An 82,150-nucleotide genomic window follows, 5' to 3' on the forward strand; every position below is an offset into this window, starting at 1 on the left:
TGGCACGATAGATTGTATCGTCAAGGAAGTGAAGGAGGATACGAATGGCTGAAGAGAAAAAGCAAAGCTTTGAGGAAGCGATGCAGCAGCTGGAGGAGATTGTGAGCAAGCTTGAGCAAGGTGATGTACCGCTTGAACAGGCAATCGGTTATTACCAGGAAGGTATGAAGCTCTCCAAGATTTGTGGCGATAAACTCGAACAAGTCGAAAAGCAAATGGTGGAAATCGTGAATAATGCCGGCGAAACCGAGCCATTCACCGTACGGGAGGAAGAATGAGTGAGTGAATCGTTGCAGGATTATTTGAAGACAGGGCAGCACCGCTTGAACGAGTATATCATGGAATTGCTCGAAAAGGATAAGATGCTTCCCGATACATTAGCGGAATCCGTTATGTACAGCATGCGGGCAGGAGGAAAGCGTCTCCGCCCGATTCTGATGCTGGCAGCATTCGAATCTTTCGGCGGACAAGGTGATAAAGTCCTGCCAGTGGCGGCTGCACTTGAAATGGTACATACATACTCCTTGATTCACGATGATTTGCCGGCAATGGACGATGATGATTTCCGCCGCGGACAGCTGACGAATCACAAGAAGTTCGGAGAGGCTACAGCCATTCTGGCAGGTGATGCGCTCCTGACAAGAAGCTTCTCTGTCATCGGGCAAGCGAGCGCGATACGGCCGGATGAAAAGGTATATCTTATGTCCTATCTGTCGGAAGCAGCTGGTGCAACCGGCATGATCGCCGGTCAAGCTCTTGATATGGAAGCGGAAGACAAAGAAAGCACGTTGTATGAATTAGAGCAAATACATAATCTGAAAACGGGCAAGTTATTAACATATGCAATCGTTGCCGGTGCCTTTTTAGCAGGAGCCAAACTAGAAAAACTGGAACTGATGAAGCGGTTCGGAACATATATCGGCCTAATCTTCCAAATACAGGATGATATTTTGGACGTGACTGGTGACGAATCTGTACTTGGCAAACCGGTTGGCAGTGATGAGGTAAACAAGAAAAGTACGTATCCGAAACTGCTTGGTTTAAACGGAGCAAAAGCACAAATGGAGAAATACGTCAATCTTGCCCACCAATGCCTGGAACAAGCAAATATCAAGTCTTCCAGACTGCATGAACTGACTGTCTATCTGAGCACAAGGACAAGCTGACTGTTATTGATTGTAAGCTTGAGGCCAACTGTGATATATTGCTACTAGGAATATAGGACAGAACTGATACGTACGAACATAGAAAACGCCGTTATCACATATGTGCTAGCGGCTATTTTTAAATAGGCTCCTGCACGGCCGAAAGTGCAGAAATTGTCTGAAATTGATGTAGGTGAGATAAAACAGGGTATATGCCTACAGGAATGATTTCTTCGTCCGGCGCAGAAATGTACCTATTTATACTATGCTGTCAGGCTGATCAGGCCGGTGACAAAAGGGGAAGGTAATATGGATTTAACAGCAATTAAGAATCCGGCATTCTTGAAGGAAATGTCCAATGAGGAGCTTGGTGAGCTTGCAGCTTCCATCCGGACGTTCCTGATCGAAAAGCTGTCCGTCACAGGAGGACACCTTGGGGCGAATCTTGGTGTTGTGGAACTCACACTCGCTTTGCATAAAGCATACAACAGTCCGCAGGATAAATTCATTTGGGATGTAGGGCATCAGGCGTATATCCATAAGATATTGACTGGAAGAACAGCGGACTTCGATACACTGCGGCAATACAAAGGGATGTGCGGATTCCCGAAAAGAATCGAGAGCGAGCATGACGTATGGGAAACTGGACATAGTTCCACTTCGCTTTCGGCTGCAATGGGAATGTCAGCGGCAAGGGATATGATGGATGAGGATTACGAGGTAATACCGATTATTGGCGATGGTGCGCTGACAGGCGGAATGGCCTTGGAAGCACTGAACAACATCGGTGATGAAAAAAAGAACATCACCGTCATCCTCAACGATAATGAGATGTCGATAGCGAATAATGTCGGTGCCCTGCATCATGTACTTGGCAGAATGCGCAGTGCCGGTAAGTACAAGCGTGCAAAGGACGAAATGGAAACACTGCTCAAAAAAATCCCTGCTGTGGGTGGCAAACTGGCTACCGCTGCAGAGCGGATGAAGGATAGCATGAAGTATTTCATGGTTCCTGGTATGTTTTTTGAGGAGCTGGGATTCACATATTTCGGACCGGTCGATGGACATAATTTTCAGGACTTGGAAGAAGCGATAAGATACGCCAAAAAGACAAAAGGACCGAAAATCATTCATGTTGTCACCCGGAAAGGGAAAGGTTATCAACCTGCTGAAACAGATAAGACAGACAATTGGCATGGTGTCGGACCATATAAGATCGAATCCGGGGAAAAGATCAAAAGCTCTGCTACTGCACCTGCATGGAGCAAAGTGATCAGCGAAGCTGTATTGGAAAAAGCACGTACAGATAAACGGATTGCAGTGATCACACCGGCTATGATTCTTGGATCGAAGCTGGAAAATTTCAAAAAAGAAATGCCAGATCGACTTTTTGATGTCGGGATAGCGGAGCAGCATGCTGCAACAATGGCTGCTGGTATGGCGACTCAAGGTGTAAAACCCTTCCTCGCCATTTATTCCACTTTCCTGCAGCGTGCTTATGATCAACTGCTTCATGATATAGCAAGACAAAATCTTAACGTCTTTGTTGGAATTGACCGGGCTGGTTTCGTCGGTGCTGATGGGGAGACGCATCAGGGGGTATTTGATATTTCATTCCTGCGGGCGATGCCGAATTTCACCATCATGATGCCAAAAGATGAAAATGAAGCGCAGCATATGGTGCATACCGCCTTGGCACATGAAGAAGGGCCGATCGCTTTGCGGTATCCGCGCGGCAATGCACTTGGTGTACCGGTTGATGATGCAACGCATGCATTACCAATCGGCAGCTGGGAAGTGCTAAAAGAAGGAACGGATGCCGTCATCCTGACATTCGGGACAACGATCCAGCTCGCATTGGATGCAAGTGAGTCACTGGCTGCAGATGGGATTTCTGTACGTGTTGTGAACGCCCGATTCATCAAACCAATGGACGAAGCAATGCTGCATGATATTTTTGGTTCGGAGTTACCGATTTTGACTATTGAAGAAGCAGTCTTAAAAGGCGGCTTCGGCAGCGGTGTGATGGAATTCGCCGAAGAGAATGGCTATGATGCCTCTGCCGTCGGGCGCATGGGTGTGCCTGATTATTTCGTAGAGCATGGAAGTGTACCAGAACAGATGGAGGAAGTTGGATTGACGAAGGAAAATGCAATCGACAGACTCCGACACATAGTACGAATGAATGAACAGCAAAGGGCTTGAGTGAATGGCAAAAGTGAGATTGGATGTTCTCCTCGTCGAGAGGGGATTAATTGAAACAAGGGAAAAAGCAAAACGGACCATCATGGCTGGACTCGTATACTCCGGTCAGGATCGTCTTGACAAACCAGGCATGAAAGTCGATGATACAGCAGAACTTACCGTCAAAGGCAAAGTCATCCCTTATGTGGGACGAGGCGGTCTCAAGCTGGAGAAGGCATTGGACCATTTTGGCATTGATGTCAGGGAGAGGACAATGGTTGATATCGGTTCTTCGACAGGCGGCTTCACCGATTGTGCCTTGCAGCGTGGTGCTGCACGCAGCTATGCCATCGACGTCGGATACAACCAGCTTGACTGGAAACTTCGCAATGATCCGCGTGTAGTGGTCATGGAAAGGACCAATTTCCGTTATGTCACACCGGATATGCTGACGGAAGGACTGCCCGATTTTGCATCGATTGATGTATCGTTCATTTCATTGCGTTTGATTTTACCTGCACTGAAAGACATTCTCGCTTCCGAAAGTGATGTGGTGGCGCTCATTAAACCGCAATTCGAAGCAGGGCGTGAACAAGTTGGTAAAAAAGGGATCGTACGTGATCGGAAAGTCCACATGGAAGTATTGGAAGATACCTTGAAATTCAGTGAATCACTAGGTTTTCAGTATGAAGGGCTGACTTTTTCACCAATCACCGGAGGGGACGGCAATATCGAATTCCTGGCTCACTTGGCTTGGGGGAAAGATACTGCAAATGATTTTCCCGGCGCGGAGGCAATCAAATCAGTCGTCGACGATGCGCATTTGCAATTAGCTGCGAAAAAGAGCGCGTCTGAAGAAGTGATGGAGGAAGACAATGAGTAAAATTCAACGGCATATCAAAATTCGTGAATTGATTACAAATAACGATATCGAAACACAGGATGAATTGGTCGATCATTTGAAGGACTTGGGATTCAATGTGACCCAGGCAACCGTTTCCCGTGATATCAAGGAATTGCATCTTGTCAAAGTTCCGACATTGGAGGGAACTTATAAGTACAGTTTGCCTGCGGATAACCGATTCAATCCACTCGAAAAACTGAAGCGACTCATCATGGATGTATTTGTAAGCATCGATACGACGAGCCATTTCATTGTCCTTAAAACGCTTCCGGGTAATGGGAACGCGTTGGCCGTCCTATTGGATAACTTAGATTGGGATGAAATTCTCGGTACAATCAGCGGAGATGACACGATATTGATCATTTGCCGTACAGAGGCTGATACAGAATTAATCAAAGACAAACTGCTGTCCATGCTGTAAACGGAAGTGAAATGAGGGGATACAATGCTTACAGAGCTTTCGATAAAGGATTTTGCGATTATCGACCATATACGAATCCATTTTAAGGAAGGACTTACTGTGCTGACTGGAGAAACAGGCGCAGGTAAGTCCATTGTCATTGATGCTGTCCAGCTGCTCAGCGGCGGAAGGGGATCAATTGAATTTATCCGCCATGGGCAGAAGAAAGCCGAACTGGAAGGACTTTTCATCATTGATTCATCTGATCATCCGATTTATGCCGTAGGGGAACAATTCGGTATCGATATCGATGATGGGATGATTGTGCTGGAGAGGACAATGACAACTAGCGGAAAAAGCATTTGCCGCGTCAATGGCAAGCTGGTGACTTTGGCGATTCTGCGTGAATTCGGTAAAACATTGATCGATATCCATACCCAGCATGAAACCCAATCGTTGATGGATGCGGATAAGCATATCGAGTTGCTTGATTTGTACGATGCAGATGCAATCGGTAAAGCAAAAGATGCTTACACACTTCAATTCAAAGAACTTCAAAAATTGAAGAAACGCTATAAAGAATGGAATACGAATGAACAGGAGATGGCACAGCGTCTTGATTTGCTTCAATTTCAATACAATGAATTGAAAGAAGCGGCGCTTCAGCCGGGTGAGGATGAGCAGCTTACAGAAGAACGGACCAAGCTGATGAATTTCGAGCGGATATATCAATCGCTTCATGATGCTTATAATGCCCTTTACGGTGAGCAAAAAGGCTTGGACTGGGTTGGGCATGCTTTAGCCAGCCTCGAATCGGCGAGTTCCTATGATGATGATATTCAAAAGCATCACCAAATGATCAGCGAGCAATATTACTTGCTGGAGGATCTTACTTTCCAATTGAGCAGCCAGCTGGATTCGCTCTCGTATGATCCAGAACGCTTGAATGAAATTGAAATGAGATTGAACGAAATAAACCGATTGAAGAAGAAATATGGGCAATCGGTCGAAGAGATTTTGGAATATGCGGCAAGCATCGAGGATGAAATCGATCAGATTCAGAATCGTGATTCCCATATACATCAGCTGGAGCAGCAAATTGCGGATCTTAGTGAGGATACTTTGCTGGAAGCAAGGCAGCTGCACGATTTGCGTGTACAAGCAGCCATTCAGCTGACGGATGCGATACATGAAGAATTGAAGGATCTTTATTTGGAGAAAGCCCGTTTCCATGTTGACGTGCAGCATAAAGTAGGTAGTCCTGGTGATCCTGAACTGGATGGGAGACCTATTCAATTGACAGCGGAAGGGTTTGACACCATTGTCTTCCATATATCAACAAACCCTGGAGAACCTTTGAAAGAGCTGCACAAAGTTGCATCAGGAGGGGAATTATCCCGTATCATGTTGGCACTGAAGCGTATATTCTCACGTCATCAAGGTGTGACGAGTGTCATTTTCGATGAGGTGGATACAGGTGTCAGCGGTCGAGTCGCACAAGCGATAGGAGAGAAAATTTACGGTATCTCTGTAGGTTCTCAAGTATTGTGCATCACGCATCTGCCGCAGGTAGCATCGATGGCCGATACGCATCTGCTGATTGAAAAGCATGTGGAAAACAACAGTACGCATACTTCTGTGACCGAATTGGCTCAGGACGCGGCTGTCGAGGAAATCAGCAGGATGATGACCGGAACGGTGCTTACCGAAAAGACAAAAGAGCATGCGAAGGAACTCATCACGCTTGCCGGCCAATACAAACAATTATGATCCTGCCTGATGCGGCAGGATTTTTCGTTTATACATAGGAAAAGATAGGCGCTTTTTCTGATGTTTTCTGGGTTTAAAATGTTCCTGTGAAAGTCAAACTAGAAGTACATAAACAAGCATGAACTGCTGTGGGGTAGGACTTCTAGGAGATGAGAAAATGAAGAAAAGGATAGCAGCATTACGCATCGCCATTGGTCTTTGCCTGCTTGCGTTGTTAGTAGCGGCGCCATTGACCCAACCTGTACAGTCCTTTCTGAGCATACCCAAAACATTGACCTTGTTTTCAAATAACGATCCTTCCGATGCTCTTCCGGTTTTTGGTGATGGCAAAGCGGTCGAAGCACTGGATCAAGAAGCTTTCCGCGGCCAATCTGGTGGTAAGCAAGACCTGGTCTATACGGTAGGCAGCATACCTGTCAAAAAGGTCGCTGTAAACGTCCTTCCGGATATACGTATCATCCCAGGGGGCCATTCGGTTGGGGTGAAGCTCCATACACTCGGTGTTCTCGTTGTCGGCCATCATCAAGTGCGGACTGCACAGGAAACCGTATCACCTGGTGAAGATGCGGCCATTTATACCGGAGACATCCTTTTGGAAATCGATGAGCAGGAAATACACAATATGGAAGAAGTAGCTCCGCTGATCGAGAAAGCCGGAAAGGCAGGAAAACCTATCAGCATCAAAGTGAAACGCGGCAGTCAGACATTGACAACCGAATTGAACCCAGCTCTTGATGATAAGGATAAACAATATCGGATGGGTCTTTATATCCGGGATTCAGCCGCTGGTATCGGGACGATGACCTTCTATGATCCAGAGTCGAAAAACTATGGTGCTTTGGGACATGTCATTTCGGATATGGATACACAAAAGCCAATCGAGATACATGATGGAACAATCGTCAGATCCAATGTAACGAGCATCCAAAAAGGAAACAATGGCAAGCCAGGGGAAAAACTCGCTGAATTCAGCATGAATCGCAATCATATCGGAACCATAACGAAAAATAGCCCTTTTGGTATTTTTGGCAAATTGGAAAGTGATATGCGTCAAAACGATGAAGCAAAAGCACTGCCAATTGCATTAAGCGCGGAAGTGAGGAAAGGACCAGCAATCATCCGTACGGTTGTGGATGGAGAAAAGATTGAAGAATTCGATGTGGAAATCGTCAATAGTGTACCACAGGATCACCCAGCAACAAAGGGTATGATCATCAAGGTGACCGACAAGCGTCTGCTTGCTAAAACCGGCGGGATCGTCCAAGGGATGAGCGGAAGCCCGATCATCCAGGATGGTAAACTAATCGGTGCCGTGACACATGTATTCGTCAATGATCCGACATCCGGCTATGGTGTGCATATCGAATGGATGCTGCAGGAAGCAGGTATCGACATTTATAAAACCGATAAGAAAGCTGGCTGAAAAAGGCAATTCCTGTTCGTTTACGAATAGGATTGTCTTTTTCTTTTTCAAGTCATACGTTATACTGTAAAGACAAGAAACATCTGTTCGGAGCAAGCCACGTCGCATACTGTCGAATGATGGGCAGAGTTTCATCCATTTGAATTAAAAGCGAGGTTTTTTTCAATTTGGCAGGAATTGACCTTGATGTGTCGAAACTATAACGTGGAATCATAAGGGATATTAAGGGAGGAAGCTGGGAATGGAAAAGATAAAAGCAGTTTTGGTCGATGACAATCGAGAGCTAGTGCAGCTTATGGAGGAATATTTCGAAGACCAATCCGATATAGAAGTAATTGGAACGGCTTATAATGGAAAAGATTGTTTAGATATGCTGGAAGACCTCCAGCCGGACGTCGTCGTCCTCGACATCATCATGCCGCATGTCGATGGTTTGGCCGTCCTTCGCACATTAAGGGAAAGAACGTCCGCCCCGATGCCGCATGTGATCATGCTGACAGCCTTCGGTCAGGAAGAAGTGACCAAGAAGGCAGTTGACCTCGGCGCTGCTTACTTTATCCTTAAGCCTTTCGATTTGGAGAACCTGGCAGCACAAATCCGTCAAGTAAGCGGTCATGGCGGAAATTATGAAGCAAGTCCAATCCGCGTCACAAAAGAGAAAAAACGGGATAAGAAGCCGAATCTGGAAGCAAGCATCACAAATATCATCCACGAAATTGGTGTGCCTGCACATATCAAAGGCTATATGTATCTGCGTGAGGCAATCACGATGGTTTACAATGATATCGACCTGCTCGGTTCCATCACCAAAGTACTTTATCCGGACATCGCCAAAACATATAACACAACTGCTTCCCGCGTGGAAAGGGCAATCCGCCATGCAATCGAAGTAGCATGGAACCGCGGTAACATGGATTCCATCTCCTCTCTGTTCGGATACACTGTCAGCATCTCGAAAGCAAAGCCGACGAATTCGGAGTTCATTGCGATGGTGGCGGATCGATTGCGGCTTGAGCACCGTGCCAGTTGATGCTGATATAGATTGAAATTTTAATCAATGGCTGGGATACAGCTGCCATTTGACGCTTCTGTTTATCGAGCGCGATAAGAGAGGCGTTTTTGTTTTGGGCATTTTTTAAGGATTGAGCTAGATCGATCATGATGGAGTGTACATGATAATAGGTAAAAAGATATGCGTAAGGGTCACATTCATTTTAATAGTCTAATGAAGCAATAGTCACCGGTTTCTTCTGTCTTACATAGGCTATGGCACATGATGAGATGAAGGAGGAACCCGCTTGACCGACTTGACGCTGGCCCACTGGATGTATCTGGCAGGTACACTTTTGATTATTTTAACAATGCTTGTTCGGCAGAATGTGTTGGTTCCAGCATTATTGATGACCTTCTTAGTAGGTTGGACGTACACGGGGACGCTTGTAGAGGGACTGCAGGCAACTTTCAGCGCAAGTCTCACAGCTGCCTCGGAACTATTTAATATCTTTTTGATTATTACCGTTATGACTGCTCTGCTGCAGTCTTTAAAAGCATTGCGGGCTGATGAGCGGATGATCCGCCCTTTTGGTTATATCATGACGAACGGCCATACTTCCTTTTGGGTATTGGCATTTATTACGTACTGTATTTCCTTATTCTTTTGGCCGACACCTGCAGTTCCGCTTGTCGGTGCAATTCTGCTGCCTGTTGCTATCAAAGCTGGTCTGCCGCCAGTCGCAACTGGTGTGGCAATGGCGATTTCCGGCCAGGGTATGGCGCTTTCTGCTGACTATATCATTAAGATTGCCCCGATGCTGAGTGCTTCTGCAGCTGGTGTAGAGACTGCTGCGGTGGCAGACAAAGCGCTTATATTATCACTTATTACCGGTATCACAGCCTTGCTGCTTGCATACTTCCGTATTCGAAAAAAAATCTCTTCTCCTTCCATTGTGCATTTGGAAAGATGGAATGGGAACGAGGTTTCCAGTAAAGCTCCTTCCGTTAAAAATAAGCAGTTCGGTATATTGTTTGCAATTCTGGTACCCGTAGCCTTTCTTGTTGTCGTTATCTACATGGCCTATGCAGCTTTCAGCAATACTGCCTCTCTTGAAGGCGGGGCAGGTGCTGCTTTAATCGGAGGTGCTGCTATCCTGCTCATGATCGCAGCAGCGATCGCTTACAATTGGAAACAGTCATTGCATAATGTGAGTGAACACTTGGTAGATGGCTTCACCTTTGCTTTTCGGGCAATGGGGCCGGTAATTCCGATTGCGGGTTTTTTCTTTTTAGGAAGCGGAGAGATATCTGCCAGGATATTCGGTCTGGAAGATGCTGCACAGGCTCCTTCCTTTCTCTTTGATTTAGTAGAGGCAGGTCAGCACTATATCCCAGAGAATCCAATTTTCGCCGGATTCGGTTTGCTGATAGTCGGCATGGTAACTGGACTGGACGGTTCAGGCTTTTCCGGACTTCCTCTCGTCGGAGCCCTTTCAGGCGCCCTAGCACCTGCTGTCGGCATGGATGCCTCTACGCTTGCTGCAATTGGGCAGATGGGAGCGGTTTGGGTTGGCGGCGGCACGCTGATTGCCTGGTCCTCTATTGTAGCGATCGCTGGATTTGCACGGGTGCCGGTGATGGAATTAGTGAGGCAATGTTTCATTCCCGTCGTTATCGGACTTTTATTTTCTACCATCGTTGGTATTTGGTTGCTGTAGTTACAAATGGGGGAAAACCAGTCATCATATATGATGATAAGGATAAAGTGGTAAAATACAGAGTTAAATTATCTTCACCTATGTGTTGACGCTCCTTTTTATCGATTGCTGATAAGGGGAGCGTTTCATTATGGTGCTGATTGGATTGACTTAGTTGATTACAGTTACATAAGAGGTATAAAATAAGTTCATCATCTAAAGGAGGAAATTATAACAAGGAATGATCACTATAATTCATTGTCACAGCTTATTTTGTCATAACGATGGAGTTATAGATGAAATTATCTTTAGGGAGTTATGTTTATGATTACTGCATTGATAGGTATTGTAATTGGTACAGGGTTGTCTATTCAAACAGCTGTGAATTCGCAACTGAGAAAGTTTGTTATCTCCCCATACTTGGCATCCATGATCTCATTCGTGATTGGTGCTCTTTTTTTGACTATTATATCCTTGCTGATTGGTTCGCCGCTGGGGATTTCATGGGAGCTTATCGAAAATGAGCCAGCTTGGATTTGGCTTGGGGGAGTGCTTGGTGTCATTTTCCTCACTGTCAATATTTTATTATTCCCTAAACTGGGAAGTGTGCAGACTGCCATCATGCCAATCCTGGGACAAATCATCATGGGGATGCTGATTGATAATTTTGGATGGTTTCATTCCATGCGACAAGCCTTCGATAGTTACCGTTTAATTGGTATATGTTTAGTTTTGTTGGGAGTATTTTTTGCTATTGGCATTCAGGAAGTAAGACACCGACATGAAAGAAGTAATGAAAATAACTTGCATTTATGGATTTGGCGTATTATAGGGATCGTGTCCGGGATGTTGATGTCAACGCAAGTAGCAGTCAATGGGCAGCTTGGTGTTGTGCTGGATTCATCCATACAAGCAGCGTTTGTCTCCTTCTTGGTCGGAGCACTGACATTGATCATTGTCGTTGGTGTAAAAGAACGCTCATTCGCCAAAGTCAGCAATCCAATCAAAGAAAAAGCATCTTGGTGGGTCTGGCTCGGCGGATTTTTGGGAGCAGCATATGTTTTGATTAACATATATTTAGTAGGACAAGTGGGGACAGGTCAAACCGTTGTATTGGTTTTATTCGGCCAAATTGCCGGAAGTTTGCTTATACAGCGTTTTGGATGGATGGGTTCCCAAAAAACGAAGATTGACTGGATACAGATAATCGGTCTGATTATGATTTTGGCAGGAGTAATTTTGATAAGAATGTTTTGATACATATATATTTCAATTAAAAACCTGTACCATCAGTAAATTGTTGGTACAGGTTTTTTGTGTGATTAAATAGTTTGCAATAAAATTATTATGTAAACAAATGAGTAAGTTATAAGTGAAAATAAAAAAACAAAATAAATAAAGACAAATAAACACAAAAACAAAATAAAATAGTGTATAATCCAATCATAAAGTGTTTTGTAAGCGCTTTATAAAAGAGGGTTTTAGTCTTTGAATGTCTGAAAAGTACAGGAGGGGAAGAACAATGGCAGCAAAACAAGGTAGTTTGAAGGCGACCATCACTGTGGCCATGTCCAATTATTTGGAGGCAGGTTCAATTGTCGCCGGTGCTGGCGGTTTGACATTATGGATGGAGTATTTGCATCTCAATGATGCGAAGCTGGGTCTGCTTGGTGCATTGAGTGCCAATGGTTTCGGCTCGGCGATTGGTGCATTTCTTGGCGGTATTCTGGTGGACAAGTTCGGCCGGAAATTCATTTATAAATATGATCTGCTTGTGTACATGCTGGGAATTCTGCTCATCACATTTGCGTTCAATTTCCCAATGCTCTTAATTGGTTATGTTGTAACGGGTATTGCAGTCGGTGCAGCAATACCTGCCGCTTGGACATACATAGCTGAAGAGGCTCCGAAGGGAGAGAGGGCTGCTCGTGTCGGCTGGGGGCAGTTTGCTTGGTCAATCGGACCGGCAATCACGCTGTTTCTGTCCGTATTGCTGGCTCCTTTAGGTTTGCTTGGCAGCCGCATCATTTTTGCTCAGCTCTTTGTTGTCGCACTGATTACGTGGATACTGCAGCAGCAGATCAATGAATCGGCTATTTGGACCGAGGAAAAAGAGAAAAGCCGTAAATTTTCAGGTTCACAAGATGTGTCCTGGAAGCAGCTGTTTACCGTGAAAGCGAATCTAAAGGCAATCGTGCTGCTAGTCGGGATTTATGTATTCTGGAATCTGGTCGCGGGTGTGATGGGCTATTTCATGCCTTATATTTACGAAACGGTCGGAGGTTTATCTGCATCGCAGGCAAACTTACTGCAAGGTTTCCTTTGGACTTTGACTGTGGCAGGTACCTATTTCGTCTTTATCAAACTCGGTGACCGAGTGAATCGCAAGCTGCTTTATGGAATAGGCGCAGCTATGGGTATTGCTGCCTGGCTAGTTCTTACGTTTGGCGGTATGGGGATGTTTGAATTGTTCACCTTTGTCATACTGTGGGGTATTGCTGCTGGCTTTGGCGCCCAGGCTTTTTACGGTTTATGGGCCGGAGAGTTATTCCATACACGTTATCGTGCCAAGGCACAAGGGTTTATTTTTGCCCTTGCGCGGATAGCTGTCGGACTGATTTCGCTCGTTGTACCGGTGATGATCAGTTCGCTGGGTTTTGAGACGGCAGGTTTGATCATGATTGGATTCCTTCTCATCGCTGCTGTAGTTGGCCTGGTTATGGCTCCTGAAACTCGAGGTAAGTCGCTGGAAGAGATACAGGAAGAGCGTTATGGAACCGTGCCGGAAAATGCTCGTGAAGCAAGAAATTAACAAAACAAAAATAAACAAATGAAAATAAAGATAAATACACAAAAAGGAGATCGTTTGATATATAATGAGTGCAGGTTTTGAAAGCGCTTCATAATACGTAAAAGGAGTGTTAGAATTGGTACAGAATAAATGGAATGAATCAGATGCAAAGCAGTTTGAAGGACTAGGGGAGCTGGTATATCGCTCCAATCTGATCGGAAGCGATCGTTCTGTGTGCAACTGGGGCGGCGGAAATACGTCGATGAAAACGACGGTTGAGGACTTTCGCGGGCGTCAAGTGGAAGTGATGTATGTCAAAGGCAGCGGTTCTGATTTGGCAACGATGGGAGCACATAACTTCACAGGTTTACGGATGGAAGATATACGTCCGCTGATCGAGAGGGAGTCTATGACTGATGAAGAGATGGTTGCCTACTTGGGTCAATGTATGATTGATGCCAACCACCCTCGCGCTTCAATTGAAACATTGCTGCATGCTTTCCTTCCATTCAAGCATGTCGATCATACACATCCCGACAGCATCATCAGTCTATGCTGTGCGGATAATGGACAGGAAATCGCGAAGGAGATTTTCGGAAATCGGTTTGTTTGGGTGCCTTATATCCGCCCTGGATTCACACTATCCAAGATGATCGCAGAGGCAGTAGCAGCGAATCCGCAGGCTGAGCTTGTATTGATGGAGAAGCATGGGCTGGTCGTCTGGGGGGATACAGCGAAAGAGAGCTATGATAAGACGATTGCCGTCATCAATGAAGCAGAGAACTATATCAGTCAAAAACAGTCCGAAACAAACGCCTTCGGCGGAGCAAAGGTTTCCACTTTGGATAAAGAAGAACGAAATATGCTGATCACGAAGGTGATGCCGGCTATCAGGGGTGCTGTCAGCGGAGAGAAGAAAATGATCCTAAGTTTCGATGACAGTGATGATGTGCTGGAATTCGTGAACAGCGAACAGGCTCAAAAGCTGAGCCAGGTAGGTGCAGCTTGTCCGGATCATCTTGTACATACAAAGCGGACCCCTTTGTATATTGAATTTGATCCTTCTGCTGACAATGTGGATGATCTGTTTCGGAAACTGGAAGAAGGTATCCAAAACTTCGCTAAAGATTACGAAGATTATTTTAATCGTCTTGCATCCGAGGGGGATGTGATGTTCGAACCTGTGCCTAGAGTGGTTCTGATTCCTGGTGTCGGAATGGTCACAACAGGCAAAGACAAAAAAGCTGCTGATATCAGTGCTGCATTGTATCATCGTGCCATTGCGGTCATGAAGGGAGCAACTGCACTAGGTGACTTCGTGTCATTGTCCGAAGGGGAATCGTTCCAAGTGGAATATTGGCCATTGGAGCTGTATAAGCTGTCCTTGGCTCCACCAGAGGCAAGGTTCAGCCGCTCGGTTGTTCTTGTCACAGGCGGTGCAGGCGGTATCGGCAGTGCGACATTGCGTGTATTCCTTGAAGGGGGCGCTCATGCTGTCGTGACAGACATCAATATAGAAGGAGCCCAAAAGGTTGCCCGGGAACTTAATGAAACATACGGTGCAGGCCGTGCGATTGCCGTCAAAATGGACGTAACCGACGAAGCGGCAATCGCTGAAGCATTCGAAACAGCTGTACGGCAGTATGGCGGTATCGACCATATCGTCAATAACGCAGGACTTGCCACAAGCAGTCCTTTTGATGAAACGACATTAAAAGAATGGCAGCTTAATATGGATGTATTGGGAACAGGCTATTTCCTAGTTGCCAGGGAAGCCTTCCGCTTGATGAAGCAGCAAGGAATCGGGGGCAGCATGGTATTTGTCGGCTCGAAAAACTCTGTTTATGCCGGAAAGAATGCAGCGGCTTACAGCGCAGTCAAAGCGATGGAAATGCATTTGGCCAGATGTATCGCTGCAGAAGGCGGCAGCTATGGTATTCGGGTAAACGGTGTCCTGCCTGATGCCGTGCTGCAAGGATCAGCGATTTGGGGCTCCAAATGGCGTGAGGAAAGAGCAGCTGCGTATAATATTTCGCCCGATGAGCTGGAGGGGCATTATCGCAAACGTACGACACTAGGTGTCAATATTTTCCCAAGTGATATTGCAGAATCGATTGCATTCTTCGCCTCGGATGCAGCGGCGAAGACAACTGGCTGCATGATCACGGTTGATGGCGGCGTACCAGCTGCCTTCACAAGATAGGGGGCTTTACAGATGCATATTGCAGTCGATATTGGCGCATCAAGCGGCCGTCTCGTCACTGGTGAATTGAAAGAGGGGAAGCTCGTCATACAGGAGATTCACCGGTTTGCGAATGGCTATCAGAAACAAGGGGCTTATCAATGCTGGGATATTGATCATCTGGAGGAACAGATTTTACGAGGGTTACAAATTGCCAAACAGCAGGGGATTAATTTCTGTACGCTTGGCATCGATACATGGGCAGTGGATTATGTTTTGCTTGGGAAGGATGGTGAGCGGTTGCGTGACGTAATCGCTTACCGGGATTCCCGGACGGATGATGTGATGGAGCAGGTATGGAAAACTGTACCCAAGCATGATATCTACCGGAAAACAGGCATCCAATTCCAACCCTTCAATACAATCTATCAGCTTTTTACTGAAAATGAGGAGCTGATCAGGCAGACCGAAACAGTGCTGCTTGTACCAGATTATCTTCATTACCGGCTGACCGGTAAAAAAGTGATGGAAGCAACCAATGCTTCCACGATGCAATTATTGGATCCACTCACACGTGACTTCGACGAAGATTTGCTTGCCTTGACCAGTTTTCAATCCAAGCAGTTTGCCCCGTTGGTAGAAGCCGGTACAGTCATTGGCGAAATCAAAGGGACATTACAAAAGCGATATGACCTGCCTGCATGCACTGTCATCGCTGTCGGATCCCATGATACTGCGTCTGCCATTGCTGGTGTGCCGGCAGCAGGGGAAGGGTGGGCCTATCTTAGCAGCGGCACCTGGTCTTTGATCGGGACCGAACGAAGCGAGCCTATCTTGGACGATAGCAGCTTGGATAAAAATTTCACGAATGAGTGGGGAATCAACAAAACTTACCGATATCTAAAAAATATCATCGGGATGTGGATGATACAGGAGATAAGAAGATTATACCCAGTGGACTACAATTTTGGTGAGATGGCCGAGGAAGCTAGTCGGACAGACTTGAAACAGGTGCCTTCCATAGACCTGAATGATCCGAGGTTTTTGAAGCCGGCCAATATGATTGAGGAACTACAGCATTATTGCCGTGAAACCGATCAATATGTGCCGAGTAACATCGGAGAACTGAGTCTGACGGTCTATCATAATCTGGCCATGCTTTATCGTGAAGCATTGAAAGAGGTGGAACTGCTGACGGGTACAAGCATCCAAACTTTGCACATCGTCGGCGGTGGTTCACAGAATCAAGTGCTCAATCAGCTGACAGCCGATTACAGCGGTTTACAGGTAATTACAGGTCCAACAGAAGCGACTGCGCTAGGCAACTTGATCGTCCAAATGATGGCCGCAGGGGAGCTGGATTCCTTGGAAGCAGGCAGACAGCTTATCCGCAGCTCCTTCCCTGTGCAAACCTATCTGCCGGTTAAAAAAGGAGGGACAGTCCATGATTCGAAAAGCTAGTGTGATGTATGTTTTTCGGGATAAGATCGATGAATACAAAAAACGTCATGATGAGCTCTGGCCCGAGATGAAGCAAGTGCTCAAGGACCACGGCGTCAGCAACTACAGTATTTTCCTGCATGAACCGACCGCCATGCTGTTTGCTTATCTGGAAGCGGAATCCGAGGAAATGCACGCCAAGATTGCACAGACGGAGACGTGTCAGCGATGGTGGGCATACATGAAGGATATCATGCAGACTAATCCCGATAATAGTCCGGTCAGTGAAGCAGTGAAAGAAGTATTCCATTTACATTAAGGAGGAAGACAAATGACAGTGATCAAAGCGTTTGAAATGGCAAAATCAGTGTATGAGTCACTAGGAGTCGATGTAGAAGCGGCATTGGCAAAATTGAAAACGATACCAATAAGCATTCACTGCTGGCAAGGGGACGATATCGGCGGCTTTGAAGTGCAGCAGAATGAACTTTCAGGCGGTATCGATGTGACTGGCAACTACCCTGGAAAAGCGACAACGCCAGAAGAGCTGCGCTCCGACCTGGAAATGGCGCTCAGCCTCATCCCGGGTAAACATCGCATCAATCTGCATGCTATTTATGCAGAGACCGATGGCCAGCATGTCGAGCGAAATGAAATAAAGCCGGAGCATTTCCGCAACTGGGTGGAGTGGGCGAAGCAGCATGGTCTAGGATTGGATTTCAACCCAACTGTCTTCTCGCACGAAAAAGCAGCCGATGGTCTGACACTTGCTCATCCCGATGAAGAAATCCGACAGTTCTGGATCGAGCATTGTATCGCTTCGCGCCGGATCGGGGAATATTTCGGCAAAGAGCTAGGAACGGCGAGTCTTACAAATATTTGGGTCCCTGATGGTTATAAGGATGTGCCGAGTGACCGTCTGACGCCAAGGGAACGTCTGAAACGATCACTCGATCAAATATTTGCTGTCGAAATCGATGAAACCTACAATATCGATGCCGTGGAAAGTAAATTATTCGGTATCGGTTCCGAGTCCTATGTTGTCGGGTCCCATGAATTCTACATGGGTTATAGTCTGACCCGCGGCAAACATCTGCTGATGGATACCGGTCATTATCATCCAACAGAGATGGTTTCCAACAAAATAAGCGGCATGCTTCCGTTCACGGATAAAATTGCTTTGCATGTTTCCCGGCCAGTTCGATGGGACAGTGATCATGTGGTGACATTTGACGATGAATTGAAGGAAATCGCACATGAGCTGGTCCGAAACGATGCGCTTGATAAAATCCGCATCGGACTTGATTTCTTCGATGCCAGCATCAATCGTGTTGCTGCATGGGTAATCGGTACCCGTAACATGCAAAAGGCGCTACTTTATGCGCTTCTGACACCTCATAAAGAATTGAAAGAATACCAGGAGAAGGGACAATTCACGGAAAGGCTCATGCTGATGGAAGAACTGAAAAGCTATCCATTCGGTGCAATCTGGGATTATTTCTGTCAGGAAATGCAAGTACCGCGCGGAACTGCGTGGTGGCAGCATGTCCAGGAGTATGAAAGAAATGAAATGGCACGCCGGTAGCACGTCGGATTATGCTACACTATAATCAAAACGTGGTAAAGGCAGGAAAAGGTATGTTAGTTGCAGAAAGACAAAGAAAGATCGTCGAGCTGGTCAACGAACGGGCCAGCGTCCGGGTCACTGAGCTTAGCTCACTCTTTCATGTGACCGAGGAGACGATACGGCGTGACCTGGAGAAGCTGGAGAAGGAGCAGCTGCTGCACCGCAGCCATGGCGGGGCTGTCCGAATGGAAGAAGGTGCGACGGAAATTGCCTACGAAGCACGCGAAGTGATGCATATGCAACAAAAGCAGGCAATTGCCAGGGCAGCAGTCTCCGATATCCATACCGGGGAGCGGATCATTCTCGATGCCAGTACGACGGCATGGTATATGGCAAAAGAATTGCCTAATATGCCGCTTACAATCATCACCAACAGCATCAAAGTGGCACTTGCCTGCAGTACCAAGGATCAGATTCGGGTCATTTCGCTCGGCGGGCAGCTGCTGTCGAAATCATTATCTTTCGTCGGTCCTTTGACGGAGAGATCATTGACGACATATTACGTGGATAAAACCTTCCTTTCCTGTAAGAGTGTACATCTCGAACATGGTTTGAGCGATTCGAATGAACAGCAGGCGATCGTCAAGAAACAAATGATCGAAATAGCAGGTCAAACAATCCTGCTTGCCGATTCCAGTAAATTCGGCAAGCGAGCTTTCGCTACAATTACTGATTTGGATAGGATTTCGAAGGTCTACACAGATGCAGGTATAGATTCGATCACGAGAAGCTATTTTGAAAAACAGAACATGGAGTTCCAAGCTGTGAACTAATCAACCGACCCCGCAAAATATAGTTTGCGGGGTTGCTAAGGATGATTTCATGTATAAAAAAATGGTTGTCCTGCTTATCTTGTTGATTTTTGTAAGCGCTTGCAACAAAAGCGAGATTCTTTATGTGCAAGAAACTCCAGCCCCTGAGATCAAGCCGGGGCAAGAGGAGAAAATTGATATCGCAGTTGTACCGAAAGTGATGGACATACCCTACTTCCAGGCTGTCCGGGAGGGAGTGGAGGAAGCGGCCAAGTCATCCGGGGCCATTATCCATTTCAAAGGGCCAGCTACTGCAAATCCGGCTCAGCAAGAAGAAATCATTGATGCATTCATAAAACAGGATGTCGATGTCCTGGCGGTCAGTGTCATCGATCCGGACCGTTTGACACCAGTCCTGACAGAAGCCAGACAAAAGGGGATAACGGTGCTGACATGGGATGCGGATTCACACCCAGAGGGCAGGGAACATTTTATCAATATGGTCGATGCCGAAAAACTGGCAGAGCATTTACTGGATAGTTTGGCAGCACAAATCGGGGAAGAAGGAGAGTATATCATTCTTTCCGGATCGAGGTTTTCGCTCAATCAGGAAGAATGGCTCAATTGGATCAAGCATCATAACCGATCCTATTATCCGAATTTAGTCCTTCGCGAAGTTGCGTATACAAATGATGATCCTGTCACCGCATATCAGGAATCCAGGCGCGCGGTGAAGGATTATCCGGAATTAAAGGGAATCATCGGAATTGCATCACTCGGACCTCCAGCAGCAGCAACTGTCTTAAAGGAAGAGAATTTAACCAAGAGTATCGCTGTTGTCGGCTTGGCCTCTCCACGTGACATGAACAAGCATCTGAAGGAAGGGGATGTAAGCAGCATCACCTTATGGAGTCCGAAGAAGCTCGGTTACTTGACTGTCATGATCGCTAAGCTGATGCGCGATGGAACTGTGATTGAAGATGGTATGCACATAGATGGTGTCGGCAGAATTCAAGTGAATAAAGAGCAGATCATCATGGGTGAACCGATAGATTTTACAACGGAGAATGTGGATCAATATGATTTTTAAGCGAAGGATTCGTAACCTCTCCTTGATGCATAAACTGCTGCTATCTTACACTTTGCTGACCGTCATACCGGTTGCGCTCCTTGGTTTTTTTATCTATACGGCTTATACGAAAGCAGCACAAGAGCAAATCGGCTCTTTTATACCGCAGATGCTGGAGCAGGCAAGTCAGCAGATCGATCGGAATGTACAGGACGTAACCAATATGCCGGAAAGACTATACCAATCACAGGAAATGATTGAAATATTACGGGATGATAGTTTCCAGTCACATGCAGAAGCGATGCAGCAGCAATACAAAATGGAACGTTTCCTTTCCAATAGTTTCCTTCATAGCAGTTCATCGGATCTGCTAGGTGTATTCATCTTCTCCAAAAATAGAGTGTTTGCAGCTACAACAAAGGATTACAGCGGTTTCTCCCAAAAGGAAGCAGCTGTTTACGGGCAAAGCTTAGAGTTGGACAAAGGAAGCATCATCCTTCTTCCACAGGATACGAACCTAGTTTTCGAAAATGATGCGAGTTATTTGTTGATCGGAGTACCGCTGCAAGATCGCGATAATCAGGCATATCTAGGTACGATGTTTTTAGCGTTGGATGTAGCATTCATTGATCGGATCACAGGAACATTCAAAGAACACAATGCTGCTCGTATCAGGCTTGTGGAAAAGCTGTCTGGTACGATTGCCTTTGACTCGAGGGGAGGGAAGGATCTGGCAATCCCCCAAGATCTGTATCCAATTGAAAACGGCAGCTTCCTGCAGGATAGAAAGCTGGTTGGTATCACACCGGCCATCCAGCAAGAATATAGTTTGATCTATGAAATACCTACCGAAAAATTATTTTCCAAACAGCAGCAAACGCGGAACATCTCGATTGTTTTGTTCCTGTTATTCATCTTGTTTAGTGTATGTTTGTACACATTTGTTGCCTATAATGTCTCACAGCCTATCAAGCGGCTGATTGCTAATATGCGCAGCGTCCAGGATGGGCATTTCCAGAATACATTGCCAGTTACGAAACAAGATGAAGTGGGAAGGTTGACAGAGAGCTATAACGACATGATTCTCAGAATACGTGATTTGATCCAGAAGAATTATATGATCAAACTCAAGCAGCAAGAGGCCGAGCTGTATGCCCTGCAGACCCAGATTAATCCGCATTTCATTTTCAATACATTGGAAACCATCAATTATGCAATAGAAGCCGGTGAACAGGATGAAGTCATCCGTATCATTACGAAACTTGGCAGGATGCTGCGATATTCTTTGGATAACGGTGTCAAATTTGTACCACTTGCCGAGGAAATCGGTCACGTCGAGGATTTCCTGACTATCCAGCAATTTCGTTTTCACGACCGACTCACTTGGAAGACGTCTTGTCCTGAAAAATCAGCTAAGGTGCAAGTGCCGAAATTCATCCTTCAGCCGCTGGTAGAAAACAGTATCAAATACGGATTGGAGACCAATACGGCCATTCATATCGATATTAAGATTCATCAAATAGCTGACATCCTTGTACTTATGATAAAGGATGATGGACCAGGCTTCGACCCGGTAAGCAAACAAGAACTGGAAAAAGAGCTTGCGTTGGAACCTGGCATAACATCAAAGTCTGCCCATTACGGGTTAAGCAATGTTGCCAATCGAATCAAAATGCTCTATGGAAATGACTATGGCGTATCTTTGGAAAACGATCAAAAGGGTGCAACAGTACGGCTTTACTTACCGTTTCTTGAAGTTTCTTAAAATGGGGGAGTCTTGATGCAGGACTTGCAAATAATTATCGTCGAGGATGAATATCGGATCCGAGCGGGTTTGGAGAGGCTTATCGCCAATCAGCAGCATTGCACAGTGATGGGAACGTATGCCAATGGACAAGAAGCATTGGATGATTGGAATTCCGATAAGCCAGCCGATTTGGTGCTGACGGACATCAAGATGCCGGTCATGGATGGAATGACGCTGATCCACAGACTTAAAGAGACAGGCTACTCTGGAGATTTCCTTGTCTTAAGCGGATTCGACGATTTTCATTATGTGCAGCAGGCATTGCGCAATCAAGTTGCTGACTATTTATTGAAGCCGGTTGATAGGGAGCAGCTACAGGATCGGCTGCTACAGCTGTTGGAAAAGAAGCAGGAAAGACAGAAGAAGCAGGAAACGGAAAATCAGAAACAAGAACAGCTGCAGCTGCTGCGGGCCTTATCCGGTGAAAGCAGTCTGGCAAACACACAATGGACAGAGCTGTTTCCATCAGGTGAATACTATACATGTCAGCTGCAGCTGCTTAATTTTTATCAGCAAAAAGCAAAACGGGATCCTGTTCGTTTTCATCAAGAACTTAGTACGGTTGTCCGTTTATTGGATACGGAGCTGTCCAAGCAATGGCCAGTACATGGTTACTGGTGGTGGTGGGATCAAGAACAAAGCTTTGGACTGCTGGTGCAAACAGAGGAAAAAGCAGAAATAATAGTCGATTCACTCGTGAAAATTTTGTCTCACCGTACCTTCTTCAATCTGGCTGCTTCACCGGGACAAAGATTGCAGGAATTGGAATTGCTGCCTGCAGCATTGGAATCAGAGCAGATGGAGATAAAGCTCAAGCCTGTGCAGCCAGACAGTCATCATACCGATTCCATTAGCGATAATTTTCAATCCTATTTACATACGCTGCGATTTGCATTTAAGCAGTTCAGATTTGATGAGATGGATGCTGCCTTACACGGCTTGAAAGAAGAAGTAGAAGCTGGAGAACTGCATAATCCACTGGCGCTCCTTCAGTCTGCTGGTATCGAAATACTTCATGATGTCAGTAAACGTTTGCCAGTGACAGATATCAACCGGATGCTCCAAAAATTAGGCAAGAATATGAGCAGATCCATGACAGCAGCAGAGTTAGTGCAAGCGTTTGAAAATTGGTCCAAAGATTTGTCAGGAATGTGCATCCGGTTGGATAGACACACAGAGCATACGGCAATCGAGCGGGCAAAAGGGTTCATACATCATCATTTGCAGGACTCACTGACAATCGAGCAAGTTGCCGCACATGTGTATATGAATCCGACTTATTTTTGTGCGTATTTTAAAAAACATACAGATGAAACGGTCCTGCAATATGTGACGAAACAGCGCCTCGGATTAGCAAAACGCAGGCTTGAAGAAACGGATGACAAGGTGACAGCCATTGCTGATTCAGTCGGATATCACGATCATAAGTATTTCAGTAAATTGTTCAAAAAGCATACAGGAATGGCACCATCCGAATATAGACGGTCATCCCGTTAAGATGAACAGAAGAATAACCACCTTTTCAGAAAGACGTCCCCTTCTCGAAGCGGGACTTTTTTCATATCCTTTGTGTAAGCGCATTCAGTAACAAAGGAGGGGAAAGGATGCCAACGGAATATGTACTCGAAATGAAAGGGATCTCGAAAGCCTTTTCTGGTGTGAAGGCCTTGAATGATATGCAATTCCAGCTGAAGAAAGGAGAAATCCACGCTTTGATGGGCGAAAATGGGGCGGGGAAATCCACTTTCATAAAGATCATCACCGGTGTGCATCAACCAACGGAAGGTGAGATGTTTCTGTCAGGAGAAAAGGTGGCATTTCAGAATCCTGAACAAGCACAGCAGCAAGGCATCGCAGCGATCTATCAGCATGTAACCAGTTATCCTGATTTGTCTGTCACAGAAAACATTTTTATGAATCATGAAATAAGGCACCCGTTCTGGAAGACGCTTAACTGGCGGGAGATGCATAAACAAGCAAGACAGCTGCTGCGTGAACTGGGCAGCAGTTTGGATCCCAAAGCCCAAATGAATACATTGAGTGTGGCACAGCAGCAAATTGTCGAGATAGCCAAAGCAATCAGTACCAAAGCAAAAATCATCATCATGGACGAACCGACAGCTGCACTTACTGCAAGAGAAAGTGAAGAGCTGTACCGAATCACAGAAAAATTGCGGGATGAGGGCACTTCGATCATTTTCATTTCCCATCGATTTGAAGATATGTACCGCCTTGCCAGTCGGGTAACCGTGCTCCGGGATAGCAATTATATCGGAACTTGGGCTGTAGATGACATTTCAAATGAAAAATTGATTGTGGCCATGGTTGGCAGGGAAATCAATCAAATATTCCCTGATAAGACATCGAGTGCGAAAGAGACCCTGCTGGAAATAAAAAACCTGACGAAGCTAGGTGCCTTTGACGATATTAGTTTTTCGATCAGGAGCGGGGAAGTCCTCGGTATGACCGGACTGGTCGGAGCGGGGCGAACAGAGGTATGCCAGGCAATCTTTGGCATCACCCCCTTTGAAAAGGGAGAAATTCTGCTCAATGGCAGTGCTGTCCGGAATAAGAATCCACAGGAAGCGATGAAAAATGGAATCGGTTACTTAGCGGAAGATCGTTTGGAACAAGGTTTGCTGGTGGATTGGAGTATCGAGAAGAATATAACGCTTGCCAATTTATCTGAGCTATCGACTTTTATGTGCCTCCACCGCAATAAGGAAAAACAACAGGCCAAGAACTTCGGGGAGAAAGTGCAGATCAAAGCGACGAGTATTTTTGATCCAGTCAGTTCGCTCTCCGGCGGCAATCAGCAGAAAGTGGCGGTAGCGAAGCTTTTGACGAAAGATCTGAAGGTGATTCTATTGGATGAACCGACGAAAGGAGTCGACATTGGAGCCAAAGCAGCCATTTATGAAATTGTCCAGCAGCTTGCAGATGCTGGTTATGCTGTTCTGTTCGTATCCTCCGAAATGCCGGAGATCCTCGGTATGAGCGATCGGATTATCGTGATGAAAGAAGGCAGGATAGCAGCCGACTTCGTCAACAGAGGTATCACGCAGGAGATGATTCTGGAAGCTGCCATGGGTGAGGAACAAATGCAGGAAAAAAGCAGCTGAAGAAGGAGGGGATAAAATGGAAATCAAAGCGGGGATGGAAAAGAAGAATCCATTGGCACTATTCTATCAATTCAGGGAACTAGGGTTGTTCATCTTCATCGTCATTTTATGCATCGGCGTACAAATACGCAATTCCTCATTTTTAACAGGGGAGAACATCCTTGATATGGCTACCAATACATCGATCCTGGTGATCCTCTCCTTAGGAATGATGATCGTCTTGATCACTCGGGGAATCGATTTGTCGATCGGAGCTGTCATTGCACTCTCCGGCATGCTGACTGCTCAGCTGGTGGCAGCCAACCCGACAATCAATCCGTTTCTATGTTTACTCATCGGAATTGTAATCGGTTCGTTGTGCGGGATGATCATAGGTGTGCTGATTGCCAAAGTCGGCTTGCTGCCGATCATCGCCACACTTGCATTGATGAATATCTTTCGGGGGCTCACTTTTTTGGTCAGCGATGGCGAATGGGTCAGTTCCTATCAAATGTCGGAAGGGTTTGTAAGTATTGCAACCGGTACTTTCTTGGGAATGAACCATTTAATCTGGATTGCGCTGTTTTTCTGTCTCGTATTCTTCTATTTTCTGAATTACACACGAACCGGCCGGCAAATTTATGCAGTCGGCAGTAATCCGCAATCAGCGGCTGTAAGCGGTATAAAGCAAGGGCGTATCTTACTCCTTGTCTACACGATCATGGGTGGATTATCCGGGCTGTGCGGCGTCCTTTGGGTATCCAAATTCGCCTCGGCCCAGGGTGATACAGCTTCTGGCTATGAGTTGACTGTCATTGCCGCCTGTATTTTGGGTGGTGTCAGCATCGCAGGCGGTTCAGGAAAACTTGCTGGTGTCCTTCTCGGAGCCATACTGCTCGGCATCCTGAATAATGCGCTGCCGCTTTTGAATGTATCCCCATTCTGGCAAAACGGCATCCAAGGCTTCATCATCCTGCTTGCCGTCGTCGTCAATGCTATTGTGAAAAGACGCGTCGAAAGAACTCACCTGCTTAGGAGGGCTGGCTGATGGAACAAAGAAAGCAAACATATCAACCTCGTACGCTCGGAACCAATTTGCCGTTCTCCTGGAAACGTCTATTCTTCCAATGGGAATGGATGCTGCTGATCATTTTAGCGGCAGTACTCCTGCTTGGAAGCTATGTGTCACCTTATTTCCTTAACTATCCTAGTCTGCGGGACGGAACGATGGTCTTCCTTGATAAAGCGTTGATCGTCTTTCCGATGGCGATGATCATGATCATGCGGGATATCGATATTTCGGTCGGGTCGACTGTCGCTTTATCATCCGTTGTAATGGCTACACTATACACGAGTGCTGGGCTGCCGATGGAAGTGGCTATCATTGCTTGTCTTGCAACCGGTGCTGTCTGTGGTTTGATCAACGGACTTTTGATCGTCAAATTCAAGGAACTATCCGCTGTCATCGTCACGCTCGGAACGATGATCCTTTACCGAGGCATCGCCTACATCATTCTGAAAGACCAAGCAGCAGGCGGCTTTCCGGAATGGTTCGGATTCTTTGGATGGGGTTATGTTTTCGGAATACCGTTTCTCCTGATTGTATTTGCAGTATTGGCTGTGGTATTCGGTATCGTGCTGCACCAGACAACTTTCGGTAGAAAGGTGTTTGCCATTGGAAACAATCCGACAGCAAGTCGTTTTTCCGGTATCAAGGTGGATAAAATCAAGGTGATTGTTTTCATGCTGGCAGGATTGCTGGCTGCTGTGACCGCAATCTTCCTTACATCCAGAATGGGCAGTACAAGGCCTAACATAGCCACTATGTATGAACTTGACATCATCGCCATGGCAGCTCTTGGCGGAGTCAGCACAGCCGGAGGAAAAGGTCGTGTGCTCGGTGTCGTCATTGCCGTTTTCATTATCGGCTGCTTGCAATATGGGCTCGGACTGATCAATATACCGAGTCAGCTGTTCTTGATCATCATAGGAGCTTTGCTCATCCTGTCTGTTGCCATCCCGAAGCTTGGCGGGATGCTGAAAAAGAAGTGAGTATTCCAGCGCTTGCTGATACTAATAGATAAGAAGGGGAGACCGAGATGAAAAAGTGGAACAAATGGATTGGTATGATAGTGTTGATACTGCTGCTTGCTGCTTGCAGCCAGGGGGCACCGGAATCGAGCGGTACAGGCGGAGAGTCTGATGATGGACCGAAGAAATATGCTTTCGTATTTAAAAATACAGGCAATCCTTACGGAGAAAAGATGCAGGAAGGTTTTGAGAGTGCAATCAAAGAACTGGGCGGGGAAGTCATTCTTCGTTCACCTGATCAGCCGACTGCGGAAGGTCAAATCCAGATCATTGAACAGCTGATCACCCAAAAAGTGGATGTCATCGCGGTGGCAGGTAATGATCCAGATGCATTGGAGCCCGCATTGAAGAAGGCGAAAGACCAGGGAATCAAAGTATTGTCAGTTGATTCGGCAGTCAATGCAGCCAGTCGTGATATCCACGTTAACCAAGCAAACCCAGAGCGGATCGGACGTGTACAGATCGAAGCAGTCTCTGAGATGATCGGCGGCGATGGCCAGATTGCAGTCCTGAGTGCAACAAGCCAGGCTACCAACCAGAATGAGTGGATCGAATGGATGAAAAAGGAACTTGAAAAAGAAGAATACAAGGATATCGAACTTGTCAAAGTAGCTTACGGAGATGATTTGCGCGATAAGAGTGTATCCGAGACAGAAGCATTGCTCAAATCCTATCCGGATCTAAAAGCAATCATCGCACCTACGACTGTCGGTATTGCCGCAGCAGGCAAAGTACTTACCGATAAAGGTTTGGAAGGAGAAGTGGTCCTGACTGGCTTAGGTTTGCCGAGTGAAATGGCGACATATATTGAAAGCGGCGTCAGCCCATGGATGTATCTGTGGAATCCGATTGATGTTGGAAAAGGCGCTGCATATGCTGCCTACGAATTAGGTGAAGGCAACATCACTGGCGAATTAGGAGAGAAAGTAGATTTGCGTGATCTTGGTGAAGTGGAAGTAGTCGAAGATGGCGAGGGTACACAGATCATGCTGGGTGATCCGTTTAAATTCGATGAATCCAATATAGATGAATGGAAAGATGTATATTGACTGACATGAGACCGGGGGCTTTGCATCCCCCCGGTTTTTTTGGTGGGGAAAATCGATCTTGTTTATGTTTTCGAATAGGCATATCCGTTACAGGAAAATACGAGAAAAAGAACGTATGTATATAAAAATGAGTACAACTCGGAAACACACCCGAATTTTGTAAGCGCTTTTATATATTGGAGAATGAAAGCGGGGAATGGATGATGAGGGAGGAACGTGCGATTATAAAGTATTTAAAACTCATGAAAATGCGCCATCGATATTTTATTGCAATAACGCTTGTTTCGATCATCCCGCTGGCTGTACTGGGCATAACTTCGTATTATGTTGCGAAGACAACATTGATGAATCAACAAATCAATACAATGCAGACTCAAGTGAAAGCATCCAGTGAGCGTGCGGATGTCCTGTTGAAGAATATCATCAATATGCAGCGATTGATAGCTTGGAACAGTGATATACAAGCGGAGTTAAAAAAGAGCGCCGATATAACTTCTGACTCTTCGCAGGAGATGGAGAAAAGTATGGGGGAACGGATGGAGCATCTTTTATACAGCTATTTTATCGATACGCAGGATGTGGATTCCGTTTGTATATTCGATAAGCATTTTCGTGCTTTTTGTTATGGGAACAGCAGCAGTATGGGAAAGTATGATACAAGCGGAGGTGCAGTTCATGGAATAGATTCGCAGGATTGGTACAGACAAACGGAGGCGGCGGAAGGAAAAGTTTTGTTTTTTAGCCGCAATGTACTGCTGGATGATCCGTCCTCGAATACGTTTTCGTCCGTAAAGCTGCTGCGTGATTCGGATAATGTTTTTGAACAGCAAATTCTCGGAGTCCTGGTCGTGAACATTCATAAGTCTATTTTTTCGAGAGTCATAGAAGAGAGCCCCAATAGTGAATCTGTCATTCTGGACCAAGCAGAGACATCGAATCGAGTTGTTTATACGGAACCGATTGCCAATCCAGAAAAGAAAAGCAAGCTTTCTCTCCTTCAAAGAGATGATTTTCCAGAAAAGGATCATTTAATCAGCAGCTATCGGAATGAAACGACAGGATGGGCTTTTGTTCATATTATCGAAAAAGATGTTTTATTCAATGAAACTTACTTTATACGGAATGCAACGGGAATACTCGTTGGATTGATGGCGTTCTTTGCACTGATACTTTCCTTTATTACCTCTGGGAGAATTACGCATCCTCTGACGCAGCTGAAAAAGTTGGTTGTGGACTGGATGAAAACGACAAAAGAAAGACAGGCGGAAATAGCTTCTGATGACATAAGTTTGATAAGTAATACATTCAAACAAGTGACTTCCGAAAACATGGAGCTGAATCATTTGCTGATCCGCTCGAAACTGGAGATCAAAGAGGCAGAGCTTAACCTCCTGCAAGCCCAAATAAAGCCGCATTTTTTGTACAACACATTGGACGCTATCTATTGGATGGCGATCATGAATGATAATCAAGACATTGCCAAAATGACGAGTGCTCTTTCAGAAACTTTTAAGCTTAGCTTGAGTAAAGGGAAAGAAATGATAACAGTAGATGATGAATTGGCTCATATTCGTCACTATGTAACGATTCAGCAGCTGCGATTTCCTAATCGTATTACTTATGAAGAAGACGTTGACGATGCGCTCCTTGATATGGAATTTCTAAAACTATTGCTGCAGCCGTTAGTCGAAAATGCCATCTATCATGGGCTGGAACCGAAAATGAGTCCGGGAATAGTTCGGTTGACTGGAAAAATCAACGACGATGAAACGGTTTTTATCATTGAAGATAATGGTGTAGGAATAGAAGAGATGTCGAATACGACCAAGGGCTTTGGACTGAAAAATGTGCAGCAGCGCATGGAATTATATTACCCCTCCTCCACTTTTTCCATAAGGAGTGAAATGAATCTTGGTACTACTGTAGAGCTTCGTTTTCCAATCAAGACAAGGGGGGATTCCTGATGCTTCGTGCAGCTCTTTTTGATGATGAATTCATTGTTGTGCAAGGGCTTCAAACAATGGTATGTTGGGACAAATTTGGAATCGAGCTGATCGGTACCGCTCAAAATGGGGTGGAAGCGCTTGATTTCTTTGAAGCAAATAAACCGGATATCATCTTGACCGACATTCGAATGCCCGGATTGGATGGTCTAGCTCTCATCGAAAGGATATTGGTGATAGAACCGACCACCTTATGTATTGTATTCAGTGGATTTAACGATACAGCATATTTAAAGAAAGCGATTAAGCTGGGAGTTGTTGATTATCTTGAAAAACCGGTAACTTTATCTAAAGTAGAGGATGTCCTGGAACGAACGATAAAAAAAGCAAATCAGATCCAGCGGGTTAAGACATTGGAGACAGACTGGGAATTAAATCAGCAAGAACGTTTAAAACGCGCCCTGCTTCAGTTGATGCTTCACCATGAAGAAGGGGAGAGGGAATGGGAGCAAGTGATGCAGAACTATCCTAAAAAGGTGTACGGATTCACGGTTCTGGCACTTGCTACGGAAGATGCTATCCAATTGAAGAAACCTAATCTTAATAGCGTTACGATTCGTTCGGGAAAAGAGTACTTTCTCGTCCTTCTTCATCTTACAGCACTATCATGTCAACAAGATTTGGTCACATCAAGTGTAAAAGGTAAGGTAGGGATAGGCCGGACCTATACGGAGCCAAGGGAACTGTATAAAAGCTATCAACAAGCACAAAAAGCATGCCGTTATGCAAAATTCTTGGAAGTGCCTTTACTTCATTATGATGATCTTGATACAAATAATACTGCCCCGCAAGACTTCTCAGGCATGGAAAAGTCAATCTTTGTTTGTTTACGGACAATTGATGAAGCCAGTATGAAGGAACATGTAATGGATTGGATGAAAGAACTCTGTCAAACACGTCAGCTTGAAATTATGGAAAGAGAAATTCTTCGTCTTGTTTACCTGGGATTGGAAGTTGCAAAAGAAAATGGCGCACAAGTCCCCGGGTACGATTATTATCAAGAAATCAAAACATTGGATACAAGCGAAGAAATGGAGAATTGGCTGTTATCCAAGATGATCAGTTTTTTAGATGGAATCCGACAAGCCAAGCAGACCGCAATCCAGGGGACGGTCGAATGGGCGAAAGTGTTTCTCGAAAATCATTACCACAAAGACATCACACTGCAGGATGTCGCAGCTCGAGCAGGCATGAATACCACATACTTCAGCATGCTGTTCAAGGAGACTACAGGCACCACCTATATCAAATACTTGACCAGCCTACGGATTGAAAAAGCAAAGGAATTGCTGCTTGATGGGGGGAAAGTGAAGGACGTCAGTGAGAAGGTGGGGTATCATAGCTATCGTCATTTCACGGAAGTGTTTAAAAAACATACTGGTATAAGTCCCGGATTGTACAGAGAGAAGCAAAGAAAAAGCGCTACATGAAAAAATCGGATATCTTTCTGAATTATCCGGACTTAAATCTCCCTTTGTAAGCGTTTACAATGGAGGTGTAAAGAAATTAATCAAAAGCAATGGAGGGATAAAATGAACAAGTTAAAGAAGTTTCTTTCCTTGTTTTGTGTAACAGTGTTTCTCGTTGGCTTATTAGCGGGATGCGGGGGTGCAAATTCTTCATCAACTTCAGGCGAAGAGGATACGGTGACCGTCCTTATTTCCAATGATTCATCTAGGGCTGCAATCGAGGCAGTAACAGATTATATAGAAGAAGAGTATGGAATCAAAACCGTATTCGAAACAAGACCTGGTGGTACAGAAGGCGATAATATCATGAAAACGCGCCTAGCCACTGGTGATATGGCTGATATTGCCTTCTACAACTCTGGATCTTTACTGCAAGCGTTGAATCCAGCGCAGAACTTTGTCGATTTAAGCAGAGAACCGTATATGGATAAAGTACTCGATACGTTTAAAGATACTGTTTCCGATGATAGTGGTGCGATTTATGGTATTCCAGCTACCTCTGTCATGGTGGGGGCTTGGTTTTATAATAAAAAAGTGTATGAGGAGCTAGGCTTGGAGGTTCCGAAAACGTGGGATGAACTCATGGCCAATAATGAAAAAATCAAAGCGGCAGGTAAAACAGCTGTAATTGGAACATACAAAGAAACGTGGACCAGTCAGCTGATTGTATTAGGTGATAACTACAATGTGTTGGCGGAGGATCCGTCCTTCCCGGAAGAATATACGGCAAACAAAGCGAAATTGGCCACTACTCCTGCTGCCCTGCGCAGCTTTGAAAAATTGCAGGAAGTCTATGATGAAGGGTACATGAACGAAGACTTCCTGGCAACCAACTATGACACTGGAATCAAAATGCTCGCTGAAGGCACCGGTGCTCATTATCCCATGCTGTCACAGGTGTTACCGCTTCTTGCAACAAATTACCCGGACCAGCTGAATGATATCGGTGTATTTCCTCAGCCAGGTGATAGTCCGGAAAAAAATGGATTTACGGCCTGGATGCCGCATGCCTTCTATTTGAATAAAAATGGTGAAAAAGTGGAGACGGCGAAGAAATGGGCAGCAGCTTTCCTCTCCGATGAGGGAATAAAGAGATTCGTCGAGGCAGCTTCATTGGACGGACCATTGGCAGTTGAAGGAGTGGAACTTCCGGCTGATGTTCCACAGGCGGTAAAAGATATGCTGCCGTATTTTGAAGAAGGCAATACGGCTCCAGCCCTGGAATTCTTAAGTCCGCTTAAAGGGCCAAATCTTGAACAAATTACAACCGAAGTGGGAAGCGGCGGTAAAACGGCAAAAGAAGGAGCGGAACTTTACGATCAAGATGTAGAGAAACAAGCAAAACAACTTGGATTGGAAGGATGGTAGGAGTGAATAGCAAGGGTACCTTATCCGTACGGGTACCCGTGATGAAAGGAGAGACTAGATCGTGCGAAAAGTGAAATCGAACCCGTACACGTACTTCTTTTTACTGCCGGCAGCCGCTGTTTATCTTATCTTCTTCATCTTACCGACTATATTGTCCTTTTTCTTCAGTATGACATGGTGGACGTTAACGGATTGGAAGTTTATCGGTCTGGAGAATTTTAAGGTATTCCTATCGGAACCTTCCATGAACATCGGTTTTCGGAATACAGTCATTTATGCAGTCGTTACAAGCGGATTGAAGGTCATTCTGGGACTGCTGCTCGGTGTATTCCTTAGTATGCGTCTGCGTTCGGTAGGTTTCATCCGCTCCATGGTTTTCTTTCCTGCCCTCCTCAGTACCATAGCTGTCGGAATTGCATTTTCCACCTTGATGCATCCGTCACAGGGAATGATCAATGCCGCGCTCTCATTTTTAGGTGTCGCAGGTCCTGATTGGCTTGGTGATACAAAAATTGCATTGCTTTCTGTCGCTTTAGTCGATGTGTGGAAAGGGGTCGGTATCGCGACGGTCATCTTCATAGCGGGAATCATGTCCATTCCGCAGGAGTATCATGAAGCACTCTCGATTGATGGGGGAAATGCATGGCATCGATTTCGGAATATCACGCTGCCCCTTAGCCGGCCAGCTATGAATACGGTGATCATTTTATCCTTTATTGGAGGTCTTCGTACATTCGATTTGATTTGGACCATGACAAAGGGAGGACCAGGATTCAGCACGGATATCATCGCTTCTATCATTTACAAGCAATATCAAGCAGGTTTTTACGGGATTTCAACAGCAGGTAATGTGATCCTGTTCATCGTGGTAGCTGCACTGGCCTTTCCGTTATATCTCTACTTGAACAGAAAAGAGGTGGATATGTAATGGCTAAAATGATGGTCTCCCCGTCCATGCTGGAAAAGAAGCCAAGTGCTCGGAGAACAGCTAAACAGAAAAAGAGCAGAACGGCAGGAAGATTAATTGCAGAAGTATTTGCGGTGGCAGTGACCATTCTGCTATTTGGTATTCCGTTGTATTTTGTATTTGTAAATGCTGCGAAAGACACGCAAGAGTCCTCCTTGCTCAATATGTCATGGCCAAGTACATTTCAGCTGATGGAGAATATTCAGCTGGTATTTGCCGCCGAAAATGGAATGATTCTGCGGGCGTTTTTCAATAGTGCCGTGATTACGATTGTTTCGATCGTATTGCTCATCCTTTTTGGTGCAATGGCGGGCTATGTGTTACATCGTAAACGTACAAAAAGCACCCCATTCATCAATTTTTTGATTTTGGTGGGACTTATCATTCCGCCCGCAGTGGTACCGACTATCTGGGTATTGGAAAGTATCGGTCTTTTCAAGACGATGCCGGGCATCATCCTGGTCGAAGTCGCACTGCATCTGCCATTCACCGTCATGCTTTATCGAGCCTTTATGGCAACCATACCGAAACAGCTGGATGAGGCGGCAGTGATAGACGGCTGTGGAAAGCTGAGGCTGTTTTTCTCTATCATTATGCCGCTGTTAAAACCTGTGTCGGCAACTGTCATCGTGCTTACGGCGGTCGGAGTCTACAACGATTTCGTTAATCCGCTTTACTTTTTCCCGGGGGCAGAAAATGCGACCTTACAGCTCACGCTTTACAATTTTATGAGTTTGTACAGCACACAATGGAATTTGCTGTTTACAAATATTCTTCTCATTTCGCTGCCGCCGCTTGTATTGTTTATTTTCTTCAATAAACGGATTGTAGCGGGGATGACAGCAGGTTCGATCAAGTAATATTTTTTGGGGAGGTTTCTTTATGAGAAAACAAGCAACAGTTGTAGGTGATTTAAGGGTGGAATATCGAATCAGGCCAATGGGAATTGATGCAGAAAAACCACGTTTCAGCTGGAATATGACATCTGCTGGTTCAGGTCAAAAGCAAACAGCATATCAAATCTTAGTCGCACAGAGTCCGGACCGCTTGACTCCTCAGGCTGCAGACCATTGGGATAGCGGGAAAGTAAAATCCGATATATCTGTTGCCGTACATTATGCAGGGAAGGAGCTCTTGCCTTCTTCCAAGTACTACTGGAAAGTCCTCGTTTGGGATGAAGAAGAAACCCTGATAGAGTCAGAGGAAAGCTTTTTTGAAACAGGGCTGTTCAGTGAACATGCAATGGAAAATTGGAGTAAAGCAAAATGGATAGCAATGGCTGGGAAGAAGGATAAAAAAGCAAGTGCCGTGATGTTTCGCAGTGAAGTGAAGCTTCCTAAAAAAGTGAAAGAAGCAAGGCTTTATGTAACTGCACTCGGGGCTTATACAATTTTTGTGAACGGAAATAAAATGGGATTCCTTCAAGAAGATAACACAGTTGCCGAGGAACTGCTGACACCAGGCTGGACGAATTATGATAAAACCATTCATTATTTCACTTACGATGTTACCAAGCATCTTGCCGCCGGGGAAAATATATTAGCTGCTCAAGTTGGTAATGGCTGGTATAACGGCAGGATCGGGGAGGGAAGCACCTACTATAAAGAGGATGGGAATGACCTGGGGCTGCTTGTGAAATTAGCGGTGACTTTTGAAGATGGTTCGGCGGAAATAATCATTTCTGATACAAACGGTCAATGGAAAGCAACAGATCAAGGACCTATTCGAGAAAATGATATATACGATGGCGAAGTGTACGATGCAACAATGGAGCTGGATGGATGGCTGGAAAAAGGATATGATGACGCGGCATGGTCTTCGGTTAAGGAGCATTCTTTCCCGGCATCTTTTCCGAAGGCAAAACTTAAAGCTTATCCGGCTAAACCTGCCCTCATACTGACAGAACTTGAACAGCAGCCGGAGTCCATTACTGTATATCATGGTGTTTTGCCCGATTACCAAGGGGAAAATGGCCGTGGAAAGATTAAAATCGTAAGAGAGTATCAGCCCTCCGATTTGGGCAAAGGCTTTACATTAAAGCATGGGGAAACTGCAATCATCGACTTGGGACAGAATATGGTCGGTGTACCAAGCTATACGGTAAAGGGAGAAATGGGAACGCAAATTCAAATCCGATTCGGTGAAATCACGAATGATGATAGTAAGGGCGCGGATGGTCCTGAAGGCTCTGTTTATTTTGAGAATCTCAGGACTGCCAAGCAAACAAGTCTTTATACGTTAAAAGGGGAAGCAGCTGGAGAAATTCATCAGGATTCCATGACTTTCTATGGTTTTCGGTTTGCAGAGATTAAGGTGCTGACAGCCGATGCATCGGTGGAAATTTTACAATTTACCGGGAAGGTGGCATCTTCGTCCATTGATGACACGGGGAAATTACTAACTTCTAATGATGCTGTGAATCAGCTTTATCATAATGTGAAGTGGGGACACAGAGGAAATTACTTCTGGGTTCCAACCGACTGCCCGCAGCGCGACGAACGCTTAGGCTGGACTGGTGATACACAAGTTTTTGCCAATACTGCTCTATATAATGCAGAATCTGTCCTGTTTTTGGAATCGTATATGGATACCCTCGTAGATTCACAGGACTTGTATGGATTCGATCGAGCTTCCTTCACTTCCGTTGCGCCCGGAGGAAAATGGGCAAATCTCAATAGTTATGCCAGGACTGGGAAGGGGCCAAAAGGCCAAGCAGGCTGGGCCGAAGTAGGAATCATCCTTCCGTGGACAATCTGGCAAATGACAGGTGATGACAGCAGTATCAAGAAGCATTACCCTGCCATGGTGAAGTACATGGACTGGCTGTACAGCTTATCCGGTGACAGCTATCGTGGAGCTGCAGGTATCGGTGACTGGCTGGCATTTCAAGGAAGCGGAAATCAATTTGTGAGTGATATCTATTACGCCTATGCTGCCGATTTGATGAGCAGCATGGCGAGACATATTGGCAGAGATGAGGACGCGGGAAAATACGAAGTGCTGTTCACGAACATCAAAGCAGCTTTTATCAAGCATTATATTGCAGAGGATGATCAAAAGAACCCTGTAATCAAATCATCCCTGATGGAGAATCCAGAAGATATATTCGAAGAAGGGATAGACGTATATAAAGCAACGAAAGAGGATAACAGCCAATTTGCATTACTTTGGGTATTAAAGCTTGGCCTCTATGAGAACCAGGAGCAAAAAGCGAATTTTATAGAGTTATTAAAGGAAAATATCAAAAATGATGCAGCATACAAAGCTGCGCATCCAGACAGCACTCGCGTAAAGTATGCGGAGAATACTTTATCTGTAGGATTTCTTGGTGTTCATGTGATAGCTCCTGTTTTATCGGATATTGGCAGTTCGGATCTTGCTTATAGTTTATTGCTTCAAGATCAGATGCCTTCTTGGCTGTATTCTGTAAAAAATGGGGCTACAACGATTTGGGAGCGATGGAATTCATACTCCAAGGAAGATGGTTTCGGTTATGTTGGGATGAATTCATTTAATCACTATGCTTATGGAGCTATTGCAGAATGGATGTATAAGTATATGGCAGGCATCAGCAATGATCCGGATAAGCCAGGATTCAAACATATTCTATTACAGCCTGTCGTTGATGAAAGCAAACGAATCACGGTCGTTCAAGGGGAATATGATTCTGTTTATGGAGTCATTAAAAGCGGATGGAGAATAAATGGTGATAGCGTATCTTATAAAGTGACGATTCCAGCAAATACGACAGCAACTTTAAAACTCCCAGCCGGAAAAGAGACGCGGGAAGCGGACGATGCGAGCGTGACCTTTAAAGGGATTCAGGAAGGAAAAGCTGTGTATGAATTAGACTCTGGAAGTTACGAATTCAAAATGAAGCTATATTAAAAAAGAGGGAAGCTGTCGAGTATTCGACAGCTTTTTTTGTTGATTGATCATGTAAACTAAAAGAGTATGTGAGTTTAAAAAGGAGATGGAAGATACTTATCGAAAGTAATGAGGAAACTGTCTATTATCTTTCACTTAGTTTGATACTTTTAGTGCTTGGGAGGATGACTAATTTGCCATATGAACTTAAAACAAAGGAAACAGACAATAGTGTGACACAGTTTATTGAGGCGGTTGATAATCCAAAAAAACGAGAAGATGCGTATAAGCTGCTGGATATTTTTACAGAGGTAACGGGCTATGAAGCGAAAATGTGGGGTACGAGTATTATCGGATTTGATTCTTATCATTACCGTTATGGAAGCGGACACGAAGGAGATGCTCCGCTTGTGGGATTCTCTCCAAGAAAAGCCAATATCAGTCTCTATCTAGCTCCAGGTGAACCGGGGCGAGAAGTGCTATTACACAAACTCGGGAAGCATAAGACTGGAAAAGCATGTGTGTATATCAACAAAATCGCAGATATTGATGTAGTTGTCCTGAATCAATTGATTCGGAATTCAGTTGTTTTTCTTAGAAAGATGTATCCTGAATCTTAGAAAAGCAAGCACGGAAAAAAGCTGTCCAAAACTGGACAGTTTTTTTCCGTTGAAATATAGTGATGTTCTTTTAACCCTATTCATCATTCCTCAAAAAGTAAAAAATACCCATAAAATTTTTGTTGATATAGTGATGCGAATCCTGTATTCTCTAATTTATTGCGACAAATAAATAGGATTTTTTCTTCTTATTAAGAGAGATGGAGGGACTGGCCCGATGAGATCTCGGCAGCGGAACTTAGTGATTAAGTTGCTGTGCCAAATCCAGCAAGCCGATGCTTGGTAGATAAGAGGAGTGTTTTATAATGATAAGGCCTCTTCTTGTTCGTCAAGATGAGGTCTTTTTTATGTGGAAAAACGAACAAAAGACTTGTCGCATATTTTTGGAGGTGGAAGAATGAAGAAAGGAAATCCATGGGCGCTGATCCCATTTGTTGTTTTTTTAATTCTGTTTATTGGTTCAGGGGTCATTACAGGTGATTTTTACGCGTTTCCTGTGATAGTAGCGATTGTCATTGCGGGTGCAGTGGCTTTGGCAATGAATCGAAAAGAAACGTTTGCGCGAAAGGTTGATATTTTTTGCCAAGGTGCAGGAAACTTGAATGTCATGCTAATGGTCGTTATTTTTCTTTTGGCTGGAGCTTTTTCAGGAGTGACAAAAGGCATGGGTGCTGTAGACTCTACTGTTAACTTTGCGTTATCATTTGTGCCGCAAAACCTTCTTGTCATGGGCTTGTTTGTCATCGCCTGCTTTATCTCCCTGGCAATGGGCACATCAGTAGGTACGATCGTTGCACTGGCGCCAATTGGAGTCGGGATAAGCGAACATACCGATCTTTCTATGGCTCTTGTAATGGCTGCAATCATTGGTGGCTCCATGTTTGGTGATAATTTATCCTTTATCTCAGATACGACCATTACTGCTGTTCGATCGCAAGGTGTTCGAATGAAGGATAAGTTTAAGGTGAACTTTTGGATTGTCCTGCCGGCAGCTATTGTAACAAGTATCATCTTAGGTATTATCACAATGGGTGAAACGGCACAAGTGGAGCATGTAAGCTATAGTTGGATAAAAATACTTCCTTACATTTTGGTTATTGTCTTTGCATTAGCTGGAATGAATGTTTTCCTTGTTCTGGCGTCAGGTATTGTTCTTGCTGGGGCTGTTGGTTTAGTGGATGGCAGCTATCATGTGATGGACCTTTTCCAAACGATGGGCGAAGGAATGGCAGGCATGTATGAAATCGCCTTTCTTGCAATACTGATAGCTGGAATGGTCGAGGTTATTAAATATAATGGCGGAATTGATTATCTGCTTTACCTTTCCACACGAAGGATTAAATCGAAAAAGGGTGCTGAATTCAGCATTGCCGGTTTAGTTGGAATCACAGATTTATCGACGGCCAATAATACGATTTCTATACTGATTACTGGTCCGCTAGCTAAAAATATTGCGGATCAGTATGGGATTGAACGGCGGAAGACAGCAAGTATATTAGATATTTTCTCCTGCGCGATTCAAGGCCTTTTGCCATATGGAGGTCAAATACTGGCGGCTGCCAGCGTAGCTGGAATATCACCAGTCAGTATTTTGCAATACTCTTTCTATCCAGTACTCATTGGAGTTTGCGGAATCATCGCTATCCTGATCGGATACCCAAAAAAGAATAACGCCTGATAAAATGAACTGCACAGACTTGTTACTGTGCAGTAGTTTTCATTGAATTGCATTTCAGATCCATAGATAAGGATAGGTTCCGATCTCTATTCTGATAGGATCAGGACAAAAATCGAAGAAGGGAGGAAGGGCGTTGCATGTTGTACCCTATGTAACGCCCTTCATTTTTAATCAACCTCCTGCAAAGTGATTTTGTTAACCATAATATAATTATGTAAACACGCTTTGTCGATTTTTTCTCAAAATTATGTCTTTCATCTAGCCAGCAGAAGAAACTCTATGATACTATTTTACCTATGTAAAGAAAAAGCGTAATGGAGAGAGACACATGAAGGTAGCAAAATTTGGTGGTAGTTCAGTAGCAAGTGCGGAGCAGCTCCGTAAAGTAGCGCAAATCGTGAAAGAAGATCAGGAGCGGAAGTTCATCGTTGTTTCTGCACCAGGTAAGCGGAATAAGGCAGATACTAAGGTGACGGATTTACTGATTGCCATTGGTGAGGCGCATAACAAAGGGGAAGACGTCAGTTCACAAGTAGAAAAAGTCCTGTCGCGTTTCCGTTTTATCGTCGAGGAATTAGGGCTGGATAATATTCTTATTGAGCAGATAGCCGACCATCTGAAAGGTATCCTGGCTGATTCGATTCCTGCTGTGAATAAGATGGATGCATTGAAGGCGACAGGGGAAGATTCCCTAGCCAAGGTATTCAGTGCGTATCTCAATAAATTAGGTGTGCAAGCGGCCTATGTGAATCCTCAAGAAGCAGGTTTGCTGGTGAGAGAAGAATTAGGCGGTGCACGTATTTTGGATGAGAGCTTCGAGCTTTTATACAAACTTCGCGACCGTGAGGGTGTGCTGGTCATTCCTGGTTTCTTCGGTTATACGAAGGAAGGGAAGCTTGCGACCTTCCCAAGGGGCGGATCGGATATTACTGGCTCCATCGTAAGTGCAGGCGTCAAAGCTTCATTGTATGAAAACTTCACCGATGTGGATAGCGTGTACAGTGTGAACCCGAATATCGTTGATCATCCAAAGGAAATCAATACATTGACTTACCGTGAAATGCGGGAATTGTCTTATGCAGGTTTCTCAGTCTTCCATGATGAAGCACTGATTCCTGCGTTCCAGGCGAAAATACCTGTGTGTGTGAAAAACACGAATAATCCTTCAGCGCCGGGAACGATGATTGTTGCAAAAAGGGAAGTATCAGGTAATCCTGTCATTGGCATTGCGAGTGATACAGGCTTCCTGAGCATCTATATCAGCAAATACTTGATGAACCGGGAGCTTGGTTTCGGCCGGAAGTTATTGCAGATACTCGAGGAAGAAAACATTTCCTTCGAGCATGCACCTTCGGGTATCGATGATATGAGTGTCATCCTTAGGGAAAGTCAGCTGCCGCCGGATAAAGAAGCGGTGGTCGTCCGCCGTCTCAAAGAGGAACTGAATGCCGATCAGGTGTCCATCGACCGTGATCTTGCGATGATCATGATTGTCGGGGAAGGGATGATCGAAACAATCGGTGTCTCCAGTACAGCGACAAAGGCATTTACCGATGCGAATGTGAACATCGAAATGATCAACCAAGGCTCCTCTGAAGTATCCCTGATGTTTGGTGTCAAAGCCGATCAGATCAATGAAGCAGTACAATCATTGTATAAAGCCTTTTTCCAAAAATAAAAAATCCGGACAACGTCTATAATGGCGTTGTCCGGATTTTCTTTTTAATTTTACTCAGCGGAAGCTGAAGCCCTGCATAATCGTTGATACCTCTTTCGGATGCCAGCTTCAGTAAGTAAACGAATATTTCGGCTGTCATTTTCGCATCCGTCAGTGCATGATGACGATCGAGCTGCTGGATTTGGAAGCGGCTGATTAAGCTTTCCAGGCGACTTTGCCTTCTTTTGAAAAACATCCTCGCCATGATTTGGGAATCAAGCGTGTAACATGACAATGGCGGCAGTTTATACAGCTTCAGCATCGTCTGGATGAACCGGATATCAAAGGAAGCTGGATGGGCGACAAGAATGGTGTCTTTACTGTAATCCAGGAAACGTTCCATCACTTCCGGGAAAGAAGGTGATGCTTCTAGCTCGTCAGGATCAAGTTTGGTAAGTTTGATGATTTTCTTTGGTGTCTTCAGCATCGGCTTTGTCATCTCATAGAACGCATGATTTGACTGAATGACATTCCCCTTCAGCTGAACAGCTCCGATCGAGATCACTTCATGTCCCAAGTCAGGGAATATTCCGGTCGTTTCCAAATCAAAGACAGTAAACGTTTGTTCCTCGAAAGGGACTATCCGAAGAGAAGGGGACGGTCGATAATCAGTGAGCTTTTCATGCAGCCGTTGATGGGCGGGGGTATTGATATATGCTTTGCTCTTTATATGCTGTGTAAGCTTTCCATAGAGTATATAACGGAAAAGCTGAAAATCGATCATCATCCGTTCACCTTATTTCTATTAAGTCTCAATTCGAGCCCTTGCTGCATTCCTTTGGCAGCAGCAAGGGCATTTTTAAGCGTTTGCTTCTCTGACTTGTCCAGTTTTTTGAATGAAATCTGTGTAGAAAGCGGTTGGCCTGCCTCCAGCTGCTGCAAGTTCAGCTTTAAACGGAAAATGAGTAATTCATGAAGTGCCTGTGCAGCCAAGTCAGTGTCATTTTTGGACATATGATGATTCGATGTCAGATTATGAAGCCGACGTATCGTATGGACATCTTCTATACCATAGCCGACTGCGTAAACACGTACAGCATTGACAATCTGCATCATGGCGGATTGTTTCAAATTCAAGTATTTTTCTTTCGAGCTGGTGGAAACACGCCCGAATGCTTGCAAAGGAACGCGGATTTGCAATGTATCATGTATCAGCATCGGTTGTAGTCTAGCAGCATGCTGCATGCTATGTGTCAATTTCCGGCGAAGTTTAAATGCCAGATCGAAGTCACCGTACACTGGCCGGAAATCAATGAAAATCGTAAAATCCCGTACTTCCTGGGCATCCAGATTTCGAAGCCAAACATCGATCATATCCGACCATTGTGACAAGGAATGCCGCCATTTCTTTTCCTTGGCCATGATTCCGGCGCTGCATAGAGGGAAGCCACAGGCATCCAGCATGTGGTTGATTTTTGCTGTCAATCTTTCGAAATAACTTTCTATTTCGTCTTTGTGCTTCAATTCATCGTAATCAGCAAGAATGATCCCGTTGTCTTGGTCGGTGCTGAACCCTTGTTCTTTCCGGCCTTCACTGCCCATTACGATAAAGCAGTAGTTTATTTTGGGGCGGCCATAGCCTTCTGTTACCATTTCCCTTTCAGCAAGCTCGATAATCTGACGGTGCAGACGATCATTATAGCTGGAAATCAGTTCGGCAATATCATAGCCATACATGCGTTCGTCCACGAGCTGTTGGATGAATAGCTGGAATTGCTTATTGTTCATAGGGCTGAGGCTGGCCAATGTTTCGATTGAATCAGCGTTGGCAACCCTGTATGTGAGCTCGAAATAAACACTGTTCGAAACGTTCAGGAAAGAGGACTGACGAATAAATCCGACTGCCCGATTTCGGTGCAGCACTGGTATGGCGGCTGCGGGATGATGTTTCAAGTACGATAGAGCATCATAAATGAAGTCATGTTCCTGCACAAAGTAATAGTCTTTGTTCATGATCTGTCCCGCTGGTGCATCCAATCTGCCATTTTTCAAGGCATCGAATATTTGCCGATATCCGATCATTCCTTCGATATCCTGTTTGTTCCTGCTTACGGCAATTCCTTCCGTTTCAGCGTTTTGGAGCAGTTCTGCCGCTGCATAGACTGTTTCTTCTGGATGGATGAAAACAGGGCGCTCCATGAAGCTGGACACTCTTTTCTTGTAAAGGGCAGGTTCCGTTTGATCAGACAGATCGCTTGTTTTGTACTTCACTTCCTCATACAAGCTTTTCATCAATTGACTGACTCTCTCGAAAATTGCTTGGGAAAAGTGGGTGTTCTGCTGCATGGCCTGCTGGAAACTTGCCTTTGGGAAAGCGATCGATTTCGTATTTTCGGCTGCTTGTACTGCAATTTGCATTTCTTCTTGAGCCAATACTGTTAAAAGCCCGGCTAAATCACCTGGATAATCATATCGGACGGCAACTTGTTTTCCGTTAGCTTGATAAATGAAATTTTTTGCAACACCTGCTACAAAATAATGCACACTAGTATGAGCAGCGTCTTCGTTTGCAGTAATGATATATTCATTTATTTGGAATTCCTTAATTTCTGCCTGGTCAAATAAAGCAATTCTTTCTTTGTCCTCCAGAAGGGAAAATGGCAGGGTCTTAGCGTATAATACTGCTAGTTCTTTCAAGTTGGAGTCACTCCTTGCATGTCAAAAATCTTATTATTGCTAATTTCTGCAGGGTGGTATACGCTATATATGTGCAAAACTTTGCAGGATGTGATCATGTTGAAACACTTACTCATTATTGGTGCCGGAGAGGAAGCAGTTCAATTAATTAAACTGTTCCAGCGATCAGAGTCTTTCCGGATAGCCGGTTTGGCCGTTAAAAGACCGAGCCCGATTATAAAATATCAAGCAGAACGACTGAATATCCCACTTTGGAAAGACGTGACGGCAGAATCGCTCGAGCAGGTCGACTTTGTGCTGGAAACCTCAGAAAGATTGGCAGATTATCTTGATCCGACAAACTGCAAGGCAGAGATCATATCTGGACAAAGTGCACAACTGATGCTTGCATTCGCATCTATAGAAGATACAGAGAAAACTTCTACATATAATAACCAGCAATTTCGCAGTAAAACGCTGGAGTACTTGCATGAGGGGGTCCTGTGCATCAATCGCCAGGACGAGATTATGTATGTAAACGAAGCAGCTGAAAAACTGCTTGGCAAAAAGAAACCCCAGTTGATAGGGACATCCATAGAAAATCTTCTACCCGGTTCAAGGCTTCCTGAAACCATCCGGACAAGAGAGCGTTTTGTGGATGAACAGCTCACGCTTTTGAACGGTAACCAGATTGTCTATACCTGTGCGCCGCTTGAAAATGATCAGGAGGCAGTGACAGGGGCTTTCATGGTGATGAAGAAAACAATCGACATAGTTGCCCTAGCCGAAAAACTTACCGATGTCCGCGAAGTGAAATCGATGCTGGAAGCGATCATTGACGCTTCGCAGGAGGCGATCAGTGTCGTCGATGAAAATGGTATCGGTTTGATCGTCAACCCTGCCTACACGCGGCTCACCGGTTATACACCAGAGCAGATTGTCGGAAAACCGGCGGTAACGGACATCATGGAAGGGGAGAGTTTGCATATGCAGGTTCTCCGGACACGCAGACCAGCTGCAGGGGCCAGGATGCGGGTTGGGAAACATGGGAAGGAAATGATGGTCAATGCGGCACCGATCATTGTCGATGGAAAGCTGCGGGGAAGCGTCGGCGTCCTGCATGATATTTCGGAACTGCATGAACTGCAGGATGAAGTGCAGCGTGCCCGCAAAATCATCCGCAGCCTGGAAAACAAATACACGCTGAAGGATGTCGTTTCCGAATCGGATAGCATGCAAGTGACACTCGAGCAAGTCAAATTCGCTGTCAATGCTGACGCACCTTGTCTTTTGCGCGGCGATGCCGGTGTGGGAAAAGGGATGTTTGCTGCCATCATCCATAATGAAAGCAAAAGACGCCATCGGCCGTACATTCGCATCGATTGTACAATCGGCAAAGAAGAGCTTTTGGAGAAACAACTATTCGGATCCCTGCGTGGCAGTCATGCAACCGGGATGATCGAAAAAAGTGATGGCGGGACTCTTTTCCTTGATGATGTCGATAGTATGCCGCTCCGAATACAGCAAAAGGTATCGGATTTCATGGATACAGGTGAGCTGAAGCTTGCTTCCGGTAAAACGAAAACGGTGGATGTCAGGATCATTGTAAGTGCACGTCATCCTTTGGAAAGGGCAGTTTTTGAGAAACGATTTCATGAGCCGTTTTTCGAGAAATTGAAACGAATCACAATATATATTCCAAGCTTGGCTGAACGGAGGAAGGATTTCGCAGGATTGTTATCCACAATCGTCCACAAGCAAAATCACTTGCTTCAGTCTTCGGTTCAATCCATCTCTGAACCTTCAATTGATGTATTGAAAGAAAAGAAATGGACCCATAATGTAAAAGAATTGGAAACGGCGGTAGTGCGAGCGATGACATTCATGGAGAAGACCGAACATATCATCCTGCCAAAACATCTCCAGATTTCCCCGGTTGATAACCAATCAAAGGCAGGAACACTGCAGGAACAAGTGGAAATGTTGGAGAAGCAACTGATAGAATCTGCCTTGCGAGCGAATGACTACAATAAGAAAGCGACAGCGGATCAGCTAGGTGTATCAATCCGGAATCTTTACTATAAGATGGATAAGTATGATTTTGATAGAAGTGGCATGCAAGATTTTTCGTAATGGGGAAGGAAGAATACGATGCATAAATTTACCGCTCTTGAAAAGATGGCAGCCGCAAAGCGGGGGAGTACGATAGCAATTGCGGCAGCAGATGACCCATCCATTCTTAAAGCAGTGAAGAATGCGGTCGATCGGCAGATGGCGTCCTTCTTACTGTATGGGGATATTGACCGTTTAAAACGGTTCATGAACGAAGAAGGACTGAGTGAAGACAGGATTACCTGTATTCACGCTTCGACTGCAGATCGGGCAGCAGATATGGCAATAGAAGCTTGGAAATCGGATAAGGCGGATTTACTGATGAAAGGTATTGTCAGTACGGATGTACTGGCAGGAAAGATATTGAAGGACAAATCGATGATCAAGTCCGGAAGCATCCTGTCACAGCTGGCTATATTCGATATTCCTTCTTATCATAAACTGCTTTTTTTGACGGATGCGGGAATCAATATCGCACCATCGATAGAGGTAAAGAAAAAAATCTTGACCAACGCTGTATCTGTTTTTTATAAGATGCTCCACTCGGAACCGAAAGTCGCTGTTCTTGCAGCCACAGAAAAGGTGAATCCGGCCATGCCGGCAACGACGGATGCTGCGCTGTTAACAGTCATGCAGCAGCGTGGTCAGCTTGAACATTGCCAAATAGATGGTCCGCTCGCACTGGATGCTGCGTTGTCTGCCCAGTCGGCTGCTACCAAGAAAATCGATTCAGCTGTTGCAGGAGATACGGATATCCTGCTAGTCCCGGAAATCGAAAGCGGAAATATGCTCTATAAATCATTCACCTATGCAGCAGGGGCAGTAAGTGCTTCCTTGCTCGTCGGGACAAAAACACCTGTCATCCTTACATCCCGTGCAGATGACAGCACCAGTAAATATTATGCAATATGCTTCGCGCTTGCGTCAGCATCCCTTGCCTAGGAGGAAATAAGATGAAAATCTTTGAAACATTGGAACAATACGATTACGAACAACTAGTCCTATGTCAGGACAAAGAATCCGGGTTGAAGGCAATCATCGCAATCCATGACACGACACTCGGCCCGGCGCTTGGCGGTACGAGAATGTGGACGTATGCAACAGAAGAAGAGGCAATCATTGATGCTTTACGATTGGCAAAAGGCATGACGTATAAAAATGCTGCTGCTGGACTGAATCTAGGCGGCGGAAAAACTGTCATCATCGGTGATCCGAAAAAAGATAAAAACGAAGCGATGTTCCGTGCTTTCGGCCGTTATGTGCAATCCTTGAATGGCCGTTACATCACAGCTGAAGATGTCGGTACGACAGTCGAAGATATGGAACTGATCCATACGGAAACGGATTTCGTAACCGGTATTTCCGCTGAATCCGGATCATCAGGCAATCCGTCTCCTGTTACTGCCTATGGTGTATATAAAGGAATCAAAGCATCTGCCAAAGAAGCATTTGGCGATGACAGCTTGGAAGGAAAAACGGTTGCCGTCCAAGGTGTAGGTAATGTCGCTTATGCATTGTGTGAGCACCTGCATGCAGAAGGTGCCAAACTGATTGTGACGGATATCAATAAAGAAGCAGTCCAAAAAGCAGTGGAAGCATTTGGAGCAACTGCAGTGGATCCGGATGATATCTATGGTGTCGAATGTGATATCTTTGCACCTTGTGCACTGGGAGCAGTGATCAATGATGATACATTGAAGGTGTTGAAAGCCAAAGTAGTAGCTGGTGCTGCGAACAACCAGCTCAAGGACGAACATCATGGGCAGATTTTGTTTGAACGGGGCATCGTCTATGCACCTGACTATGTCATCAATTCCGGCGGTGTCATCAATGTCGAGGATGAATTGCATGGCTACAACAGAGAGCGTGCCCTCCGCAAAGTAGAAACCATCTATGATAGCCTGCAGCGCGTATTCGAAATCGCAAAACGTGATGAAATCCCGACAAGCCTTGCAGCTGACAGAATGGCCGAGGAAAGAATCGAAACGATGCGCAGATCGAGAAGCCAATTCCTGCGTAACGGTCATCACACTTTAAGCAGAAGATAATTACGAGGGGGAAACCGCGTGCCAACAGCAGAAAACCGTATTTTAGCGATCAATCCAGGTTCTACTTCCACGAAAATCGGTGTGTTTGATGACGAGCATAACATTTTTGAACGAGTGATCCGCCATGATTTAGAAGATATCGGCGGGTATGAGAAAATTATGGATCAGTATCAATTTCGGAAACAAATCATCTTGGATGCATTGGATTTTGAAGGCATCAATGTATCCAAGTTGACTGCAGTATGCGCACGCGGTGGTCTGCTCCGTCCACTTGAAGGTGGTACATACCGCGTGAACGAAGCGATGCTTGCCGATTTAAAAACAGGCTATAATGGCGAGCATGCCTCCAATCTTGGAGGACTCATTGCTTATGAAATCGCAAGCAGCCTCCAGATCCCGGCCTTCATTACCGATCCTGTCGTAGTGGATGAACTTGCTCCACTCGCACGGCTCTCCGGCTTGCCTGGTGTAGAACGAAAAAGCATCTTTCACGCTTTAAATCATAAAGCCATCGCCCGCAAAGCTGCAGCTGCAAAGGAAAAGAGCTATGGGGAAGCAAACATCATCGTCGTGCATCTTGGCGGCGGGATTACTGTCGGTGCGCATCATCATGGCCGCGTCATCGATGTGAACAATGGTTTGAGCGGGGAAGGACCATACACTCCGGAACGTGCAGGGACGGTTCCTGCTGGTGATTTGATCGAGCTGGCTGTAAGCGGCGAATATACCAAAGATGAATTGATGAAAATGCTCACGACCAAGGGCGGGTTCATGGGTTATCTAGGAACAAACGACGGACGGCTTATTGCCGACCGAATCAAGAAGGGTGACCAAGAAGCAAGGCACATCTTCGAAGGTATGGTTTATCAGACCGCGAAGGAAGTCGGCGCCATGGGCGTTGTCCTTTCAGGCGATGTCGATGCAATTGCAGTGACTGGCGGGCTTGCGCATGATGATTTATTCATTTCCATGCTGAAGGACCGGGTCAGCTGGATCGCCGATGTGCTTGTGTATCCAGGTGAGAATGAGCTTCGTGCCTTGACAGAAGGTGCGCTTCGTGTCATGCGGAAAGAAGAAACGGCTAAAGTTTATGCCGTATAGGAGGCAGTAACAATGGTAAGAGAATATGACATTGTCATCTTAGGTGGCGGTACCGGTGGATATGTTGCCGCCATCCGTGCTTCCCAGCTGGGCTTGAAGACGGCGATCGTAGAAAAAGCAGAACTCGGCGGAACGTGCCTGCATAGAGGATGCATACCATCCAAGGCATTGCTCCGATCAGCAGAAGTGTACAGGCAAACGAAGGAAGCAGCAGCTTTTGGTATACATACATCAGATGTAAGCTTGAATTTTGCAGACGTACAACAAAGGAAAGAAGCTATCATCGATCAGCTGCACCGAGGGGTTCAGCATTTGATGAAAAAAGGAAAAATCGATGTTTTCCAAGGATACGGAAGAATCCTCGGACCATCCATCTTCTCTCCGACGGCAGGTACCATTTCTGTTGAATTTGCTGATGGAAGTGAAAACGAAATATTGGTACCGAAGAACGTGATTGTTGCAACAGGTTCCTCGCCACGACCTTTACCAGGTATCGAATTTGATGAATCCAAAATCCTCAGCTCTGAAGGGGCTTTAGCCATGTCGGAACTTCCGTCGAGCATGACGATCATCGGCGGAGGAGTCATCGGTATCGAGTGGGCATCCATGCTTCATGACCTCGGCACAAAGGTGACGGTACTGGAATACCAGGATCGCATCCTGCCGACAGAGGACGAACAAATCAGTAAAGAAATGTTCAAGCAGCTTAAAAAGCGCGGCATCTCGATTCATACGAATGTGCAAGTGGAGAGTGCTGCAGCGGATGACAATCAAGTGACGGTCAAAGCGCAAATGAATGGAGAGGAACAGGTTTTCGTTTCCGATAAGATCCTCGTATCTGTCGGCCGTTCAGCCAATGTCGGCGATATCGGGTTGAAAAATACCGAAATCCAGCTTTCTGAACAAGGATTCATCCAAGTTAACGATTATTACCAGACAAATGAATCGCACATCTATGCGATCGGTGATTGTGTCGGTGGTATGCAGCTGGCACATGTTGCTTCCAGGGAAGGCATTATCGCCGTCGAGCACATTGCCGGCGTTCAGACCGATGCGCTGGATTACAGCATGGTTCCTGCATGTGTCTATAGCTACCCGGAAACAGCAAGTGTCGGTTTGACGGAAACACAAGCGAAAACGGAAGGTTATGCAGTCAAGACAGGTAAAATGAGTTTCCAGGCAATCGGAAAAGCATTGGTATATGGTGAGACGGAAGGCTTCGTGAAGATCATCGCCGACGAGAAGACGAATGACCTGCTTGGTGTTCATATGATTGGTCCGCACGTGACGGACATGATCTCAGAAGCTGCACTAGCCAAACTACTGGATGCAACGCCATGGGAAATCGGTCAAAGTATCCACCCGCATCCGACATTAGCGGAAATCATCGGGGAAGCGGCACTCGCGGTCGACGGAAATCAAATTCATGGTTGAGATATTGAAGAAAGGGGGAGCGGCGATGTCAGAAACGAGACATGCTTCTCTTGGAATATCAGACGAAAAAGTATTGGAAATGTATAGATGGATGCTCCTGGCACGGAGAGTGGATGAACGGATGTGGCTGTTGAACAGGGCCGGCAAGATACCGTTTGTCATTTCGTGTCAAGGACAGGAAGCAGCGCAAGTCGGGGCTGCCTTGGCATTGGATAAGGATATTGATTATCTTTTGCCGTACTACCGTGATTTAGGACTGGTGATGCCATTCGGTATGACAGCAAAGGATCTCATGCTATCGGCATTTGCTAAAGCAGAGGATCCCAACTCGGGCGGACGGCAGATGCCCGGTCACTTCGGGAAAAAAGCTTCCCGCATCGTCACTGGTTCTTCACCGGTAACGACGCAGGTGCCGCATGCTGTCGGTTTCGCTTTAGCGGCCAAAATGGAAAAGAAACAGCTTGTCAGTTTTGTGACTTTGGGAGAAGGTTCCTCCAACCAAGGTGATTTCCATGAAGGATTGAACTTCGCTGGTGTCCATAAACTGCCCGTGATCACAATGGTACAGAACAATAAATATGCCATCAGTGTACCGCAGGAAAAACAGCTTGGCTGCGTGAATGTATCCGATCGGGCACAAGGGTACGGTATGCCGGGCTTCACAATTGATGGTAACGACCCATTGGCCGTGTATCAAGCTGTCAAAGAAGCGCGGGAACGAGCATTGAATGGGGAAGGTCCAACGCTCATCGAGACAGTCGGATACCGCCTCACTCCGCATTCCAGTGATGATGACGATATGACTTACCGTGAAAAGCAAGAAGTCGAGGAAGCACGCAAGAAAGATGGCTTGCTGACATTCGGAGCATACTTGCGCGAAACAGGTGTATTGTCTGAGGAACTGGAGAACCAGATGGAAGAAGAAATCAAACAAATCGTCAATGAAGCAACAGACTATGCTGAGCATGCCAAAGATCCGGAGCCGGAATCCGCACTGCTTCATGTGTATGCCGATTAAGGGGGAAAAACGATGCCAGTAATGTCCTATATCCAGGCAATCACGCAGGCGATGCGTGAAGAAATGGAAGCAGATGAAAAAGTATTCGTATTAGGAGAAGATGTCGGAAAAAGAGGCGGAGTATTCCGGGCTACCGATGGTTTGTATGATACATTCGGAGCAGAACGTACGCTTGACACGCCGCTTGCAGAATCGGCGATTGCCGGAGTCGCGGTAGGTGCTGCCATGTACGGCTTGAAGCCGATTGCTGAAATGCAATTCGCCGATTTCATCATGCCGGCAGTCAACCAAATTGTCTCAGAAGCAGCAAAAATCCGATATCGTTCCAATAACGACTGGACGTGTCCGGTCACCATCCGTGCACCTTATGGCGGCGGTGTACATGGTGCTTTGTATCATTCCCAATCCGTGGAGGCGGTGTTCGCCAACCAGCCAGGCCTTAAAATCGTCATGCCTTCCACGCCTTATGATGCAAAAGGTCTCTTGAAAGCAGCTATCCAAGATCCGGATCCGGTGTTGTTCTTTGAGCATAAAAGGGCTTACCGCCTCATCAAAGGCGAAGTACCAGCTGAGGACTATACGTTGCCGATCGGCAAAGCGGATGTAAAACGCGAAGGTTCAGATATTACGGTGATCACATACGGATTATGTGTCCATTTTGCACTGCAAGCAGCAGAAAAACTTGCAGCAGAAGGCATCGAAGCGCATATTCTCGACCTGCGCACCGTTTATCCGCTTGATAAAGAAGCAATCATCGAGGCAGCCTCCAAGACTGGTAAAGTCCTGCTTATTACAGAAGACAACAAAGAAGGCTCCATTATCGGGGAAGTGGCAGCTATCATCGGTGAAAACTGTCTCTTTGATTTGGATGCCCCGATTCAACGGCTGGCAGCACCGGACGTACCAGCGATGCCTTATGCGCCTAGTACAGAAAAATACTTCATGGTAAATCCAGCAAAAGTGGAAGCAGCCATGCGCGAATTAGCGGAATTCTAAACGAGGTGTAATGATGATAGAGAAAATAACAATGCCAAAACTCGGCGAGAGTGTAACAGAAGGTACAATCAGCACATGGCTCGTCAAACCAGGTGATCAAGTCAGCAAATATGATGCCATTGCCGAAGTGATGACAGACAAAGTCAATGCAGAAATCCCAAGCAGTTTCACTGGCGTGATCAAAGAATTGGTTGCAGCAGAAGGGGACACAGTCGAAGTCGGGGCACTGATCTGTACGATTGAAACAGAAGAAACTGGAGAGAACCAAGAAGCAGATACAGCTTCTCCTGCTGTAACAGAAACAGACTTCCGCAGCCCGGCAGCGGATACAGCGATGAAGTCACGCTATTCGCCGGCAGTCATGCGCCTTGCACAGGAGCATGATCTGGATCTGACTGCAATTACAGGCAGTGGAAAAGGCGGACGGATCACGCGCAAAGATGTCGAAGCAATCATCGCATCCGGAGAAAAGCCGCAAAAACAAGCAGAATCCAAGCCAACTGCAGCTGTTACAGAATCAGCTGTACCGCAAAAAGCAGAAGCAGTTGAAAAAACACAAATGGCTTCCGGCAATGCTATACCGGTTTCCGGCGTAAGAAAAGCCATTGCCAACAATATGGTGAAAGCAGCGACAGAAATCCCGCATGCTTGGATGATGGTGGAAGTGGATGTTACCGATCTGGTTGCTTACCGCAATAAAGTAAAGGATGCATTCAAAGAAAAAGAAGGATATTCGCTGACATTCTTTGCTTTCTTCGTTAAAGCTGTCGCGCAGGCACTGAAAGAATTCCCGCAGCTGAACAGCTCTTGGGCGGGAGATAAAATCATTCAGCATGATGAAGTCAATATTTCCATCGCGGTTGCGAAAGAGCAGGAGCTATTTGTACCGGTCATCCAATCTGCAGATGATCTGAGTATCAAAGGCATCGCAAAGCAGATTACGAACCTTGCGAAAAAGGCTCGCACCGGCAAACTGAGTACTGCCGACATGCAAGGCGGTACATTCACCGTCAATAACACAGGTTCATTCGGTTCGGTTCAAAGCATGGGAATCATCAATCATCCGCAAGCGGCAATCCTGCAGGTGGAATCGATCGTGAAGCGTCCGGTGATCATCAATGATATGTTCGCCGCTCGTGACATGGTGAACTTGTGTCTCAGTCTTGATCACCGTGTGCTGGATGGTTTGGTTTGCGGTCAGTTCATGGCGAGGGTCAAAGAAATTCTCGAGAACGTATCCGAATCGACAATGCCGATTTACTGAAGTGATAGAAATTGAAAGAGTCTGGAATTGCTGATACACTTGAACTAGTGTAAAAGGAGGAATACCGATGGCAGATTTCAGAATGTTTATGAACGATATCGTGACGACTGCTAGGAAGGACCTTACCGATGCAGGCTATACGGAGTTGACAACACCGGAGGAAGTGGATTCCACGCTTAAAAAATCCGGGACGACTCTTGTAATGATCAACAGCGTCTGCGGATGTGCCGGCGGAATTGCTCGCCCGGCAGCTGCTCATAGCCTGCATTATGACAAACGTCCAGATCAGCTGGTGACGGTTTTCGCTGGGCAGGATAAAGAAGCAACCGAAAGAGCAAGGGAATATTTCACTGGCTTCCCGCCAAGCTCACCGTCATTTGCCTTTTTGAAGGACGGCGAGATCGTTACGATGATCGAACGACATGACATCGAAGGCCATGAGCCAATGGAAGTAGTCAACAGACTGCAATCCTTATTCGATGAACATTGTAAAGAAGTTTAATTGGAGAAGTCCCCATCCTTTTGGATGAGGGACTATTCTGATTGTGATCAAATTCGACGAGGAGCACCATTGTGAAAATAGGTTACCGAACGATCAAAACTGCGGTAGGGACACCGCTTGCAATATGGATTGCGGAGCTTCTGCAGCTGGATAACAGTGTGTCGGCGGGTATACTGACGATTCTGTGCACGCAAGTGACGAGAAAGAAATCCTTTCTGGCTGCATGGCATCGTGTGGCCGCCTGCCTGCTGGCAATCGTCCTGTCCTTTTTACTATTTGAGACGATCGGCTTTCATCCAATCAGCATCGGAATATTGCTGCTCATCTTCATTCCGATCACCGTGATGCTGCGTGTCTCGCCAGGAATCGTTTCAAGTGCTGTCATCATTTTGCATTTGTATAATTCCCATGACATCACACTCGATTTGATTGTGAATGAACTCATCCTTATTTCAGTCGGGATAGGGGTGGCACTCATTGTGAACTTGTATATGCCCAGTCTGGAAGCTACAATTCGGCGGAAACAGATCATATTGGAACGGAATTTCACCAAGATTTTGAAAGAAATCGCCCTGTATCTCCGGGAAGGGGATCAATCATGGTCCGGAGAAGAAATCGCACAGACCGAAAAAATCCTGAAAGAAGCGAATCAGCTTGTTGGCCGGGATGTAGAGAACCATGTGCTCAGATCGGAGCATCCGTATCATGATTATTTCGAGATGCGTACGAAGCAATTCACCATCCTGAAACGGATTCTGCCGCTTGTAAGTAAGCTCCCGGAAACATCTTATTCGCAATGCGAGCAGCTTGCCCATTTCTTTTCGGGTCTGGCTGATTCGGTCCATCCCGGTAATACCGCTGTTTTATTCCTGGAGGAACTGAATGCTTTACGGGAGTCCTTCGATGAAGATCCCCTGCCGAAGACGAGAGAAGAATTCGAGACCCGTGCTCATTTGTTTCAGTTGTTGTACGAAATGGAGAATTATCTGGAGTTGAAGCAATCGTTCAAAGAAAGCGATGTGCAACATAGAATTAGACAGAAGGTGCAACAATAAGGACATCACCATGTAAAAGAGGGATGTCTAATGCGTTCGCTGCTCATTGCCTTCACCTGTCTGTCCATTTTATCTCCGTTATGGCCATTTGGTGAGAATCCAGTGCCGGGAAGCCCGCTCATCATCGTCAATAAAACGACGAATCAGCTTGCATTCGTGAATGAAGGAAAAGTGGTCAAGGTTTATCCGGTCGCGACAGGAAAGAAGCCGGAATCGACACCGGAAGGGATATTCCTGACGCTTTTCAAGACAGAATACCCGGGTTATTCGCGGAAAGGAATCCCTGGCGGTGATAAAGATAATCCGCTTGGCAGCAGATGGATCGGCTTCAATGCCAACGATACGCAAGGGCGTACTTTCGGTATCCACGGAACGAACAGGCCGGAGTCGATCGGTACCCGTGTTTCGGCTGGCTGCATCCGCATGCGGAACAGTGATGTGGAGGAGCTATACGAACTAGTACCGGTAGGAACAAAGGTACGGATCATGACGGGCTGGAAATCATTTGAGGAAATTGGGAAAGAAGATGGAGCTATTCTGTCTCCTAAAAGACAAAATAGCTCAGGCTGATTGCTAAAGTGGAAATAAGCATTGTGAAAATCATCAAGTAAACCATGAATGTCATGGCAATGCTTTGTTTGGATCTTTTTTTCTTTTGTTTAGTCAATGTGGAGGAGCCCCCTTATCTGTTTATGTCCATTGTACAAGGAACCAGGTGAGGGGACAAGGAGAAACCAATAGATAGAATAGGAGTACATAATCATGATCAAAATCAATGAAGATCGTTTAGTCGAAGAGTTTATGGAATTGGTTCAAGTAGACTCGGAAACAGGTGATGAAAAGGAAATAGCTGAAGTGCTGAAGAAGAAATTCACCGAGCTGGGTGTAAAAGTCGAGGAAGATGATTCGATGAAAGTAACAGGTCATGGTGCAAACAACCTCGTTTGCACCTGGCAGGGAAACGTCGATTCTGCTGAAACAATCTATTTCACCTCCCATATGGACACAGTCGTACCCGGCAAAGGGATCAAACCGCAAATCAAAGACGGTTACATCACAAGTGACGGTACGACGATTCTTGGCGCGGATGATAAGGCAGGACTGGCAGCAATCCTTGAAACAATCAAGGTTTATAATGAGCAGGAATTGCCGCATGGCACAGTCCAGTTCGTCATCACAGCTGGCGAGGAATCTGGACTGGTCGGCAGCCGTGCACTTGATGCTTCCTTGCTGACTGCTTCATTCGGATACGCGATTGATAGTGACGGGCCAGTAGGTGACATTGTTATCGCCGCTCCTACACGTGCGACTGTCATTGCTAAAGTTTTCGGTAAGACAGCGCACGCAGGTGTGGCGCCAGAAAAAGGGGTTTCCGCAATCACAGTGGCTGCCAAAGCAATTTCAAAGATGCCGTTGGGCAGGATTGATGAAGAGACCACTGCCAATATCGGCAGTTTCGCAGGTGGAAAACAGACGAATATTGTCTGTGATTACGTCGAAATCCTGGCAGAAGCTAGATCACTGGAAGCAGGTAAAATGGAAGTACAGGTACAGAAGATGAAGCAAGCATTCGAACAGACAGCTGAAAGTATGGGTGCGCATGCCGAAGTGGAAATCAAAGTGGAATATCCAGGTTATAAACAGCAAGCGGGTGACCGTGTTGTTGAGGTGGCACGTGCAGCTGCGAAAACCATCGGACGCGATAGTAACCTGACAAGCAGCGGAGGCGGCAGTGATGCCAATGTGATTGCCGGATTCGGTATCCCGACGGTCAATTTATCCGTTGGTTATGAAGAGATCCATACAACCAATGAACGGATCCCGGTTGGTGAATTGGTCAAGACAGCTGAACTGGTTGCAGCCATCATCCGTGAGGTTGCCAATGGCTGATTTATAGGAGGTGCAAGCCTCCTATTTCTTTTGCAAACATGATATAATAAGAACGACAGTTCGCATCGGGAGGAGGGACAGCATGTCAAAAGGAAGGGCGATTTTCCATGTAGATATGAATAGCTTCTATGCTTCGGTCGAGATGGCCTTTGATCCTTCACTGCGCGGAAAAGCCCTGGCCATCTGCGGAAATCCTGCCGAGCGGAAAGGCATCGTCGTCACAAGCAGCTATGAAGCGAGGAAGAAGGGTGTTCGAACGACGATGACACTTTGGGAAGCAAGACGTTTATGCCCGGAATTGCTCGTGCTGCGCCCGAACTTCGATCGTTATCGGAAGGCTTCCAGTGAAATGTTCAAGATCCTGCATGAAGTGACACCAATCATCCAGCCAGTATCGATAGATGAAGGGTATATGGATGTGACGGATTGTGCCCATTTGGGATCTTCCCTGGAAATAGCGCAGATGATCCAAGAGCGCATATTGAAAGAATTGGATCTCCCTTGCAGTATCGGCATCGCACCGAATAAATTCCTTGCCAAGATGGCTTCGGATATGAAGAAGCCGCTTGGCATCACTGTTTTACGTAAGCGGGATATTCCTGGATTACTATGGCCGCTCCCGATTGAAGAGATGTACGGTGTCGGGGAGAAAACGGCAGAGAAAATGCGAACGCTTGGGATCAAGACGATTGGGGACTTGGCCCATAAAGACAGATATCAGCTGAAACGTGTTTTTGGAGTGAATGGGGAAAGGCTGGCAAATCGGGCTAATGGAATCGATGACAGACCAGTCGATCCCGAAGCGGTAAACAGCTTTAAAAGCATCGGAAGTTCACAGACACTTCCGCAGGATACTACCGATGACAAGGAATTGGATAAGCTGCTCCGGGATTTATCCAAAAGTGTGGAGAAACGGATGCACCGGAAAGAAGCCATTGCCAAAGGCATTCAGTTGATGATTCGCTACCATGATCGTAAAACGATCACCCGCAGCATGAAACTGCAGCATTTCCTGGAGACGGCGGATGAAGTATTCAACCATGCGCAGTCTTTGCTGCAAAAACATTGGAGCGGAGATCCGATACGGCTATTAGGTATCAGTGTATTTGATGTGGCGGAGAAGAAGGAAGTAGGTAAACAGCTTGATCTGTTCACATACGAGAAAGAGGCATCGAAAGAAGGCTTGTACGAGGCAATCGATCAGCTTACATCAAAATTCGGGAAAAACCCTTTCCGCAGATTGCATTCCGGAGCATCCGATTCTGTCAGGACGAGTTTTCAGAAGGACTTTCTTGACGATTATAAAAAATAGCAGCGATTCTCAGGAATCGCTGCTATTTTTTTGTACTTCAAAAACGCGCATATCTTCTGCCAGTTCTGTTTCGGGGAAAACGTTCCGGGCTTGCTCGACCAGGATATTTGCTTCCTCCTGATGATAGCGAGCTGAAATATGCGTCAATATTAATCTTTTCACATTCGCATCTTTCGCTAAGTTAGCTGCTTGTACAGCCGTGGAATGTCCGTAGGCTTTCGCCATTTCTGGTTCATCAGCGGAAAAGGTTGCTTCGTGTACGAGGATATCCGCACTTTCTATATCGCCCTTTAGTTCCGGAAGATAGGTTGTGTCACCTAGTATGGCAATTTTTCTGCCGGGCTTGTCCGACCCGACTACATCCGATCTTCTGATTAGCCGCCCATCCGGCAGTTCCGTTACTTCTTGGTTCTTGATCTGGCGGTAAATCGGCCCTGGAGCTATGCCCATCTGTCTGAGCTTCTCCACTTTCAGTTCACCAAGGGTAGCTTTTTCTTCCACGATATAACCGAAACAGGGAATGCCATGGGATAGCTGCACCGCTTGGATAGCCCAGCCTTCATCCTCATAAATGCGTCCAGGTTCTATTTCATGGATGATGAGGGAGTTTGCCACGTGACTTCCGCTGACACGCAGCGAGACCTCGATGAATTCCTTGATACCCTGCGGACCGTAAACTTCCAGCTGCAATTCAGATTGCTGAAAAGAGCGAGTGGATAGCAGGCCGGGTAGCCCATAAATATGATCTCCATGCAGATGTGTGATGAAGATTTTTTCAATCTTGCCGGGTTTGAGCGGGGAATGGAGCAGCTGATGCTGCGTCGCCTCGCCGCAATCGAACATCCAGACCGCCTGCCGCTCCTGCGGCATCGACAGACAGATACTCGTTACGTTCCGATCTTTGGATGGCAGACCGGCACCTGTCCCAAGAAAATGTAATTCCATAATAAAAGCCTCCTGCAGTTACCAGCCCCGCTTGTATGGGACCGGCGCTTTCAATCTATAGTTCAGCTGGTCGGCTGCTTCGAGCGGCCAATATGGGTTCCGCAGCATGGCACGCGCGACAAAGACAAGGTCGGCACGTTCATTTTGCAAAATCTCCTCGGCCATTTGACCATTTGTAATCAATCCTACAGCTGCAGTATCGACAAGGCCATGCTTGCGGATTCGTTCCGCATGGACAACTTGATAGCCCGGGTAGACAGCAGACGGGCCTTGAGGTACGACACCGCCTGTACTGCAGTCAATCAAATCGACCCCTTGCCGCTTCATTTCGATGCTGTAATAAATGAAATCATTGATAACATTACCGCCTTCAGCGTATTCTTCTGCTGAAATACGGACAAATAAAGGACCGTCCCACACTTGTTTCACTCCATCAAGCACTTCGCGCAAGAAGCGATAACGGTTTTCGCGTGCACCGCCATAAGCATCGATTCGCTTATTCGTCAGCGGGGAGAGAAATTGATTGATCAGATAGCCATGGGCTGCATGAATCTCAATCACATCGAATCCCGCTTCCTTGGCGCGGCTGGCTGCCTTTTGATAGGCGTCGACCAAATCGTTTATTTTATCTTCTGTCAAAGCTTCCGGAGCGGCAGATTCCTCATCCCATGGCAAATTGCTCGGCGCGATAATCGGATTTTGGGCTTTTGATTTTCGGCCGGCATGTCCGAGCTGGATGCCGCTTTTGGCACCGTGTGCTTGAATTCTGCCGCTGATAGTCCGAAGTCCTTCGACTTGTTCATCCGACCAGATGCCAAGATCCTGATCGGAAATCCTTCCTTCCGGTGTGACTGCAGTGGATTCCACGAATACAAGTCCAGCTTGTCCGATTGCTCGGCTTTCGTAATGGGTGATATGGAAAGGTGTGGCTTTGCCGTCTTTTTCTTCGACGGCATACATACACATCGGGGAAACGACAATGCGATTTTTCAAGGTGCAATCTTTGTACGTGATAGGTTGAAATAATTTAGGTGTAGCCATTGTAGGACCTCCGATTGTTTGATTAACTAGTGATATAACCCTTTTGCAATTCCAGTGCCCGATCCGGCACATCCGAGATGATAACATCACAATTTGCTTCAAGAGCACGCAGTATAAAAACTGGCTGATTGACTGTATATACCCGAATAGGCACGTGATGCTGCTTGCACTCCTGAATCAGTTTCTTGTTCAGCAAACGATATTTCGGGTGTAAGGCATTCGCTCCGATTTCTTCCAACAAAGAGAAAAGCTGACGGGGCCGTCTTGATGTGAGAAAGCCTGTATCAATATCACCATCCAGATCAGATATACGGCGGATGGTGTCTGCGTTAAAGCTTGATATGGTCGTCCTGTCTTTCATCCCATGATCCCAAAGGCGCTGTAAGACGATCTCCTCGATACCCGGGTATGGATACTTATTCGTTTTCAGTTCCAGATTGAGAAGCATAGGGGTCTTTTTTATCCATCGCAGAAACACATCTAGTGAAATGATTTTCTCACCGGCATAGTCACGGGAGAACCAGGCGCCAGCATCTGCTTGGCACAATTCTTCGTATGTAAGTTTTCGCACCAATCCGCGTTTATTCGTCGTGCGATTGATGCTTTCGTCATGAATGATGACAGGTACTTGGTCTTTCGTCAGCTGCACATCGGTTTCGATCCCGTCAGCCTGCATCAATTCTGCCAGCCGGAAAGCGGCCATCGTATTTTCAGGTGCATATTTACTGGCACCGCGATGTGCAAATATTTTGGTAGACATGGTTTCACCCCGAACTTGGACGTATAGTTGAATTGTGCGAGAAAATAAAGCAAAAGTCAATTTGAAAGGACGTGCATGCATGAAACAATGGCAAACGAAGGATGAATTGATCGCATTGCTGGCAGAGCTTGTGGAAATCGGGAGCATCACGGGCTCTCCTGAAGAAATTCGGTTTCCGGAACATATTTATACGCTCCTTGAACAAAAAACCTACTTCCAGCGCTGCCCGGATCACTTGAAGCTCCATCCGCTGAAGGACGGCCGTCAGCTTCTTACGGCATTCGTAAAGAAAACTGATAAAAAAGATACCATCATCCTGCTGAGTCATTTTGATGTCGTCGGGACGGAGGACTTCGGCACCTTCCAGCATCTTGCCACCAAAGTGCATGACCTGACTGCTGCCTATCACAATGGCGACGTGGAGCTGCCTGCACAGATCAAAAGCGAAATCCAGCAAGGAGAATGGCTTTTCGGCAGGGGAACGATGGATATGAAAGCTGGCCTGGCAATCCATCTATCCATGCTTGAGCGTGCGATGGATGGTGCATTCGATGGCAATATCCTATTGTTGACCGTACCGGATGAAGAAGTGAATTCTGCCGGTATGCTGCGTGCTCTCGAGGTTTTGCAGCAGCTGCAGGAAAATGAAGACCTGGTATATAAATTATGCTTGAACGGGGAACCTGTGTTCAGCAAATACCCAGGTGATACCGGTAATTATCTGTACAGCGGGTCGATTGGTAAAGTGCTGCCCGGATTTTTCTGCTATGGCAAGGAAACACATGTCGGAGAACCTTTCGGAGGCCTCAATGCCAATTTGATGATCAGTTACCTGTCGCAGGAGCTGGAATTGCAGGAATCCTTCATTGAAGAAGTTGAAGGGGAAGTGACACCGCCGCCGGTAAGCCTCATGCTGCGGGATTTGAAAGAGACGTATTCCGTGCAGACTCCTGTTTCGGCAGTTACCATGTACAATGTTTTATTTCTGGAACAATCAATCCAGGAAATCAACTTGAAATTGAAGCAGGCAATGGAGCGGGCGGCCCGAAACATCGAAAGCCATTATCAGCATAAAGCTTCATTGTCTGCTGTAAAAACGAATTATTTTCATTCGACATCTTTCAAAATTAAAACTATGTCTTATGAAGAACTTTATGCGTATGCTGTCAAACGGTTCGGAAAGTCCGAGGTCGAAAGGAGACAGAATCGGCTCGTGACGACGAGGAAGGAAGGGGATCGGGATTTCTCCACGAAGCTTGTCAAGGAGCTGGTGAGCATGTGCCACGACTTGGCGCCCATCATCGTCCTGTTTTACAGTCCGCCTTTTTATCCTGCCGTCTCTTCCAAGAAAAATCCATATGTACGCCGATTGATTGCTGACATCCAGTCAGAAGCAAAGAATAGCTTTGCAGAGGAATTGACAGAGGTTCAGTTCTTCCCAGGTCTGTCAGATTCCAGCTTCATCGGAAAGCCGACTTCCCAGACGGCGATACAGGATCTAATACAGAATATGCCGCTGCAGCAAAAAGGTTTTACGCTGCCGGCTGACTTAATGGAAGGTTTACAAATGCCAGTTTTGCATTTGGGACCGTATGGAAAAGATGCACATCAGTGGACAGAACGCCTGGAAGTGACCTATAGTTTTGGCAAGCTGCCCGACTTGATGGAAAAGGCCATCCAATTTGCATTCCGTACATAATCATTGCTGCAGATGGGTAAACAGAAAGAGGTACAGCATATGGAAGTAAACAAAAAAACCATGTTGATTACCGGAGCCTCAAGCGGACTTGGACGTAAATTGGCTGCAGAAGCAGCAGCTAGTGGCTATCGATTGGTGCTTGCGGCAAGATCCGAAGAAAAGCTGAAGCAGCTGGCTGCCGAGCTTAACGACCGTTTTCAAGTCGATGTTTTTGTATATCGTGCAGACTTGAGTGATTCGAAGGAATGGCGTGCTGCCCTGCAGCGCATCGTGCGGGAGAATCAACGTATCGATGTATTGATCAACAATGCAGGTGTCGGTTATTTCCGTCATTTTGCTGATACAGAAGCACATCAGGTGGAAACGACGATGCGTGTCAATTCCTTGGCAGCTATGGAAGCAGCAGCAGCCATCATTCCAGGAATGCTGGCGCACGGAACAGGGCATGTGATCATGATCGGATCGATGGCTGGGAAAGTAGCCACTCCGAAAGCGGCGGTCTATGGGGCGAGTAAACATGCAATCATCGGTTTCAGCAATGGTCTGCGGCAAGAACTGAAACCGCATGGGATCATAGTGACAACCGTGAACTTGGGACCGATGGATACGAACTTTTTTGACACAGCTGATCCAAGCGGGCGTTATCGGCAAGCAAGTGCCAATTATATGCTGCAGCCAGAAAAGGTGGCACATAGAGTTATCGCAAGTGTTGGAAAAAACAAGCGTGAGATAAATATGCCGCTCTGGATGGGCATTGGCAGCAAACTGTATCAGCTTATGCCTGGATTGGCTGAGAAACTGCTAGGCAGTCAGCTGAGCAAGAAATGAAGGAGGAAGGCAATATGAAATTGACGATAACAGAAACGGCTTTGGAAAAAATACAAGCATTACAGGATGAGGCGCATCGTTATATCGTTTTATATTACGACACGGTTGGAATTGGCTGTAAATTGAATGGAATTCCGACAGTGAGGCTGGCGGAGGAACCGCGTGCGCGTGATATAAAGGTTGAAAGCGAGACGATTCCAGCGTTAGTGAACGTACAGCAAGAAGTGTTCTTTGCTGAAGAGGTGAAACTCGATTTCAGCAATAATGTGTTCCGTCTTTCCAGTAAAGAAGGATTCTTGAATGCATTGATACCGCAAGCACATTTGACACATACTGATTTTCTCGATAAAAATGCGGAAGCTGGCAGGGGAGATTCCTGCTGACTTCCGCTTTTCCTTTATCTGTGATTTTCATATTGAATCGGACGGGTAATTTGCTTGAGTTTTTCGTAAACTGCCTCTGAAAGATGATCACCAGAAAGCGTGGCATTTTCGTTAACCTGCTCCAAAGAACTTGCTCCCATTACGGCACTAGCCAAAGCCGGATGCTGCAGCACGTAGCGCACGGCTAAGGAGGTAGCGGAAGTCTGCTCCTGATGAGCCAAGACACCAAGCTTTTCCCTGACTGCCAGTAGTTCTTCATAGGTGTGGGAAAGATAGCCAGCTGCACCTTTTTGCTTCACTTTTTCGCTTGCCGTGTCACTCAACATGCCTTTGGCCACGCTACCGCGTGCAAATACGCTGATATTGTTTTCAGCCAGCAGATCAAGTGTTTCCTCCTCTGGTCTTCTGTCCAGCAAACTGTACTGCATCATGACGCTGACGATATTGGACCGCTTTATATATTCACGGATGACATTCGGGCGAATGGAGGAGATACCGTAATAGCGGATCAAACCCTCTTTTTTCAATGTTTCAAAGGCATCGATCGTTTCTTCGATATTGTCTTCCATTGTTCCGCCATGGAGCTGATAGAGATCCAAGTAATCTGTTTGCAGTCTGCGGAGGCTTTCCTTAATTTGTGATACGATATATTCCTTGCTTGCATCCCAATGCCATGCCTCTCCGTCAGGATCCAGCCTGTTACCGACTTTGCTGGCGAGAATCACTTTATCTCTTCGACCTTTAAAAGCTTTTCCGACAATTTCTTCATTTTTTCCTTGATCATATAAATCGGCTGTATCAAAGTAATTGATGCCAAGATCTTGCGCTTCATGCAGCAGCCGGATACCTTGCTGCTCATCTGTTCCGATGCTCATCGTCCCGAGGGATATTTCGGAAACATAAAGATCGGAACTGCCTACACGTCTTTTCTGCATTGCTTAATCCCACCTTCCTTAATATTCTACCTTCTCAGTGTAAGCGTAAGCAGATCAACAGACAACTTATGTGTCCCAGCCGACCTGTGGTAAGATGGAAGTAGCGAAATAAAGGAGTGTACATAATGAAAAAATTCGAAGAAAAAACGATAGAGACATCTTCCATTTATGATGGCAAGGTCATTTCGTTGAGGGTGGACACTGTGTCCTTGCCAGACGGGAATACTTCCAAACGGGAATTGATCAAGCACCCCGGTGCAGTGGCAATCATACCGATAACGAAGGAAGGTAAAATCATATTTGTCGAGCAATACCGGAAAGCACTGGAAAAATCGATCATCGAAATCCCTGCAGGGAAGCTGGAACCTGGTGAAGCTCCGGAAGTGACCGCCGTGAGGGAGCTTGAGGAAGAGACAGGCTATACAACTAAGAAGCTGAAGAAGCTAGGTTCGTTTTACACTTCCCCAGGTTTTGCCGACGAATTGCTTCATGTATACGAAGCGGATGACATCGAACTTTTACCTGAAAGAATTGCTGGCGATGAGGATGAATTCGTCGAACTGATGGAGTTGACTTTGGAAGAAGCGGAAGCACTCGTGGCCGAAGAACGGATCCATGATGCGAAAACGATGTACGCCTTGCTTCACCTGCGATTGAAAGGATAGGAAAGTAACAGTTCTACTAGACAAGCTTCCGTCATAGATTCTAGTAACTAGACTAGAATACGGAGGAAGATAAGATGAAGCAGCGGGAGTTTATTCTTATTCATCATCTGAAACAGCATGCGACAAGCTACTTGTTCATGCTTGTTTTATTCCTGATCGGAATCATTTTCGGGGCAGTCGTTGTCAACAGCATGAATTTCACGCAGAAAGAAGATCTTTTTTATTACTTGGAACGGTTTTTCGCTCAGCTTCAGCAAGGGCAAGCAATCAGCAAGCAGGAGATTCTCCAGTCGAGTTTCCTCGCTCATCTTAAGTTCCTGTTGTTTCTATATATTCTCGGTCTATCCATCATCGGCATACCGATCATATGGATGCTGCTGTTCAGCAAAGGGCTGATGATGGGATTCAGTGTAGGATTCCTCGTCAATCAGCTCGGCTGGAAGGGACTTATGCTGGCAGCAGCATCTGTGGCACCGCAAAATCTTGTGATCATACCGCTTTATCTGATTGCCGGAACAAGTGCGATGCTGTTTTCTGTGACGCTATTGCGCAAACTGATCGCCAAGCGGTCCCCATTATCATTAAGACGCTATTTTTTCCAATACAGTACCATCTTCTTGATGCTTATTGTCGGATCAGCCGCAGCCACATTGATTGAAACTTTTGTTGCGAACCCGCTCCTTTCCATGCTTGTGAATGATTTGCTGTAAATGTTTTATTAAGAATGATTATAATTAGCTATTTATAATAATTATAATTTGACACTTTTTTCGTAATCGGTATATAATGAGTGTGGGATTACGAGGGAGGAATTCACTTGGAACACCGCATTGAACGCATAAAGAAGCAATTACATGCGCAGAGCTACAAGCTGACACCGCAGCGGGAAGCAACGGTACGTGTGCTGCTGGAGCGAGAAGAGGACCATTTAAGCGCTGAAGACGTCTACCTCCTCGTAAAGGAAAAAGCACCGGAAATCGGCTTGGCTACTGTTTACCGGACACTGGAATTATTATCAGAACTGAAAATCGTTGATAAAATAAACTTTGGGGACGGCGTTTCCCGCTACGACCTTCGAAAAGAAGGCGCCACGCACTTCCATCACCATCTTGTCTGCATGGAATGCGGATCTGTCGAGGAGATTGATGAGGACTTGCTGGAGGATGTCGAAAAAATCGTCCAGAGTGATTGGGGATTCAAAGTGAAGGATCACCGCCTTACCTTCCATGGTATCTGCCGTGTCTGTCAGGCCAGTGAGAAGGAAGGACAACTCGAAGCAGCTGCCGTTCAGGTGAATCGAACATCATAAGCAAACGAAGCCTTTCCAAGTAGATGGAAAAGGCTTTCTTTCGTTTCACTAACCATTTTACAAAACAACGGGAATGAGGTAACGTTATCCTGTACGTATAATTTTCGCTTTCTTTGGCATAGTCTGTTACAAAGACAAGTCAGGGAAAGGAGAAGTGTACATGAAACGATTCATCTTCGACACCGGTAAGCTTTTGCTCGTATTTGTCGCTTGCTCTGCATTCTTTTATTTCGGTTTGCGGTTCATCCATAGTGAATACGAGAGCTATCACCGCTACGACCCGCCAGAGGGAAATGCAGTGAAAGTGGCAGCGATGGAACAGGAAAGCTTAGTGGATAGGATGACGTTATTTTTCCGGTTAGGGGAGTAGGGTACATGCAAGAAGCATTGGATGACTTTATCCATTATTTGCAGATTGAACGGGGCCTTTCGGAGAATACACTTCAATCCTACGCCCGGGATCTGCGTACATATGCAAGATATCTCCAGGAAAACGAAGTACGTGAGTGGGCACATGTCACCCGTGCCAAACTGACTGCTTATTTACGATGGCTGCACGATGATGGTAAGTCAGCTGCCACCATTGCACGGACATTGTCCAGCATCCGACTCTTCCATCAGTTCCTGCTGAGGGAATATGGACTGAAGGAAGATCCGAGCATACATATCGACACACCAAAGAAAGAACGTAAGCTGCCGAAGATCCTTTCATCTGATGAAGTGGACAAGCTGCTGACTTGCCCGGGAACCGACATGCTGACGATCCGGAACCGAGCCATGCTGGAAACTCTGTACGCAACGGGATTGCGCGTATCAGAGCTCTTGGCGTTGGAACTGGATGACCTTCATTTGGAGATGGGCTTTGTCCGCTGTTTCGGAAAAGGATCGAAAGAACGCATCGTTCCGCTTGGGGATATGGCAAAGGCACGGCTGGAGGACTATATGAATAGGTCCCGCAAACAGCTGCTGAAGTCCAAAGCCAGTGATATTTTATTTGTCAATCACCACGGGAACCCACTATCGCGCCAAGGTTTTTGGAAAGTACTGAAACAAATAGCACGTGATGCCGGGATACAAAAGGAAATAACCCCACACACGCTGCGTCATTCGTTTGCGACGCATCTGTTGGAGAATGGGGCTGATTTGCGTGCTGTCCAGGAAATGCTTGGGCATGCCGATATCAGCACGACACAGATTTACACCCATGTGACCAAAACAAGGCTGAAGGATATTTACAAGACGCATCATCCTCGGGCCTAAAGTCATAGATTAGGAGGCATTCAACTTTGGATTTTAAACGCGTATTTCTTATAGTAATGGATTCTGTCGGCATTGGGGAGGCTCCCGATGCGGAAGCTTTTGGCGATAAAGGGGCCGATACCCTGGGTCATATCGCTTCTTATCGAAAAGGACTGAAAATGCCGAATATGGCATCCCTGGGCCTTGGCAACATCAGGGAAGTGGAAGGTATACAGGCTGCAGCTCAGCCGAAAGCTTTTTACACAAAAATGCAGGAAGCATCAAACGGAAAAGATACAATGACGGGTCACTGGGAAATCATGGGTCTCCGTATCGACCAGCCTTTCCGCACGTTCCCAGATGGATTCCCGGATGCATTGCTGGATGAACTGAAGCAGCGGACTGGACGCGGTATCATCGGAAATAAACCAGCTTCCGGTACGGAAATATTGGATGAACTTGGCCAGCAGCATATGGAATCCGGTGATATGATCGTTTATACATCAGCTGATTCCGTACTTCAGATCGCAGCTCATGAAGACATCATCCCGCTCGACGAGTTGTATAAAATCTGTGAAATCGCTCGTGAGCTGACATTGGACGATCCTTATATGGTGGGACGTATCATCGCTCGTCCATTCGTAGGGAAACCAGGTGCGTTCGAACGTACATCGAACCGCCATGATTATGCATTGAAACCATTCGGCAGAACGACGATGAACAGCTTGCAGGATGCAAATTTCGATGTCATCGCATTAGGGAAGATTTCCGATATCTACGATGGTGAAGGTGTGACAAAAGCGGTTCGTACGAAGGATAATGAAGATGGTATGACGAAAATTGTGAAGAGCATGGATGAGGATTTCACTGGTATCAGTTTCCTCAACTTGGTCGATTTCGATGCGAAATACGGACACCGTCGTGATCCTGAAGGATATGCACAGGCACTGGAGGATTATGACAAACGTCTCCCGGAAGTGCTTGATAAGCTGAAGGAAGACGATTTACTGCTGATCACAGCTGATCATGGCAACGATCCTGTAGCTCCTGGGACGGATCACACACGCGAATATGTGCCGTTGATTGCTTACCATACCGGTATCGAGCAAGGGGAAGAGCTTCCATTGCGGAATACCTTTGCCGATATTGCAGCTACTATTGCCGATAATTTCGGCATCGAGAAACCAGAACACGGAACAAGCTTTTTACAAGCATTGATAAAGGGGAAATGAACATGCAGGCAGAAGCGATCAAACAGGCAGCAGACTATATCAAAGAGAAATTGACTGCCGAACCGAAAATAGGTTTGATTCTTGGATCAGGACTGGGCGTATTGGCCGACGAGATTACAGAAACGACCATTGTACCGTATGGGGATATCCCAGGCTTCCCGGTATCGACTGTCAGCGGGCATAAAGGACAGCTGGTCATCGGGACGCTGGAAGGAAAGCAAGTCATTGCCATGCAAGGACGTTTCCATTTTTATGAAGGATATCCGATGGAGCTTGTGACACTGCCTGTTCGAGTCATGAAAGCACTTGGCGTGCAGACACTGATTGTCACCAATGCTGCTGGCGGTATCAATGAAAGCTTCAATCCCGGCGATTTGATGCTGATCACCGACCATATAAATAATATGGGCACAAATCCGCTTATCGGACCAAATGATGGAGAATTGGGAGCTCGTTTCCCGGATATGTCTTCTGTCTACAGCAAAGAGCTTCTAGGCTATGCTCGCGATGTAGCAGTTAAACTCGGTTTGGGTGTCAAAGAAGGCGTTTATGTAGGCAATACGGGTCCTTCCTATGAAACAGGTGCCGAAGTCCGGATGCTTCGAAATTGGGGAGGAGACGCTGTCGGCATGTCGACGGTTCCGGAAGTCATCGTTGCCAGTCATGCTAAAATGGATGTTCTCGGAATCTCTTGTATTTCCAACATGGCAGCTGGCATTCTTGATCAGCCGCTGACACATGATGAAGTGATGGAGACGACAAGCAAGGTAAGGGAAGATTTTCTGCGTTTCGTAAAAGAAATCGTCAAACAGCTCCCAATAAAATAAAGCAGGTGAACGGTAATGAGAATGGTTGATTTAATCACGAAGAAAAGGGATGGCGGTACGCTTTCCAAAGAGGAGATTTCATTCTTCGTCCAAGGTTATACGAAAGGGGATATCCCGGATTATCAGGCATCTGCCTTCTTGATGACGATCTATTTCAATGGTATGACAGAAGAAGAGACAGCTTGGCTGACAGAGGAAATGGCCGTCTCCGGGGAGACATTCGACCTCAGCAGCATCGAAGGCAAGAAAGTCGATAAACACAGCACAGGCGGAGTAGGAGATAAAATCACCTTGATCACGGGTCCGCTCGTTGCGGCAATCGGTATCCCTGTTGCGAAAATGTCCGGCCGCGGCCTCGGCCACACAGGCGGAACGTTGGATAAACTTGAATCTTTCCAAGGATTCTCGATTGACCTGAGCCGTGAGCAGTTCATGGGTCTGGTAAATGAAAATAAACTTGCGGTAGCAGGTCAGACTGGGAATCTTGCACCGGCAGATAAGAAACTATATGCATTGCGTGACGTAACCGGCACCGTCAACACGATTCCGCTTATCGCAAGCTCCATCATGAGCAAAAAGCTAGCTTCTGGTGCAGAAGCGATCGTACTTGATGTAAAAACAGGTTCTGGCGCTTTCATGAAATCGTTGGATGAATCCAAAAAATTGGCTGAGACGATGGTCAAAATCGGTAAAAATCTCGGCCGCCAGACTGTTGCCGTCATTACCGACATGAATCAGCCGCTTGGATATGAAGTTGGAAACAGCAACGAAGTAAAAGAAGCGATCCAAGTATTGAGCGGTGAGAAAATAACGGATCTGCGGGAGATCTCTGTTGAGCTAGCAACCCATATGGCGTTACTGGCGGATAAATTCTCCAGCTACGAAGAAGCACGTGCGCACTTGGAGGAATGCTTGGATAATGGTACTGCGCTGGCAGCTTTCCGTACGTTCATTGGTGCACAGGGCGGAGATACAGCTCTTGTCGATAACCCAGAACTTCTTCCACAGGCGGATCATCATATTGAAGTAAAAGCTCCTGCTGCAGGTTATGTGCACAGCATCGATGCAGAAGGAATCGGAACAGCGGCCATGTACTTAGGTGCAGGCCGTGCGACGAAAGATGATGATATCGATCATGCTGTCGGGATCACATTGAAGAAAAAGCAAGGAGATGCAGTAGCGCAAGGCGAAACGATCGCTATCTTGCACGCACGCGATGCAAAGGCTAAAGACTCCTTGAATAAAGTCTTGGGATCCTATACAATCGATGCCGCCCTGCCTGAAAAAATGCAGCTGATTTACGACGTCATTTCCTGAATCCAAAGCAGTCCTTTAAAGGGCTGCTTTTTTAATGTACAAATTTATTAATAAATCGACTCATTTGGGAGATTCTAACTGTATTACCGTAAACGGAGGAATTTTACAATGAGAAAAATGAGTCTAATCAGTTTGCTGATTGCTTTTGTAATCAGTCTTGGAGTGGTGCCGCCGCAAGCTTTTGCTGAAAAACAGGAGGAGGAGACAGCTAAATCATCGATATTGATCGAACGTGATACGGGAAAAGTTTTGGCGGGAGAGAATATGGAAGAAGAACTTCCGCCAGCCAGTATGACAAAAATCATGACCATGCTTTTAATCATGGAGGAAATCGATGCTGGTACGCTAAGGTACGACGAGAAGGTCAGAGCGAGTGAGTATGCAGCCAGCATGGGCGGGTCGCAAATCTTCCTTGAGCCCGGGGAGGAAATGACGGTGAAAGACTTGCTGAAAGGGATAGCTGTTGCATCTGGTAATGATGCAAGTGTGGCATTGGCTGAGAAGATTGCTGGAACAGAAGATGCATTTGTGAAAAAAATGAATGAGAAGGCAAGGGAACTTGGACTTTCCCATACAAAATTCCAAAATGCAACCGGCTTGCCTGCAGCTGATCACTACTCGACTGCCAAAGATATGGCGCTGATGGCCAGGGCTTTGCTTGAACATGAAGAAATAACCGAGTTCACAAGCATTTATGAGGATTATCTGCGTAAGGATTCTGATGATCCATTCTGGCTTGTCAATACAAATAAGCTGGTAAAATTCTATCCTGGAGTCGATGGTTTAAAAACCGGGTTTACGAAAGAAGCCAGATATTGTCTGACGGCCACTGCCAAAAAGGATGGTATGCGGGTGGTCGCTGTCGTAATGGGTGCTGAAACACCAAAGCAGCGCAATAACGAAGTATCCCGGCTGCTGGATTATGGTTTTAATCAATATACGATAAAACAGCTGTATAAACAGGATCAAACCGTTGCCAAGCTTGATATGCTGAAAGCACGTAATAAAGATGTTCCAGTCGTTACTGCTGAACCTGTGTCCCTGCTTGTCAAAAAAGGGGAAAAGCTTGGTGAATTGTCGACGAAAGTCATCTATCAATCTGAGCTTTCCTTACCGCTCAAAGCCGGCGAACAAGTAGGTGTGCTGGAAGTGAAAGCTGATGGCAAGCTAATTTCTTCCACACCGGTAATCATGAAAGAGGATCTTCCGAAGGCCAGTTATTGGCTGCTGATCAAACGCAGCTTCGATGATATGGTGAAATTCCACTGATCCTGACAAACACTTGCGGGTTTCTTCTATTTTTGTCACCTGAAAGGTATTCGCCTTTTTCTGCAGAAATCTATAAGCAGATAAAGGAGGAGAAAAGCTATGGGGTTGACAGTTGATTATGAATTGAAGGAATCCATCTTGCTGGCACGTCTCAATGGGGAGCTCGATCATCACACAGCGAGCGAATTGAAGGAAAGCTGGCAGCTTGCCCTGCAGCAGCCTGGCATCAAGCATATGGTCCTGAACCTGGAATCTCTTTCATTCATGGATAGTTCTGGTCTGGGTGTCATTCTTGGCAGATATAAAGAACTGAAAGCAGAAGGGCGGGAAATGGTCGTCTGCAGCCTGACACCGGCTGTGGATAGACTGTTTCAATTGTCAGGTCTTTTCAAGATCATCCGTTTTGAAGAAAATGAGCGCTATGCGCTGGAAACTTTCGGGGTGGTATTATCATGAACACGAATATGATGCGGTTTGCCTTTTCTAGCCAAAGCCGAAACGAAGCTTTTGCCCGTGTGACGGTAGCGTCCTTCGTTTCTCAGCTTGATCCGACTATGGACGAGCTGACCGAAATCAAGACAGTTGTATCCGAAGCGGTGACGAATGCCATCATCCATGGTTATAATTCAGATCCGGATCAAATGATTACGATTATTTGCACACTGTCAGATGATGAAGTGGAACTGATTATTCAGGATGAAGGCGTCGGCATTCCGGATATTGAACAGGCAATGGAGCCGCTCTTTACCTCCAAGCCGGATATGGAACGATCCGGTATGGGTTTTACGATCATGGAAAATTTCATGGATGATGTGTATGTGCATTCAGCAGAAGGGGAAGGCACAACCGTGACGATGAATAAGCAGTTCAACTCAAGCAAAGCCATGAGTCAGTAGGTGGGGCTGATGGATGTATATTTGAAACAGCAGAAGGCAAAGGAACAATTGACCGATAAGCAAGTGAAAACATACATCCAGTTAAGTCAGAATGGAGATAAAGAGGCAAGGGATATCCTTGTCGAACGAAATGTACGGCTCGTTTGGTCAGTCGTCCAGCGTTTCATAAACCGAGGCTATGAACCTGATGACCTGTTCCAAATCGGCTGTATCGGGTTGATCAAGTCGATCGATAAATTCGATCTGGCATATGACGTACGCTTCTCCACTTATGCAGTACCGATGATCATCGGCGAAATCCAGCGTTTCATCCGGGACGATGGCAGCTTGAAGGTCAGCCGGTCGCTGAAAGAGACAGCAAACAAGGTAAGGAAGAAAAAAGAGGAAATGACCAAACTGCTGAATCGGGTCCCGACTATTCAAGAGATTGCCAAGGAACTGGAGCTGTCACCGGAGGAAATCATCCATGCGGAGGAGGCTGCCAAACTGCCGCACTCCATTCATGAGACTGTTTTCGAAAATGATGGTGATCCGATAACCTTGCTTGACCAGATTGCTGAACAGGATAATAATTGGTTCGATAAGCTTGCCTTGCAGGAAGCAATCCAGTCTCTTGGAGAAAGGGAACGGCTCATTGTGTATTTACGGTTTTATAAGGATCAGACGCAATCCGAGGTTTCCGAACGGCTCGGCATCTCTCAAGTCCAGGTCTCACGGCTCGAGAAAAAAATATTGGCTGCCATCAAGGAGCAGCTTGAAAAATAGCTTTTGCACATCGTGCAGAGGCTTTTTTTGTTGGCTGGAATTACCAGCATGTTTTCTGGTGCTTTTCCCATACTAAGGACAGAAAGCCTTCTTCATAGGAGAGGTGTATATGCATGCCAGCTATCGTATATATCCGGTTCATTCGGAAAATAAAAACTGCCCCAATGTCCATCATCAAACTCAAGGACATTGCACATATCGCAAATGCAGGGGAGCATAAGGAGCGAATGCTCGACACCGTCATTTACAGGATCAGCGAGAAAGACAGCAATATAGTTGTCCTGGATTGCTTTTCGGTCTTTCAGCAGCTGATGAAGCTGTTCCCGGAGCATGAGCTGCAGTTGATAGGTGCCGAACAGACGATCGTTCATGTCGAGCATTCGACAAAAAGAACTGTATGGCCGCTTGTGATTCTCATCTGGCTGCTTTTGTTCATCGGATCTGCCATGACGATCATGAATTTTCATTTTGATGTCAGCATGGAGCCGGTGCAGCAGCAAATACATTTTCTTTTGACGGGAGAAAGACTATTGCATCCGCTATGGCTGCAAATTCCATACAGTATCGGCATTGGAGTAGGCATGATCCTCTTTTTCAACCATGTATTCAAAAAACGGTTGAATGAGGAACCGAGTCCGCTGGAAGTGGAAATGCATAAATATCAGCGTGATATGGATGTGTATGTAGCTTATCACGAAAATGATTTGGAACAGCAGCATGTGGATCGCCATAGCTGAAGTGCTGATCGGCCTTAGTGCGGGGCTAGCAACAGGTGCAGGTTTTGTTGCTTTTCTTACAGTACTTGGCATCATTCCGAGACTGGTGCAGCTGAGCAAGACACATCGGTTCCTTCTCTCTTATGAAGCAGGTGTAACTGCCGGCGCCTGCGCCGGAACTATTCTCTCTTTCCATTATTTCCATTTCCATGCGCCGATTTTATGGATTGCTCTCTGGGGTCTCTTGCATGGCATATTCGTCGGCATGCTCGCTGCCGCTTTGACAGAAGTTTTGAATGTTTTCCCGATTCTGACCCGCCGGATCGGGCTGGATGGAAGTTTAATCTGGTTCTTCATGGCAATCGTCCTTGGAAAGATTACTGGATCTTTGTTCCAATGGCTTTTATTTTCTTATTAATCAAAGAGGTGACATCATGGATTCCAAGTTCAAAAAAGAAAATTATACTGACACAGCAAAAACGTATTATCCCAAAGTCCCATACGTCAAAAACTGTTTGAAAGCTTTCTTTGTCGGCGGTCTCATCTGCCTGATTGGAGAACTGCTCACCAAGTTTTATATGCAAGTTTTCGATATGACGCAGCAGGAAGCAGGAACACCGACTGTCACGACATTGATCCTGCTTTCTGCACTATTGACCGGGATAGGGGTATATGACCGCATCGCTCAATTTGCCGGAGCGGGATCAGCAGTACCAGTGACCGGGTTCGCCAATGCGGTGACTAGTGCTGCTTTGGAATACAAATCGGAAGGTTATGTACTCGGGGTCGGGTCCAATATGTTCAAACTAGCTGGCAGTGTCATTGTATTCGGGGTTACGTCGGCTTATATCGTCGGCATCATCCGGTATATATTCAACCAGCTGATCGGAGGGTAAGGAAATGGTCAAAATGGGTAAGCAGTCCTGGACATTGAATCAGCGGGTTTATATCCAGGAAACAGGAACCAGTGTCGGGCCGAAGGAAGGGAAGGGCCCTTTAGGGAGCTCTTTTGATAAATCTTACGACAACCTGTACTGCGGGGAAGATAACTGGGAAATGGCTGAAAGGAAACTATTGCAAGACTCGATACAAATAACATTGAAGAAAGCTGGTCTGAAGCCGCAGCATATCGATATGTTCATTGCTGGCGATCTATTGAATCAGAACGTTAGTGCCAATTATACGGCACGCGATTTGGATATGTCTTACCTCGGGATGTTCGGTGCCTGCTCCACAAGCATGGAGACATTGGCAATAGCATCCCAGTTGATCGATTCCGGAGCGGCAGAGCGAGTTTTGACAGCTGTTTGCAGTCATAATGCAACAGCGGAAAGGCAATTCCGTTTCCCGACCGAATATGGCAACCAAAAGCCAGCTACAGCGACTAGTACAGCGACTGGAGCTGGATGTGCACTAGTCAGCCGGGAAAAGAGCCAGATTCGGATAGAAGGCGCAACAATCGGCAAGGTAGTTGATTTCGGTGCCACAAATGCATTTGATCTTGGAAGTGCGATGGTTCCAGCAGCTTATGACACAATCAAACGGCATTTGAGCGATTTTGGCCGTACGCCTGCTGATTATGACTTGATCGTGACAGGGGACTTGTCGAGCATCGGTTCACCGATCCTCAAAGATATGCTCCGCAGTGATGGAATCAACATTGATGCCGTACATAAAGATTGCGGCAATTTGCTTTACAACCAGGATCAGGGAATGCTGGCAGGCGGCAGTGGAACAGCCTGTTCCGCTATCGTGACGTATGCCCATCTTCTGGATGAGATGCGAAAGGGTACCTATAAACGAATATTGGTTACGGCGACGGGTGCTTTGATGAACCCGACAGTAATCCGTCAGAAGGAATCCATTCCAGCTATTGCACATGGTGTCGTGCTCGTAAGGGAGGAGGGATAAGCATGGATTATTTCTGGGCATTTGTCATAGGCGGCCTGATCTGTGTTGTCGGTCAGCTGCTTTTGGATGTGGCCAAACTGGATGCAGGCCATGTCATGAGTACATTTGTCGTGGCTGGATGCGTGCTTGATGGATTCGACTTGTATGATAACTTGATTTCCTTTGCGGGTGCAGGTGCTTCGGTTCCGATTACAAGCTTTGGCCATTCCTTGCTTCATGGCGCGATGGAACAAGCCGATAAGCATGGATTTTGGGGCATAGCACTCGGGATGTTCCAGCTGACATCCGCCGGAATAGCAGCTGCTATCCTGTTTGGGTTTCTAGTCTCGGTATTCTTTAAACCAAAGGGATGACCCCTTCATGAAGAAAGTTATTCTTATTACAGACGGAGACGCTTATGCCAAGCGGACGATCGATTATCTTGCCGAAATCCTCGGCGGCACATCGCTTTCTTATTTAGCGGATAATCCAATGACCATCGACGCTCAATCGATGAAAGATGCCATTCATGCTGCAGATGATGAACCGGTATACGTTCTGCTAGACGATGGCGGTGTACCTGGCATCGGCAATGGCGAAAAGCTGCTGCTTGCCATTGCAGATGATCCGGAAATTGATGTGATAGGTGCTTTGGCAGTAGCAGCACATACACAGAACCGGGAATGGAGCCGGGTCAGCTTCTCGATCGATCAGGATGGAGAACTGCAGCCATTCGGTGTGGATAAGGAAGGCGTCATCACCGAGGAGTTCGGCCGCATCAACGGAGATACCGTTTATTTGCTGGATCAATTGGATATCCCGCTAGTGATCGCCATCGGAGATATCGGTAAGATGCATGGGAAAGACGCAATCGAACTTGGCTCCCCGATTACTGAACAAGCGCTCCGTATCATCCTTGAAAGGGAGGGAAGCCGAAATGGCTGAAGAACAGAAAACGCCGATCCCGACAAAGATTGATGAAGTGAATGATTTCATGAAAGAACGAGTCGGCGTCGGTGTCTCCTTCGATGTTGGTCACCGCACTCTGATCATTCTCAAGAAGCGTGTGGAAATCTACTATACAACCGGTCTTGCGGATGCTGAAGTCGTCCAGCGTGTACTGTCGAAATTAATGAGCATCAATGATGACGAGAGGAATGTAAACAAAGTCCCTGAAATCATCGAAAACCGTCTAGTGCACATGCAAGTGAGGAGGACAGAAAGCATTGATGACACTGTCGATCAATTCTTATCCGGATTGATCGTCGTTTTCATCGATGGCTGTGATTTTGCTTTTGTTGTCGATACAAGGTCTTATCCGGGCAGACAGCCCGAGGAGCCGGACACAGAGAAAGTCATTCGCGGTCCGCGTGATGGTTATACGGAAAATATCATCATAAACACTGCTCTGACGCGCCGGAGAATCCGGGATGAGCGGCTCCGCCTGGAAATGATGCAAGTAGGGGAAAGATCCAAGACAGATATATGCATTGCGTATATACAGGATGTCGCTGACCCTAATTTAGTGAAACTCATCAAAAAGGAATTGAAAGAAATCGAAATCGATGGATTGCCGATGTCCGATAAATCAGTCGAGGAGTTTCTGGTAAAACAAGGAATCAGGCCCTTCCCCCTTGTCAGATATACGGAAAGACCCGATATTGGGGCCGCCCATCTTTTGGAGGGTCATGTACTGATTATTGTCGACACCTCACCTAGTGTCATCATCACTCCGGCAACTTACTTTTCTCATTTGCAGCACGCCGAAGAGTATCGGGAGTCGCCGGGGCCTGGTTCGTTCATCCGTTTGGTCCGTCTCGTGGGCATTTTTGTATCTTTGTTCCTAATGCCTTTTTGGTATTTAGTCACTGTCCAGCCTGAACTGCTGCCGGATACAATCGACTTTATCGGACCGAATAAGGGAGGGGGACATATTCCGTTATTCCTTCAGATCCTTTTAGCTGATCTGGGAATTGAATTCCTCCGATTAGCTGCTATCCATACGCCTACACCACTTTCGACGGCAATGGGTCTTATTGCTGCCATCCTGATTGGTGAAATAGCCATAAACGTTGGATTGTTCACACCTGAGGTCATCCTTTATGTGGCAGTTTCTGCTGTCGGTTCCTTTGTTACACCAAGCTTTGAGCTTAGTGTATCGAATAAGATCTCGCGGTTATTCTTTTTGATTGCAACAGCAATATTCGGTATCCCGGGATTTGTCATAAGCATTACGCTTGCCATCCTGTTTCTTGCCGGGACAAAATCACTCAATACACCGTACATGTGGCCATTCATTCCTTTCAATATGAAGGCCCTCAGGGAAACCATTTATCGTACACCAGTTCCGTTGGCTAAATATCGTCCGACTATCACTAATTCTCCGGACAAGACAAGAATGCCGAATTCTTAGTTGCTAGAAAAATAAGAATATGGTACGTTTACTCTATCTATTTTTTATGACAGTTCGGGTAGTGTAGCGTGTGAGGCGAAAGCTCATCTTCTTCCTATGCGGAAAAGTTGGGCTTTTGTTTATGCCGATCCGATGAAGACGTTGTTTGGAGGTAATAGTATATGCAGCACCCTTTTGTAATAAATGATCAGCATGTTCTGGAAATCGGCGGAGTGGATGCCGTCACACTTGCTAAGAAATATGGTACGCCACTATTCGTATATGATGTCGGTATCATCCGTAAAAATGCCAAGGCATTTGTCGAAGCATTCGAGGCATTGGGAGTCAAAGCGCAGGTCGCATATGCCAGCAAGGCTTTTTCATCCGTCGCCATGCTGCAGGTGGCAAAGCAGGAAAGACTGTCCTTGGATGTTGTCTCGCGAGGAGAACTGCATACTGCTTTGAAAGCGGGTTTTCCGACGGAGAAGATCCATCTGCATGGCAATAATAAGAGTTATGAAGAACTTTCCATGGCTGTGGAACATGATATCGGCTGTGTGGTTGTAGATAACTTCCATGAAATTGCTTTATTGGAAGAAGTGCTCAATGAACAAGGGAAGCAGATGGATGTCCTTTTGCGCGTAACACCTGGTATTGAAGCACATACACATGACTATATTTTGACAGGCAATGAGGATTCCAAGTTCGGTTTCGATATTGCCAACGGTCAAGCAGAAAAAGCGTTCCTTCACGTGAAGGACAGCGAAGTGATCAGAATGAAAGGGCTGCATTGCCATATCGGTTCACAGATTTTCGAGACTGATGGATTCCTGATGGCAGTGGACAGACTGTTCGAGCTTATCAAATCCTGGCAGAGGGATTATAACTTTGAACCATCCGTACTCAATGTAGGAGGCGGATTTGGCATTCGTTATACGGAAAATGACGAGCCGCTTCCGTTGTCTGATTATATCTATGCATTGGTAGAGCGAATCAAAGCCGAAGCAGAAAAAGCGGCAATCGACATGCCGGAGATCTGGATCGAACCTGGCAGATCGATCGTGGGTAATGCAGCGGTCACTCTGTATAGAATCGGATCTGTCAAAGAAATTCCGGGAGTACGCAAATATGTTGCTGTCGACGGAGGGATGACTGACAATCTACGCCCAGCGCTTTATAAAGCTGTCTATGAAGCTAAAGTCGCCAACCGCGCGGATGAGCTGCCTGTTGAAACAGTCTCCATCGCTGGAAAATGCTGCGAATCCGGCGATATGCTGATTTGGGATATTGATTTGCCGAAAGTGGAGGCAGGGGACTTGCTTGCCGTATTCAGTACGGGAGCATACGGCTATGCGATGGCAAACAATTATAATCGTTTCGGCAGACCTGCTGTCGTATTCGTTGAAAATGGGAAAGACAAACTCGTCGTCAGACGGGAAGAAGCAGAGGAATTGACAAGGCTCGACTTGTCCTATGAATAAAAAAACCTGTATGCATGCTGCATTGATGTGCACCCTAAAAGTTAGAGTCAATATTAGATAGCCTGTTGGCTGGTGTGGAGCCGGTATTGTACCGGACTC

At 46.0% G+C, this 82,150-nt stretch carries 75 protein-coding genes and 1 riboswitch (1 of these 76 cut by a window edge); of the genes, 69 read left to right on the top strand and 6 right to left on the bottom strand.

The features are described 5' to 3' along the window. The 33 genes from xseA to AB1K91_RS14750 form a co-directional block, all read left to right on the top strand. Nucleotides 1–52: the 3' portion of an exodeoxyribonuclease VII large subunit gene (gene xseA, locus AB1K91_RS14585; RefSeq protein ID WP_413090791.1), read on the top strand. 1,295 nt of this gene lie to the left of the window's left edge; 52 of the gene's 1,347 nt are visible here — the last part of the coding sequence; its start codon lies beyond the left edge, outside the window; its stop codon occupies nucleotides 50–52. Further along, nucleotides 45–278 (top strand): exodeoxyribonuclease VII small subunit, encoded by a 234-nt coding sequence (locus AB1K91_RS14590; RefSeq protein ID WP_374076537.1) that lies wholly within the window; start codon nucleotides 45–47, stop codon nucleotides 276–278. Before xseA ends, AB1K91_RS14590 begins: the two co-directional genes overlap by 8 nt. Beyond that, a complete protein-coding gene (locus AB1K91_RS14595) occupies nucleotides 279–1,166 on the top strand; it encodes a polyprenyl synthetase family protein (RefSeq protein WP_413090793.1) in 888 nt (295 codons plus the stop codon). 288 nt (nucleotides 1,167–1,454) lie between these two features. Next, nucleotides 1,455–3,350: a 1-deoxy-D-xylulose-5-phosphate synthase gene (gene dxs, locus AB1K91_RS14600; RefSeq protein ID WP_413090794.1), complete on the top strand. Its 1,896-nt coding sequence runs from the start codon at nucleotides 1,455–1,457 to the stop codon at nucleotides 3,348–3,350. Between the two features lie 4 nt (nucleotides 3,351–3,354). After that, a complete protein-coding gene (locus AB1K91_RS14605) occupies nucleotides 3,355–4,212 on the top strand; it encodes a TlyA family RNA methyltransferase (protein ID WP_413090796.1) in 858 nt (285 codons plus the stop codon). Then, on the top strand, nucleotides 4,205–4,654 hold the full coding sequence (gene ahrC, locus AB1K91_RS14610) for a transcriptional regulator AhrC/ArgR (RefSeq protein WP_093728511.1): 450 nt from the start codon (nucleotides 4,205–4,207) through the stop codon (nucleotides 4,652–4,654). The genes AB1K91_RS14605 and ahrC overlap by 8 nt, the downstream gene beginning before the upstream one ends. A 24-nt stretch (nucleotides 4,655–4,678) precedes the next feature. After that, nucleotides 4,679–6,403 (top strand): DNA repair protein RecN, encoded by a 1,725-nt coding sequence (recN, locus tag AB1K91_RS14615; RefSeq protein WP_413090798.1) that lies wholly within the window; start codon nucleotides 4,679–4,681, stop codon nucleotides 6,401–6,403. Nucleotides 6,404–6,560: 157 nt separating this feature from the next. Next, nucleotides 6,561–7,826: a SpoIVB peptidase gene (spoIVB, locus tag AB1K91_RS14620; RefSeq protein WP_413090800.1), complete on the top strand. Its 1,266-nt coding sequence runs from the start codon at nucleotides 6,561–6,563 to the stop codon at nucleotides 7,824–7,826. A 241-nt stretch (nucleotides 7,827–8,067) separates the two neighbouring features. Continuing rightward, entirely contained in the window at nucleotides 8,068–8,856 is a 789-nt protein-coding gene (gene spo0A / locus AB1K91_RS14625) for a sporulation transcription factor Spo0A (RefSeq protein WP_413090801.1), read from the top strand. A gap of 268 nt (nucleotides 8,857–9,124) precedes the next feature. Beyond that, on the top strand, nucleotides 9,125–10,537 hold the full coding sequence (locus AB1K91_RS14630; RefSeq protein ID WP_413090802.1) for a hypothetical protein: 1,413 nt from the start codon (nucleotides 9,125–9,127) through the stop codon (nucleotides 10,535–10,537). Nucleotides 10,538–10,840: 303 nt separating this feature from the next. Next, nucleotides 10,841–11,773 (top strand): DMT family transporter, encoded by a 933-nt coding sequence (locus tag AB1K91_RS14635; RefSeq protein WP_413090803.1) that lies wholly within the window; start codon nucleotides 10,841–10,843, stop codon nucleotides 11,771–11,773. Between the two features lie 265 nt (nucleotides 11,774–12,038). Then, nucleotides 12,039–13,328: an MFS transporter gene (locus AB1K91_RS14640; RefSeq protein ID WP_413090804.1), complete on the top strand. Its 1,290-nt coding sequence runs from the start codon at nucleotides 12,039–12,041 to the stop codon at nucleotides 13,326–13,328. Nucleotides 13,329–13,443: 115 nt separating this feature from the next. Then, nucleotides 13,444–15,510, top strand: coding sequence for a bifunctional aldolase/short-chain dehydrogenase (locus AB1K91_RS14650; RefSeq protein WP_413090805.1), 2,067 nt, complete (start codon nucleotides 13,444–13,446; stop codon nucleotides 15,508–15,510). A 12-nt stretch (nucleotides 15,511–15,522) separates the two neighbouring features. Continuing rightward, nucleotides 15,523–16,950: a rhamnulokinase gene (rhaB, locus tag AB1K91_RS14655; RefSeq protein ID WP_413090806.1), complete on the top strand. Its 1,428-nt coding sequence runs from the start codon at nucleotides 15,523–15,525 to the stop codon at nucleotides 16,948–16,950. Beyond that, complete coding sequence (gene rhaM, locus AB1K91_RS14660; protein WP_413090808.1) at nucleotides 16,934–17,248, top strand: L-rhamnose mutarotase; 315 nt, start codon at nucleotides 16,934–16,936, stop codon at nucleotides 17,246–17,248. Before rhaB ends, rhaM begins: the two co-directional genes overlap by 17 nt. Before the next feature lie 12 nt (nucleotides 17,249–17,260). Next, on the top strand, nucleotides 17,261–18,514 hold the full coding sequence (rhaA, locus tag AB1K91_RS14665; RefSeq protein ID WP_413090810.1) for an L-rhamnose isomerase: 1,254 nt from the start codon (nucleotides 17,261–17,263) through the stop codon (nucleotides 18,512–18,514). A gap of 53 nt (nucleotides 18,515–18,567) precedes the next feature. Continuing rightward, entirely contained in the window at nucleotides 18,568–19,329 is a 762-nt protein-coding gene (locus tag AB1K91_RS14670; protein WP_413090812.1) for a DeoR/GlpR family DNA-binding transcription regulator, read from the top strand. Between the two features lie 49 nt (nucleotides 19,330–19,378). Further along, nucleotides 19,379–20,398, top strand: coding sequence for an autoinducer 2 ABC transporter substrate-binding protein (locus AB1K91_RS14675; RefSeq protein WP_413090814.1), 1,020 nt, complete (start codon nucleotides 19,379–19,381; stop codon nucleotides 20,396–20,398). Then, complete coding sequence (locus AB1K91_RS14680; RefSeq protein WP_413090816.1) at nucleotides 20,388–22,142, top strand: sensor histidine kinase; 1,755 nt, start codon at nucleotides 20,388–20,390, stop codon at nucleotides 22,140–22,142. Before AB1K91_RS14675 ends, AB1K91_RS14680 begins: the two co-directional genes overlap by 11 nt. A 15-nt stretch (nucleotides 22,143–22,157) precedes the next feature. After that, nucleotides 22,158–23,681, top strand: a complete 1,524-nt coding sequence (locus AB1K91_RS14685) for a response regulator (protein ID WP_413090818.1) — start codon at nucleotides 22,158–22,160, stop codon at nucleotides 23,679–23,681. A 107-nt stretch (nucleotides 23,682–23,788) separates the two neighbouring features. Beyond that, complete coding sequence (locus AB1K91_RS14690; protein ID WP_413090820.1) at nucleotides 23,789–25,306, top strand: sugar ABC transporter ATP-binding protein; 1,518 nt, start codon at nucleotides 23,789–23,791, stop codon at nucleotides 25,304–25,306. A gap of 16 nt (nucleotides 25,307–25,322) precedes the next feature. Next, nucleotides 25,323–26,333 (top strand): ABC transporter permease, encoded by a 1,011-nt coding sequence (locus AB1K91_RS14695; RefSeq protein ID WP_413090821.1) that lies wholly within the window; start codon nucleotides 25,323–25,325, stop codon nucleotides 26,331–26,333. Beyond that, nucleotides 26,333–27,337, top strand: a complete 1,005-nt coding sequence (locus AB1K91_RS14700) for an ABC transporter permease (protein WP_413090823.1) — start codon at nucleotides 26,333–26,335, stop codon at nucleotides 27,335–27,337. The genes AB1K91_RS14695 and AB1K91_RS14700 overlap by 1 nt, the downstream gene beginning before the upstream one ends. Nucleotides 27,338–27,384: 47 nt before the next feature. Continuing rightward, nucleotides 27,385–28,425, top strand: coding sequence for a rhamnose ABC transporter substrate-binding protein (rhaS, locus tag AB1K91_RS14705; RefSeq protein ID WP_413090824.1), 1,041 nt, complete (start codon nucleotides 27,385–27,387; stop codon nucleotides 28,423–28,425). Nucleotides 28,426–28,625: 200 nt separating this feature from the next. Continuing rightward, nucleotides 28,626–30,389, top strand: coding sequence for a cache domain-containing sensor histidine kinase (locus AB1K91_RS14710; protein WP_413090826.1), 1,764 nt, complete (start codon nucleotides 28,626–28,628; stop codon nucleotides 30,387–30,389). Then, on the top strand, nucleotides 30,389–31,858 hold the full coding sequence (locus AB1K91_RS14715; RefSeq protein ID WP_413090828.1) for a response regulator transcription factor: 1,470 nt from the start codon (nucleotides 30,389–30,391) through the stop codon (nucleotides 31,856–31,858). The genes AB1K91_RS14710 and AB1K91_RS14715 overlap by 1 nt, the downstream gene beginning before the upstream one ends. A 102-nt stretch (nucleotides 31,859–31,960) precedes the next feature. Further along, the gene (locus AB1K91_RS14720; RefSeq protein WP_413090829.1) at nucleotides 31,961–33,265 is read left to right on the top strand and encodes an ABC transporter substrate-binding protein; all 1,305 of its coding nucleotides are present in this window, start codon (nucleotides 31,961–31,963) and stop codon (nucleotides 33,263–33,265) included. A gap of 61 nt (nucleotides 33,266–33,326) precedes the next feature. Beyond that, a complete protein-coding gene (locus AB1K91_RS14725) occupies nucleotides 33,327–34,193 on the top strand; it encodes a carbohydrate ABC transporter permease (RefSeq protein ID WP_413090831.1) in 867 nt (288 codons plus the stop codon). Next, nucleotides 34,193–35,092 carry a carbohydrate ABC transporter permease gene (locus AB1K91_RS14730; RefSeq protein ID WP_413090833.1) on the top strand — a complete coding sequence of 300 codons (900 nt, stop codon included), beginning with the start codon at nucleotides 34,193–34,195 and terminating at the stop codon, nucleotides 35,090–35,092. The genes AB1K91_RS14725 and AB1K91_RS14730 overlap by 1 nt, the downstream gene beginning before the upstream one ends. Before the next feature lie 22 nt (nucleotides 35,093–35,114). Next, on the top strand, nucleotides 35,115–38,120 hold the full coding sequence (locus AB1K91_RS14735) for a family 78 glycoside hydrolase catalytic domain (protein ID WP_413090835.1): 3,006 nt from the start codon (nucleotides 35,115–35,117) through the stop codon (nucleotides 38,118–38,120). A 173-nt stretch (nucleotides 38,121–38,293) separates the two neighbouring features. Then, on the top strand, nucleotides 38,294–38,719 hold the full coding sequence (locus AB1K91_RS14740; RefSeq protein ID WP_413090837.1) for a DUF1801 domain-containing protein: 426 nt from the start codon (nucleotides 38,294–38,296) through the stop codon (nucleotides 38,717–38,719). A 185-nt stretch (nucleotides 38,720–38,904) separates the two neighbouring features. Continuing rightward, nucleotides 38,905–39,012: riboswitch (SAM riboswitch) on the top strand. A 104-nt stretch (nucleotides 39,013–39,116) separates the two neighbouring features. Beyond that, the gene (locus AB1K91_RS14745; protein ID WP_413090911.1) at nucleotides 39,117–40,397 is read left to right on the top strand and encodes a Na+/H+ antiporter NhaC family protein; all 1,281 of its coding nucleotides are present in this window, start codon (nucleotides 39,117–39,119) and stop codon (nucleotides 40,395–40,397) included. Between the two features lie 328 nt (nucleotides 40,398–40,725). Then, a complete protein-coding gene (locus tag AB1K91_RS14750) occupies nucleotides 40,726–42,075 on the top strand; it encodes an aspartate kinase (protein ID WP_413090839.1) in 1,350 nt (449 codons plus the stop codon). A 16-nt stretch (nucleotides 42,076–42,091) separates the two neighbouring features. Here the strand turns inward: AB1K91_RS14750 and AB1K91_RS14755 are convergent, their stop codons facing one another. Together AB1K91_RS14755 and AB1K91_RS14760 are read right to left on the bottom strand one after the other, a co-directional pair. Further along, the gene (locus AB1K91_RS14755) at nucleotides 42,092–42,841 is read right to left on the bottom strand and encodes a 3'-5' exonuclease (RefSeq protein ID WP_413090841.1); all 750 of its coding nucleotides are present in this window, start codon (nucleotides 42,839–42,841) and stop codon (nucleotides 42,092–42,094) included. After that, the gene (locus tag AB1K91_RS14760) at nucleotides 42,838–44,751 is read right to left on the bottom strand and encodes a DUF294 nucleotidyltransferase-like domain-containing protein (RefSeq protein WP_413090843.1); all 1,914 of its coding nucleotides are present in this window, start codon (nucleotides 44,749–44,751) and stop codon (nucleotides 42,838–42,840) included. Before AB1K91_RS14760 ends, AB1K91_RS14755 begins: the two co-directional genes overlap by 4 nt. Nucleotides 44,752–44,847: 96 nt before the next feature. Between AB1K91_RS14760 and AB1K91_RS14765 the strand changes: the two genes are divergently transcribed. The 13 genes from AB1K91_RS14765 (at nucleotide 44,848) to AB1K91_RS14825 (ending at nucleotide 59,462) form a co-directional block, all read left to right on the top strand. Next, entirely contained in the window at nucleotides 44,848–46,863 is a 2,016-nt protein-coding gene (locus AB1K91_RS14765; protein ID WP_413090845.1) for a sigma 54-interacting transcriptional regulator, read from the top strand. A gap of 18 nt (nucleotides 46,864–46,881) precedes the next feature. Continuing rightward, nucleotides 46,882–47,784: a phosphate acyltransferase gene (locus AB1K91_RS14770; protein WP_413090846.1), complete on the top strand. Its 903-nt coding sequence runs from the start codon at nucleotides 46,882–46,884 to the stop codon at nucleotides 47,782–47,784. Nucleotides 47,785–47,795: 11 nt separating this feature from the next. Next, a complete protein-coding gene (locus tag AB1K91_RS14775; RefSeq protein ID WP_413090848.1) occupies nucleotides 47,796–48,890 on the top strand; it encodes a Glu/Leu/Phe/Val family dehydrogenase in 1,095 nt (364 codons plus the stop codon). A gap of 18 nt (nucleotides 48,891–48,908) precedes the next feature. After that, the gene (gene buk / locus AB1K91_RS14780; protein ID WP_413090850.1) at nucleotides 48,909–49,991 is read left to right on the top strand and encodes a butyrate kinase; all 1,083 of its coding nucleotides are present in this window, start codon (nucleotides 48,909–48,911) and stop codon (nucleotides 49,989–49,991) included. Between the two features lie 12 nt (nucleotides 49,992–50,003). Next, nucleotides 50,004–51,425, top strand: coding sequence for a dihydrolipoyl dehydrogenase (gene lpdA / locus AB1K91_RS14785; protein ID WP_413090852.1), 1,422 nt, complete (start codon nucleotides 50,004–50,006; stop codon nucleotides 51,423–51,425). Further along, the gene (locus AB1K91_RS14790) at nucleotides 51,418–52,443 is read left to right on the top strand and encodes a thiamine pyrophosphate-dependent dehydrogenase E1 component subunit alpha (RefSeq protein ID WP_413090853.1); all 1,026 of its coding nucleotides are present in this window, start codon (nucleotides 51,418–51,420) and stop codon (nucleotides 52,441–52,443) included. The genes lpdA and AB1K91_RS14790 overlap by 8 nt, the downstream gene beginning before the upstream one ends. A gap of 12 nt (nucleotides 52,444–52,455) precedes the next feature. Beyond that, nucleotides 52,456–53,439, top strand: coding sequence for an alpha-ketoacid dehydrogenase subunit beta (locus AB1K91_RS14795; protein ID WP_413090855.1), 984 nt, complete (start codon nucleotides 52,456–52,458; stop codon nucleotides 53,437–53,439). 10 nt (nucleotides 53,440–53,449) lie between these two features. Further along, the gene (locus tag AB1K91_RS14800; RefSeq protein WP_413090856.1) at nucleotides 53,450–54,703 is read left to right on the top strand and encodes a dihydrolipoamide acetyltransferase family protein; all 1,254 of its coding nucleotides are present in this window, start codon (nucleotides 53,450–53,452) and stop codon (nucleotides 54,701–54,703) included. 67 nt (nucleotides 54,704–54,770) lie between these two features. Further along, a complete protein-coding gene (locus tag AB1K91_RS14805) occupies nucleotides 54,771–55,205 on the top strand; it encodes a BrxA/BrxB family bacilliredoxin (RefSeq protein ID WP_413090858.1) in 435 nt (144 codons plus the stop codon). 71 nt (nucleotides 55,206–55,276) lie between these two features. Beyond that, nucleotides 55,277–56,260 carry an aromatic acid exporter family protein gene (locus AB1K91_RS14810; protein WP_413090860.1) on the top strand — a complete coding sequence of 328 codons (984 nt, stop codon included), beginning with the start codon at nucleotides 55,277–55,279 and terminating at the stop codon, nucleotides 56,258–56,260. A 30-nt stretch (nucleotides 56,261–56,290) separates the two neighbouring features. Next, entirely contained in the window at nucleotides 56,291–56,830 is a 540-nt protein-coding gene (locus AB1K91_RS14815) for a L,D-transpeptidase (protein ID WP_413090862.1), read from the top strand. A gap of 192 nt (nucleotides 56,831–57,022) precedes the next feature. Continuing rightward, complete coding sequence (locus AB1K91_RS14820) at nucleotides 57,023–58,150, top strand: M20/M25/M40 family metallo-hydrolase (RefSeq protein ID WP_413090864.1); 1,128 nt, start codon at nucleotides 57,023–57,025, stop codon at nucleotides 58,148–58,150. An 82-nt stretch (nucleotides 58,151–58,232) separates the two neighbouring features. Next, on the top strand, nucleotides 58,233–59,462 hold the full coding sequence (locus AB1K91_RS14825; protein WP_413090865.1) for a DNA polymerase IV: 1,230 nt from the start codon (nucleotides 58,233–58,235) through the stop codon (nucleotides 59,460–59,462). 9 nt (nucleotides 59,463–59,471) lie between these two features. Here AB1K91_RS14825 and rnz read toward each other — a convergent pair whose 3' ends face one another. The 3 genes from rnz to AB1K91_RS14840 are packed head-to-tail and all read right to left on the bottom strand — an operon-like array spanning nucleotide 59,472 to nucleotide 62,208. Beyond that, on the bottom strand, nucleotides 59,472–60,407 hold the full coding sequence (gene rnz, locus AB1K91_RS14830; protein ID WP_413090867.1) for a ribonuclease Z: 936 nt from the start codon (nucleotides 60,405–60,407) through the stop codon (nucleotides 59,472–59,474). 18 nt (nucleotides 60,408–60,425) lie between these two features. After that, a complete protein-coding gene (namA, locus tag AB1K91_RS14835) occupies nucleotides 60,426–61,448 on the bottom strand; it encodes an NADPH dehydrogenase NamA (RefSeq protein WP_413090869.1) in 1,023 nt (340 codons plus the stop codon). A 22-nt stretch (nucleotides 61,449–61,470) separates the two neighbouring features. Continuing rightward, nucleotides 61,471–62,208 carry a glycerophosphodiester phosphodiesterase gene (locus AB1K91_RS14840; RefSeq protein ID WP_413090870.1) on the bottom strand — a complete coding sequence of 246 codons (738 nt, stop codon included), beginning with the start codon at nucleotides 62,206–62,208 and terminating at the stop codon, nucleotides 61,471–61,473. Between the two features lie 79 nt (nucleotides 62,209–62,287). Between AB1K91_RS14840 and AB1K91_RS14845 the strand changes: the two genes are divergently transcribed. Genes AB1K91_RS14845 through AB1K91_RS14855 form a run of 3 tightly spaced genes read left to right on the top strand, consistent with a single transcriptional unit; the run spans nucleotide 62,288 to nucleotide 65,118 of the window. Further along, a complete protein-coding gene (locus AB1K91_RS14845; RefSeq protein WP_413090872.1) occupies nucleotides 62,288–63,907 on the top strand; it encodes a M20/M25/M40 family metallo-hydrolase in 1,620 nt (539 codons plus the stop codon). Between the two features lie 39 nt (nucleotides 63,908–63,946). Beyond that, a complete protein-coding gene (locus AB1K91_RS14850; protein ID WP_413090873.1) occupies nucleotides 63,947–64,735 on the top strand; it encodes an SDR family NAD(P)-dependent oxidoreductase in 789 nt (262 codons plus the stop codon). A 14-nt stretch (nucleotides 64,736–64,749) separates the two neighbouring features. Continuing rightward, entirely contained in the window at nucleotides 64,750–65,118 is a 369-nt protein-coding gene (locus AB1K91_RS14855) for an iron-sulfur cluster biosynthesis family protein (RefSeq protein ID WP_413090874.1), read from the top strand. A gap of 14 nt (nucleotides 65,119–65,132) precedes the next feature. Here AB1K91_RS14855 and AB1K91_RS14860 read toward each other — a convergent pair whose 3' ends face one another. Continuing rightward, entirely contained in the window at nucleotides 65,133–66,053 is a 921-nt protein-coding gene (locus tag AB1K91_RS14860; RefSeq protein ID WP_413090876.1) for an aldo/keto reductase, read from the bottom strand. Nucleotides 66,054–66,178: 125 nt separating this feature from the next. Between AB1K91_RS14860 and AB1K91_RS14865 the strand changes: the two genes are divergently transcribed. The 20 genes from AB1K91_RS14865 to lysA all read left to right on the top strand — a co-directional run bounded on the left by AB1K91_RS14865 (nucleotide 66,179) and on the right by lysA (nucleotide 82,051). Continuing rightward, complete coding sequence (locus tag AB1K91_RS14865) at nucleotides 66,179–66,718, top strand: NUDIX hydrolase (RefSeq protein ID WP_413090878.1); 540 nt, start codon at nucleotides 66,179–66,181, stop codon at nucleotides 66,716–66,718. A 74-nt stretch (nucleotides 66,719–66,792) separates the two neighbouring features. Beyond that, the gene (gene spoIIM / locus AB1K91_RS14870; RefSeq protein WP_093728291.1) at nucleotides 66,793–67,428 is read left to right on the top strand and encodes a stage II sporulation protein M; all 636 of its coding nucleotides are present in this window, start codon (nucleotides 66,793–66,795) and stop codon (nucleotides 67,426–67,428) included. 107 nt (nucleotides 67,429–67,535) lie between these two features. After that, entirely contained in the window at nucleotides 67,536–68,027 is a 492-nt protein-coding gene (gene fur, locus AB1K91_RS14875; protein WP_093728292.1) for a ferric iron uptake transcriptional regulator, read from the top strand. 160 nt (nucleotides 68,028–68,187) lie between these two features. Continuing rightward, complete coding sequence (locus AB1K91_RS14880) at nucleotides 68,188–68,397, top strand: DUF4227 family protein (RefSeq protein ID WP_093728293.1); 210 nt, start codon at nucleotides 68,188–68,190, stop codon at nucleotides 68,395–68,397. Nucleotides 68,398–68,402: 5 nt separating this feature from the next. Beyond that, nucleotides 68,403–69,287, top strand: a complete 885-nt coding sequence (xerD, locus tag AB1K91_RS14885; protein WP_413090880.1) for a site-specific tyrosine recombinase XerD — start codon at nucleotides 68,403–68,405, stop codon at nucleotides 69,285–69,287. A gap of 26 nt (nucleotides 69,288–69,313) precedes the next feature. Further along, on the top strand, nucleotides 69,314–70,498 hold the full coding sequence (gene deoB, locus AB1K91_RS14890) for a phosphopentomutase (protein ID WP_413090882.1): 1,185 nt from the start codon (nucleotides 69,314–69,316) through the stop codon (nucleotides 70,496–70,498). 2 nt (nucleotides 70,499–70,500) lie between these two features. Then, complete coding sequence (locus AB1K91_RS14895; RefSeq protein ID WP_413090884.1) at nucleotides 70,501–71,325, top strand: purine-nucleoside phosphorylase; 825 nt, start codon at nucleotides 70,501–70,503, stop codon at nucleotides 71,323–71,325. Between the two features lie 15 nt (nucleotides 71,326–71,340). After that, the gene (locus AB1K91_RS14900) at nucleotides 71,341–72,642 is read left to right on the top strand and encodes a pyrimidine-nucleoside phosphorylase (protein ID WP_413090885.1); all 1,302 of its coding nucleotides are present in this window, start codon (nucleotides 71,341–71,343) and stop codon (nucleotides 72,640–72,642) included. Nucleotides 72,643–72,750: 108 nt separating this feature from the next. After that, entirely contained in the window at nucleotides 72,751–73,911 is a 1,161-nt protein-coding gene (locus tag AB1K91_RS14905) for a D-alanyl-D-alanine carboxypeptidase family protein (protein WP_413090887.1), read from the top strand. A 99-nt stretch (nucleotides 73,912–74,010) separates the two neighbouring features. Further along, nucleotides 74,011–74,367 (top strand): anti-sigma F factor antagonist, encoded by a 357-nt coding sequence (gene spoIIAA, locus AB1K91_RS14910; protein ID WP_093728299.1) that lies wholly within the window; start codon nucleotides 74,011–74,013, stop codon nucleotides 74,365–74,367. Continuing rightward, on the top strand, nucleotides 74,364–74,807 hold the full coding sequence (gene spoIIAB / locus AB1K91_RS14915) for an anti-sigma F factor (RefSeq protein WP_413090890.1): 444 nt from the start codon (nucleotides 74,364–74,366) through the stop codon (nucleotides 74,805–74,807). The genes spoIIAA and spoIIAB overlap by 4 nt, the downstream gene beginning before the upstream one ends. A 9-nt stretch (nucleotides 74,808–74,816) precedes the next feature. Further along, nucleotides 74,817–75,572 carry an RNA polymerase sporulation sigma factor SigF gene (gene sigF / locus AB1K91_RS14920; RefSeq protein ID WP_413090892.1) on the top strand — a complete coding sequence of 252 codons (756 nt, stop codon included), beginning with the start codon at nucleotides 74,817–74,819 and terminating at the stop codon, nucleotides 75,570–75,572. A gap of 113 nt (nucleotides 75,573–75,685) precedes the next feature. Continuing rightward, nucleotides 75,686–76,309, top strand: coding sequence for a stage V sporulation protein AA (locus tag AB1K91_RS14925; protein ID WP_413090893.1), 624 nt, complete (start codon nucleotides 75,686–75,688; stop codon nucleotides 76,307–76,309). Then, the gene (locus AB1K91_RS14930) at nucleotides 76,290–76,706 is read left to right on the top strand and encodes a stage V sporulation protein AB (protein ID WP_170829738.1); all 417 of its coding nucleotides are present in this window, start codon (nucleotides 76,290–76,292) and stop codon (nucleotides 76,704–76,706) included. The genes AB1K91_RS14925 and AB1K91_RS14930 overlap by 20 nt, the downstream gene beginning before the upstream one ends. A gap of 16 nt (nucleotides 76,707–76,722) precedes the next feature. Continuing rightward, on the top strand, nucleotides 76,723–77,184 hold the full coding sequence (gene spoVAC / locus AB1K91_RS14935; RefSeq protein ID WP_413090895.1) for a stage V sporulation protein AC: 462 nt from the start codon (nucleotides 76,723–76,725) through the stop codon (nucleotides 77,182–77,184). 4 nt (nucleotides 77,185–77,188) lie between these two features. Further along, nucleotides 77,189–78,199 carry a stage V sporulation protein AD gene (gene spoVAD, locus AB1K91_RS14940; RefSeq protein WP_413090897.1) on the top strand — a complete coding sequence of 337 codons (1,011 nt, stop codon included), beginning with the start codon at nucleotides 77,189–77,191 and terminating at the stop codon, nucleotides 78,197–78,199. 2 nt (nucleotides 78,200–78,201) lie between these two features. Then, nucleotides 78,202–78,552 carry a stage V sporulation protein AE gene (spoVAE, locus tag AB1K91_RS14945; protein ID WP_413090899.1) on the top strand — a complete coding sequence of 117 codons (351 nt, stop codon included), beginning with the start codon at nucleotides 78,202–78,204 and terminating at the stop codon, nucleotides 78,550–78,552. Between the two features lie 7 nt (nucleotides 78,553–78,559). Next, on the top strand, nucleotides 78,560–79,123 hold the full coding sequence (gene spoVAEA, locus AB1K91_RS14950; protein WP_413090901.1) for a stage V sporulation protein SpoVABEA: 564 nt from the start codon (nucleotides 78,560–78,562) through the stop codon (nucleotides 79,121–79,123). Then, complete coding sequence (locus AB1K91_RS14955) at nucleotides 79,116–80,591, top strand: spore germination protein (RefSeq protein ID WP_413090903.1); 1,476 nt, start codon at nucleotides 79,116–79,118, stop codon at nucleotides 80,589–80,591. The genes spoVAEA and AB1K91_RS14955 overlap by 8 nt, the downstream gene beginning before the upstream one ends. 161 nt (nucleotides 80,592–80,752) lie before the next feature. Next, nucleotides 80,753–82,051, top strand: coding sequence for a diaminopimelate decarboxylase (gene lysA / locus AB1K91_RS14960; protein ID WP_413090905.1), 1,299 nt, complete (start codon nucleotides 80,753–80,755; stop codon nucleotides 82,049–82,051). Nucleotides 82,052–82,150: the final 99 nt, after the last annotated feature.

The sequence above is a fragment of the Terribacillus jepli genome, assembly GCF_047228925.1.
Classification (GTDB): Bacteria; Bacillota; Bacilli; order Bacillales; family Amphibacillaceae; genus Terribacillus.

Bases quoted from the DNA above. Each gene is read 5' to 3' on its own strand.
- AB1K91_RS14590 (WP_374076537.1), top strand. From the start codon at position 45: ATGGCTGAAGAGAAAAAGCAAAGCTTTGAGGAAGCGATGCAGCAGCTG.
- dxs (WP_413090794.1), top strand. From the start codon at position 1,455: ATGGATTTAACAGCAATTAAGAATCCGGCATTCTTGAAGGAAATGTCC.
- AB1K91_RS14605 (WP_413090796.1), top strand. From the start codon at position 3,355: ATGGCAAAAGTGAGATTGGATGTTCTCCTCGTCGAGAGGGGATTAATT.
- ahrC (WP_093728511.1), top strand. From the start codon at position 4,205: ATGAGTAAAATTCAACGGCATATCAAAATTCGTGAATTGATTACAAAT.
- recN (WP_413090798.1), top strand. From the start codon at position 4,679: ATGCTTACAGAGCTTTCGATAAAGGATTTTGCGATTATCGACCATATA.
- spoIVB (WP_413090800.1), top strand. From the start codon at position 6,561: ATGAAGAAAAGGATAGCAGCATTACGCATCGCCATTGGTCTTTGCCTG.
- spo0A (WP_413090801.1), top strand. From the start codon at position 8,068: ATGGAAAAGATAAAAGCAGTTTTGGTCGATGACAATCGAGAGCTAGTG.
- AB1K91_RS14635 (WP_413090803.1), top strand. From the start codon at position 10,841: ATGATTACTGCATTGATAGGTATTGTAATTGGTACAGGGTTGTCTATT.
- AB1K91_RS14640 (WP_413090804.1), top strand. From the start codon at position 12,039: ATGGCAGCAAAACAAGGTAGTTTGAAGGCGACCATCACTGTGGCCATG.
- rhaB (WP_413090806.1), top strand. From the start codon at position 15,523: ATGCATATTGCAGTCGATATTGGCGCATCAAGCGGCCGTCTCGTCACT.
- rhaM (WP_413090808.1), top strand. From the start codon at position 16,934: ATGATTCGAAAAGCTAGTGTGATGTATGTTTTTCGGGATAAGATCGAT.
- rhaA (WP_413090810.1), top strand. From the start codon at position 17,261: ATGACAGTGATCAAAGCGTTTGAAATGGCAAAATCAGTGTATGAGTCA.
- AB1K91_RS14670 (WP_413090812.1), top strand. From the start codon at position 18,568: ATGTTAGTTGCAGAAAGACAAAGAAAGATCGTCGAGCTGGTCAACGAA.
- AB1K91_RS14675 (WP_413090814.1), top strand. From the start codon at position 19,379: ATGTATAAAAAAATGGTTGTCCTGCTTATCTTGTTGATTTTTGTAAGC.
- AB1K91_RS14680 (WP_413090816.1), top strand. From the start codon at position 20,388: ATGATTTTTAAGCGAAGGATTCGTAACCTCTCCTTGATGCATAAACTG.
- AB1K91_RS14685 (WP_413090818.1), top strand. From the start codon at position 22,158: ATGCAGGACTTGCAAATAATTATCGTCGAGGATGAATATCGGATCCGA.
- AB1K91_RS14690 (WP_413090820.1), top strand. From the start codon at position 23,789: ATGCCAACGGAATATGTACTCGAAATGAAAGGGATCTCGAAAGCCTTT.
- AB1K91_RS14695 (WP_413090821.1), top strand. From the start codon at position 25,323: ATGGAAATCAAAGCGGGGATGGAAAAGAAGAATCCATTGGCACTATTC.
- AB1K91_RS14700 (WP_413090823.1), top strand. From the start codon at position 26,333: ATGGAACAAAGAAAGCAAACATATCAACCTCGTACGCTCGGAACCAAT.
- rhaS (WP_413090824.1), top strand. From the start codon at position 27,385: ATGAAAAAGTGGAACAAATGGATTGGTATGATAGTGTTGATACTGCTG.
- AB1K91_RS14710 (WP_413090826.1), top strand. From the start codon at position 28,626: ATGATGAGGGAGGAACGTGCGATTATAAAGTATTTAAAACTCATGAAA.
- AB1K91_RS14715 (WP_413090828.1), top strand. From the start codon at position 30,389: ATGCTTCGTGCAGCTCTTTTTGATGATGAATTCATTGTTGTGCAAGGG.
- AB1K91_RS14720 (WP_413090829.1), top strand. From the start codon at position 31,961: ATGAACAAGTTAAAGAAGTTTCTTTCCTTGTTTTGTGTAACAGTGTTT.
- AB1K91_RS14730 (WP_413090833.1), top strand. From the start codon at position 34,193: ATGGCTAAAATGATGGTCTCCCCGTCCATGCTGGAAAAGAAGCCAAGT.
- AB1K91_RS14735 (WP_413090835.1), top strand. From the start codon at position 35,115: ATGAGAAAACAAGCAACAGTTGTAGGTGATTTAAGGGTGGAATATCGA.
- AB1K91_RS14745 (WP_413090911.1), top strand. From the start codon at position 39,117: ATGAAGAAAGGAAATCCATGGGCGCTGATCCCATTTGTTGTTTTTTTA.
- AB1K91_RS14750 (WP_413090839.1), top strand. From the start codon at position 40,726: ATGAAGGTAGCAAAATTTGGTGGTAGTTCAGTAGCAAGTGCGGAGCAG.
- AB1K91_RS14755 (WP_413090841.1), bottom strand. From the start codon at position 42,841: ATGATGATCGATTTTCAGCTTTTCCGTTATATACTCTATGGAAAGCTT.
- AB1K91_RS14765 (WP_413090845.1), top strand. From the start codon at position 44,848: ATGTTGAAACACTTACTCATTATTGGTGCCGGAGAGGAAGCAGTTCAA.
- AB1K91_RS14770 (WP_413090846.1), top strand. From the start codon at position 46,882: ATGCATAAATTTACCGCTCTTGAAAAGATGGCAGCCGCAAAGCGGGGG.
- AB1K91_RS14775 (WP_413090848.1), top strand. From the start codon at position 47,796: ATGAAAATCTTTGAAACATTGGAACAATACGATTACGAACAACTAGTC.
- lpdA (WP_413090852.1), top strand. From the start codon at position 50,004: ATGGTAAGAGAATATGACATTGTCATCTTAGGTGGCGGTACCGGTGGA.
- AB1K91_RS14790 (WP_413090853.1), top strand. From the start codon at position 51,418: ATGGTTGAGATATTGAAGAAAGGGGGAGCGGCGATGTCAGAAACGAGA.
- AB1K91_RS14795 (WP_413090855.1), top strand. From the start codon at position 52,456: ATGCCAGTAATGTCCTATATCCAGGCAATCACGCAGGCGATGCGTGAA.
- AB1K91_RS14800 (WP_413090856.1), top strand. From the start codon at position 53,450: ATGATGATAGAGAAAATAACAATGCCAAAACTCGGCGAGAGTGTAACA.
- AB1K91_RS14805 (WP_413090858.1), top strand. From the start codon at position 54,771: ATGGCAGATTTCAGAATGTTTATGAACGATATCGTGACGACTGCTAGG.
- AB1K91_RS14815 (WP_413090862.1), top strand. From the start codon at position 56,291: ATGCGTTCGCTGCTCATTGCCTTCACCTGTCTGTCCATTTTATCTCCG.
- AB1K91_RS14820 (WP_413090864.1), top strand. From the start codon at position 57,023: ATGATCAAAATCAATGAAGATCGTTTAGTCGAAGAGTTTATGGAATTG.
- AB1K91_RS14825 (WP_413090865.1), top strand. From the start codon at position 58,233: ATGTCAAAAGGAAGGGCGATTTTCCATGTAGATATGAATAGCTTCTAT.
- rnz (WP_413090867.1), bottom strand. From the start codon at position 60,407: ATGGAATTACATTTTCTTGGGACAGGTGCCGGTCTGCCATCCAAAGAT.
- namA (WP_413090869.1), bottom strand. From the start codon at position 61,448: ATGGCTACACCTAAATTATTTCAACCTATCACGTACAAAGATTGCACC.
- AB1K91_RS14840 (WP_413090870.1), bottom strand. From the start codon at position 62,208: ATGTCTACCAAAATATTTGCACATCGCGGTGCCAGTAAATATGCACCT.
- AB1K91_RS14845 (WP_413090872.1), top strand. From the start codon at position 62,288: ATGAAACAATGGCAAACGAAGGATGAATTGATCGCATTGCTGGCAGAG.
- AB1K91_RS14850 (WP_413090873.1), top strand. From the start codon at position 63,947: ATGGAAGTAAACAAAAAAACCATGTTGATTACCGGAGCCTCAAGCGGA.
- AB1K91_RS14855 (WP_413090874.1), top strand. From the start codon at position 64,750: ATGAAATTGACGATAACAGAAACGGCTTTGGAAAAAATACAAGCATTA.
- AB1K91_RS14860 (WP_413090876.1), bottom strand. From the start codon at position 66,053: ATGCAGAAAAGACGTGTAGGCAGTTCCGATCTTTATGTTTCCGAAATA.
- AB1K91_RS14865 (WP_413090878.1), top strand. From the start codon at position 66,179: ATGAAAAAATTCGAAGAAAAAACGATAGAGACATCTTCCATTTATGAT.
- spoIIM (WP_093728291.1), top strand. From the start codon at position 66,793: ATGAAGCAGCGGGAGTTTATTCTTATTCATCATCTGAAACAGCATGCG.
- AB1K91_RS14880 (WP_093728293.1), top strand. From the start codon at position 68,188: ATGAAACGATTCATCTTCGACACCGGTAAGCTTTTGCTCGTATTTGTC.
- xerD (WP_413090880.1), top strand. From the start codon at position 68,403: ATGCAAGAAGCATTGGATGACTTTATCCATTATTTGCAGATTGAACGG.
- AB1K91_RS14895 (WP_413090884.1), top strand. From the start codon at position 70,501: ATGCAGGCAGAAGCGATCAAACAGGCAGCAGACTATATCAAAGAGAAA.
- AB1K91_RS14900 (WP_413090885.1), top strand. From the start codon at position 71,341: ATGAGAATGGTTGATTTAATCACGAAGAAAAGGGATGGCGGTACGCTT.
- AB1K91_RS14905 (WP_413090887.1), top strand. From the start codon at position 72,751: ATGAGAAAAATGAGTCTAATCAGTTTGCTGATTGCTTTTGTAATCAGT.
- spoIIAA (WP_093728299.1), top strand. From the start codon at position 74,011: ATGGGGTTGACAGTTGATTATGAATTGAAGGAATCCATCTTGCTGGCA.
- spoIIAB (WP_413090890.1), top strand. From the start codon at position 74,364: ATGAACACGAATATGATGCGGTTTGCCTTTTCTAGCCAAAGCCGAAAC.
- sigF (WP_413090892.1), top strand. From the start codon at position 74,817: ATGGATGTATATTTGAAACAGCAGAAGGCAAAGGAACAATTGACCGAT.
- AB1K91_RS14925 (WP_413090893.1), top strand. From the start codon at position 75,686: ATGCCAGCTATCGTATATATCCGGTTCATTCGGAAAATAAAAACTGCC.
- AB1K91_RS14930 (WP_170829738.1), top strand. From the start codon at position 76,290: ATGTGGATCGCCATAGCTGAAGTGCTGATCGGCCTTAGTGCGGGGCTA.
- spoVAC (WP_413090895.1), top strand. From the start codon at position 76,723: ATGGATTCCAAGTTCAAAAAAGAAAATTATACTGACACAGCAAAAACG.
- spoVAD (WP_413090897.1), top strand. From the start codon at position 77,189: ATGGTCAAAATGGGTAAGCAGTCCTGGACATTGAATCAGCGGGTTTAT.
- spoVAE (WP_413090899.1), top strand. From the start codon at position 78,202: ATGGATTATTTCTGGGCATTTGTCATAGGCGGCCTGATCTGTGTTGTC.
- spoVAEA (WP_413090901.1), top strand. From the start codon at position 78,560: ATGAAGAAAGTTATTCTTATTACAGACGGAGACGCTTATGCCAAGCGG.
- AB1K91_RS14955 (WP_413090903.1), top strand. From the start codon at position 79,116: ATGGCTGAAGAACAGAAAACGCCGATCCCGACAAAGATTGATGAAGTG.
- lysA (WP_413090905.1), top strand. From the start codon at position 80,753: ATGCAGCACCCTTTTGTAATAAATGATCAGCATGTTCTGGAAATCGGC.